Here is a 115,343-nt window from a genome sequence, read left to right as displayed (position 1 = left end):
CGTCTCAAATGGGCTAGCAGCCTGCCGGCCAAATGAGTTAATTCGGACGCATTCTTAACCTTACGGTCATCTCAAGAAAACAAAAAAACAGCAAACGGGAAGTAGCCTGTTTTTTAGGCTTTCATGTATATAGGGTCGGAGGGTGACTCAATGAAAAAGACAACATCAGATGCTTTGATTCAAAAACTGGTTAAGGGCAAGATTTCCCGGGAGGAATTTGAGAAGCTGTTGCTTGCCCTCGAAGATGAGGAGCAGGCAGTTTTTATCGAAAACAGCATGCGGGACCATTTTAATGCGGTGATGGACGAATATGAGAAAGAGCAAAAGCCGGTACCCAATAAGGAGAATAGTCCAAGTAAAGATATCAATTGATCGATTATAAATCAGTAAATGGAGTAACGAATAGTAAGTTCAAAAGAGATAGACATTCATTCATCATTCAGTAAACGCACTGCCAAAGTTAGTTTCGGCACGCAGCGCCCAAACGAGCCTGCGTACCTGCAATCGGTTTGGAAACGAGCTTTCCAATGGGAATAAACCTAAGATCACTCAAAAACATAACAAATCTAAGACAAATGAAAAAACACCGTACAAACAAAATGTTTAAGTGGATGGTACCACTGTTGTCGATTGGCTTGTGCTATGGCTCGCCCTATGCGTCTATGGCCCATACGACAAATGCCGGGGCAAATGCCTTGGGCAATGTTTCACTGGCAGAGGAGGCCCCCGAGGCAGTCGCTATCACTGTAAGAGGTAGGGTTACCGCAAAGGGGGACGAGATGGGTCTGCCTGGCGTAACCATCGTGGAAAAGGGAACCAATAACGGGGCAGTTACCGATATCGAGGGGTCCTACACCATCGAGGTAGCCGGAGAGAATTCCGTGTTGGTGTTTTCCTACGTAGGCTTTGACAGCCAGGAAATTCGAGTAGGAAACCAATCTACCATCAACGTTTCCCTCGCCGAATCCATGTCTTCCATGTCTGAAGTAGTGGTCACTGCCTTGGGTATTGAGCGGGAGAAGCGATCATTGGGCTACGCAGTGGCGGAGGTGAAAGGTGATGACGTTCGAAATGTAACACAAGAAAACGCAATCAATGCACTTGCCGGTAGAGTTGCTGGTGTGACGATTAACCAAACCAGTGGGGTTGGGTCATCTTCTTCAATCGTAATCCGGGGAGCCACCTCGCTTACCAGCGACAATCAGCCATTGTTTGTGATTGATGGTGTGCCTGTTGCAAACAGCCTGAGCAACATGCGCAGTATGGGAGGTCGAAATGAGGTGGATTATGGTAACCAGATTTCCGACCTCAACCCGGATGATATCGAGAGCATCTCGGTATTGAAAGGACCGAGTGCTGCTGCCCTTTACGGTACACGGGCAGGAAATGGCGTAGTATTGATTACCACCAAAAAGGGTAAAAAGGGAGAAAGAATGACGGTTAACTTCTCCTCTTCCAACGTATTTGAAACTCCGGTAAGGTTTATGGATTTTCATTATAAGTATGCAAACGGAAATCGCGTAGGCCTTTTGGATGAACGTTCCGAATACTGGGCGGGCATTCCATTGGATCAGGGTATTACCGCAGTGCAATGGAATAGCCCCGTTGATGCAAATGGAAACCGGTTGCCGATGGAAATGAGGTCTTATCCGGACAATATGAAAAATTTCCTGGAAACTGGCGTAACCTCAACCAACTCGCTTGCCATTACCGGATCTACCGATCGTACTACTTATAAATTGGGGTATACTAATATGTCCCATAACGGGATGATACCAAATTCGGATTTGTTTCGGCATAACCTGAATTTTTCGGTTGGGTTTGATATTTCCGAAAAATTGAGATTTTCCACCGATGTGAACTTATCAAAATCCTTGTCAAACGACCGGCCTTCTACGGGTAACCGAGGGGCAAATGCAGCAGAGTCGGTATACAATTGGTCACACGTCAACATCGCAGACTTAAAAGAGTACTGGCTACCAGGTCAGGAAGAGTTCCAACAAAAGGCACCTTCCGATAATATGGATAATCCATATTTCATTGCGTATGGAATCAACAACGGTTTTGTACGGGATCGGGTATTCGGTAACGTCAAGTTGGATTATAAATGGAATGAGAATTTGAATTCCCATATCCGCATGAGCTACGATACCTATGCGGAAAACAGGGAAACCAAGATTCCATATTCATTCACTAGGGAACGTCGAGGAGCATATCACCTGCAGGATATAGCGCAAGCGGAGTCCAACGTGGAGTTTTTGACGACCTATAACAAGGCCTTTGGCGATTTTAACGTATCGGTATCTGGTGGAGCAAATGCGATGAACCAGAATTTCCGGGACAACTATATGGGAAGCCGGGGAGGTGTAGGTCTTGTTGTGCCGGGGCTATACCGCATAAGTAATATTCCCCAAGATGGTATAGCTTATTCTAACTTTGCTTCTAGAAGGGCAATATACAGTGTGTTTGGATTGGCATCTATTGGATTTAAGGATCAATTGTACTTGGATGTGACTGCTAGAAATGACTGGTCCAGTACCCTTCCAGCAAGTAACCGTTCATACTTCTATCCCTCTGCATCTTTGAGCTGGATGGCCAACTACACGTTTAACCTTCCACAGGAAGTTTCCATGTTGAAATTCAGAGCAGGTATTGCGCAGGTAGGTAATGATACAAGCCCGTACGCGATTTCTCCGGTTCTAGGCAGTGGTAATTGGGGTAACTTGGTTTTCAATACTTACCCAGGAAACCTGCTAAACCCAAATCTAAAGCCTGAGATCAATACGTCTCAAGAATACGGTATGGATTTGAATTTGTTCAACGACCGATTGAGATTCGAAGGAACCTATTTCTATCAGGAAAACCGAAACCAGATTTTGAACGTACAAGGGCCATCATCCTCTGGCTTTCCAACGCGTCAAATCAATGCTGGTATGATCTCTAGCCGTGGCTGGGAAGTTATGTTGGGCGGAACTCCAATACAGCGGCCCAACGGAGTATCTCTTGATGTTAATGTCAACTTTACCCGTATGAGGACCCGATTGGAGAGCCTGACAGATGGCATGGACTTTATCACTCTTTGGGATGACAACAACGGTGGTGCGCAGACGTTTGTAGGCGAAGACATTGGAAACCTATACAGTAGAGGCTTCCGATTCGTGGAGGATCCCAACTCTCCTTATTACCGATGGCCAATATTGACAAACACTACCGGTACTTGGCAGCCCGACAACCGCAGAGAAGCACGCGTAAAAGTGGGTAACTTTAACCCCGATTTTATCATGGGCATGCAAACAGGTCTACGCTACAAGAAGTGGAATTTACAAGCCAGCTTTGACTGGAGGATGGGTGGTCAATTCCAGTCTTTTACCTACCGGTACGGCGGGTCTAACTGGAAATCACAGCTCCAAATTGACAACCTGGTTCCCGGAGGGTTGTATTCTACAGATGAACTGGTGGCCTTGCTGAAATCTGATCCAGAGAAATACATCATCCCGCAAAACGGAAACTTCCCGCGAGTTGGGGGGTACACGCAGGAAACCGGTGGCCTACCAACTCCCTTAGGAAATGAAACCAATTATGATGGCGTTTTTATCCCAGGTGTAATTGAAGTGGCTCCAGGAGAATACATTGAGCACTTGGGAGGAGAAGGGACTTTTATCCGGCCTGCTTCCAACCAGTTTGCTTGGTCTTATAGCCAGCAAGTGACATTTGATGCTTCGTTTGTCAAATTGCGCGAACTTTCCATCGGATACGATCTACCTACACCTAAAGGAATCCGTAGTGCCAATATATCCGTTTTCACCCGAAATGTGATTCTTTGGACCGCTGCCAACAACGGTATAGACCCTGAAAGAGCTTTCCAAATCACCGGTGGCCGTCAGGGCGATACCGCAAACGTATTCCGTCAAGGTATTGAGTTGCAGAACGTGATGCCTTGGACTATGCCGTTTGGATTTAAGTTAAACATGACGTTTTAATTGACCTCGGTTAACTAAACACTAAAAATTGATACAAGATGAAAATAATTAGTTCATTATATAAGTTCATGTTAGCGTTCGTGCTGCTTGCAGCCGTATCGTGTGACAGCTTGGACGAGATCAACGACAACCCTAACGGGATTTCGCCAACCTCAGCTAACCCCAATTTACTATTGCCTGCTGTGATGAGACAGGCGGCGTTGAACATTAACAATATGGGATACGGTGACTTGGCTGGTACTGTTCAACATACCCAAAAGGATGGCTGGTTTACAGGTCACAACCAATACGAATGGGGTCTTCAGGATTGGAACGGATGGTATGATATGCTCCGAAATAACAGATTCCTGATGGAGAGAGCCGAAGCAACAGGACTGGATTTCCACCGAGGAATTGCATTGACCATGAAGTCCTTCATCTTCGGCACAATCACAGACCTTTGGGGTGACGCACCCTATACCATGGCACTTAGAGGTGATCAACCAGGAACCGAGAATGAGTTTCCGGTATATGATAGCCAAGAGGTGATATACGATGGTGTGATCAATGATCTGAAGGCAGCGGCGCAAATTTTCGCAACTGGAAGTAATTCGGGGATTATCCCTCAGTACGATCTGTACTTCGGTGGCAATGCGCAGCGCTGGCACAAGTTTGCAAATTCGCTTTTACTTCGATACTACATGCGATTACAGGCCAAGAAACCCGATTTTGCAAGGGCTGGTATTGAAGAAGTGTTCAGGTCGGGGGTTTTTCTTTCGTCGGCGGATGAAGATGTGACGATGAATTATATTGGTGCATCAGCGGGAGATTCCTGGCCTAGTGCAACCGACTTTGATGCAGGGTCGAATTTCCGAAGAATCAAGCCAACCACTACGTTGATAGATCGAATGCTAGAGATAGATGATCCGCGCATACCGGTGTGGTTTAGACCGGTTCATTGCCAATGGGTGGAAGACCCCACGCTGACTACTGCAATTGATCCCTTTATTCGTGAAAATGGCGTGATCTTGGATGGGCGCATTTCATTCAACGATGCAGAATACGTGGCGCGAATTGCAGCAGGAAACGTATATACCAGGCACTATAATCCTGCTCTGCTGGGCCGTCAGTTGGACACAGGAAGGTACGTGGGCGTTCCACCTGCATTGGAAAATCCAAGTGCCCATAATCTGAACCCGACGGAGGGTCAGCAGCTGGAAAATCAACACGTATCCCAGCTTTCTGACCACTACCGTGGCAGAAGCGGAGGCATCTTGAAGGCTAGGATTATTTCCGCAGCGGAAGTACACTTTATTCTTGCAGAGGCAGCACAAAGAGGTTGGAATGTGGGAAATGCTCAAACGCATTACAATAATGCAGTGAAGTTTTCCTTGGATACTTGGGGTGTGGGTGGTAGCTACGAAGAATACATTGCAAGACCGGGGGTGGCTTACAACGGAAGCTTGGAGCAGATAATCGAGCAAAAGTGGATCGCTTCCTGGACCACTGCGTCTGAGTCATGGTTTGACTTCCGAAGAACTGGGTTGCCAGCTTTGGTTCCAGGCGAGGCTTCAGCTGAACCGGTGCTGCCTGTGAGGTTTACCTATGGCAACAATGAGATTAATTTCAATGCCGACAATGCTACTGCGGCGATCAACAGATTGGAGGTAACTTTTGCGGCAGGTAGAGGTGCAAACAATCAATGGTCGAAGCCTTGGTTAATTCAAGGCACCGGAAAGCCGTGGTAATCCGATCGTAACACAGTTAAATTTTTTACGCCCTGATTTCATTAGAAATCAGGGCGTTTTGATTTATCCAGGCCACTGAGTTTTTATGCTTTCTATGATGCTTATTGCCCCGAAAGACCGCCCATAGGGTAGTCGTTAATGGGATTATGGTAGTATACCTGTTACAAGCGTTTAGCTAGCTGAATTGCCGATAACGAGTTTGATAAATTTCCATAAAATGAATAAAGCAATTACGAAATGTTTTTTGAGCGTTGGCTGCCTTTTCCTAGGGGGTATGATGATGGCTTCCGTAAATGCCCAGCAATTCCTCGATGGGACAAATCTGGACCTGAGGCTTAGCGGTTACCTGCCTTCCCCCATGCCTGACCGGATCATCCTCAACCTGTCCGAATCTCCCTTGCAACTATTGAACGTCAATTGGCGAACCTCGACCGATCAGCCGGAGGGTGTTTTGGAATGGGCAGAGGCCACCCATTCCTCCTCCTTTCTGGAAAAGGTACGTTCTGAGAAGGCGAGTAGCGAGTTTTTGTCTGTACGCCACGAGACCAATCCAACCATCGAAGCCTATTACCATAGTGCGCAGATGACTGAGATGGAACCGGGTAAAACATATGTGTACCGGGTGGGGGCAGGTGACTATTGGAGTGAATGGTTTCAGGTTATCCTGCCCGATCCTGAAAAGAAAGGGCTGACTTTTTTATATTTGGGGGATGCCCAAAATGGGGTTCGGGATCATTGGTCCAGGCTAATCCGTCAGGCCTACAAGCATTTTCCTCAAGCCGCTTTTTCCCTGCATGCAGGCGACCTCATCAATCGACATAATAACGATTTTGAGTGGGGTGAATGGTTCTATGCAGGTGGATTCATCCATGCCACCATGCCAAGCATGATGACCCCGGGCAACCACGAATATGGCAAGGATGAGTTGCTTTCGCCGCAATGGAGGCCCCAGTTTAACCTTCCGCTTAATGGGCCGAGAGGCCTGGAGGAAACCTGCTATCAGGTGAACTACCCCAACCTGAAACTTGTGTCCCTCAATGCGGAGGAAATCGAGGAGTCTCCGTATTTAAAACAGAAGCAAGTGGTTTGGTTGGATTCGATTTTGGCCAACGACCCCAGGAAATGGACCGTGATAACCATCCACCATCCCTTTTACTCCACCAAAGCCAATAGGGATAATGCCGATCTACGGAAGCATTTTAAGCCGATAATAGATAAATATCAAGTGGATCTGGTACTGCAGGGACACGATCATGCCTACGGAAGGGGTATGATCGGCCCAACGCAAGATGGAGGAATAGACGAAGTGAAAGCTGAAAAGGAAGGCACCGTATATGTGGTTTCCATGGCAGGGATTAAAATGTATGATGCGGAGGAGTATCCTTGGATGGAGCGGAAGGCTTCTAAGACACAAACCTACCAGGTCATTCACCTATCCAATGACGGCAAACTACAGTATGAGGCGTATACGATTCATGGAGAGCTGTATGATGCCTTTGAGTTGACTAAGGGGGTCGACGGACGAAATAAGCTGGTTAACCGGATTCCAGACACACCGGAGTATCGATAAAAAAAGGCTGACCCTTCATTGGAGTCAGCCTTTTTTGATTCTGTGAGCTTAATTCAGCTCAAACCTTCGGTTCATGCCGGGCATTTCGCCATGGGTGCTGATCGCAATCAGGGCCAAGACGGCGATAAGCGCAATCACCCCCAAAAGGGCATAGGACCATTTGACTGGAGCGAATGCACGAGGGGCAAAGGAAACGGTCAATTTCGGCATGGCCCATAAGATGACAAGGAAATTAGCGATGTATAGGAACTGTTCTATGCGGTAGAAGCTCAGGAAGGATCCGGTGATCAGGATGGTGTAGAGTATATACAGCGCAAAATAGCCAACAAATACGTGTTTGATGCTAGCCTGTCCGATGGGGTTGGAAGGATTGCTTTTGTGCCTGCTGAATTTTCGGATCCAGGTAACCGCTAGTGCCAACAGTGCCAAAAACGCTACCCATTGTACCATTCTGAAAAGAGACGCCGGGTCAGCCACTTCCAGGCGTTCGAGGGTGGGGCTGAGGTCTTTCATGAGGAAGGACTGCTGCCAGACAAAGAAGGGGATCAAGAGGACCAATCCGATTAAAGGGATCAACAAGTTGGAGTTTTTCAGGGTCAACTTTTCTTCGACAGGCCATTCGGAGGTATAGGTGGCGTATGCCATACCGACTCCGCCAAAGAATCCCAATGAATATTCCATCACATTCCACATATTAAAGGGCACCTGTGCTACGTTTCCCAGTACCTGAAGAAAGTTGCCGAAGGCAAAACCAAACCCTCCTCCCAGGCCCGCAAATACGGCTACACGTAGGGCACTGTGTTGGCCGGTGCGAGCCAAGTAATAAAGTAGCGCAATTCCAATACCGGCACATACCCCCCAAGCTTCTGAACGGGGAGGAGTCATCTCGAAGCCCAGTTGCTCGATGATGAAATAGTAGAAAATTACACCGCCTACCGTCAGTTCTGTGACCACCTGATGCCATTTAATCTTGGTTTTAGTGGTGTCAGCAAGCACCAATCCAAACAGGCCACCACCTATAAAGCCATATAGTCCCCCAATGACCAAGAGCATCAGGAGGCCATAGTAAACATTGACAAATTCAATCCCACGTCCATAGCCCACCACTGCGCCGTAACTCATCATGCCCCCCAGGCCCCAACCTACAGCGCCTGCAAATGCTGCTTTAATTGCCTTGGGATACCAGTCTTTTCTGCCAGCGAGTAGTAGGATGGCCAGACTTCCAATGCCTCCTGCCCAAGCAGCCCCCTGCTCGTGCCCAAACTGCCCACGTATGGCCCAAGCCGTGGCCAGCGCCATGCCTGCTATAATGATGGAGAACCAAGTTTCCTTTGTCAATTGCTTCATAGATCGTTTGTTTCTTGTAAAGGATATACCTTTGGAGGTCGGATAGTACTATCCAAAAATCAGCAGATGTTAAAAACAAAGCGGCTTTTTACAGGATCGGATTCTTTTCTGGGAGTCGTAAGGAAGCGGAGTGGTAAGGGTTACTTGCCCGCCAGGTACTGCTTGCGGTATTCCACGGGGTTACAGCCCTTTACCTGCTTAAATTGGCGGGCGATGTTTTTGCTGTCATTCAAGCCAAGATCCATGGCGATCTCAAAAACCGTTTGATCTGTCTCCAACAGTTTTTGGGCAAACTTCTCGATGCGTAGGTTGGAGATATACTTGTAAATGGGGAATCCGGTAATCTGTAAAAAGCGTTTTTCGAGCGTTCTGCGTGAAAGGGGCACCTGCTTGACCACCTCGTCTACCTGGAGGTTTTTTTCGATGTTTTTGTGGATGTATTTTAGCGTAGAGGCAATGTAGTCGTCGTTGGTGGCATAAATGTCGGTAGATTGTCGGGTGATAATTTGGGTGGGTTTTACAATAATGTCGTAATGACCCTCAATTCCGTTTTGGATCATTTGATCCATCAGTTTGGCCGTGTCGTATCCGCCTTTTTCCACGTCCATGGCTATGCTGGATAAAGGTGGGTCGGATAGTTCACACAGCATGACGTCATTATCTACTCCCAATACCGCAACTTCCTCCGGAATACGGATTTTATTCTGCTTACAGGCTTCGGCTATGTGCAGGCCCTGATTGTCGTCACAGGTCATGAGTGCAATCGGCTTGGGTAGGGATACCAGCCATTTGCTTAGTGAATTGCTTTTATAATACCAAAGGTCCGTAGAGCGGGATTTCCGGTGCTCAAAGTAATGGACTTTATAGCCTACCGAATTTATTTTTTCTTCAAAGCCCTCGGCACGTTCTCTGGACCATACGATGTCGTTGAATCCGTAAAAGGCGAAATTTTTGAATCCTTTTTGTAGAAAATAAGAGGCCCCCATCAGTCCGGTTTCCCGATAAGCACCAGTGATATTGGGGAGCTCTTTGAACCGTTCTTTGAAATCCTGGGCGACGACAGGAATTTTTGACTCTAGGATTAGTTTGATATCCATGTCGTTGTAGAGTTGGCCGATTATCCCATCGGCACCCCATTCTTTTGCCCAGTTGATGATGCCTTCTATGCCGATGGTTTCCCGATAGTAAAGCGGCATGCGGCAGTAGGTCCAAGGGCCATGCTCGGAAGAGTATTTCGATATCCCTTTCAGTAAGCTTTTGCTGTATTCCTCCGCAAAGTCTAAAAGCAGGATGATCTTGTACATGTGGCCTATTCTTAGTTAAAGAGATCTTTGAAACGCTTCACCGTCGCATTGGTCACCAATGGTTTGGCCCAGATACCGATGCTGAGGATATAACCCAATGTGATGAGCAAAAACAACATGGCGACTTTTAGCCCTACTAATTCGGCTATGCCGCCCACGACTAGGGGAACCACCGCACCTCCTGCTATGCCGGTGCAAAGGATTCCCGAGAAGGTACCGTGATGTTTCGCCACGGAGTTAAGAGCGAGCGAAAAGATGATTGACCACATTACCGAGGCAAAGAATCCCACGAGTGGAAAGGCAATGATGGCCACCGCGGTTGGACCAAAAAGACCCGCCAAAAGAGAAACAATGGCCCCGGAGGTAAACAACATCAACACCCGCCGGCTGTCAAAGAACTTTAAGAGAACCAACCCGAGCAAACAACCTACGGTAAGCAATCCCCAGAAATAGGAAATAACAGAGGCTCCCACTGTGGAGGGATCCACCCCGTGGTAATCCTGCAGGAATTTCGAAGTCCAGTTGGCTACACCCTGTTCGGTGCCTACATAAGAGAATATGCCCAAAAAGTACAAAATCACCATGCGGTCACCCAGTAATTCTTTCAGAGACGAGCCGGCGTCGATTTTTTCATCTTCTTTGAGTTCCACGGTCGGGAATTTGGCTAGGATGACGATGATCACCATCACAAAGGCGGTGACTGCAAATACCCAATAAAGCGAAACCCACTTGAGGCTTTCTGGAACCAGTCCGTTTAGCAAGGTAATCAACCCCGAAGTGTTTTCGGTATGCATATTGTTGACCAGAAAGCTGTAGAGCCAAGGACTGAGGAAACTGGCAGCGCCGAAGGCCAATTGCCCCAAGACAGAGTTAAAGGCAAAATGCTCATCACCTCCAGCTGTGCGTAATAGGGGGTTGATTACTACCTGCAGCATGGCCATGCCTATCCCAATGATAAATAACGAACTGAGCGCAATGCCAAAGCTGGGAATTAGCGCAAAAAGTAAGGCACCGGCAAAAGCCATGATAAAAGCGGCTGCCAATACCTTTTTTTCACGGTATTTTTCCACTAGGATACCAGACGGTATGGACATCACCGCATACGCTACAAAGAAGGCAAATGGTAGGAACCCGGCCAGCCCCAAGCTCAATGTAAAACTTTCGATGATGTCTGGGATGATGGGGCCCAATATGTTTGTCAAAAATGAGATGACAAAAAAGATCAATAATATCAGCGCAACTATTAGGTTGTTTCTTTTCATAACGGAATCGTTTCGTTGGTGGGGATTGATATTACAGGCTACTGGATGGATTGTCAACAGTGCCGGCATGTTCCAACGCTTGGTCCACCAGTGCTGCGGCACCTAAAAGTGCAATGTTTTCGTTATTGGAGACAAGTATATTCAGCTTCTTGATGATTTCTGGGTAGATGAAGTCCTTGAAACTTTCCTCCATACTATCCTTGAAGAAGGAAAAAGCCTTGGCGAGGGATCCGCCGATGATGATGGCCTCTGGGTCGTAAGTATAGAGCACGGCTTGTACAGCTGCTCCGAAATGAAGGCCAAACTCGTTCCATTGGGACATCGCCTCCGGGTCTCCTGCCTTGGCTGCTTTGTAGGCATCGAGTGCGGTGGTATCGTAAAAGCTGCTGAAAAAATTGCCACTGGCGTAATACTCAATGTTTTTGTCTTTATAGGGAAGAAGGCCTATTTCACCCGCACCGCAGTTGATTCCGGTATATAGCTTGTTGTCAATGATGATGCCTGAACCCAGCCCGGTACCAATGGACATGCCCACCATATTACGGAACTGCATTCCCAGCCCAAAGCGGTGTTCGCCGATGGCAAAACAGTTGACATCGTTGTTCACGTAAACGGGAATTGCAAATTCTTTTTCCAGTATAGCTTTTAGCTCTACTTTTTTCCACGAGGGGATATTGGTTACGTTGTATACGATGCCGTTTTTTACGTCCACCACGGAAGGTACCCCAATGCCAATACCCTCCACTCCATGATTCATTAGCGGTTTAATGAAGTTGATCACTTGTTTTAACGTGGACGAAAGGCTGTCTTTTTCCTTTAAAAGGGCTTTGGTCTGGGAAATGATTTCCCCATTTTTCTCAATCCCCACTTGGATTTTTGTGCCTCCTAAGTCAATACCTATATTCATTTTTTTACTCTCTGTAGGTTGAATGTTGTAAAAAGTTAATGCTAGCTAATGCCATGACCGCCCAATCTTTCCGCAAAGATCGCTGTTAATTAAATCTAAGATTGATTCACCATGTAGATTCTTTTGGAAGCACTCAGTGGATTGGCTCATTTGGTTTTCATTTATACGATGAAATGCATATTCGGGCTATTTCCCCGCGCACAATTTTGCGGATAGCCCGTATTGTAATTTTTCCGTATTACCTGCCGTTGCCCGGTAACATAGTTGGCGGTTTGCAACAAAAAATCAATTTACAATATACCGCATTTTATTTTATTATGGTAAAAAATCGTGTTTTAAACATCCTCTTTTCGTTGGTGTTGGCTATTGGCAGTGGTCAGGTGTATGCGCAAGGAGAATCCTTTGTTCAAACAATTTCCGGGAAGTATCGTGCCTCCGACCAAGGCCAGCAACCCGAGTTTTTGAAAACGTTGGTGGATTACGATGATCAGGTTTTTGTGTTGAGCGATCAGGGGGTGTACTATCTTTTTGAAGAGCAACTCATACCGGACACAAGGTACAGTTCCTTGGCAGGGAAAATTCCCTTGGATCTGGCCGTTCAGGAGGGCACCGGTTACCTGTATTACCTGTATGGAGACCGTTTTCTTAGCAATGCCCGGGCAGGGAAGCCTTTTGGTAAATTGCCGGAAGGGGTCTATAACCGATTTGTTGTCAATGCCGAAGGGGACTTGATGCTTGCAGGCAGTGGAAAATTGGCGTTGTTTCAGGATGGCCGATTGGTGGAGTTAGGGAAGGTTTCCGGCCAAGTTCAACAGCTAGTTGTGCATGAAGGCGTTTTTTATCTGAAGGCAGACGACCGGTTGTGGAGGGTAAATGGAAAGAATCAGTTGGAGGAGGTCATTTCCGTCAAGGGACTTCAGGCAGTTGCTTTTCGGGGCGCTGAACTTATCGCAGGAACATCCTCCGGGTATGCGGTCTTTTCACTAAGGGACCGGACCCAATTGGTTCCCTGGCAGGAAAATTTACCCGTACCTGACATAAAGCATTTGGCTGTAAACGGAGGCTTTGTATGGGCCGGAACCGATCAGGGAGCCTTTAGACACCTTCTTGACGGAGGTTTCCGCTATTACGCCTCCAAGCGTTGGCTGATGGAGGACGAAGTGATCGATATGGCATTTGATTCCAAAGGGGATGCGTATCTGCTTACGAAGAGCGGCATCAATCTCCTGAACTTTAGAGAAATGACCTTAGCTGAAAAGGCAGCACACTATGAATCGAAAATCCGGCAACGACATATCCGTTTTGGGTTTTCTACCGAAACGCGCGTAAAAGATCCGGAGAATCTGGGTAAATCGGTTTTGGAAGACGATGACAACGACGGGCTTTGGACGTCTTTTTATCTGGGCAGCATGGCCTTTAAGTATGCGGTCACCGAAGATAGCAAGGCAAGGCGCTATGCCTGGGAATCCTTTGAGGCTTTTGAGCGGCTTCTTTCTATCAATCAGTTGCAGGGGTTTCCCTCCCGCACCTTTGAGCGTACTGGTTTTAAGGTCTCCGGCCCTTCCAAATGGCGGGAATCTCCTGACGAAGGATGGGAGTGGAAGGGTCATACGAGCAGCGATGAGTTTGTGGGATATATTTTTGTCGCGGCTGTGATGGACCAGTTTGTGGCAAAAACCGAAACCGAGCGCGCCCGAGTAGCGGCCTTTATCGACGAGATACTGATGCATATGATTGACAATGATTATTATTTTGTAGATATTGACGAAAAACCCACGCTTTGGGGTAGATGGAACCCGGAATACATCAATTCCTATCCGGAGACGGTAGTGGATCGGAAGCTGGGCAGTACCACGCTAATAGCGGGCTTGCAGTTGGGCTACGCGCTTACCGGAAAGGAGCTTTACAGGGCGGAGGCCTTCAGGCTAATGGAGGAAGAAGGCTACTTGGACAATATCCGCATTGACCTAAACCAAATACGCGCTACTCCCAATGTGATTTTCGAAGGCCACAATATGGGTGACGGGGGTTGGAATCACTCCGACGATGAAATGGCGTTTCTTACTTATTGGGTGCTATACCATTATGCTTTCAACGAAGATCTTCGAAATGACTGGGCCTGGGTTATCGAGAACCACTGGAAGATAGAACTGCCAGAGCGAAATGCCCTTTGGAGCTTGATCACTTACGGTACGCAAGGTTCCATAGATCGTCCCTCGGTTTTTTGGCACTTGGAGGGATTTCCATGGCAATTGGTAAGACATCAGGTGAAAAATTCTCATCGGAAAGATTTAAATTTCTTGGAGGAAAATTTCAGGGGACAGACCACTGATAGGTTGTTACATGCGGATGAGCGGAGCATTGAGCGGCATAATGCCAACCCCTTTGACCTGGACTCGGGCAGAGGAGGTGCCACCGAGCTGACAGGGGATGAGTTCTTGCTCCCTTACTGGCTGGGCAGGTATTTAAAGGTAATTCCATAAAAGGTGGAAAGCTATTCGTCATAAAATGATAACTTTAAGCACTAGGCAAGAAAGGGCCTTGACAGTATCTTTGAAAAGCAATAGTAGATAATAGACATGAAAAGACGTGATTTCTTTAGAAAAGGGGTGTTTGCCTCTTTGGGTGCTACAGCGTTGGGTGCCGGTTCTGCCCTGGCGGGACAAACAGAAGATGCCTTCCGGAAGACAGCCAAAAACGTGATTTTTTTGGTGAGTGATGGGATGAGTACCGGGACCCTAAATATGGCGGATGTACTGCTAAAACAAAAGGAAGGTAGAAAAAGCCGCTGGGTAGGTTCCTATCAGGGAAGTATTATGAAGCGGGCCTTAATGGAAACCGCGTCCGCTAACTCCGTGGTAACGGATTCAGCCGCAGCAGGCAGTTCCTGGGGCGGTGGCATGCGCGTACCAAATGGATCCTTGAATATTGGTGCCAACGGTGAGGAACCGATTCCAATCTTACAAAAATTCAAGGCTGCTGGCAAGTCGGTTGGTTGTGTTACCTCTGTGCAGATAGCCCATGCTACTCCGGCGTCGTTCTGCGTAAATGAAAAGAGCCGAAGTGCGATGCCGATAATTGCAGAAAAATACCTGAAGTTGCGTTTTGATGTGATGATGGGTGGCGGAGATGAGCTGTTCAACGGTAGCAAGCGTGAAGACAAAAAGGATTTATACAAAGACTTCCGGGCAGCGGGCTTTTCAGTGGCCCGAAATCGGGAAGAACTGATGAAGGTTCAGGGTAAGGGACCTTTGTTGGGGATTTTTAGCGAGGGCGGCATGCCTTACGCCATCGATAGAGAAAACGATCCCGAAGTAAAGAAAGTGACTCCCACCATGGGAGAAATGGTCAGGAAGGCAATAGAAATTCTAAGTCAGAATCCGAATGGTTTTGCCATGCAAATTGAAGGCGGCAAGGTGGATTGGGCAGCTCACGGAAATGATGCAGCCGCGCTATTGTATGATCAGATTGATTTTGACGAAGCAGTTGGTATCGCGTTGGACTTTGCAGCGAGGGACGGAGAGACCCTAGTGATCATGACGACCGACCACGGAAATGCCAACCCCGGTCTTTTCGACGGAGGGGTAAAAGGTAAATTTGGCACACTGTTCACGGCCACCCGGTCTAACGAATGGATCCTTAAGCAGTTGAATGGAGACAATACGCCGGATCAGGTGATTGACCTAATCAACGCCTATCAGGGAATAACCATCAAGCCGGCAGAAGCCATCGCCATTCTGAAAAACTACCAGGTGGTAAACGACGAAGGGCTGTACGATACGGGCAAAATCCCCCTAAAACTGTTGTCAGAGATTCAGATGCCCTACACCGGCATTGGTTGGGCGGGCACTGGCCATTCATCCGACCACGTGGAGCTGGGTATGTTTGGACCCGGCAGCGAAAACCTGCCCGCATTTATTGAAAATTACAAGCTGCACAATTTCATGTTGAATGCGGCCCATGTGCCTGCTATGGCATTCGCTTGGTAGTTAAAATGCCTTTTGTGATATCCGGAGGGTTGGCCCTCCGGGTTTTTAATTCTCCTATTGCTGATCGGGATAGTCCTTTCGGGTTGCCACAGCGTATTTATTCAACAATCGACGTCCGAAGCCATTCTGAATGGCACCTCACTAATCCGCAACTAAATGAAATCGAGCACGACGCAAGCGACACACAGAGGGACGACTGTAATTCGTGCGAGATTCCATCTGACCATTAAGAATCAATTATAGACAGATGAAATATACCGTTAACATGTTAATAAGGAGGTTTATGGCCATCGCCATTGCCTTCATCACCGTTGCAGCAAATGCACAGCAGGATCCATTGGGTATCTTTTTGACCTGGAAGGAAGATCCCCTTACTACCATGGTGGTTGACTGGCACTTGGAGACTGATGCCCCTCAGGTTTTACACATCACTGAAAAGGGAAGCAGTGAATGGAAGCAAGAAACAAGCGAAGTATTGCCCTTTCCCTTTTCCGACCGAAGTATACACCGTGTAGCGCTCGCTGGCCTCAAGCCGGGAACCTCTTATAGCCTCAAGTTTGGAGGGCAGGACAAAGCGTATTATTTCAACACCATGCCGGCTGACATCAGCAAGTCGGCCATGCGAATAGCCATCGGTGGGGATTCCATGCACGATCAAGCCTTTATGGAAAAAACCAATACCCAAGTGGCCAAGTACGACCCGCACTTTGCGGTAATCGGCGGTGACTTGGCCTACGCCAATGGCGACCCCAAAAACCTCACCCGTTGGTATGCCTGGTTTGATGCAGTCAAAAATACGTTGATTCGGGAAGATGGACGCATCATTCCAGTAGTAGTAGGGATCGGCAACCACGAAGTACAGGGAGGATCCTTTGCCAAGCACGAGGATTTCGCGTTTGACGACGCCAGCAGGGCTAGGATTGCCCCATTCTACTATGGCCTGTTTGCTTTCCCCAATCAGCCGGGTTACGGCGTGTTGGACTTTGGGAACTATTTCAGTTTTTTCCTGCTCGACTCAGACCATTCCAACCCCGTAGATGGTGTTCAAACCGAGTGGTTTAAGCGTGAATTGGCGATCCGTGACAACGTTACGCAAATCATTACCATGCACCACGTGCCGGCCTACCCCTCCGTTCGAGATTTCAACGGCACCACACAGGCCCGCGTAAGAGAGCATTGGCTGCCCCTTATCGAAAAGGCCGGTGTAAAGCTGGTGTTTGAAAACCACGATCACGCGTACAAGCGTACCTATCCCATAAAGAACAACGAGGTGAACCAAGATGGCGTCGTTTACATCGGAGACGGGTCTTGGGGCACTAGGCCGAGAGAAATTCACGATCCTGAAAAAACCTGGTACTTGGATGCCGCTCAGTCTGTGCGCGCATTTACCTTGGTCACGCTGCAAGGCAGCAGTTTTAATATCATATCGGTGGATGAAGACGGCAATGTAATAGATTCCTATCCCACCAATCCTCTTTTAAAATAAAGAACGTTTAATCTATGAGAAACTTTGTGTTGGCGGCCGCCGGTGTGGCCCTTCTTGCCTGTACTGCTTCCTGTGGAGGAGGTACCTCCGAATCGACCGTTCAGTCGGAACAGGTGGTGGAGTCCAAAATTGTAGGCATCAATACCTTGGAATACGAGCATATATTTGGGGACGATAGGCCCTTTGCCCAGTGTCATGCATCCACGATTGCCCCGTTGGGTGATGGAACTTACATGGTTGCTTGGTTTGCAGGGTCTTACGAGAAGCACGACGATGTGGGGATTTGGTTGTCCCAAGGGAAGCTGAACGATTGGTCGGAACCTAAGATGGTGGCTAAGATCCGAAACGACCCCCACTGGAACCCAGTCCTGTTTAATGCGCCCGATGGGAAGATGTATTTGTATTTTAAAGTGGGCAAGGAGATCGACGATTGGGAGACCTGGGTACAATACTCTGAGGACAAAGGAGGTACCTGGTCGGAAGCAAGGGAATTGGTGCCGGGGGACATTGGAGGAAGAGGTCCTGTGCGAAACCACCTGTTGGTGCTCTCTGACGGCACCTGGTTGGCCCCGGCTTCGTTGGAAAAGGATCGGGTGTGGGATGTGATCATTGACCGCAGCGAAGATGGGGGTATGACCTGGGAAGCTACGGACAAGTTGGTGTTGGATAGGGAAAAGGTTACCGGTGAAGGCGTGATTCAGCCAGCGCTTTGGGAATCCAAACCAGGTCATGTGCACATGCTGATGCGTAGCTCTGGTGGGTTTATCTGTCGGAGTGATTCCGAGGATTATGGCAAAACGTGGTCACCCATTACCGTAACCGACCTGCCCAATAACAACTCGGGGATAGACATTGCTCCTCTGGGTGGCGAGAAACTGGCGCTGATTTTCAATCCTGTATCCGGCAACTGGGGCAAGCGCTACCCCATCACCGTGGCCATTTCTGAAGACAATGGCAAAACCTGGCCCGTACGGTACGATATTGAAAAGGGCGAAAATGAAAATGACGAACTTTCCTATCCCGCCATTTTTTACGAGGATGGCAAGCTGGTGGGCTGCTATACCTGGAATAGGCAGCGCATAGCGTTTTGGAAAGGGGAATTGATTCGGGAATAATTGGTTTAAATCAATCGCACGAGAACATGGTGAAGGCAGGAATTTTGTTAATGGTGCTTGCGGGTTTTGGCACGCAGCTTTTCGCTCAGGGTGGGCAGACGTATGCCGAGAAGTTGGGATATCCCTCAGGGGTCAAAGTGGTGATTTTTCACGTGGATGATGCGGGGATGTCTTATGAATCCAATACCGGTACCATTCGATCCATTGAAGAGGGCGTGGCCACCTCATGCAGTATCATGTTTCCTTGTCCATGGGCGGCAAGCTTCGCACAATATGCACTCAAGGAGCCTATGGATGCCGGCGTGCACCTGACGCTCACCTCTGAATGGGGCCATTATCGCTGGCACCCTGTGGCCGGTCGGGATGTGGTTCCCACCCTCATTGATTCCGAAGGCGCATTGTGGCGCTCGGTGGAAGAGGTGGTGAAAAATGCCTCTCCCGATGAAATAGAGCTGGAGATCCGGGCGCAGGTAGAAAGGGCTTTGGCGTTAGGCCTAACCCCCACTCATTTGGATAGCCACATGGGGACCTTGTTTTACCATGCGCCTTTTTTGGAGCGCTACATCAAGGTAGGAGCGGAGTACCGTATTCCAGTCATGTTTCCGGGTGGAAACAACAAACTTTTGGGGTTATCTATGAATGATAACCTGATCAAGCGACTGAAGAGGGAAGGGAAGTACCAAGAAGGCATGGATTTGCCCAAAAATGACTTGATGGTTCAGGCACCGGAGATAGGGAAAAAGATTTGGGGCTTGGGCTTGCCGGTGCTCGATGACCTGCACTCCGTGAGTGGTAATTGGAAGCCGGAAGGAAATCCTACCGCTGAGGAATGGGGCAAATACAAGACGGAGAGGTTTAAGGAAGTCCTCTTGCAGATGGAGCCGGGTTTGGCGATGATCATCGTGCATAGCAACGGGGATAACGACGTGTTTGACCGGATCAGTGGCTCTGGAGGTTCCCGATATGCAGATATGCTCGCGATGATCGATCCGGATTTAATGAAATTTATTGAAGCGGAAGGCATCATGCTTACCACTTGGCAGGAAGTGATGGAGCGTAGAAAGCGCGCGCAGTAATTTTCTCTAATACTAACAAATATCAATCCCAACGTATGATGGTTCGAGTAGGAATGGTAGGAGTACTCATTGTTTTGAGTGTGCTACAGGTATTAGGTCAAATAGTGCCTAAGGAGGTGGCGGTAGAGGAGGAACAGTTGATTTTTCCGATTCAGCCAGAACACGCCCACGGCAGCAGCTTAGTGGAGCTGCCAAATGGAGACCTGCTGGCCACTTGGTTTCAAGGCTCCGGGGAACGAAAGTCCGATGATGTCCGGATCATGGGGGCGCGATTGCGAAAGAAGGACAAGCAGTGGGGACCTCCCTTTTTGATGGCGGATACGCCTCATTTGCCGGATTGTAATCCGGTGCTGTTTCTGAATCCTGATGGGAAATTGTTTTTGGTGTGGATCGCGGTGCAGGCCAATCGTTGGGAACAGTCCATACTACGGGTGAGAACTTCCACAAATTACACCAATGCGGGCGCACCCATCTGGGATTGGCAGGATAACATCCTGTTAAAACCCGGGTCGGAGTTTGCCGAAGAGGTTGCGAAGCGATTTAACGAAATGCCGGAAACAGGTGCTGGCTGGGCGGAATATGCGCCCTCTTATGACGATATGATTGTGGAAGCCGCCAAAGACAGCAGAAAGAGCAGCATTGGATGGATGACCCGTATCAAGCCTCTGTTTTTACCCACTGGTAGGTTATTGTTGCCTTTATATTCGGATGGGTATAACTTTTCGCTTGCGGCGATTTCCGATGACGGAGGAGAAACTTGGCTGCCCAGCTTACCCATTGTGGGAAGGGGCCCCATACAGCCGGCATTTGCCCGCAAGTCGGACGGCACGATCGTGGCGTATATGAGGGACAGTGGTGATGCCCCGGCCCGGGTTCATAAGAGCCTTTCCAAAGACAATGGCTATTCATGGACTGTGTCTGAAAAGACCGACATCCCCAACACAGCGAGTGTGGAATTGCATGCGCTTAGCTCTGGTCATTGGGCTTTTTTGGGCAATGACGTGGACGATGGTAGGTACCGCGTGGCACTGTACTTGTCCGAAGATGAGGGAGAAACATGGAAATGGAAAGTGTACTTGGAAGACGGGGAGAAAGGCAAGGGTGGACACTCCTACCCCAGCCTTGTCGAGGATGGCAAAGGAAATCTGCACATCACCTATTCCTTTCACGAGTCAGGAGACCGCAAGTCGATCAAATACCTGAAGGTGAATACCAAGAAGATGCTAAGTTACAAAGAGTGATTTCTTTAAAAAAAGTGAGATTTTTTTTTCTACAATAGTACGAATATCCACCTTGTCGGTAATATAGTGGAGTGTGGTTATTGAGGCTGCTCAGGCAGTGAATTAAGATGCACTCTTGTAGTTAGGTTAGGTAAGTTTTGTCCGCTTTTGGCTTTGCCAGGGCGGACAAATTTCTTTTACACCTACAAATTTTCCGGTTTGCACGGCTCGGCAATTTCCAATAGCGGGTCCAATTGGACCCGTAAGTAGCAGAAAATGCCCGGCCGTAGTCCAAGAAAGGGACGGGTAAGGCAACCTTTCAAGGCCTTGGGAGCATAGGTTTTCGTCGTTAAATAACAAATTATTCTATACATGAAGAAACTAGTTTTGGGTTGTTTTATTTCCTTGGGCCTTGCCTTGTTGGGGTCTTGTGGAAAAGGTTCAGAGGATGGGGTTAGGCAGGAATCGGAAGGTTCGGTACACGTTGACTCCCCCTTTATGCAGGAAATCAGTGTCAAGTATTATGCTGACGAGGGTGCCGCTGTCTTGAAGAAGGTAGGTGTAGACCGGAATGGTACGGTGCAGGTTCTTTCGGATCAGGGGCTTCTCCGACCCCACGACGGACAGTTTTTGTATCCTGGTTCGCTGATCGAAGACCGCACCTATCTTCCGATGAAAGACAAAAAGCTAAGGGATCTGACGGTCTATCAAAATCAGTTTGTCTATTTGGATGACCGATCGGTTCTCAGCAACGCTTGGGCCGGATCGTTGTTTGTCAAGCATGCCCTTTCCAACCCCACGATGGTTCAGCCGGGCAAGGATTTTTCCTTTCTGATAGCAGGTGAAGGGTCTCTCGGGTATTTTGCGGATTCTACCCAAGTGTGGAGCGGTAGCCTAGGTACCGAAATGACATTGGCAATGGATTTTGACTCCCAGAAGAATCTCTTTTATCTGTTAACCCCCACCAAGGTGCTTACTTTCGCCACTGATTCCAACTCCCTTAACGAGGTGTTCTCAGGTGCTGGTTTCACCAGTTTTGCACTGGCAAATGGGGGGCAGCAATTGGTGATTGGTACGAATGACGGCTACCTTCAGGTGGACACAGGTTCTTGGAAGCAGGTAGGCGAGCGTAACAGCCGCCTGCCTTGGCCGGAATTAACGGCAGTTGCGGAGATACAGGGCCGTCTCTGGTTTGGGTCTACACGAGGTGCCTTTATGCAAAAGGAAGATGGTAAGTTTAACTATTATTATGGAGAGCGTTGGCTGCCCGGCGATCGGGTAGCCCAATTAGCGCCTGGTAAAGGAAAGGACGTGCTGATTCTTACCGATAAGGGTTTGGCGAAGCTAGAGTTTTTTGAGCATACCCTGCACCAGAAGGCCGAGTATTTTGATCGGCAGATGCGCGAGAGGCATATGCGTTACGGATTCAATGCTACCCTAGTGGGCATGGAAAAAGGAAATATCAATTCAGGCCGTTTGGGAGATTCTGATAACGACGGTCTGTGGACATCCATGTACTTGGGGGGAGAGGCCTTCCGATATGCGGTGACTGGCGAGGAAGAGGCACTTCAGAACATCCGGGAATCGTTGGATGCCATGGAGCGGCTCTACACCATCAATCCCATTGAGGGGTTTCCATCCAGATCCTTTTCCCGAAGAGGCTACATTGATCAATTATCTGATCCAGATCGTTGGCAGCATGCAAGTCATCCGGAGTGGGATTGGAAGGCCACTACCAGCAGTGATGAGGCCATTGGCCATGCGTTTGTGTTTGGGGTGATCGCCGAATTGGTGGATGATCCAGCTGTGAAGGCACAGGCGATACGCTTAATCGATGCGCTCATGCAGCATATTGTGGAAAATAATTGGTACCTGATCGATTACGACGGCAAGCCAACACTATGGGGCAAGTGGCATCCGGATTATGTCAATAATTTCCCACGTATGGTTGGCGACCGGAAGCTCAATTCTTCCAATATCATTGCCATGCTGCAAACGGCCTACCATTTTACCCAAAAGGAAATCTACAAGACCAAGGCCTTTGAACTAATGAATGATCACGGGTACTTGGAGAATATGATGGTTCCCATGGAGCAAATAGGCAAGGCCGAGGAAGGAACGGACGAATGGGCGGAGATGCTTTCCGAATCCTGGAATCATTCAGACGATGAAATGTATTTTCTTGGTTACTGGGGCTTGTATCGCTATGCCTTTAACGATACGCTGAAAGCGAAGTACCGAGAGTCAATTATAGACCATTGGGAGGCTGAGCGGCCGGAAAAAGAGGGGTTATGGAATATTTTTACAGCCTTGGTTGCCCCGGATAATTTCGACCTGGAGGAGGCCGTGTGGTACTTGCAGGAGTATCCCATGGACCTGATCAACTGGAGCGTACAAAACAGCCACCGAAAAGACGTTACTCCAATTGCTGAGAATTTCCGTCGCCAAACACTTACCGAGGTATTGCCACCGGATGAGCTTCCCATACGCCGCCACAATGCGAACCGGTTTGGATTGGATGCCAGTGGCATGGGACGATCCGAAAACAGCCCCGGGGATATTTGGCTGCTCCCCTATTGGATGGGCAGGTATTTGGGCGTAATTTCCGCCCCCTGAGGGTATTTTAAAAAATTTGCACTGTTTTATCAACGGCTGTAAACGGATATACAGTACCTGAAACAGCATACCGGAGATGCAGACACGGTCGGTTTGTATCCCGGTGCGATTTAGCAAAAAAACGAACCATGACAAAGATTACCGAACAGGATTCATTGTATCGGCATTTGGAAAAGATGTCGGTAGAAGAGCTTACGGCTCGTATTAACCAAGAAGATAAAAAGGTGGCCTTGGCCATCGAGAAGGCGCTACCGCAGATCAATGCAGTCATCCAAAAGATTGTCGCACAGCTCCAGGACGGTGGACGCTTGTTTTACTTGGGCGCAGGCAGCGGTGGTCGCCTTTCCGTGCTTGATGCGATTGAGCTACCTACCACCTATGGGGTGCCCAAGGGGATGGTGAACGTGATTTTGGCGGGTGGCGTGGAGCATCTGGTGGAGGCCCGGGAAGAAGAAGAAGACGACCGGGAGGCCGGCTGGAAGGCGCTGCTGTCAGAGCAGGTGTCGCCTAAGGATTTTGTGTTGGGCATTTCTGCGAGTGGCACGACACCTTTCGTATTGGAAGCACTAAAAGCTTGTCAGGCGAACGGTATCCCTACTGGCTGCTTGGTGAGCAATCCGGAGTCTCCGGTTGCCGGGTATGCGGATTTGCCCATTGAGGTGATCACCGGTCCGGAGTTTATTACCGGCAGCACGCGGATGAAGTGTGGCACCGCTCAAAAGATGATCTTTGATATGATCAGCACCACCACCATGGTGAAGTTGGGAAGGGTAGAGGATAACAAGATGGTGAATGTGTTGCTGATCAACGACAAGATAACAGACCGGGCGGTTCGGATGCTGATGGAGCGCTCCGGTATCTCCGACTATTCCGAAGCCAAGGAACGGCTGTTGGCAGCCGGTTCGGTTCGGAAGGCCCTGGATGCGCTGGAGGGATAGGGTTTGTTGGTGCGTTAAATTTTATCAATCGCCTTGGATAGTAGTGAGTCCGAGGCGATTTTTTTATTTTTCAGGCGGTATGCAGTCAGTTTTCTAAATCGTACGTGTCCGGTTATTTCTTTTGCTCCGCAGCAGCGGAAACGAGTTTTGCGATGACTACTGCGGGATATAAAATTCCCAATACCGACAGAAATGCAGCCAGCATTTTGGTGGCGATGCCCCCTGCGTATAAGTCTCCGAATCCCACCGTGCTGATACATACCAGGCTGAAGTAGATGTAGGTTCCGTAATCTCCGTCCATCCCCACTAATTCGATATCGCCTTCGATTCCATTACCTACCAATAAGTGAATCAATTCAAACCCAAAAGCTCCGGCCAGCGCCAATAGCAAATAGACGTTGACGGCGCCAATGACTCGATAGGTATTGATTTCTTGGTCCCTAAATAGCAGGGTAATGTTGATGATCACCATCAGGATGAGATTCAATATAATCACCAATCGTTCCACCAGGTAAAATTCGTAGGGGTTGTCCGAAAATCGAATCAACCGCAATCCCAGGTGTAAGCCGAGCAAAAAAATACTGGCAAACAGGTAGCCTTTTTTATTGGAAGAAAAAACCCCTACAAAAAACAAGAGGATGAACATGAAATTTAAAAATATGGCCGTGTCCTCCTCCTGGTCTATCAATACCGGCAATACGAATACCGTGAAGGTCAGCATGACCAACAATGTTACAAAGGAGACATCGGATATCCAGTAATTTTTCGTTTGTTGGAAGTAATTTTTCATAAACGTTTCGGGCGGAAATTGTTGGAATAAAGATAGGCGAAATATAGAAATAGTCCATTTTCAAGCGCAGAGAAGCGGATAATTGGCGGCTACGATTTTCCTATATGCCGGGGTCACTGCGAGCGGATTGGAGGAGCAACAAGTTTTTTTACCCGTGTTCTTACCCGTGTATAAACGTTTATACACGGGTAAGAACACGGGTATTTGTTTCAGCTTTAGTACCTTTCGTTGGTGTTTGGCATGCGTGGGACTCCCGGGAATCGTCCCTAAAGTCGGTTTTTATGCGTCTTTCCCTATAATTGAGGGGTTTGTCAGGATGTGCTTGGTGTAGGGGAGGGGATGGGGTTGATGTATGTCTCGGAGTCGAATCGGATTTGGCCGTGCAAAAAAGCAGGCTGGGTGCCATGGATCGGATCTTCGGTAGGCGGTACCTGCTACCTGGTTTTCTGCAGGGGGCCTTGGGCGGTTAACAGGTATTGTAAAAGCTAAAGCACCGGGCAAGTGAAGAAACAGATGAGTTTTTTAGAAACTGACGTGTTTTCCCCGCTGCCAGATCAAATGAAGGCCAACGCACAAAATGCCCCCCGGAGGAAAACAACACACAACATGTCACTTCCATCAAAGCGGGCCCAACCGAGCCCTGGCAACTTTGTGGATTTTAGGTACTTTCATTGCATCACAAAGATTTCCGCCATAAATTCCGCTCAGATGGAAGCGACATACCGTTAGCGTTCATTCTGAAAAACGATTGAGTGTAAAAAAACTCGCTAATAATAGATATGTAAAATGATTAGATTGCAAAAAGTAAAAACAAAATTTAATATAGATAATATGAAATTATTCAAAATTCTTTATTTGATATGTGTTACTGGTTTAACAATATTAACCTTTTCGTGTAGCGAGACAGTTGGAAATATTGACCATGAAATAATGGTAAAAGTACCAGAGTCGGAACTTTATGTGAGAGTGCGCGGAAACCCTGAAAAATCCTTGATTATTAATTTGCATGGAGGCCCTGGTGGATATTCTGGTATTGATATTAAATTAATGGGTCCAGGATTGGAAGATAAATTTCTTGTTGCATATTTGGATCAACGTGGATGTGGAAAATCTTGGGAGTGCAAAGATAAAGACTTGCTTACAGTAGAGCAGTATGTTGAAGATTTGGATATTGTAATTGATTCCTTGCGAAAAAAATACAATAAAGAAAAAGTCCATATTATGGGAACTTCATGGGGTGGAATGTATGGTTTTTTATATCTATTAAGAGACCAAACTAAAGTTCTTTCTTATGCTTGCATTGATGGAAAAGTTAACAGCAATTATCAAAACCATTCACTCATCGATTTTGAAACTAATAGAGCAAATGAAATACTTCGAACCGATATTACTAAAGAACAAAAAGCAGAGTTAGAGCATATCGTAAAAGAATTGGAACGAATTAAGAGCAGTAATTTTGAACAGTTTCATACCGATGTAAACTGGATGAAACATGAAGTTCCAGCGAAACTTGGATTTAATGCATATTTCGCAGATACATCTAAGATTATTTCATTTAAAGATGTAGTCCAAGATTCCGCTTTAATGAAATTGATGAAATATTCAGAAGAAGAATATCGGGAGATTGGAGAAAAAGCAGAATTTGTAAATGCCGCCTTTAGAAACACCCCTTCATATAACAACATCAATATTGAATCTGAATTGAAGGAAATAAAAACGCCTACAATTGTTATTCAAGGCGAACAAGATTACGTAGTTGGAACAGGACACGCTGCGCTAATTTACAATGCATTAACCAACTTATCCAATGAAAAAAAAGAACTACATATTATTCCCAATGTTGGACATAGCCCTGCTATTGAAAGCCCCCAGATATTGTCTGATATCTTAGTTGATTTTTTTGAAAAGGAAAGTTTGAAAAATTAAGAAATAAAGCACGAAACGCTAACATCGTATATAAAACATTTGGCAGTCAGTGCTTTATTGAGCATTTCAGCTCGTATCAAAAGAAGTTGTAACTTGATCGGAAAGTGCTTCGAAATGCCAAACGTTTCATATACTTGACCGTTGTGCCTAATCTAAAAAAAAGAAAGTCACAACCCGTATTAAGTGCTGAATTTGCGTAATTTCAGCAAATGGGGCTCTAATTCCTTGTTGGTTTGACGCTTTTCAACGACATTTGCACAAAAACAACGCAATGTTAATCAGATTTAGTGTAAGGAATTTCAGATCAATACGTGATAACGTTGAGCTTTCATTGACAAAGACAAGTCTGCGTGGTTTAAAGTCCAATACATTTCAAAGCGGAAATAATAACTTAATCAAATCTGCTGTCATCTATGGTCCCAATGCTTCAGGAAAGAGTGCACTTCTTCGGGCATTTAAAGCACTTGAATTTTTAGTCCGAAGATCTTCTAGTTTCAAACCTGACGAAAGGATTGCTCCATTCGAGCCGTTCAAACTCAATATTCAAAATTCAAAGGCTCCTGTCTCAATGGAAATTGAGTTCTCTCACGAGAATAACCAATACTATTACCAAATTGAGTTCACCGAAGACAAAATTAAATTTGAAGAACTTCATCATTACCCCAACTCTATTCGTACACTATTATTCACAAGAAAGAGTAGTAGTCCTATAAAATTCGGTGAGTCTTATAAAGGTGGAAAAAAATCAATTGAAAAATTATTGCTTCCAAATCAGCTATTCCTTTCAAAAGCAGCGGAAAACAATGTAGAGTCTTTGCTTTCTGCATTTTCGATTTTTGGAAAAGGTATGATGGTATTTCCTTTTCTCGAAGAATATCGAGAAACGTCCTTAAGCAAACTCTACGCAAGAAGATTAGCTGAAAATAAAAACTCTAATTTTTCTAAGAGATTTAACAAACTTATATGCGCATTAGACACTGGTATTGTAGGGATTCAGGCAGAAGAAGTTGATTGGAGTAATTATAAGTTTCCAAGCAATATGCCTGATGATGTAAAGGAAAGATTTCAAGATCAATATAAGTATGACATTAAAACACAACACCCTCTCTTTGACGGAGAAAAGGAGATTGGAGTTGAAAACTTCGAAATTGACGAAGAGTCAACGGGGACTAAAAGCCTGTTCATAATTGGTGGAATTATTCTTGATGCCCTGGAAACAGGAAGGGTACTAATTGTTGATGAGTTTGAAAAGAATATGCACCCAAGCATTACTCAATTTTTGATCAATCTATTTCATAATGAAATCACCAATCCCAAAAATTCTCAACTAATTTTTGCAACACATGACATAACTCAACTATCAAATGACAGCTTTAGGAGAGACCAAGTTTGGTTTACAGAAAAGGATGAATTTGGATCAACCTCCCTTTACAGATGCTCTGATATAAAAGGGATTCGATTAGGGACTCCTCTAGACAAATGGTATGCGTCAGGCAGGTTTGGTGCAACACCGATTATCAATGATTCAGACTTTCTCATAGAAATGCAAAGTGATGAGGATTAGCAAACCAAATAGACGGATACTAATACTTTGCGAAGGAGTAACTGAATATTTATATGCTAAATCTTTACAAAGTGAATTACCAAGACACCTTCAAAGATCTATATCAATTGAAATTGACTATAATTCCAGAAATGACCCAAAGAGTTTAGCAGAAGAAGCATTAAAGAGAAAAAGAAAAGCTAGAAAAGACAGGAACAGCTATGATTCAGTTTGGTTGTTTTTTGATCATGACAATTGGCCGCAACTAGAAGCAGCATTTAGAATTGTAGACTCGGAAGGATTTTGCATTGCCTATAGTTCTATGTGTATTGAACATTGGTTCATACTGCATTTTTGAGAATTGTGGTAGAAGCTTTCAAGACGGTGCTGAGGCTCTGAGATTTCTAAAAACTAAGTGGCCTGAATACCATAAAACCAAGTTGAAACACTACGAAATCTTAAAAGAAGATTTAGAAACTGCCATTGTCAGAGCTAAAACATTGAGAAGCAATGTCCAAACAGATTTACCAAAACATCAATGGAATCCTTATTTCACAATAGATAAGCTGATTGAATTTTTCAATGACTTCAAAAAATAAAAAACACGAAGACACAACAATCGTTATAAAACATGCCCTCGGGACACGTTTCATAGCGGGAACGCCGTTGTGATGGGGCCGTAATCCCGCTTTTGAATCGACAATAATCCCAGGATTACAGACATTTCAAAAGCTAAAGCAGCGAGCAAGTTGGATATCTGAGGGTTGTGTTGGTATTCAATCTGTTGTTGATGGCCGGTGGTGGCGCGTTGGGGTCAAAGTACAAGACGGTCTGAACCAGCGCAACCACCGTCTGCTTAAATGAGGCAAATGGGAGAAGGAACTGTACAAAATGGCGGCGGCCAGGTGGCTGAAACGCTGATCCACACACCTCCAGGTCTGTTTTGGCATTGGAAATTTGCCTAACATTCAGTATCTTACGCAAAAAGAGCCGGATGATGGGAGGTTTTGATGTCCAGCCTGTCCTGACACGTCAGGAGTTCCGTGGGAAAGTAGGGGTGAATGGAAAATCACGACTTACCATAAAGATCATTAAAGAATGTGAGTAAATTCCGCTGTCTGAGCCGGTTTCCTACCATGGCGAAACACACTCGGCAGCAGCCCAGACGGATTGAAAATATGAAATCGATTAAATTAACGAAGCTATTTTTTGTTTTTGCCTTAGTCATGCTCTGGTCCTGCACAGGAGACGATACAAGCCCGAGCGATATCACCGTCACAATCGAGGCTACAGGGTTAAGCGATGACAAATTGTCCGTTAATAACTTCGCAACTTTTAGGGCCATCGTAGAAGGTGGAGAAGATATCGTCGTTCGTTATAAGTGGTCGTTGTCGGCACAACGTGGCGAGCTCACCGATGGGGTTACTACCATGCCCAGCCCCTCCCTATCGGATGATACGATCCGCTGCGTAGGGCGCACAGCAGGAGACGAGGTGATTACCGTGGAGGTGATTGATACCAAGAATACCGTTGTCGCTGTTGCATCAATGCCATTTACGATTATTGCGCTTGTTGACGTACCCAAGGACTACGGTTGCTTTGACCAACCAAAGCTGATATACCAACGGGGTAGTTTATCTAAATATGTCTGCAATTTTGATGGCTCTAATCCGCAATATCTGGGAGTCCGTGGTTTGAGTGTGGCCATATCCCCCAATGGCAGATGGATAGCCTACAACGACTATGACGATGGACAGACGGGGTATTTTATGTATTTAAGGAATTGTGAGACCAATGAAACCATCACTATTCCCGGCGGAGATGGCGATGACTATACGCCCGAATTTTCACACGATAGCAAAATTCTTTACTTTCTACGACCCAATCCATCGTTGGAAGAGAACTTTGCTTCAGGCCGCCCGACTGATTTAGCAGCCTATAATTTGGAAACCGGCGAAGATTATTTCGTCACAACCTTATACCAATCAAGCGAAGAGGTTTCTAGATTCACAGTCTCCAAAGTATCAAACGAAATCGCATTTATACGAAATAGTACGGTTGAAGACAGTGGGATTTCTCCAAGACTATCCATTCTCAATCCTGCAAGTGGTTTGATAACGGATGTTTATACACTCGGTTTTGGCCCAAATTCTGGTATAGACTGGTCTCCAAACGGTGAGGATATCATTTTTTCGAGTGCAAGCACCACAAATGGTAGGGGCATTTTTCGTTTTAACCTTATAGACGGTATAGGGCCAAAGTTGATATTTAGCGATCTTTCGCCTCAATCCCTGCCGCCTTTGTTTCCCCACTATTATGCCAATGGCACACGCATAGCCTGGAGCGGCCAAGAGAATGGGCAAAATAACCAGAACATCTGGAGCATTGATGCCAATGGTAACGATTTGCAACAGATAACCAGTGATAGTCCCAATGAAACGGTAAATGGTGTTTTAGAATAGCTGTCAGAAACACATTTACTGCATGCAAAAAATCGCTTAACATACCTAGATATTTCGGAGTCTATTTATTCATCTGTTTATAATTTGTTCTTAAGTGGTCAGATGGAATCTCGCACGAATTACAATCGCCCCTTCGTGTGTCGCTTGCGTCGTGCTCGATTTCATGCCGTTTTTTTGGTTAAGATATAACCTGTTTAACATGACCTTTCAAAGTGGCACTGTTCGAACCGATATCACTGGCACAAAACGATCCATTATATTCAGTATAAGCGAAATGCGGCCCGAATAGGTAACGTTAACTGTTTTTTCTCCCAAGCTCCTTAGTCCGCCGAAGCAAATCAATTGCTGATTTTGTGAGATAAAACTGTCAGGGGGAAATTTTTTTACCTTAGGGACGGCTCTTCATCCACATTTTTTGCGAACTTCGGCCATGTTGCAAAAGATGGATATTGGGGAATCTTTTACCAAAAACCTGCCGATTATCGATGTGCGTTCTCCTGGGGAATTTGAAAAAGGCCACATTCCGGGTGCACATAATATTCCGTTGTTTTCAGATCAGGAGCGTGCCCAAGTGGGGACGGTTTATAAGATGGAGTCCCAAGAGGCGGCCATCAACCTGGGGTATACCTATGTGACGCCCAAACTTGATTATTTTGTTTCCCAGGCCTTTGAAATTGCACCGCAGGGCAAGGTAATTGTCCACTGCTGGCGGGGAGGCATGCGTAGTCAGGCTTTTGGGGAACACCTGGCTGCAAACGGTTTCCATGAAGTAAACGTGGTTCAAGGAGGCTACAAAGCCTATCGAAATGGGGTCCTTCACAGCTTTGAGGTGCCTAGGACCCTACGGGTACTTGGCGGATTTACGGGGAGTGGGAAAACCTATATCCTTCGGGAATTGCAGAATTTGGGTGAGCATATCATTGATTTAGAAGGTCTTGCGCATCACAAAGGTTCTGCCTTTGGGGGTATTGGACAGGCATCGCAGCCTACGGTGGAGCAATTTGAAAATGATCTGTCCTTTGCGCTCAGTAAGCTGGATCTGGATCGGCCTATCTGGGTAGAAGACGAGAGCCATAACATAGGCTCGGTGAAAATACCCCGTGCCTTTTTCCAGCAGATGCGCGCTGCCGGACTTGTGTTTCTGGAGATACCCATCAAAGAGCGGGTGAAACACTTGGTAGCAGGCTATGCCCGTAGCGGTGATGCCAACCTGATCGAAGGGATTCGCAGGATTTCCAAGCGCTTGGGAGGATTGCGGACCAAGGAAATGTTGGATTTGCTTGCCGGGAAGCACTATGAGGAGGTGGCCCAAATGGCATTGGAATACTACGACAGCTATTACTTGAAGAGTTTAAAAAAGAGAGACGGTAGAAGCACACTGCATATCCATTTGGAGAGTACCTGCCACCGTGAGAATGCGCAAAAAATCCTAAAACTGACGCTCAATGAAAGACATTAAATTAACAGCCTATAGCCATGGTGCCGGCTGTGGGTGCAAAATTTCCCCGGCACTGCTGTCCGAGATGCTGAAATCAGACAATCCGCTGGCTACGTACCCCAATATCTTGGTGGGGAACAGCAGCAGAGACGATGCGGCGGTATATGATATGGGGGATGGTACAGGCATCATCTCGACGACCGATTTTTTTATGCCCATCGTGGACGACCCCTTTACCTTTGGTCAAATTGCCGCTACCAACGCCATCAGCGACGTCTTTGCGATGGGGGGGCAGCCAATCATGGCCATCGCCATATTTGGTTGGCCCATTGATAAATTAACCCCAGATATCGCACAGCAGGTACTTGCGGGAGGGAGGGATGTCTGTCTAAAGGCGGGATGTCCGCTAGTTGGGGGGCACAGCATCGATAGTCCCGAGCCCATTTTTGGGTTGGCGGTCACGGGAAAGATCGACCTGAAGCAGTTGAAACGAAATGATACCGCAACGGAGGGGTGCAAACTATACCTCACAAAGCCACTGGGCGTTGGCATTCTCAGTACTGCTGAGAAAAAGGGTGCTCTCCGCTCCGAAGATACCGGTATTGCCGCTAAGTCCATGACTACCTTGAACGCCATCGGAAGGGATTTGGGAGAGATAGCAGGGGTGCGCGCCATGACGGATGTCACCGGGTTCGGGCTTCTGGGCCACCTGCTCGAAATGTGCGAGGGCAGCCACTTGTCCGCCGAGATTGAATTTGACAAGGTGCCCGTGTTCAAGGAAGTCCAAGCCTACTTGGCGCAGGGCTACGTCCCGGGAGGTACTTACCGAAATTGGAGCAGTTACGGTCATCACGTTCGTCTCAGAGAAGAGGGCAACAAAGAGATTCTCTGCGATCCTCAGACGAGCGGTGGGTTATTGGTGGCAGTAGAAACATCTGCTCAAAGCACGGTGGAGGCTTTATTTCGAACCAAAGGAATCGATGCCACCCCCATCGGAGAGATGAAGCCGCAAGGGGAATATAGGATCGTGGTGGTATAGCGAGCGGGAGGAGCTTTTGGCAGAAGCGAATGCCTGTGAAAGGCAACTACCGTTTCTCGTCCAAAAGTTTATCCAAACCACTTGAACGTAATTTGTAGCAAATAAACTTTGGCCGACTCTGAAGTTATGCGATCACATGAGCATAACATAAAAAACCACTGTAGATCAATTAACTACAAATCATTAGAGCCAATCTGTCACATGACCGTCACATAAGATTAAGCCCAGAAAGGGATATAGCTGCCATACTCCCTTAGCTTCTTTTTAGGATCTGGGATGCCGAATAACGTTATACTATAAACCCGATACAAAAAATGCCTATAACTTGCATCTTAATCAATTATTTCACTTTGCTGCCTCGCAGGGTCTAAAGTGAATGGCTTAGCGTATTCATTCCTGGCCCGAAGGGAAATGGCAAATAATCTGATGAAATCGAGCATGACGTACCCGTCACACACCGGGATGACTATCAACCATGCGAGATTCCATGTGGCAACTGAAAAACAATTATAGACACATGAAAAGTCGAAAGGCATTAAATTAACGAGTGCAGCAGCGGAAGGTCTTGAAATAGTTTTCACCGTGGCACAATCCACTCATTCCCTGCATCGTACCTGTAATTCACAATATGGCCATTTATAATCAATTCAACCGCTTGCTCTATAACGGCCAATGGAGCTATAAACCATTCCCTGGGAGTGTAACGCTTGCCTTTATCATCAAATACATCCACATTTAAACAGGAGGATCCAAAAAAGGAATGGATTAGCTGTTCAAATTTCTGAGGGTTCATATTATAGCACTTCCAACCCGCAACATATTCAACGCCCGCCATTAAGTAGGTTGGTGCACGTTCCGCATTCTTGATCCTATCTTCAATGTTGGTTTTGGAATAGCCGATTTTGAAAAGGTTGCGAACAGATTTGACCTGTTCATCTTGGCTTAGGGACTTCAAAACATAGATGTATCCTGCCTCTTCATCCTCCTCGGAAATTTGTCCAAACGTCTCCGCAAAGCCCTCATTCACCTTTTCAAAGTTCTGTGTGACAGCCTTGCCATTCATCAACAAAACCTTGTAAAGGGACCGATATAGCATGTTTGACTCGGTTCCGTTTTCAAAAATGGTCCGGGTTCGACCGTCTTTTCGTTGTCTGGAACCGCTTTTGAATTCCTGTACCCCTTCATCTAAATTGACATTCTCCAAGTAGAGCAACACCCCATTATTGACGTAAAAATCACCTGCACGTAAATTATCTTGTTTGAATGGTACGAGCCTGCGCTTGCCTTGTGAAAGATCCCGCTGTATGGCACTGAACAGTTCCTCATACTGGTCAAAATTCTTACAGGGCCTTCGTTGGGCAACAAAATCTGCTTGAGCCCTGTCATAATCTTTGGGTGTATGCTTGAACTCGAACAATCCCAAATCATCGTCAAGCAGCCCTAACTGATCACCCGAGAATATATCATCAAAGGTCTCAATCTTCTTCGGTTTGAAGTAAGCTTCTTTTGGCTCCGCAACCAATCCATCCGGCTCTCGCAGCAATTCAAATTCATCCACGCCACGAAGCATGTCTGCTTTTTCAGGATCTTCCCGAAATCCTTTCAATCGGGAATACAACTGATATTCGGAAATGTCGCTGGTATTGGGCAGGGGCTCCCTACCATGTGTTTTGTAGAACTGATTGATCTCATCAAAGGATGACTTCATCCGCTCATCCGGTGTCCTCGTTGAATAGGATTTGGGTTTGGTAGCCAATAACCCAAACGGATCATTCTCAAAAATCTCATCTAAAACCTGGTCCTTATCCATTGGCTTGTCGTTTGCGTTTCTCCTCTTTCAGATAAATAAGGCATTCTCCCATTCTTCGCTCCAAAGGATCATTGGAATTGATGCTTGGCTCCTTCTGAAAGGTCTTTACAAATTCCTGAATTTTGGGCCATAGAATTTTGGCTTCCTCAAAATCCATTTTGATACGAGTTGCATGGATAGTCTCCTGAATTACTTTCAGTACCCTAGTATCAACGGACTTTGACAACACCTCGAATGCTCTCTGAAAAGGATTCACCTGATCAATCAAATCAATGTGCAAGTCATCCAAGTTGACAAACTGATCTGCCATCTTGATAAATCGTTTATCACCTTGCTCCTGGATTTCTGCTTTCTTGATTACAGAATCCGTCACCACATACTGTCGCACTTCCTCCACTTCTTCTTCCGAGAGCTCAGGATATTTCACCCTGATGATTTTTGGAGTCAATACCTTATTGATCACCTCTGGCTCCACCACTTGACCCGAAATTGCTTTCATGATCTGATCGTCTTGCAGTATAGCTGCTTTTAAGTCATTCAAATCTGATTCAATGATTTCCTTCACCCGCTTGCTACTTGGCTCTTTCAGCCCACGAATCTTCAGCTCTCCCGGCTTTGTCGGCATGTCTATATCAGACTTCTTGGTTTTGAAGGACCAATTAGGGGCCAATACCTGCTCCATCAATAGCGATGCTGTAATGGCTTTCAGCATATTGTTGACAGACAGCTTAACCAAATCATCTGCTGCGTCAGGCTGCGCAATCAGGTTGGTAAACTGTGCATGAGTCTTGTTATCGCTGTCACGGGTGGCTCTGCCAATGATCTGTATGATCTCTGTCAAGGAACCTCTGTAACCCACTGTCAGCGCATGTTCGCAGTAAGGCCAGTCAAAGCCTTCTTTTGCCATACCCAATGCAATGATCAAATCCATGTCGTCCACCGATTTGATGTTTCGCAGATAGGCAACAATCTTATCCCGCTCCTTCGGATTATCCTCCACCAAGTCTGCTACCTTGATGATTTTCTCATCTGAGGCCCTTCTGACGTAAATCACTCCTGAAAGAGGATCTTGTCCGGTAACAGTACCAATGGAATCCAAAATAAAATCTACTTCATCATGCTTCTTCTTGGTTGACTCCCCTGCATTCACGTTTGGAATGTGGAGGATTGTTTTCTTGTCTGTATCGAGAATCTCTGCAATCGCAGTCATGTATCTGCCTTGGTAAAAGTGGTACCCAATTCCCAGTGACTTCAGATACCTGTATCCGTTGAGCTGCTGATAATAGTTGTAGGTCACTTTGGTAAACCTTGCTTCATCTTCCGGAGTCAAGATAGGAACTGAATCACCCCGGAAATAGGAACCTGTCATGGCAATGATGTGGGCAGTGGATTTGTCAATGATGTTTCGCAGCAAATCACCCAGGCGATTATTTACATCGGCAGAAACATGGTGAAATTCATCAATGGCTATCAGCGTATTGTTAAAAACTGTTTCTTCCAATTCCTCACATGCAAAGCGCAACGTGGCATGTGTGCAGATCAAAATCCGTTCATTAGGCTTCCGCATGAAATTGTGGAATGCCTCCACCTTGCTTTTGCTCCCATCACTGCCGGAAGTGCAAAGGTTGTATTGATCATTCGGCTCCCAATTGGCAAAGAACCCATGCTTCATCAAGTCTGTCCGATCAAACGAACTTCCAATGGACCGTTCGGGCACAGCTACAATCACTTTTTTGATTCCTTGATTGGTCAGTTTGTCAAGGGCCAAAAACATCAAGGCTCTGGATTTGCCTGAAGCGGGAGGGGCTTTCAAAAGTAAGTACTGTGCATCACGTGACTCAAAGGCTTTGGCTTGCATTTCCCGCATCCCCATGGGATTGGTGACCGTACTTTGGCCAGTCTGATGGTAGTTGACTTCTACTATATTGGGCATAATAAAAAGGTTATTCGTCTAAACCGGAAATCACAAAATACTGATTTTCGGTTCAATGCAATCTATTTTCGTCTAAAAGTTTATCTAAATCGTATGAACGTAACCTGTAGTTAGACAAACTTTGGCCGACTCAGCAGCTATGCGATCACATAAGCATCACATAAAATACACTTGTAAATCAACTACCTACAAATCATCCGGGCTAATCTATCACATGACCGTCACATAAGATTTAGCTTGTACATCCGATTTTTCTTGGGATTGATGACTGTACTTTAGCCTATCGGACCGAAGTTGACTTCTACTATGCTAGACGAAACAGCAAGGTAACTTTATCTAAATCTCGTCTAAACCAAAAGATACAAAATATTGATTTTCAATATTTTGAGAGCTTTTTTCGTCTAAACTCGTCTAAATTCCCGTCTAAACTCGTCTAAGTCGGTCTAAAGTAGAGAAGGCTAAATTCCTCCAGTCTTTTCTCCTTCTGGCACCAATTCCCATTTTCTTTCTTGATTCACTCGAATCTCTTCCATGGATTTCATTTTCTGCAACATATTCTTGACTTTATGTTTCTTTTGTTCATCCGAAAACCGATCTCCCAACTTATCCAAAAGAAACTCTTCAATATCACTTCTTGAGGCTACCTTGAATTTATCAAGGTATTCCTTTATTAATGCCATCGAGTACTGATCGTCTATTCCTTTGAGCTTGATGTAATCAGCTTTCTGGTTAGACTTTTTCGCTACGATGGCCGAAATATGAAAATTAGGCTTTCTACCTTCAATTAGCTTCTTACGTTTCAACTGCTGTATTTCATGCTCTTCAAGTAGTTTCCCCTTGGATACTTTATCCAACAGCATGATTTCATTCAAAGACAGCCCCGGCATTTGAGCAAGCTTTCTAGCATAGTTGAGATCTACCACTTTCCCCGTAATCTTTACGGTTACTTTCCTATCGGAAAAATCATAATCCGGCAATGGAAAATATTTATTTTTCTGAATCACAAACATCCTTCTGATTCCACTTCCAATGGTATCAATCATTTTGAGATCCACCATCGCATTGGCCAAAAATGGATTCCGATATTTGGTTTCAGGTGAGTCAGATTCAACCACCTTTTCTACTGTTCCAGGAATAAAATCACCTGAGTTTGAAAAGATCAAAATTCCATCCTCACGCTCAATCACATTGATCTTGCCTCCTAGGGTATAATCCTGATGAGCCACACAATTGTGCAATGCTTCTCGGATAATGTAGGGATCAAACTGGCTGACCTCCTCTGGGAAAATACTTCCATCCTGTAAATACCTATAATTCAGGTTACGGATTTTCGAATAAACGGACTGAACGGACAGCAATAATGGACAGGTGAAGTGTTGGTAATCCTTTTCCAGTCCATCTTTATCCTTCAAAATCCAAGAAATCTTTGCGGTGGAAGGACTGATAAAATGCTCTGAATCTGGCTTTCCCAACAATAAAATCGCCGTATGGGTTACTTTCCCCTGAATGGTGATTTTTGCCTTATTCAAAAAAGTGATGTCGTCCCAAGTATTCATCTCCTCTTTCAAATGCGGATTTTTCTCAGAATACTTTTGTCTTGCAATCGCTATGGCCTCCGGAGAAAGATCATCCAAGTTAGCATGCTCGATAATCTGCGAACTCCAATCAAAAGCATTGGACTGCTCTCGGAAGCGATCAAGTTCGTCTATGTTGAGCGTTCCCAAACTTTCTCCATCCCTACCATAAAATTGCTTTTTCCAAGCTACGGGTATTCCCTTTGGCGCTGCGGGGATTTCACAAAGCAAAACCAATTTACCCTCAATCTGAACTTTGTGAACCTCCCGAAAAGACAAATTGGGTGCAGTATGATCCGAAATTTCCTTCTTATACTCATTGATTTGAGTATCTGAAATTTGGGTGCCTACAATCTGCTTATTGTTATCAACTCCCAAAATCAGCCATGCATTGGGTCTGTTTTTGAGATTGGCTTCATTACTCAGGGCAGAAAAATACCTCCCCAGCTTATCCTTGTCGTACTGATTTTTGGCTTCTTTGAATTCCAAAATCTCTGTCTCCGTATCCTGCGATAGAAATTGTCGAAGTAGGCTTTCCATTAGTTTTTGGCTTTCTTTTTCCCTTTCTTATTTTCAAACAGACTCCCTCTCGTCTTCTCCTCGGCAATCATCTTTTCATACAACTTAAACAGATATTCCAAGCGCTCCTCATCAGAATCAAATGGCTTGCTACGATAGCACCGTTCTATTACCTCGTCATTGGCCTCATGGGCTGCTCGAAGTCCGGCAGGCATTTTATCTGGATCATAAAGCTCTGCAAGGGTTTTCTCAGGGTGCTTTTCTCGTTCTCCAAGAATTCTGAAAACGCACTGATTGATTTCCTCTTTTCTTTCTTTTGTGATTTCAGGAAATGGGAATGTATTATAAACTATGTCTTTTGAGTATCTGATACTAGTACCTAAATACCCGCCAACACTTTTTGTCCAGATCATATGCATTTTTGATGTTAAAACGCCCAAAATCCAAGATTCACCGTCGTAAACAACCAGACCAAGATTTGACACAACGATGTTCTTGTCAAGAAAGCCTGTAGGAATGTATTCCCTCCTTTCAGAGGAAACACTTGGCATAATAATTTGGGTATAGTTTGCCTCTTTTCTGTCTCTGAATTGATGGGGTCTTTTGGCTAATTTATTAGTTCCCGCATCTTTGCTTGAAAGTCTATGGTTTTTAACGATTTCTATTCTTTCAGTAATTGGGGGTATCAACATTGCTTCCTCCAATGTTTTGTTATTTAGCCAAATACAATACCTATCAATTCCTCTAATGTATTCAGCAGAGCCGACTAACCTCCTGAAAAATTTATTCGCATCTGGATATTTTTTTAATATTTCCTGTTTCTCATCCTCATTGAGAATCAACCCTCCTCCATCATTAGGCATATTGCCAAAACTCATTTCTGGAAACTCAGAAATAGGTTTACTTCTTCTTAAGATAATAGAATTCCCCCCCTCAATCAGGTAAGGATTGATATTTTTAACCAACTTGAATCTATCATCTGTAAAAAGCCTTTTTTGAGCCCCATCCTCATTTGATATTCCAATAATTGCAACTGTTACTCCTGCATTATCTTTGGCATTATTACTCCATTTAAAAGCTGTATGTGCAAAAAATATACTGATACCTTGATCTAGAATATGAGGCCATAATAACCCAACTTGGAGTCCTTGACAAATAGAATTTGTTGTTACAAAGGCAACTTTTGATCTATTCTTGGTTATGTATTTAGCTCCTTTGAAAAACCATACAGATATATAATCTAAATCTCTGTAATTAGACAGAAATGAAAAAACTTGATCCATATCTTGTTTTTGCTTAACTCCTTGCATTCTTGCACCCAAGTAGGGAGGATTTCCCAAAATATAAATCTCGGAATCAGGTTTTTTTGGACATACTTTTTCCCAATCTAATCTACATGCATTCCCATGCACAATATTCCCAGATTCTTTCAATGGAAGGGTTGGGGAGGTTTGGCCAAACTCTTTAAAAAATTCAACATTCATCTGATGCTCGGCAAGCCATAAGGATAGCTGTGCTATCTCATGTGCAAAGTCATCCAGTTCTATGCCATAGAAATTGGAGAGTGAGATCTGTGAAACAAAATCGCCACCGAAGTTTAGACTTCCACTGCCAACTTTTCCGGAAAGTTTTGCTTTCTCTTTCAGGATCAAGATTTCCAATTTGCGAAGCTCTTTGTAAGCGATAATCAGGAAATTTCCGCTACCACAAGCCGGATCAAAGATTTTTATTTTACTTAGTCGATAGAGCAACTCATTTAGCTTCTTAGGATTTCCCTTGGCTGCTTCAAAGGCCTCATACAGCTCGTTGAGAAAAAGCGGCTCGATCACCTTCATGATATTAGGCACGGAAGTATAGTGCATGCCCATCCCTCCACGATGCTCAGGCGAAATCACTGCCTGAATCATGGATCCGAAAATATCCGGATTGATCGCACTCCAGTCCAGTTCACCGCTATCGATGATTACCTGTCGGGACCTTCGGGTAAATACCGGAGCAGGGTGTGTATGCCGAAAAAGCCCGCCATTGACATAGGGAAAGTCATTCAGGTAGTGAGGGATGTCCTGACGCTGATTGATTGGCGTATTCAGGATCTCAAAAAGCCGATCCAAGTACACGTGCAAATCACTCCCGTCTGCCTGCGTGTGCGAAGCAATCGCCCCGGTAAACTGCTTGTCCTTGAAAATATTGGTATCCTCTGCAAAAAAGCAGAACAACAAACGAGAAAGGAACACATTGAGTCCATGGACGAATTCCGGAGATGTGTCCGGATTGTCCTTTCGGATTTCGTCATACAGTCGGGCCATTTTTTCCGCTGCCCTGACATCTGCTGGATTCTCCTCTGCATATTGGGCCTTTTCCATTCCTGCCCATGGAAGGAAGAAGTCTAAATGCCTGGGCAGATTTTCAAGTTCAGTGGCCAGTGTGTCCGCTGTTTTCGTATCGAAAGCCACCAATTGCTTGTAATCTGTCACAATTACAAAGCGTTGGTCATGATTGGCTTGGATTTTTAGGTCTGTAAGTACTTGATGCAAATCCTGCTCAAAAGCTTCCTGGAATAGCACCTTTTTCTTCCAATTGAATACCCCTGGATCTTTAGATAGGTTGAGATTACCATTTTGCAGCCGGGCAATGGATGCCTTAGGCGCTCCATAAGCCAAAAGCAGGTCATAGATAAAAGTCTCCTGATCAAAATTTCCAATCAGCTTTTGAAGGTTTTTCTCAATTTGGGTAATGGTCATAGGAAATGATTACACTATTGTTCATTAAAATAGCTCTAATTCACTCGCATTTACAAATCACTTCTTAAATTCCACCTAAATCATCCCAAAAAAGAGCCACAAAACAGGCAACCTCTCCTGCCAATGCCAATTTTTCGGAGTCCCAAGCATAGAAAAGATCTCTTTGGAAAAACTTTTGATTTGCGCTATCTTTCAGGGCTTAATAATCACCCGTTCAAACGAGCTTCCATGCGTGTTCCCATACACCGTGAGTATCTCACCTAGCCAATACGCAAAATCTTACCGGAAACCCGATGAAATCGCTTCACTCTACTAACTTCTTAATCCTGATCGTGGGAGCGGCTTTGTTCTTGCAGGCCTGTAGCTCCCCCGTGAAAAAATCGGCCGAAAAGCCCCATATCCTCTTTATCGCCATGGACGACCTGAATGACTGGGCCGGATTTTTGGAAGGGCATGCAGGGATGAAAATCCATACGCCTAACCTCGACCGGCTTGCCGCCAGATCCATGATTTTTACCAATGCACATACCCCGGCCCCGGCCTGTGCACCCACACGCGCGGCAATTATGACCGGAGTACACCACGCGCGGTCAGGAACACAGCATGTGCATTGGGGCGATGGCCCCAAATGGCGGGAGTTTCAGGCATTAAAAAGCTCGATCACCCTGGAGCAGTTCTTCAAAAACCAGGGGTATAAAACCTTGGGTGCCGGCAAAATCTATCACAGTCAGGCACCTCCTTGGACACCAACAAGCCAAGTGGAGCCTGAAAACTGGGACTTCTACTATCCCAGCGCCTACATCTCCCACCCTTACCAGATCCGGGCACCGAAGGAGGTCATCTATCCCGAGGACGTGGACAACGAAAACCGCCCCGGAGGCGATGGATGGTGGACCTGGGGTCCGGTGCCTGTTCCGGATGAGAAGATGGCCGACTACCACGTCGTAGACTGGGCATCCTACCAACTCAGACAGGAGCACCAAAATCCCTTTTTTCTGGCCGTCGGCACGTGGAAGCCCCACGATCCCTGGGAAGTGCCCCAAAAATATTTCGACATGTATCCCTTGGAAAGCATTGTGCTCCCGGAGCGCAAAGCAGACGACCTGGAAGATGCCTTTGATCACGGCAGGCGCTGGATTATGAAATGGGTATTGGATAACCAACAATGGGAAAAAATCATCCAATCCTATGCAGCTTCCATTACCTTTTCGGACGCGATGGTGGGGCGACTGCTGGACGAGTTGGAAAATTCCCCCTATGCCGACAACACGATCATCGTACTGTGGTCTGACCATGGCATGCACATGGGAGAAAAAGACAACATCGAGAAATTTACCCTTTGGGAGCGGTCTACCCGGGTACCGCTATTGATTTCGGTACCGGGCATGAACCTGGGTGGAGCCCGCTGCGATCAGCCTGTAAGCCTGATGGATATGTACCCGACCTTGGTCGAATTGGCCGGATATGAGCAGCCAGGTCACTTGGATGGAAGAAGCTTGGTGCCCCAACTAAAAGATCCTACCACCAAGACCGAACCGGTGATTACCAGCTATAAATTTGGCGGCTCCAACCGACCGGAAGTGAACGGGCACACCGTCAGAAGCCTGAACTACCGGTATATATACTATCCGGAAATCAACCTGGAGGAGTTGTATGACCATGCGGAAGATCCCAATGAATGGCATAACATAGCCTATCAAAAGGAACACAGCGAGGTGGTGGAATCGCATCGAAAGGTCCTATTGGAAATGGTGCCGGAGCTGACCTGGAAGGAAGGCGGTCCCACCGGATATACCGTGGATGCCCATGGACTTGTGCGCAAAGGCGATTTTGAGGTATTTTAGCGAATCACCTTCTCCGAGGCGTCAATAGGATGGAATCGCTGTTCATTTGGCTGAGCAGGTGGCTCTATGAGCTGGGTACTTAAGTCGATGATCTAGGCACTTGCGGTGTCAATAGTGCCTTTCTTTGGTAGGTAGGGAACCGGTAAGGTCAGTTAAAACCGCCAAAAATAGGTATATTAACCGTAAAAACAACAAGCGAACCATATGGTAGACAAAGGATTAGCGGGAAAGGTAGCGATCGTAACCGGAGCAAATCACGGGATCGGTGCAGCGATTGCGATCGCTTTTGCACGAGAGGGGGCGAAGGTATTGGTCACGTATCTGCGACAAGAGCCAGAGTTTTTTGGAGAGACCCCAGAGACCGTGGCGCAGGCGACTGCTCCAGGGAAAGCATTTTATTGCGGGGAAATCGGAAAAACCGGCGATTGGGTAGCTAAGGAGATACAGAGTATGGGAGGGGATTGCCTCACCGTAGAGGCGGACTTGTCGGATCCCTCGACGATACCGATGCTGTTTGATTTAGCGGAGGAGCGTTGGGGCCGGGTGGATATAGTGGTAAACAATGCCGCCCTGGCCGATCCGGACACCTTCTTGCCTCAGACTGTACTGGACCAGGATCTGGTGTTTGCAAAGGAATATGCGCTAAAGGCCGTATCTGCTGCAACGCACGATGCCCATTTTCAGGTCAATAGCCGCGCGGTGGCCTTGATGATGACGGAGTTTGCCAAAAGGCATATCGCGCGCGGAGCGAAGGTGGGCCGTATCGTGAATATTACCACGGATGGCTCCCGATGCCATCCATCCAGTGTCTCCTATGGTGCCAGCAAATTTGCGATGGAGAGTTATGCACGCGCAGCAGCGACGGAATTGGGCCCCTACGGCATCACTGTAAATGTGGTTTCTCCGGGTGCCGTGCAGACGGGGTGGATGCCGGAGGAGGTGGAGAAGGAACTGGCGGCAGGGTATCCGCTTCGTCGGATCGGTCAGCCAGAGGATATCGCCCATGCAGTGATCTTTTTTGCTTCGAGTCAGGCGGATTGGATCACCGGTCAGGTACTTCATGTAGGTGGAGGAAACCGAATGTAATGGTGCCGCTCGCCGACCAGCTCTTACCGGGATAGCAATGAGTCGTTATTTACCTGAAATAAAGCCCAGATGCTTATGAATTTGATCAAAACCACTTGTACCCTTATTGCTTTATGTAGTCTAGGACTCTCTGGCTTGCATGCGCAGGACCGTCTTTCAGGTAGGTCCATTACCACGCCCGGCTGTGTGGACGGTTGGGTTGCACTCCACGAAAAATTTGGTGTGCTGGATTTGGCCCGTCTGATGGAGCCAACTGTTTCGTATGCGAAGGCGGGCATACCCGTTACCTCGGAGGTGGCGGATTTTTTTAGGACGTTTGAAGAGAGTGTCCAAAAATCCGACAATCCCTCGTTCAAAAAGGTGTTTTTTACGGATGGTCGATTTCCGAGAAAGGGTGAAATTCTCAAAAACCCGGATTTTGGCGATATCCCGCTAGAGGAGCTGCTTTCAAAGAAATATGCGGCCGAGCGAAGGGCGCTCATTGACCCTGCAAAGGCGGGCGAGTATCATCCGGGACTAAGCGCAGGGGATCACACGGTCTACCTTACCATAGCCGACAAAGATGGGAATATGGTTTCTCTGATTCAGAGTTTGTCTTCCGGATTAGGATCGCGCGTAGTACCGGAAGGATTAGGGTTTATTCTGCAAAACAGAGGTTCTGGTTTTGTGCTGGAGGAAGGACATATCAATCAGTACGGTCCTGGAAAGCGGCCTTTTCATACCATCATTCCCGCCTTTATCACCAAGGAAGGCAAGCCCTTTGTAAGTTTTGGGCTGATGGGTGGGGATATGCAGGTGCCAGGCCATGTGCAGGTGGTGATGAACCTCATTGACTTTGGGATGAACCTGCAGGAGGCCGGTGATGCTCCCCGAGTCTTCCATTCTGGCACATCGGCCCGTGGCGGCAGGGTGCCGGGGCTTGGCGAAACCTTTCTCGAGTCCGGATTCCCTTATGAGACCATCAGCGAATTGATGGACAAGGGGCATGTGATTCGGATGGACAAAGGAATTTATGGAGGATACCAGGCTATCATGCTGAAGGATGGAGTGTACTATGGCGCTTCTGAGTCGCGGAAAGACGGACAGGCGGTGGGTTATTGATTATTTTGGGTAAATTTCAAATCTAATTACACCCGCCTAAAACGAAGATGGTACCCAATCTCCGCATTATTAGGTACCTTGCCGATGCCGGTATGAACTCAAGGACTCTGAGATCTTCGTTTTTTCGTATAGGAGATCTTTTAGGGTGGCGAACAGCTAGAGGAGACCCAAAAGGCTTGATGTGTGGATACCTGAATATGATTTAGGTGTTCCATCTACGGGAAACGATACAGACAAAAAAAGCAGGCTATGGAAGAAGACATTAGATGGGAACAGCGTTTTTCAAACTTCGTAAAAGCACTTCGAAAGCTTTCCGAAGCGGTTAATTATATCAAGCAGAAGGAAGTACAAGACGATTTGGGAAATTCAAACACTATTGAACTGGTAGATGAAATAATTAGGGAAGGACTGATACAGCGGTTTGAGTACACCCACGAACTGGCATGGAACGTGATGAAGGATTACGCTGTCTTTCAGGGTAATTCGACCATCGGTGGTAGCAGAGACGCAACCCGTGAAGCCTTCCAACTCAAACTGGTGACCGATGGAAAAGTATGGATGGATATGATCGGAAGCAGAAATAGGACCTCACACACCTATAACGAAGAGACGGCTGCGGAGATTTTTTCCAAAATTATGGATGACTATTATCCGGCGTTTTTGGAGTTCGAGCGGATAATGGAAGAGAAAAGAAGTGGAGATCAGGGAAAGCTCTAACGATATGGAAGGTATGACAGGGTTGACCAAGGAAGAACTGGAGCGCATCTGTGCGGTTTTTTCGAACTATCAACAGGTAGAGAAAGTGATGCTTTATGGATCCAGGGCGATGGGGAATTTTAAGCCTGCCTCCGACATCGACTTTACGTTAATGGGAAAAGGAATTGACCTAAGTCTGCAGACAGCCATCGAATTTGAGTTGGATGACCTGATGCTGCCCTACAAGTTTGATGTTTCTATCTACGACCGAATCCGTAATCCCGAGTTTCTTGATCATATCCATCGGGTAGGGAAGGAAATTTATTCAAGGGACACCGACCCCAACCCGGCTCATTGATCATTATCTCATACGTCAGCCGTGGCTATAGAGCAGCGAGATAGAAGGCGGGAGCGGGGTATAAAAAACAGGGGTTCCTTCTTTATTGTAAATCCGTCTAAATACGTATTTTTACTTCAAGACAATGTTGCCAAGAACTATTCGCCCGGAGTACCTGAGTAGTTTTGCCGGTTTAAATGTTCACTTAGTTTACCACTTAACCACAAGCATTCCTTCATGAAGTCTCTCCTTGTTTCCATTCCAGCCTTATGGTTCGTTATCGCTTGTAGCCCGCCATCAAAACAAGCAGCTTACCCTCAAGAACTATTTCGGTCTGAGGAATTGGTCATTACGCAGGTTTCCGAAAATGCCTTTATCCACACCTCTTATCTGCAAACGGATGATTTTGGAAAGGTTGCCTGCAATGGGCTTGTACTGACAGGGGGAGGAGATGCTTTTGTCTTCGATACGCCAACGGATGACCAAAGCTCGGCGTCACTCATTGAATGGCTCGAAGACATCGGTGATTTTCAGCTAAAAGGCGTAGTGCCTACCCATTTTCACAAGGATTGCCTGGGAGGACTGCCGGTATTTGAAAGTCGGGGGATTCCTTCCTATGCTTCCCACCAAACGATAAAGTTTGCTGGGGAAAACAATTTCCCCCTACCTCAGCATGGTTTTGCGGATTCACTTTCTTTCCAGGTGGGTGGGGAAATTATTTTGGCGAAACACTTCGGCCAAGGCCATACCGAGGACAATGTGGTCGTGTATTTCCCCAGCGAGGACGTATTGTTTGGAGGGTGTTTGATCAAGGAGTTGGGTGCGCAAAAAGGATTTTTGGGAGACGCCAATGTTTCTGCTTGGTCCCAAACGGTAGAGACCATCAAACAGCGGTTTCCGGATGTCAAACTAGTGGTTCCAGGCCACGGGGCTTTCGGCGATGTTGGACTTCTCGACTATACCATCGAATTATTTAGGACAAGGCATTTCGGGGAGGGCAGGTTTCAGAACACAGATTAGTGTGGCGTGATGATCCCATCGCTTTGCTTGCTAAGCTTCATTTTTACCAGGATTTCATGTAGCGTTTCGGCCGCAAGTCCATGCAATACCAACCGGTAGGCAGCACTGTAGGTCGTTTCCGGTACCATGGGGTGCTTGTTGTTTACCAAACCCAAATGGGCGGGAGTTCCCAAGATCTGCGAGGTGTAGATGGCGATGGTTTCATCCAATTGCAGGGAATTGGAAGCGCGCACAAAATCATTGGCGGTCAGAAAAAGCTGGTAAAAGGGCGTAAACAGCTCAATGGCCGAACGCAAGTCCAGCACGTTGGTCCAACGGTTTGGAAATTCGATGTGGTCAAACTGATCCTCGGTGATCATGTTTAGGTCCAACTTTTCCGGTGGGCGGATCGTAAGTCCCTTTTCCTTTAATTGCCGGTTCAGGTTGATCACAAAATTATAGAGATTGAGATCGTGCTTCAAAAACAGGTCTTCTTTGATGCTATCAAAATCCTTGGGCTTGAGGGGGTTGCCTGCTAAGGCCACTCCCGGTACATTACCGGCTATAAACTGCAGGATCTCCGTACCCACATGGAAGTGCCGAAAGATAAGCAAGTTGGCGTCTGGGCTCACAAAGTTTTTTAGCCCCCATGCCAGTATCCGGTGCAGTACCCGCGACGAATTCAAGCCTCGGGGCACAAAGTATTTGAAGACATGGATAAAAAACATGGTGATCTTGGACCAAACTTCGATGATGGGAAGCAGGTAACGTACTGATTTGGAGGAATTGTCCCGCATCAGGGCCCGTTTGGTAGACGGGTTGATAGGAATGCTGTCATCCAGGTAGAGGGCCAACCAAGGGTTTGGGTCTCGTTCGTCGTGGGTCAGGTAGTCCATGGGGTGTTACTTTTAGTAGTTGCCGAGCTCATTGAGCTGCATGGTATAGAGTTTGGAGGTTGTTTTGGCTGTTTTGACAATCCGCTTGGCCAAGTCCAGGTTCATAAGCGGGTGCTCCAGGGCCTTTTCCAGGTTATGGAAGTGGTTTTCATCCGCCATGCCGTGATAGGTAAAGAAGGAAACCTGATCGTCTCGCAGACCAAGTTGATCCTGGATCATCCTACCCCAATAGCCGGCCAGGCGTTTGCCAATGCCCTCGATGATAAACATGGCACCCAGCAGGTCAATAGGGTTGGGTTTACTGGCCTGTTGAAAAACGAAGGAGGTAAGGGCAACGGTGCCGATGTTTTTTTCACCGCTTCGGATGGTCTCGGGATCCTCTCCCAGGGCCTCAAAATTTCGTTCGAGCAGTTGATAGTCCTTGTGTTCGGCAGCGGTATGCTTGATAAAGGCTGACCGCAGCTCAAACAACCCAATGTCGATATGGGATGCGGCCCGGGAGATCCACTGAGAGCCATCGATTACCTGTTGGCGTAGGTCGGTCAGGAGTAGCTTGTAGTCGGCCAGGCTGAGATTTCCCTGATGGATCTTGGCGACGACAGGCACCTGGAGCAATTCAGTCTCAAAATCAATCCAGACCTGGGCGAGGTTTCGAATGAGCCACTCGGAGGTTTCGTTCTTGGACAGGTTCAGTTCCGGCGATTCAATTTCCCGGATGGTGTAGGGCTTCTTTTCGGTTTTATCCTCTCCGACCACCGTGAGGTGCATAAAGGAGGTAATAAAACGGCCGCTTTCCGGCACCATGCAAAGGATGCGGTCTCCGGCTTTCAACCTGCCCGAATACAGTAGTTCATCCAGCATGATGTAGATGGAAGCGGCACCGGTATTTCCCTTGGTAGGGAGGTTGCTAAACCATTTCGGATCGGGGATTTCTCCACCACCTTTGATCATCAGTTCTCTGATGGGGCCTTTGAATACCTCCGAGGAGTAGTGGCAGCAGAACCAGTCTATGCCCGCTGGCTGGATTTTCCCTTGGTTGATCAATTCAAAATAATGCGCCACACCGGTTTTTACCAAGCTGTCCAGCAGGCGCACATCCTGGCGGAGATTGATGGCTCCGGCGGCTGAGGCCTCCTCGTAGCTGGCGTAGTCCAGCCAGGTTTTTTCGGTTTCGTTTCGGTTGTCCGTTTTTCCGGTAAACATGCACACCGGAAACTCATGGGCGTGGGATTTCAACTCAATCCACTCTATTTTCAAAGATATCCCGGACCTGTTTTTCTGGTTTTGCAATACGAATGCCCCTGCACCATCGGAAAGCATCCAACGGAGGAATTCCACGGAAAAGGGAAGGGCATCCGTCCCTTGGGCCTCAAAGCGGGAGGCTTTGAACATTCTGCTGGCAAATTCGCTCCCAACGGCCAGGGCGTTTGGTTTCTCCCCGGATTTAATCTGGGAATACGCATTTTTTAGTGCCATAATACCGCTTGCGCACACACTTTGGTGGCTGGAAACCTCGCAGTCCCCCAGATCCAGACCGGCATGTACCATGCTGGCAAATCCCGGTATGGGCAGATCCCCTTGGGTGGTTCCCGTACACAATAAGTCGATCTCGCTGGCCCGCAGGCTGCTTCTTTCCAGTGCCGTTCGGATGGCCTGTGCAGCTAGCTCGGCGTTGGAATGGGTAGATTGCTGCTGCTTATCCAAGGCATAATAGCGCGTCTGGATGCCGTTTTGTTTTAGTATGCGCTCTCGGTTTCGGCTGACTTTTCCATGGATACGGCCCAGAAAATCTTCCATTTCCGCATTGGAAACCGGCGAGTTGGGGAGGAAGGAGCCGGAACTGGTGATATATACTTCTTGCATGGGTTATTTCGTTGGTTTGGAAAACAGCTTGTCCAGCAGGTTTAGGGCAAATCCATAATTCTTCCTTCCCTTGCTGTGGTGCTCGTGATGAGCCGTCCCAAACAGCCGCCAGCTGTCGCCCTTGCCATCGCCAAATCGGAAGTTGCAGTGCCCCGCGAAGTTCAGCAGGATACTGACCGTGGGGTAAAGAAAGACGGCCACGATCGAGAAAGGAATAAAAGGCACAATGGTCAATGGAACCGTGCTCAGCAAGAATGCTTCCAGCCAGTGAAAGCTATATACCGAGTAAACAGTGGGAACGGTGGATCGGTGATGGATGTAGTGAATATGTTGCATCATCGGTTTGAAATGCATGATCCGGTGGATCACATAGAAGTGGACCTCGTTCCAAAGCGTCAGTAGGATTAGGCCCCAGAGAATATTTATCCACGTGTTCGGCAGCAGCTCGATGACTCCCGTCCGTATCAGGTAGATGATGGGGATCGAGGAAAACCCAAAGATAAAGATGGATTTCAGGGAGTGCCCAATCTCGAATCGGAGCTGACTGCTGGAGGCCTCCCGGGGATCTATCCTTTGAAGCAGGTTGTTACGGAACAGGAATTTACAAGTCCGGAGAAAGAGCGTCCCTAAGCCAAAATAGAGTACTAAAAAATAAAGAATTGTAACCCCAAACCATGTCAGGTAGGAGAATTGGAAGAGCATGTTTTCTAAGATAGCCTCCATCAACACCAAGGACGGACAAATGACCCGGCCTGTTGTAAAGTTAGTGAAAATACTCGGTTGTTGGTATTGGGGAAGTGTCAGAACCTAATCAGAAGGTAAATAATTTATTTCCACTTTACCCATAGCAGCAAGGGATTGTCTTCATGTCCCTGTCCATCTTGTTGTGGAACCACAAAATAGGACGTTCCGTCAGATTTTGAAAAGGGCATTAACGGTTCTGCAAAGATCGGAGCTTGAAAACCTTCCTCCGCTTTTGCCGATCTTAGGCTTTGTTTGTCATAAAGATATAGGTAGCGTTTTCCTTGGTGTCGATACTGTACCTGATACTGGGTGGGAGTAACCTGCACATCTGCCATGGCATATTCCGGGGGAAATGTGCCGTCATTTTTACTTTCTCTAAACCGAAACGCTACTTCGGGAACTAGCTCATTGGTAGAGGAAACAGCAAATAATGTGTCCCGCCGGTAGGTCTCAGGCAAAAGCGTGGGCAGGAAAAAATAGTTGACGTCGTTTACCTGAAACACAAAATTTGGTTGCCGGTACACCAACCCTAGGTTTTGGACCAGGTGAATGTGGTGCTTGAGGTTGGCTAAGGTGTCAAATTCGCTGTTCACTACGTGTAACCGATTATTGACCAAAAATCCTTCGTCATGAGGTTCGCCATACTGGCTTTCCCAAAACCAAAAATGGTCAGAGGTAACAAAAGCCGCCGAGAGCATGCGTGTCTTATCCAGGTACTCCTCGACGAGCGTTCCATCCTCCTCATAAATCAACGTTTTGTGATCAAACGGGGCGCATACGACCAACCGTTTTCGTCGGCCATCGAAGGCAATGGAAGTGGGGACTTGGAATTCACCGGGTCCCTGACCGATGGTTCCGATTCTGCGGATATAGCGTCCTTTCCAACCGAATTGCATGATGGCTGGCTCACCGCCCAGGTTAAGCACATAAATGTAGTCTTCGCCAAACGCGACGTCGTTTACATAGGATATAAGGCTCTTCGGTGTGCTTTCCAAAGGAATGGATCGCATTTCAGTGGCGTAATCTGCCAAAATAAAGGGTTCCTCGAATGTCTTGGCGTCGGATATTTCCAGGGAAGGGATGCTTGCCTGCTCGGAAAGTTGATCGCTACCCCCGCAACCAAATTGAGTTAAGATCCCGAATACGAGGAGCAAATTGCCCAAAATACGCCTGTTCATAGGGCTAAGTGACGTGGATTCTAAGGCAATGTATCATTTAAAACGCTTAGTTGAAAGATTAGAACGGTTTTTGTATTGTTATTCCTCGAAACCAAACAGACGGTATATATGAGCATTAAAGTGAAAATTATCAGTGTCCGATCGCTTACCCACGATGTGAAGGAAATAAAGGTGGAAAAGCCCAAAGGATATACCTTTGTTCCGGGGCAAGCTACCGAAGTGGCCATAGACAAGGACGGATGGCGGGATGAAAAGCGTCCATTCACCTTCACCTCCCTCCCTGAAGATGACTATTTGGAGTTTGTGATCAAATCTTACCGGGAACACAATGGGGTTACCTACCAAGTGGATGGCTTGGTCGAGGGCGATAGCCTCTTGATCGGAGATGCCTGGGGTGCCATTTCCTATACCGGACCTGGTGTTTTCATTGCTGGAGGTGCCGGAGTGACACCATTTATCAGTATCCTTAGAATGCTCGAATCAACGGGAGATCTGGCAGGCCATAAGCTGATCTTTGCCAATAAGCGGGGAAAAGATGTATTGCTTGAATCCTATTTTTTTGATCTTTTAGGAGAAAACTTCATCTCCATTTTGAGTGAGGAGCGGGTCGATGGGCACCACCATGGGATGGTGAATATGGCATTTTTAAAAGAGCAACTGTCAGATTTTTCCCAAGAGTTTTACGTATGTGGGCCGGAGGAAATGGTGAAGGATGTGAGCAGTAGCCTAAAACAACTGGGAGCTAGGCCGGACGGCATTGTTTTTGAAAAGTGATACCGGCGTTTTTTCGAAATTGCCCCGTATCTTAGGGGAGTCAAACGCTCATGCAATCCCCGCAACTACCCTATGGAGAAAATCTCGGTCTTTGATATGTTAAAAGTCGGCGTGGGCCCATCCAGTTCACACACCTTGGGACCTTGGTTGGCGGCGAGTCGGTTTTTGGACGAACTTGGAGTGAGCCGGATTTGTGCGCTGGAGAAAATCTCCGTTCACCTATATGGCTCGTTGGCATTAACAGGAAAGGGGCATGCGACTGATTTGGCCGTGACGCTGGGATTGGCAGGGCTGGATCCGGTCCGCTTTCCAGTTGCAGAGATCGATCAAATGGTGGGGAAGATCAAAGACGAAAAACGGCTCACCCTCCCGGGAGGATACACCCTTCCCTTTGATATGGCTACGGATATTGTCTTTCATAATGAGTTTCTGCCCTTTCATGCAAATGCACTCCGTTTTGAGGCGATAATAGCTAACCGGCTCCTCACTGAGACCTATTACTCTGTGGGTGGGGGCTTCGTGCAGAAGGAAGGTGAGGTGGATGCTTCACCTGTCTTGCGGGAGGAGTTCCCCTTTCCGATAGAAAAAGCCAACCAACTGCTAGGATACTGTACCCTCGAAGGGAAACGGGTTTCGGATATCGTGTGGGCAAACGAGCGAACCTTGCGGACAGAGGAGGAGATCCTTACGGGGCTTTGGGATATTTGGGAGGTGATGCAGGACAGCATCTACTCCGGATGCCATACAGGGGGCGAGTTGCCGGGTGGACTGCGCGTCAAGCGTAGGGCATCTGAAATGCACAGCAGGCTCCTTGGAAAAGAAAAATACGAAGATTCTGAAACTTGGCTTGCTGCGATTCGTGCCATGGATGTGGATTTTCGTAGTGTGCTGAAGTGGGTAAGCTGTTTCGCGCTGGCCGTCAATGAAGTAAATGCTGCAATGGGCAGGGTGGTAACCGCTCCTACCAACGGCAGTGCGGGGGTCATTCCGGCGGTTCTGCTTTATTACCTGGCATTTGTGCACAAATCAGCAGGGAAAGAGGAAGTGACCCGTTTTCTGTTGGTAGCCTCGGAGATAGGCAGTATCTTTAAAAAGAACGCCACGCTTTCAGCTGCCATGGGCGGGTGCCAGGCAGAGATCGGTGTGTCCAGCGCCATGGCGGCGGCGGGCCTATGCGAGCTGCTGGGCGGCAGTCCCGGGCAGGTGCTGACGGCGGCTGAAATAGCCATGGAGCACCATCTGGGCCTGACCTGCGACCCCATTTCCGGGCTGGTACAGGTGCCGTGTATCGAGCGTAACACCATGGGGGCTATCAAGGCAATCAACGCAGCGGAACTGGCACTGGAAGCCTCACTGGAACACACCAAAGTGTCCCTTGATAAGGTGGTCCGTACCATGTGGGAAACCGCCAGGGATATGAACGGAAAGTACAAAGAGACTTCGGAGGGTGGTCTGGCCCTTTCCGTTAATTGGGTGGATTGTTGATTTTCGGCGATCCCTCCCGGTCAATCGTAACCAAAAATAGGCATGGACAAGCATAGAGCCCGGTCAAAAACCAGCAAGCAGGATCGCTTGCGCTTTCTAAAGCACCTGCTACTCGATGTAGAAGCCCTTGAGGAGATGCTCCGGCAAAACTTGATCGAGCGAAACATTCAGCGGATCGGTGCCGAGCAAGAGTTGTCCCTGGTTGACGCCTATTATAAGCCCTCAAAAAAGGCTCCAGCGGTTTTGAATAGGGTGAACGATCCCCATTTGACGACCGAGTTGGCCCTTTATAACCTTGAGATCAATCTGGATCCGTTGGAATTAAAACGGCAGTGTTTTGTCAAGATGGAAAAGCAGCTAAATACCTTGCTGACTAAAACCGATCAGGCTGCCAAAGCAATAGGAGATAAGATCATCCTGTCTGGAATATTGCCTTCGATAGACGTGCGTTCGGGGGAGTTGGATTATATGACGCCAAATCCACGTTTTTTTGCCCTGGATGAGGTCATCAGGCAATTGCGGGGGGAGGCTTTTGAGTTGAATATACTGGGGGTGGACGAGTTGATTTTGGCACACACCAATATTTTGTTTGAAGCCTGCAATACAAGTTTTCAGTGCCATCTACAGGTGGATCCGGATGAGTTTGTAGACCAGTATAATTGGGCGCAGTTGATTTCCGGACCAGTGCTTTCCGCTTGCACAAACTCGCCGCTGTTGTTTGGAAGGGAACTTTGGAGCGAAACCCGTATATCGCTGTTTCAGCAGAGCATTGACATCCGCAGCAAGGGATATCACCTCCGGGAAAAGGAACAGCGCGTTTCCTTTGGGAGGGGCTGGATAAGAGAGATTACTGAAATTTACAAGGAGTCCATTTCCCGTTTTACCCTGCTCCTGCCAGACAAGGTTGAGGAGGATTCCATGCAGGTATTGGAGCATGGAGGTATTCCCAAGCTGGCGGCTTTAAACCTGCACAATGGAACCATTTGGCGCTGGAATAGGCCTTGCTACGGTGTGGGAGGGGGTGTGCCGCATCTCCGTATCGAAAACAGGTATTTACCATCCGGCCCTTCTGTGATTGACCAAGTGGCCAATTTGGCTTTTTGGGTAGGTCTGATGAAGGCGATGCCCGACCACTATCGCGGCAGTTGGCGCCATAAGTCCTTTGAGGACACCAAGGCGAATTTTTATCGCGCGGCCACCTCAGGCCTGCAAAGCTGCATGGTTTGGGAAGGTAGGACGATTCCTTCCCGTGAGTTGTTGCTTGACCACTTGATCCCCCTTGCGGCTGAAGGGCTTCAAGCATGCGGACTGGACGAAGCAGAGCGTAGCCGGTACTTGTCGGTGATCGAGGGCAGGGTGAAAAAAGGATTGGATGGCAGTGTGTGGACGGTAAAGGGATTCAGAAAGCTAAAGAAGAAAATGTCAAGAGAGGAGGCCATGGTGGGTATCACGTCCATTCTCTACGAGCGGAGGAAGACCGGAGCACCTGTTCATACCTGGCCCCTTGCGGCTCCCAGTGAAGCGGAAGGTTGTAGGATGCCCTACGATTGGATTGGAAACTTTATGAAGACCGACTTGATTACTGTTCAGGAACAAGATCTTCTTGATTTGGTGGAGAAAATCATGGAATGGAAAGGCATACGTCATGTGCCGGTAGAGGACAGTCATGGAAATCTGAAAGGGCTGATCACCCGCAAAATGATCGAAAGCGTTAAAGCGGATTCAGGCAAAGGGAAGTGGCTTTCTGCCAGGGAGGTCATGCGCACCGACCTGGTCACGATAGGAAAGGATGCAGACATTAAATTTGCCATCCTGTTAATGGTGGACAAACAAATAAGTTGCCTGCCGGTAGTGGAGGGCAACAGATTGATTGGGTTGATCACGGATAGGGATACCCGTGAACTATGGCAAAAGATGAAAAATGATCAAGCCTGAGCAAAAGACCGAAGAAATTACCAAAGCTTGGTTGATGGATGATCGGTACCTCGTTAGATATGAAAAGGGTAAGGGTTATCCTACGTTGGTCGCCTTCGTAGGTATTCATGGAAACGAAAAGGCTTCTATCAAGGCGGTAACTGACTTGATGCAGGAGGGCAGCCTCCATCCAGATAGATTGAGCGGGAATGTATTCATTATTAGGGGAAACCGAAGGGCACTGGCATTAGGACGTCGCTTTGTTGACAAGGATCTGAACCGGATTTGGACAGGAGAGAACCTTGCGTTAGTTAGGGATATTCCTGAGGCCCAGTGGCCGCCTGTGCACGAACTGGCCGAGCTGCGGGAACTGGATGGTGTTATTTCCGAGATTGTGGCGGAGTATGGGCAGGGAGAGCTTTTCTTTTTGGATCTGCACACCACCTCTGCGGAGAGTGGTGCATTTCTCCCATTTAACGACTCCCTGGCCAACCGGCAGTTAGCGGCGAAGTTTCCCCTGCCATTGATCCTTGGAATAGAAGAGTTCCTGGATGGCCCCCTGATGAGCCATATCAATAATCTGGGATACCCGGCCTTGGGTTTTGAGGCAGGTAGGCATGAGTCGGACACCTCCGTTATCAGGCATCGAGCCTTTTTTATCTTGATGTTGGTCCAGTGCCGGATCCATTCGCTTTCACCTTCAAGGATCTTCGAGCTAGAGCGATCACTGGCATCCTCCGTAACCATTTCCCCTGGATTTTACGAAATTCTCCATCGGCACGAGGTGTTGCCTTTGGATGGATTTGCGATGGATCTGGGATTTGTAAATTTCATGCCGGTCAGAAAAGGGCAGCGGCTTGCGGCTGATAATACCGGAACGATCGTTGCCAAGTTCGGCGGTCGGATTTTTATGCCTTTATACCAGACAGAGGGCAGCGATGGTTTTTTTATCATCGAAAAGGTTTCCTCATTTTGGATGCATCTATCCAAATGGTTACGGCAACTTGGTTTTTCGAAACTGATAACCAAGTTGCCTGGAATCAGGAGGGATGCGGTGGAGGCAAATATGTTTTTGGCTGATACCCGGGTAGCCCGTTTTCTGCACCGGGAGATTTTCCATCTATTGGGCTACCGTGTGAAGAAAGGTAGTTCAAGCCGTTTCCTCCGATTGGTCAGAAGGGATTAGGGAGTTGTTTGGGGTCCCGTATTTACCAAATGCTCGAACTCTGCCTTGGTGACCGAAAACACGGTGCCATGTTTGGTTCCTTCCGGGAAACTAACCTGGTCTGAAATGTCCTCCCAGTTTACCAAATCATAAGAAGCCACCGCGCCCATTTGATGGTCGATGTATTTGTCGAAGTAGACGATCCATCTGTCTCCCACCTTGGCAGGTGTAGGCCCTTCTGCCCAATAGTCTCCTGTAATCGGCGCACTTGCAGGTCCGTATCCTTCCGTTAGCCGATTGCTTTTAGCTATTCGAATATTCTTCTGGGCAGGTTCACGGGTTTCGTCTTTGATAAACAGAATGTACTCGCCGTCTTCCTTGATCAAGGTGCCGTCAATTACATTAAATCCGGGTTCGTAGAATAGCTTGGTTTCCGAAAAAGTTTCGAAGTCTTTGGTGGTGACGTAGTATTTGCGGTGGTTGTAGGCATTTTCTTCTTGGGATTGCGTCTCCGGGTAAAGCCCCGTGATCGTGGTAGACCAAAAGATCATATAGAGGCCGGATTCCTCATCGAAGAATACTTCGGGTGCCCAGGTATTCCTCGCCCCTTCTTCGTGGGCCATCACAGGGATGAATCGTTGCTCAGACCAATGGATGAGGTCTTCGGAATTGGCATAGCCCATCCCCTTTTCATTCCAGCTTACCGTCCACACCATATGGAATTTTCCATCAGCCCCGCGGATGATGCACGGATCCCGCATCAGTTTGTCTTCGCCCGCAGTGGGTGTGAGGAAAGAAGTTCCTTCCGCCATCGCTTCCCAGGTAAACCCGTCTTCCGAATACGCCAAGTGCAGGCCGTCTTCTCCGTTGCCTACAAAATAGGAAAATAAGTACACCTCTTCTTCCGTCTCCGCTACTGTCTGGTTGTTTTCTGTAGAAGGGGACCCACCGCAGGATAACAGGATGAGCATGGCCGATGAGAGGGCGAGCAGGCTTGGGCTATTCATAGTTAAAAGGTCTGATCGGGTTCGAATGATTTGCGGTGCAAATTACACATCTTGCCGGTCTTGTCACCGCTTGTTGGTAGATTTTCGAGGTGATGCTGCTTTTTTTGTATTTGACGGCGATTTACACGAATTGTGGTAGTGGCTTAAGGCAGGCGCTTTTTGATAGGTGAGTGGTTAGTGGTTTTTTACAGTAACGAGTGAATCGGTCTAAATTCCCGTGCTTTTATTTGAATTTTATTTTGAAACGTTATGAAAGCAGGACAGTGCAGGATGGACTATTATTCTTCATAGACTAAGTTTAGGTATAATTTATTTTGGTTTTTTCGTTCTTGGAAAAATTAAAATAAACTATAAAAAACAATAATTTCAACTTAACCTAAACACGTATGTATCGGACAGTGTACAAATTGCACAAGGGCAAATGGTTGCTTTTGTGGGTGATCGGTTTATTTGTCGGGTCTGCGGCCTTTGCCCAGCAGACTCGAACGGTGACCGGAGTAGTGAAATCCCAAGGAGACTCGGAATTAATCCCGGGGGTTTCCGTATTGGTAAAGGGTACCCAGCGGGGAACCGTCACGGATATTGACGGCGAATTTACCTTGGAGGTGTCCAATGGGGAAGTGCTTGTGGCCAGTTTTATTGGCTATGAGACCAAGGAAACCGAAGTAACTTCCAGCATCAGCCGGTTGGAGATTTTTTTGAATTCATCCTATTCAGACCTGGGTGAGGTAATCGTGGTAGGATATGGTACGCAGCGAAAATCGGATCTAACCGGTTCGGTGGGTTCAGTAAGCGCCGAGGCCCTACAGGAACGTCCTGCAGCCTCCTTAAATCAGGCACTTTCCGGAAGGATTCAAGGGGTTAACGTATCGGTGAATTCCGGAAGACCGGGAGGACGTGCCAACATCCGTATTCGAGGCAACACCTCCGTAAGTATCGCAAATGACCCGCTTTATGTTATTGACGGAGTGATCATCCATGCGACGGGATTGGCTAATGGAAGTACGCCAATAGACTACATCAACCCCAATGATATCGCATCGGTAGAAGTGCTGAAGGATGCCTCTGCTACCGCTATTTACGGAGCTCGGGGCGCCAATGGTGTTATTTTGGTTACTACGAAGCGTGGAAGCTCAAAGGGCGGTATCATCACCTACGATACAGACTTTAGTGTGGGTGTTTTGCCCCGCAAAATACCCTTGTTAAATTCAGAGGAGTTTTTGAGGGTAGAGGAGTTGGCTTATCAAAATGCTCAGAAATACGATCCCAATGGATTTGCGAATGGTATTTATAGAGATCCTAGGTTAAAGCGGACGGATCCCAGGTTGTTTGATTCCAACGGAAACCCGCTATATGACACCGACTGGCAGGATGAGTCATTCCGGCAGGCCCTTACCCAAAACCACCAGTTGGCTTTTACCGGCGGAAATGAAAAAGATAGTTATGGTGTGTTTTTGAACCATCGTAACGAGGAAGGCCTCATGCGTGGGTCTTGGCTTAAGCGATATGCCGCCCGTTTTGTATTTGACAGTCAGATCAAGGACTGGCTGAAAGTAGGAGGTTCCCTCGCCTATAATGATCAGCGGGAGAGTCAGATAGACCCCCTTGGTGCCGGTGGTATCATTGCCATGCGCCAAGTGTTGGAGGCGCTGCCGATCATCCCCGTAAGATATCCTGACGGAAGCTGGGGTGGCAACGAGCATTATCCCGGCATGGAAGGTGGAAATAACCCGCTGCAAGTGGTAGAAGACAGGGTGTACCACTTGAATACGCAGACCGTATTGGGAAATGTGTATGCCAATTTTTACTTGGCAAAGGGACTGGAATTTAGGTCTATTCTGGCAACCAATATCATTAATCAGCGCATCGATTACTATGGTGGCCGCATGCTGAACTTTATCGCCAGAAACCAGCGCGGGGATGCCTCTGTGACGAACGATCGACACAATTCATGGCAATTCGAAAATTACCTCACATATAACAAGGAGATTGACGAAAATCAGTCATTCAGTGCTTTGCTGGGGCTTTCCTGGCAGCAAGTGGACCGCTTCAACTCCTTGGCACGATCTCAAGATTTCCAGGATGACTATTTCAAGTTCAATAACCTAGGGGCAGGCGCAAACGTCTTTCAAACGCAGTCTGGCACCTCTTCTTATGCCCTGAACTCCTACTTCGGACGTTTTAACTACAACTTGAAGGAGAAATACTTGGTAACCTTCACCGGAAGGATTGACGGCTCGTCTAAGTTTGGTGCAGCCAATCAATATGCGGTATTCCCATCTGCTGCGGTAGCTTGGAGGGTCTCCGAAGAGGATTTTCTTAAGAGCAGCAATACCGTTTCCAATTTGAAGCTGCGTGCCAGCTATGGTGTTACCGGTAACTCGGAAATACCGGCCTTCCAGTCTCTGGCAGGTATGGGGAACTATACCGTCATTTTCGGAGATCAGCGGGCAATCGGTTTGGGGGTAAATCGACTGGCAAATCCAGACCTTCGCTGGGAAAGAACCTTTCAGACCGATATGGGAATGGAACTCGGGCTGTTTAACAACCGACTAACGCTTGAATTGGACCTGTATCGAAAGCTCACTAGAGATATGTTGTTAAATGCGCCGGTTCCATCCAGCAGCGGTTACTCCACCGTTACCCAAAATATTGGTAGTATGGAAAACAAAGGCGTTGAAATCGCTTTAAACTCTGTGAACGTGGATACCAAAGGGTTTAAGTGGGATACACATTTCAACATCTCCATGAACCGTAACACCGTGTTGGAGCTAACGGGTGGAGCAGATATTTTTACCGGATCGACCATTATCCGGGAAGGTGAACCGGTGAGTTCGTTCTTTGGATTTGTTCACCTAGGGACCTGGAATCTCGATGAGGCGGATTTGGCAGCAAGCTTTGGAAAGCGGCCAGGAGATATCCGGTACGAAGATGTAAACGGAGACGGAGCAATCAATGACCGTGACCGCGTGGTGATGGGTCAGGGTATACCCAAGGGCTTCGGAACGTTGATGAATACCTTTTCCTACAAAAACTTTGAGCTGTTGGTAGACCTACAGTTTATGTATGGCAACGGCGTACTTTGGAGAAGCAAGCACTCCGCAGAGGATCGTACAGGTATTGCCAACAGTTTTAAAACAGTGCTGAATGCGTGGACGCCTCAAAACCAAGATACCAATATTGCAGAAATTCGGCCCATGTCTGCCGGTTACAATACCTTTAATGACACCGACCGACTACAGGACGGATCGTTTTTACGAGGTAGAAACTTGATGTTTGCTTATGTATTCCAGCCTCAGCTTATAGAAAGGTTGCAGCTGAGCAGGTTGAGGGCTTTTGTGTCCGTGCAAAACTTCTTTTTGTCCACGCCTTTCCAAGGATATGATCCGGAAGTCAGTACTTCAGGTGCGGCATTTGATCAGGGAGTGGACCTATACGCCTATCCCAAGCCAAGGGTGTTTATGTTGGGACTTAATATAGGGCTTTAAGCAGCGAAAAAATTTGGAAATTATGAAAAAGCATATAAAACATATATCTAGAACCCTGATCATCGGTCTGATACTGGTGACCGGCTGGTCTTGTGCCGATTTTCTGGAAGAAACAGATAAGTCGAACTTTACACTCGAAAACTATTTTACGCGTCCGGAACATGCGACGAGTGTGGTCAATACGATTTATGCCGGACTGTCTCCCATCATGGCGAGCGGGTTTGGCGGCGGACCGTGGATGATGCTGGAGTTCGCAACGGGATTGGCAGATACCGAATTGGGACAGGCCCAAAATAGTCTGTTTGTGCGTTCGCTGATTAATAACTCCGATAATGGTTACGGGCAGACCTATTGGACTACCTACTACAGGGCCATTGCAAACGCCAACTTGGCGATAGCTAGAATCCCCGATATTCAAATGGATGAAACGGCTAAGAACCGGCTTCTAGGTGAGGCTCGTTTTTTACGGGCGTACTATTACTACCATCTCGTTCGGATTTTTGGTGAAATACCTCTGATTACCAGTGTGATAGATTTGACTTCTCCGGAGATGTACGCAGCGCCATCGTCCGTAGAGGCGATATATGATCAGATCGTCCAAGACCTTACCAGCGCAGAGGCAAGCGGCCTTCCGTTTCGGGAAGGCACCGGTAGAGTGTCTATGGGCGCGGTGAAGAGTATGTTGTCCAGTGTTTATCTGACGATGGCAGGTTACCCGCTTCAAAAGGGAGCTCAGTATTATCAGCTTGCCGCTACGAAGGCAAAGGAAGTGATTGACTCGGGGCAGTTCACGCTATTTCCCGAATACAATGACCTGAATACCGTTGAGTTGAAAAATCAAGGTGAGTTTATCTTTATGATTCAATATGCGGCCTTTATTCAGCCCAATACGGTTCAGCAGGCTATTTTGCCCTATAATAGGGGCATCAGTCAATACAATGCGGAAACCGGTGGCATCTTTGCGAATGCAGACTTTGTAGGTTCTTTTGAGCCGGGAGATAAGCGTACCGAAGAGAAGCAGTTCTTTTTTACCGAGTACACCCTCCGAGCGGATAGAAGCCAAGTGTTGCAATTAGGCGACTATTATATCTGGAAACATTTTGATGAAGTAGCGCAACTGGAAACCACTAGTAGTGGCATGAACTGGCCGGTGTATCGCTATGCCGAGGTACTGCTTACTTATGCAGAGGCGCTCAATGAAGCCAACGGCCCATCTCAGGCGGCCTATGATGCGGTAAATATGGTCCGAAGAAGAGCGAACCTGCCCGATTTGCAAGGGTTGTCTCAGGACCAATTGCGTCAGGCAATTTGGAAAGAAAAGTGGCACGAGCTGTGTTATGAAAATAAAACATGGTTTGACATGGTGCGACTGCGAAAGGCGATGAACGTTTTTACCGGCGAATTCGAAGATTATGTTGGCCATCAGTTTGCTTACGGGCCTACCGTGACGGCAAGAGAACTGCTCTTTCCGATTCCTACTGCAGAGATCAGGAACAATACGAACTTAACTCAAAACCCTGGGTATTGATTTGTTCGGCGTAAAATGGAAATCCATGGAGGCAGATCTCGGTTTGCCTCTGTGGATTTCTTTTATTTATTTCGCAGGCAAACTGCGAGGGCTTTTTTGGCTTCTGTCAAAAAGAATTATGGAATCTAGCCAAATTCCGATATATTGACGGGAGTTTTCGGTCAATGAAATCAGCGTGATTGCCGTACAATGCCTCAACAAATCAACTTACTAACCAAAAATAAAGAACGAATGAAAAACCTACAAAGGGGAGTAATGGCTTCCCGCCGGTGGATTACCCTTGCATGTGTGATGCTTCTTATGGCAAGCGTCAGTTATGCCCAACACGGGGAAATGTGGCTGGAATACGCCGGAGTACAAGGCCCAGGAAAGGGTAAAACGGTCGTTTTGATCAGTGGAGACGATGAATACCGGTCGGAGGAGGGCATGCCCATGCTGGCCAAGATCCTCAGTACCCACCATGGCTTTGATACCAAAGTGCTTTTTGCCATTGATCCCGAAAAGAAGGAAATCATCCCCAACTATAAAAGCAATATCCCGGGGCTTCACTTTTTAGCTGATGCCGACCTGGTGATCATGTTGGTCCGTTTCAGGGAGCTTCCCGACGATCAGATGAAGTTTATCGACGACTATGTTCAGGCAGGGAAGCCGATTATCGGACTGCGGACTTCTACTCATGCGTTTAATTACAGCAAAGATAATCAAAGCAAATACCGTAAATACCATTGGATGGCCAATGAGCCGGGTTGGCAAAAAGGATTTGGAAAGCAGATTTTGGGAGAAACCTGGGTAGCTCACCATGGCCACCATGCAGTAGAAGGTACCCGCGCGATGATCGATGGGGTGTCTCATTCCTCCAAGCATCCCATACTACGTGGGGTAAAGGATATTTGGGTTGCGTCGGATGTCTACACCGTTAACGGGTTGGGAGATGACGCAGAGGTATTGATTCACGGGGCTGTCACGAAAGGAATGACCGCCGATACGCCTATCAACTGGGAAAAGGCCCTTATGCCGGTAGCTTGGATACAATCCTATACCAGTGAGGCAGGAAACACCGGGAAAGTGTTTACATCCACCATGGGAGCGTCCGTAGATCTGGAGAGCGCCGACCTTCGAAAGCTAATCGTCAATGCGGCTTATTGGTGCCTAAATATGTCCCATCATATAACCGAAGACACCAAGGTCGATTACGTGGGCGCTTATAATCCAACCATGTTCGGATTCGACAATTGGCGAAGAGGCATGAAAGTTGCCGATTTTAAATAAAAATCACCTAATAAATCCGTTGTGTCAACGGCAAATGATAAGCAAATGAAGAATAAAATTGGATTCAATGTACTGGCTTGGTCTGCAGCTGTTTCCGACGACCTCAAGCCCATTATTGACCGATTAAAGACCACCGGGTACGACGGGGTAGAGTTTTTGGTGGGGGCGCCGGATGAGCAGGCCTACAAAAACATAGGTAAGCATGTAAGGGACTTGGGGATGGAGACCACTACGGTGTTTGTATTGGGACCCGATGAAAACCCCATCGATCCAAATGCAAGTGTAAGGGCAAAGGCGTTGGATAAGATCAAATGGACCATAGACCGTTCCTATGATTTGGGTGCAAAATTGATCTGCGGGCCTTTTCATTCCGCATTTACAGTGTTTGCCAAGCGGGCTCCGGAGGAATCGGAGTATGACCGCAGCGCAGAGGTTCTGCACAAGGCGGGGGACTACGCGCAGCAGGCAGGGATCTTGTTGACCCCGGAAGCGCTCAACCGATTCGAGTGCTATCTGTGCAACACAATGGATCAACTGATTCACTTGTTGAAGAAGGTTGACCACCCACACGTGAAAGCGATGTTTGACACCCACCATGCCAATATTGAAGAAAAGAAGCTCGGCGATGCCATTCGCAAGATCGCTCCCATGCTAGGGCACGTCCATATCAGCGAGAACGATCGTGGTACTCCAGGTTCCGGTCATGTTCCCTGGGACGACGCATTCTCAGCCTTGGCCGAGGTGGGGTTTGACGGGTGGCTAACCATTGAGGGCTTTACCCGAAATGATCCTGATTTTGCCAACTCCATTGGAGTATGGAGGGAGTTTTCCCAGCCCTGGGAAATGGCAGAAAATGGTCTCAAGTTTATTAAGGAAATGGGAGCCAAGCATGGCCTCTAGCCTCATGTTATCATAACAGAAAACCTCAAACTAACTCTTTACACAGATGATGAAATTACCCTTCCGTTTCGGAGCAGAAGTATATACTTGGTTTATGGCTGGTAATGGGGAAACCCATAAAGGCCAGCTTGCCCACATGATAGATATCATAGCCGATGCCGGCTTTGCCGGTATTCAGCCAATTTTCACCTGGATGGGGCCGCTTTCTGATCCAAGTCTACTGGCAGACAAGCTAAAGCAGCGGAACATTGACCTTGCTGCGGTGGCCTTGGCTTTGGATTGGAACGGATCGAAGGAAACCGACGAAGAGCGGCGCATAGCCGATGACGCCATCAGCATGTTGGAGCAGTTTCCCGGCTCTGTGTTGTGCACTGTACAGATTCCAACCGGCAGGCACGATTTGGAGAGCAGACGTAAAAGCCTTACCAGCATCGTGAATGAGGTTTCGAAGCGGGCAGCAGATCGTGGGGTGGTCAGCAGCTTTCACCCCAATTCCCCTCACACCTCAATCACCCGCACGGAAGAAGACTACAAAGTTATCTTAGAAGGGTTGGACGCTTCCGTTACCGGCTGGTGTCCAGATGTAGGGCATATCATCAATGGTGGCATGGATCCCTTGGCAAAGATGAAAGAGTACCAGTCTCTAATCAATCACGTGCACTACAAAGACTGGGATGGAAATCCGGAGTTTACCTTGATGGGAAATGGCAAGGTGGACTTGGTAGGGATTACCCAATGGCTAAAGGATATCTCGTTTCCAGGCTGGATCATCTGTGAAGATGAGGGGCAGGAGGCGCTGGTGGATCCTGATTTTGTCACCCTACATGATGGGAAGTGGATTCATGAAACTTTGGTCAAACAACTAACCTAATCACGATGCCGACGGTTAACGCAAACGGAATAGACATTTATTACGAAACTCGGGGCAGCGGAGAGCCTTTGTTGCTCATTATGGGGATCACCGCCCCCGGGTCGGTATGGGAGAAGCATGCCGCTGCCTGGGAAAAGGACTTCACCTGTATACTCATGGATAATAGGGGTGTCGGCAGGTCATCGAAACCTGCGGGGCCTTATTCTACCGAGCTGATGGCGGATGACTGCGCCGCGTTACTTGATGCCTTGGGTATTCCAAAGGTGCGGGTGGCGGGTGTTTCCATGGGGAGCACGATCGCACAGCAATTGGCCATTCGTCACCCAGAAAAGGTCAAGTCGATGGTTTTGATGTGCCCTTGGGCCCGTTGTGATCAAAAGGCCCGCGCAATTTTCGAGCTAATGGTAGACTGTAAGGCGCGTTTTAGACCGGAAGAATTTAGCCGTTTTATTCAACAGTTGATCTTTTCCAAAGCATCTTGGGATGATCCCGAGACCTTTCAGGGGATGCTAGCGGATCGCAAAGCAGCAGCAGCAGACCCGAATCCCCAGCCTTTGGTAGGGCTGGAAGGGCAAGCGGCGGCTTGTATGGATCATCAGGTGCTGGAAGAGCTCAAAAAGCTACAGGTTCCTACCTTTGTTGTGGGGGGGGATGCGGATGAATTTACACCTAAATGGATGACAGAAGAGGTAGCCGAGGCCATTCCCGGATCCGAACTCCACATTTATAAAGACAGTGGGCATGCCTTCCATTGGGAAAATTTAGCAGATTTTAACCGGAGGGTAGGTGATTGGTTGAAACGGAATTGACAGGGAGAAGCGACTTGATTTTTATTCCGCAAACCATTGTTAATAAATTGTTATGTTTTTGTAAACAATTTGTTTATTTGCTAGATTTCATTGCTGAATAATCTATGCAAATGGTTAAAGTAAAAGTTAGGTTGCTTCCCGGTACTGCACTTAAGTGGTTGGTGCTCGGTATTTCGGTTCTTCTGTTTCTCTATATAGTGGCCATATACGTTTATTTGGAAACTCCCCATCTAAGACCTTATCAAGAGTTTTTTATTCGGCTATTCGACTTCAATCAGGAAGCGAATGTGCCTTCTTTTTTTTCTGCCATACTTTTGCTTGCTACTTCCTTTTTGTTGTTTTTAGTTTCATTTTGTGAAAGGAACTTTCACCGTAATTATTGGGGTTGGATAGGGCTTGGAGTGGTGTTCTGTTTTTTGGCAGTTGACGAGGCTACCTCCATACATGAATTCCTGATTGGGTTTTTTAGAGAGAAGTTTAATCTTTCAGGCTTCTTTTATTATGCTTGGGTGGTTCCCTACGGTATAGGGATCATCGTTTTGGTGTTTATGTACATTCCGTTTTTTTTGAAACTCGACGTTAAAATGTTCAAACTAATGATGTTGTCGGGATTGATTTTTGTCACCGGGGCGATTGGATTTGAAATGCTCGGTGGGAGGGCGTTTGAGGAAAATGGGCTGCATCTTAGGTTGATGATTTTCTATACAGTGGAAGAACTGTTGGAGATGTTGGGAGTTTCTATATTCTTGTACAGCTTACTTGATTATCTTTCCCGCGAAAGCAGAAAGCTGTCTATCATGTTTGCCCCAAAGTCAGCCTACCACGTGGTTCGATCAAGAAGCAGGACAGTGCAGGATACTTTATTCAGGTGATCTTTTATCTTTGACCGAGGAATAAGCATTTCCGAAATCTTTGTAATAATCCATAAACATAACCTGCGATTCTTTTAGAAGAAACTCGTCCACGAGCCACGGCTTTTGAATCCAAAATAACGTATCATGCAGCTATTTTCTCTCATTATCCCTTTTTTCGCAATTTGGTTTGCAGAAGAAGGTGCCCTCCCAAAGCACGTTACATTTAAAAAGCAGCTGATTGCGGCGGAAAGCGCGGAATCCGCCGGGGTATTCGATGTAAACAATGACGGCCACCTTGACATTGTATCTGGCAGTTATTGGTACCAAGGGCCGGAGTTTAAAAGGAAGCATTTCATCACCGTGTTCGATCGGGTAGGCGAGTATTTTGATGATTTTTCGACTATCCCCATGGATGTTAACGGGGATGGCAATATGGATTATGTCACGGGAGGCTGGTTCGGTGCTTCTTTGGTTTGGATCGAAAACCCTGGAAACAACAGCGCATGGAAGACCCACGAGATTTACAAAACCGGCAATGTAGAGACTACCCGTGCTTGGGATGTAGATGGAGATGGACAGCTTGAGGTAGTTCCGAATACGCCCAATAAGCCCCTGGCCTACTATAAATTAGTCCGCGATGCGCGGGGAAATGGCACGGGCACCTTCGAAAGGATCGAGGTGGCTGCCTCCCACGGTCATGGCTTGGGATTTGGAGATGTGAATGGGGATGGCCGTGGAGATTTTATCCTTTCAAACGGCTGGCTGGAGGCACCATTGGATCTCCGTTCGGGGGCCTGGAAGTTGCATGAGAGTTTTAATTTGGGAGGGGCGAGTATTCCTGTGCAGGTACAAGATGTAAATGGGGATGGCCTAAACGACTTGATCGTGGGACAGGCACATGACTATGGTCTTGACTGGTACGAACAAGTGCTGGAAGGACAAACCCGAACCTTTGTAAAACACCCGATTGATCCGTACCACTCCCAGTATCATTGCTTGGAATGGGCGGATATCGATAACGATGGACAAATGGAATTAGTGACTGGAAAGCGATACCGTGCCCACAACGGCAACGACCCGGGCGGGCACGACCATTTGGGGATGTATTATTTCAAGTGGAATGGGGAGTCGTTTACAAAAAACGTCATTTCCTATGGGCCATTTGGAGAGGGAAAGGGATCGGGGATTTATTTTGCGATCGCAGACCTGAACCAATCCGGTTTTTTGGATATTGTCGTCGCCGGAAAGGATGGCTTGGCAGTTTTTTACAATCAGGGCCACTAAGTTTAACGAAATGATCACACAAAATTGACCACCGGTTTAAGGTACTTGTGTAGATTTGATCCCATGTTCGTTCTAATAAAAAATACTCTTTCCCATTTTCTCAGTAAGTGCCCCGTCCTCGTACTTTGCGGGATGGTTGCTAATTTCGTAGGATAGCGATTCTTTCTTATCATAAAAAGATATACAAATGCGCAAATTACTTTCTATTTGTCTGGTATTACTGGCATTGCCCGGTTTCTCTCAACAGGTTGCTACCGGGTATGTGTACGAAGACTTCAATCAAAACGGGAAGCGTGAACGCCGCGAAAAAGGTATTCCAAATGTTTCTGTTAGCAACGGCACAGAGGTGGTGTTGACAGATGAACGGGGCAGGTATTCTCTTGAGGTGGGAGAGGACAACATCCTATTTGTGATCAAGCCAAGCGGTTACTCGGTACCGGTAAATGAGGCCAACCAACCCCAATTTTTTTATCTACATAAACCTGCAGGATCACCCAGTATGAAATATGAGGGAGTAGCACCAACGGGCCCACTGCCCAAATCCGTCGATTTCCCATTATACCCAGCCTCAGAGTCCACCGATTTTACCGCGCTGATCTTTGGGGATTCCCAGCCATATACCACGAAAGAGTTGGCTTTTTTTCGGCAATCGGTGGTGGAAGAAGCCAAAAATGAGAAGCAAGCTGTCTTTGGGCTTACCTTGGGGGATTTGGTCGGGGATGATCTGACGCTCCATCAGCCTTATGTTCAGGTGATCAAGGAAATAGGGCTTCCTTGGTATAACCTAATGGGAAACCATGACATGAACTTAGATGCCGATCGCGACGAGTGGAGCGACGAATCTTTTGAGGCGAGCTTTGGACCGGCCAATTACGCATTCAATTACGGGGCGGCGCATTTTATCGTATTGGATGATATCCTTTATCCGGATCCGAGAGATGGACAAGGGTATTGGGGTGGTTTTCGTGCAGACCAACTGGACTTCGTGGAAAACAATCTGAAGCATGTTCCAACCGATAAGTTGGTGGTATTGGCCTTTCATATTCCAATATTTCATGTAGACGAAAACTCCTTCCGTGACAGCGATAGAAGGAAGCTTTTTGATTTGCTCGAAGATTATCCGAATGTATTGGCCATGTCCGCCCACACCCACCTGCAACGTCAGAATTACTATTCCATGGAAGATGGGTGGAATGGGGCCAAGCCTTTTCACGAGTTTAACGCAGGGACGACCAATGGCGACTGGTATTCTGGCAAATTGGACGAAAACAACCTTCCCGTTTCCACTATGCGGGACGGCACTCCCAAGGGTTATACCCGGTTAAATGTGTCAGGAAATAGCTATAAGCTTGCATACCAAGTGTTGGGCAAGCCTGCCGATTATCAGATGCATGTATTTCATCCGCAGGTAGTGGCCAATAATCGGGGTACCCAAGCGGGGATATTCGTTAATTTTTACATGGGACATCAGGAGGATCGGGTGGAATACCGCATAGATGGAGGCGAATGGAGACCAATGGCATGGGTAGATGCTGCCGATCCGGCATTCGTCCAAGAAGTGATGGAATGGGATACCGCTGATAGGCTGATCGCTGGTAGGCGTCCCTCCAATCCGGTAAATAGTACCCATCTATGGCGGGGGGCGATACCTACCAACCTTGGAAATGGGTCTCACCAAATTGATATTAGGGCTACCGACCGCTTCGGAATGGTGCATAAGCATCGAAGTACCTACCGAATAGCAGACCCGGTTGCTTTTTAATTACCCGAAAATAAGGCCACAAAAAACAGGTGCTTCCCACTGCTAAGCAGCTGGTTTTTCCTGAAACCTCTTGTAAGTTGCCCGGCTGATTGACTCAATCAGCCGGGCTCTTTGGTGGGAAAGGCTGCCTATTCTTTAACTGTATAATAGCGTAAATCGAGCCGAATGAGAGAATATAGGTTGGGACGAAGTAAGGAAGAGGTAATCGCGCTGTTTCCCGAGCGGGCAATCAAACAGGTAGCGCTGGGAGATCGAAAAATCTGTGTGGCGAGAATCGGCGAGCGCTTTTTTGCATTTGAACGGCTCTGTCCGCATAGAATGGCCAGCCTTGGCGAGGGTTGGATCACTGCGTTTGACGAGGTCGTATGTCCTCTTCATCAGTACAGGTTTGAGTTAGGATCGGGGCGGGTATCCTCTGGAGATTGCCGAGACCTGATTTGCTTTCAGACAGTCCTGGATGATCGAGGATTAGCGATTTTGTTTTAATTATAGGTGTATTTTTCTGAATTTTGTGGAATTAAATACTGGGTTTGGTTTCTTTGTAAAATAAAGTTTTTTTAAATTGATCTCGGTTTGGGCAAGGCTGCTATTAAAATGAAATTCCGAGATATCCGTGTATGGTTGTATGTGTTTGGCCTTACCGCCTTAGTAGCCATTTACCTGTACCAACAGTCTATGAGTCACAGGAAGGAACTGGAATCCCAATCCATCAAGGCAGTAATACTCGGAAAAAATAACCTTCAGGCGGCGTTTCACAATTATCAATATCAGCTTGATGAGTACCTCAGTCGAAATTACCTCGCACTGACCGGTGGGTCATTGGCCGATCAGGCCGAGAAGATTGCAGCTATTTTCGACGGTAATCCAAAATTTAAGCTGAAACAGATTCGGATCCTTTCAAAGCAGGAAGCGGCAGAAAAGCAATTCGAAGCATTGCAAAGTAGGGTTGTTTTAAGGGATAGTTCTTCCAGCTTGTTAGTAGAGAACTATTTTTTTGATTTAGCGGGAAAGATTCCTGGCGGCAACATAGGCAATGAGTTTTTTGTAGGGGAAGCCGATGTGGAGAAGCGGTTTGATGCTTCATTTTTTTCCATTCCAGCAGATGGAGAGGCGAGGAGCCTGACGTTTTTAGTAGAACACGAGTTACCTTTTTATCGATTGATGGAGGATAATCTTCCCTTGAGGTTTTTCGACCGGTTGTTTCTGTTGGACGCGGGTGGAGTGGTCGTTTATCCCGCTCGTTACAGAGGCAGAATCTTGCTCGATCCGGCCACGATGGACCATACTTCTGCAATCGATGCGGAAAGCAATATGCCCGTTGTAAAGGCGGGAGAGCAACTGTTTAAGATGAATCTTGGTGCGGAGGAATTTGAGGCCTTTGTATCTCCTTTTTTGCTGGCAGGTGGCCAATATTATCTAATGGGTTTGAAAGAAAGTGTGCAATTTCAGCGGGCGGCTTATCGTATAGACTTCAGCGTGTTGAGTGTATTGGTCTTGGTGTTGGTTTTGGTGCTGTTTGGTATTCCGGTTATTGGCATTTTTAGTCTGAGTGCAGGAGATGTGTTAAGTAAGGGAAAGGTGATAGGGATTGGATTGTCCCTGATTTTTTTGGCGTTGGTGGCGGGTTATACATTCGGATTTATTCAAAATCAACGTACTTCTGAATTTGACGGGGAGCTGCTTAGCGAGCTGGTTGACGAGGTTTCTAGACAGTTTAAGGACTATGATTCCCTACTTCATCGTTTTTCGGAAATTGAAGATAAAGACGAAGTAGCCAAGGATACGCTAATCGGTCTTCCGGTCAATGAGTACATTCAGTTTTCTTCAGGTGGTTTTATTGAGAAGTTGGGTATTCCGGGGACCGCCATGATGGGGCTAGGCGATCAATCGTTTATAAACATCCAACATAGAGACTATGTGATTGAGTCCAAGCGTAATCCGTCGAAGGTCTTTTTGTCCGCACATTATTCTAACGCCACAGGCGCCTTGGAGGGTGTGGTCAGTTTGTTTCGGGGAGAAACCGGGAATGCGATTACATTTAATGTGAGTGGCTTGGTAAGTAGTGAAATGAGCAAGCATCGCTTCTTTGTGTTTAAGCCGGACGGGAAGGTCATCATGAAAAGCGCCGGTATGGAAATGCCGGTAAATAACCTTCAGGATGCCATTGAAGAGGGAGTTTGGTTCAGGATTCAAGCCCTGCTGGAAAACAACGCAGCTAGAGATCGATCCCGTACTTGGGAAATGCCCCTATATGTCAACGGGCACGAATACCAGGCTGTTTTCAAGCGATTGGACTTTGATGGATTTTCCTCGGAGGTTTGGGTGATGTATTTGGTGGACAAGAGCCTCCAGGATTCCCTCTACATTCTTACAACGTTTGAAACCTTGGCTTTTCTCTTTCCCTATCTGTTGGTACTTGGATTGCTGGTTTCATTTGTGTTTTTAGCCAGTTTGCAGCCCATCTACCTGCGTATGCGGGAGTTTTCATTCGATTGGTACCGCCCCACCCCCTCGAAGCGGAATCAGTACCTGTTTGCCAACTACGTCTTGGCTTTTCATCTGGTTGGCTTCTTGTTTGTGTACCTGGTGATTCCCTTGACGTTGTTTTCGATTTTCCTTTGGTCTGCCCTGATCGCAATAAGTGGGAGTATTTGTAATTTTGTGCTTTTGTTTCCCGATCCAAAAAGGGGCCTTGGAAGTAGGGAATTCAACTTCCTGGCTCCTGCTTTGTTTGTGTTTTTACTGTTAGTTTGTGGATTGGGGGTGTTGAATTCCTATGCATTGGAAGGGCGCTATTTTTACCTGAGCACGTTGATGCTGACCTTGTTGGGGGTGGCGGTCACACTCTGTTTGGTGACTTCGGCTAAGGGCAGAATGCCCAGGCTTAAGCCGGACTTCAGTGGGAAGATCAAGGGTTGGAAGCGGATTCATTTCCGTCTCACAAAAATGTGGAATTTTATAACGCAGCTTCAGGTAGAAAAGCGGATTTTCTCGCTAAATTTTTTGCTGTGGATTATTGTCTTGGGCTTCTTGCCTGGGTATGCGATCCACCGGCAGGTTTTTGTGCAAGAAGTGTATATCTGGAATGCCCCGTTGGGCGGGGAGCAACAGACGCCCGGTATTCGGCCCATTTCCGGCTTTTACCGCGACTTGATTTCCATTCACGAGCAGTTGAGGCGGGTAAATTTCAGCCGACTGACCTACCGGACAGATGAAGAATTGCGGGGGTTTTTGGCGCCGGACATTCGTGCCATAGAGGCATCCTTTATGCTTCCCAAGCAGCTTTACTATGGCAGTGGCAAATCGTCCCAATCAGCATCAATCCTTCATTTGATTTCCCAAAAAATCGGGCAGACCCCGGTGTTTTTGTTGACGACATTTCTGTTGATGGGCCTGTTTTTCAATTTGATCATGCGGGTAAGCAAGCGCCTTTTTCTGGTGGACTATTTATTTCCGGTACAGAATAAGCGATTGCCCACTGCTTGTGTCACACGGAAGTTCACCTTTGTTATTGGGTTGGATAGTAAGAAAATTGGTAAGTGGATTAGGTACCACTACCTGACAGGCAAGAGCCAAATGTTGGTTCTTTCCGCTATGGAAGATGGGAGTTCTTGGCCCGAGGAAGAAGTGGGATATCACGCGGTGCTTCTTGAAAACCTGCATTGTTTGGAGACTGCGGCGGAGGTATTGGAGGTATTGGAACGGTTTAAGGAGCGGTTTTTCGAGCGAAATATCCTCCTGTTCATTTCTTCAGGTAGGTCCATTCAGGATCTGATGGGTCCGGGCACTGCAGAAACTGTCGTGTTACGTATTACGGAAATCATGAAGCCGTTTCTTTTCTACGTCGTCCCGCTCAATTTTCACCAAGAAGTATTGCTGCTACCGCACGATGGTGGGGGCTGGGCTGCCATGTCGGAGGAAAATAGGCGGGTTTTTCGTGAGAAGGTGAAATCTCCATTATTTAACGACCCGCTCGTTACCGGATTAAGCGAAGAGCTGATCTACGGAGAAAACCGCGCCGCATTGGCTTGCCTGCTTACCGACGAGCTATTGGAGGAGTCCCTTGAAAGCCGGGTTTCTCAGGATCGCTATGAGAAGTGCATTCTCTCCATTCAGCGGTACAACAAAGCCTTTTTTATCAACGTGTGGTCAAAGCTGAATATGAGAGAGAAGAAGCTGTGTTACTATTTTGCATTGGAGGGGTTTATAAATTATACAATGCGGGATGTCATGGCCTCGCTATTGCAAAAGGGCGTTCTTAGCTTGGATCCGACCAAGGACAGGTTGCGCCTTTTTTCACTTGCTTTTACCAATTTTGTCCTTGCCAATACCGCTGAGGAAGAGTTGGAGGCTTTCAGGAGAGAAGAAAAGGCCAAAGGTACCTCGAGGTTGGTACAGGCGGCTTCGATCAGTTTTGTGTTTATTTCGGTGTCTGTTATTGGGTTCTATGATCCCAACATACTGGATCGCAGTGTCGCATATGTAAGTGCAGCAATAGGTCTTTCCGGGACAATATATAGTTTTTTTCAAAAGGGATTCAAGAGCATCTGGTCTGGAGATTCCTAGCTCTGGTATGATTATTGTTTAGAGGGTTTCGTAGAACGTATTCGACTCGTTTTCAGTCTTCCGGTATTTGAACAGGGGTTTTTACTGAGTCGCTGATAATCAATTTATTGGTTTATTGCCTACGGAGGTCTTGTGGGTATGAAATCACTTCTGCCACTTTGTATTTGTTTTCCGGGCAGCGTACATTTCATACCGACATATACCGGGTTCATACAAAAAAAATGAAAAAAAATTGCTATGTTTAATCCTATTTGATACATTTGATCGAATGGTATTGGAAACTTTCACATTAAACTCGGCAATATGGGATAAAACTCTACGTTATTAAAAAGTCAAATTTATGAGTAAGAGGGTAGGACCTAAAGACAGCGAACTTATCGCCCAGTATAGAAATGGCAGCGAAGTTGCCTTTGAGCAGTTGGTAGATAGGTACAAGTCCAGAGTTTATTCGACTATTTTGATGATAGTCAAAGACCAAGGAGTGGCAGAAGACCTTTTGCAGGATGTATTTGTAAAGGTAGTGCAGACACTCAACTCAGATAAATATAACGAAGAGGGCAAATTCCAGCCGTGGCTGATGCGCATAGGACACAATTTGGCCATAGATCACTTTAGGAGGATGAAGCGGTATCCATCCGTTGTCATGGAAGATGGTTCCAACGTGTTTAACACGCTAAACTTCGCAGAAGAGAACGTGGAAGACCTGAAGGTAAAGGACGAGACCTACGAGATGATACGGATGTTAGTAGAAGAGCTTCCGGAAAATCAGCGACAGGTGTTGATCATGCGGCATTATATGGACCTTAGCTTTCAAGAAATCGCAGAACAAACCGGGGTGAGTATCAATACCGCCTTGGGGCGTATGCGCTATGCTTTGATCAACCTTAGGAAGAAACTTAAACATATCAATATAGCCTATGACAAAATCTTTTACCCAAAATGATCTGATAAGGTACATTTATCAGGAAATGTCAGCAAGTGAAAGTGGGGAGTTCGTTCAGGCACTTCAACTAAATCCGGTTTTAATGCAGGAGTATCTGGATTTGTTGGGTTCCTTGGAACATCTCGACCATCTTTTTAAGGAGCCCTCCGAGCGGGTAGTTGGCCAAATCAAACGAATGGCACGGTCCTCCAAAGGATTGGAAAAAGTATAAAAATTATATCTGCTAACGCATTCGACCTGTTAACTTTGATGCAGAAAAGTTAACAGGTTTTTTTATTCCTATACCGCATGGCCGGTATGCCTCGTATCCTTGTATTAAAATAGGAGTGTTATGTTGAAGAAAGAGCGATTCAAAGCGTTTGTAGATCATTTTGCCTTGCAAATGCCGGTAGCGGAAACGGAACTTGCCTACGAAAATCCCTATCAGTTGTTGGTAGCGGTGATACTTAGTGCCCAATGTACCGATAAGCGAATCAATATGGTCACACCTGCGCTTTTTAGGGATTTTCCCACACCGGAGCTTTTGGCGGCTACTACATTCGACGAACTGTTTCACTATATCCGATCTGTGTCCTACCCCAATAATAAGACAAAGCACCTGATTGGCATGGCGAACATGTTGGTGAACGATTTTGGAGGGGAGGTGCCATCCACTGTGAACGAGTTAGTAAAACTTCCCGGGGTTGGTAGAAAAACGGCCAATGTAATTACCAGTGTGGTATGGAATCAGCCCAACATGGCCGTGGATACGCACGTATTCAGGGTGTCAAAGCGATTGGGTCTTGTAACCCAAAATGCCAAGACACCCTTGGAGGTGGAAAAGCAGCTGATACGGCATCTGCCCAAGGAGGTTATTCATAAGGCCCATCATTGGCTGATTTTACACGGTAGGTACACCTGCCTCGCAAGAACACCGAAGTGCGATACGTGCTCGATCACCCACCTGTGTCGGTATTTCGAAAGGAATAAGATTCAGGCGGCAAAAATGGAAGGGCTACCTCCGGCTCCCAAGAAGAGTTAGGCCATGTGCGGGATCAATCTGCTGTTAAATCTCCCCGAGGGCCTTTCAGCGCAAGCGATCGTCGCTATGATGGAAGCGACCTCACACCGTGGCCCGGACGCCTCTAATTACACGGCAGTTGCTCCGGGCACCTTCCTGGCAGCAAACCGGCTAAAGATCTCGGGGATGGAGGATGCCGCCAATCAGCCTCTTTTCACAGCAGACCAGCAGCAAGTCCTCGCATGGAACGGGGCTCTTTACAACTTTGGAGATCTGCGAAACCGCCTGCTACGTCGGGGAGTGGTGATGCGTGGAGGCTCCGATTCGGAGGTTCTGCTGCATTGGCTCACCCTATTTGGAGAAGAAGGGGTTCGGGATTTGCAAGGGATGTTTTCCCTTGTTTTTGTAGACCGTAGCAAAGAAAAGGTGCTGATAGCAAGGGACCTGACTGGACAGAAACCCCTGTATTTCTCCCAATCCAATGGAGGCTGGCTATTTTCCTCAGAAATCCGGGGCATCTTGGCCAGTGGTTTGGTGCCAAAGCGCTTGGATCGGTCTCAATTTATGCCCTACTTTTACTTGCGGCATACATTGCCGAGCAAAACCTTTTTTGAACAAATTCGTCAATTTCCGGCGGGAAAGGTCTTGGTTTTGGGGTACAATGGGCGGGAAAGGGCTTCCTTTTGGCTTTCTATCAAAGGTGGTGCAGGAATGCGTACGAATATAGCGCGTTTTGAGGAGTTGTTGACAGATTCGGTCATGACCCACTTTCATGCTGAGGTGCCGGTTGGGATCATTCTGAGTGGCGGGGCAGATAGCACGCTGCTGTATCAGCTTTGGTATAACGAGACCGGCATACCTTTGAGAAGTTATACGGTCGCTTTTGAGGGGCGGTACGAACGGGAATTTTCAGACGCAGTCTATGCGAGGCAGGTAGCTGCTTCCTTTCGGGGTGAGCATCGAGAAATAAAGGTATCGCCAAAAATGTTTTTGGAACATTGGGAGCCTTACTGTAAGGGATTGGATCAACCTGTCGGAGATAGCGCAGGTTTTCTTACTTGGATGATCGCCAAGGAAGCTCGCCGTGATGTCAAAGTGTTGGTAAGCGGAGCCGGTGCAGATGAACTCTTGGGCGGTTATAACCGGCACAAGGCCTTTTTGAACTACCTGAACTATTCGCCCGCGTTGAATAAGATAAGATGGATGAACCGATTGCCCTTGCTTCCAGCTCCCTACCGGAAGTATTTATCGGGGATAGCTCAAGACCCCATGGAAACTTATTGTCACCTAGCCGCCCTCGAGCGCCTTCCGAGAGACTTGTTGGAGTATTTGAAGGGACATACTTCAAATGAAGGAGTGGGTCTCAAGGCTGCTTTGAGCTACGATAGGAAGCTTTACTTGATAGAAGACGTATTGAAAGTATTGGATAATTCTTGCATGGCTTTTGGGATAGAAGGGCGATCACCCTATCTGGACTATCCGATTCTTGCCATGTTTGACGAACTTTCCGAAGCAGCGCAACAGGCCTTGATTGGAAAGAAGTGGGTCAAGGAGCTGTTGACGTCAAAGGGACAGGAAGCCGTCGCTAAAAGGAGTAAACTCGGTTTTGGGCTTCCCATCCTTGGATGGTATAAGCATGATGGGGCTTTCAGAAGCAGTGTTTTAGACACCCTTTCCAGATTTGATACGGATTTTGGTGCAGATCTTCCGCCTGAAATGCGTAAATTGACCCAAAGCGTAAATAGGGAAATGGAAAGGCGTTATTTGCAGGTTTGGAATTTGTATTTGCTTGCCTCTTGGATTTACCGTCACGGATCATGAATATTGTTTATATACATCAGTATTTTGTCACTCCTCGGGAAGGTGGTGCCGTCAGATCCTATCACCTTGCAAAAGGGTTGGTGGAGGAGGGGGCACAGGTAGACCTGATTACCACCCACAATCAGGCCCGCTACGATATTCAGCTGATCGATGGTATCCGAGTACATTACCTTCCGGTGGGGTATAGAAATGAATTTTCTTTTTATAGGAGGCTTAGGGCCTTTCTTGCATTCGTGAGGCAAGCCAAGCGGTTGCTGAAGAGACTAAATAGACCCGATTTATTGTATATTACCTCTACACCGTTGACCACTGGATTGATAGGATTGTGGGCAAAGCGACGTTTGGCGGTCCCTTATTTTTTTGAGGTGAGGGATTTGTGGCCGGAGGCACCTATACAGCTGGGACTGATCAAAAATTTGCTTCTGAAGTCCTTTGTGTATCGCATGGAGCGCCGTATATATGAGGAAGCAATGCACCTCGTAGCCCTTTCCCCGGGAATCCGTGATGCGATCGTAAGGACTTGCCCCGGCAAGCCGGTTTCCTGCATTCCAAATTTTGCGGATACCGTATTTTTCCAACCTCCTGATGACAGATTATCGAAGCATTCAGGCAGCTACTCCCTCCAAGAGCCCCTGACGATTTCGTATGTGGGAGCTATAGGAGCGGTAAATGGGTTAGGCGCATTTTTGGACTTGGCGAATGAAGCGCAAAAGGCAGGGAAGAATTGGCGTTTTGTGCTAATGGGCAAGGGGGGCTCTCTGCTTCGTCTCAAAGAAATGGCCAGTTCCAGAAGTTTGGCCAACGTGGTGTTTCGTCCATTTGGTAACAAAAGAGAGGTGCGGGATCAATTGGCAAAGAGCGATTTTGCCTATTTGTCCTTTCTTCCTTTGCCGGTATTGGAATCTTCCAGTCCCAATAAGTTTTTTGATGCGTTGGCCATGGGGGTTCCGGTAATTATCAACTTTAAGGGTTGGATAGCGGATCTGGTGAAAAAACACGATATTGGTGTCCTTCAAGGGCATTCGTTGAATCGGACATTGCAAAAGATCGAATCGTTCCATCGGGAATCTGCCAAGTGGAACGGAGCAAGTAACCGTGCAAGGAGACTTGCAGAAAAGCAGTTTACCAAAGAAAAGGCAGTCTCATCGCTGTGTAAACTTCTGTTACAAACGGACAGTTCTGAAAAAGGGGCTAACGCGGCCTATAACCGGATAGCCTGAAGATTTCCCTCGCATTGTCTTGGTTCATGAGTTCAGGCAGCGTCAGTACGTTGTTTTCCCGGTAATCATCCACTATATTCCACCCCATCCACCTTCCGATTCTTCCGGGGGCATCTAGGCTGATTTCATCGGTAAAAGGGGCCTCACCGGTGTATTTTCGGATTTCAAAAGGGTTCGTTTCGTAGAAAAGCTCATTTTCTATGAAGTGCGCGTAGATCATCTCCTCGTTGCTGTAGCAGGCGATAATGTCCTCAGGGGTATATCCGATGATAAACTCATCGGGCGTGCAAGGCATTACCTGTTTTGTGAAGTGATACGATTTCCCATAGAAGATCATCTCGGCCAATAGCGTGTTGTCTTGTAGGTCTGTTTTATTAAACCAAGAAGAGATGGCTGTGATCACTGTGGGCACCAAATGGTCTTTGTCATACCTCCTGGTAATGTATTGGGGCAAATCCACGGGCTGAAAACGGTGATCATTGGGCAGAAAGTAATCTAAGCTGATAACCAACATGTCCTGGGTTAGAAATAGGTCGTTGGTGAAACCACTGACATAGGTGTAAATGACCGGTGGTTCAAATTCGGGATAATAATACTTGATTCGTTTGAAGGCATCCAAGAATGCATTTTCCAGTTCGCGCAAATCGGGATAATGTAACAAAACCTCACCATACAGTTCCTGCATGCCCGGGTCACGGTGCAGAGATACGATTTCGTCTACAAATGCTCCCCGGTCTTCAAATTCACCCTCCAAAAGGTATTGTTCTGCAAAATCCGGATAGCGGTCAATGGCATCTTGAATGGTTTCACGGCTTACCTTGTCAAAAAAGACGTTCTCCAACCTGGTAATGCGAATTTCCATGGGAATGGCTTCGATTTCTGCCGGTAAGGTGCAGGGATCTGAAGACTTTCCACAACCAATTACAATTGGAAAATAGAGGATTAAGAGGACCCTAGGAAATGGCATGTTACAAAGATAAGTATTTACCGCTAAACAAAGTAGATGATTGCGCCCTTATCATCCTACGATAACAATCACTATGCCAAGTAAATTAACGGAGAGGCAATGGGCTACCAAGAGGTGTTTATTCCAAGAAGCCCTTTACCGTGTTTGTTGATTGATTTATTGTCTATACATTCATTTTTACTTACAAAAAGAAGCAATTGGTTTATTTTTGTTTAACAAATATCAAAAACCTTTAAACTAAACATCGATTAGGGCGTTCTTTAGGGGACTTTATTAATTTCACTAAACCGATAAATATTATGGAAAATTTGAAAAAAAACTATCATCGATTTTTCGTCTGGTTAGCAGCCTTTGGGATGCTGGCGTTTGCGGCATGTTCTGACGAAGACAATGATCCGATGCCGCCTGCCGAGCAAAACATTGTGCAGGTAGCGCAAGGTGCTTCGCAGTTTTCGACTTTGGTGGCTGCTGTGCAGCGTGCTGGTCTGGTAGATGCCCTATCTGCCGCTGGTCCTTTTACCGTATTTGCTCCAACAAACCAAGCCTTTATTGACGCTGGTGTGACCGATATCACTGCCATACCTGTTGAGCAACTAAGGGATATTCTACTATATCACGTTGTCTCTGGAAGGGTCATGTCAAATCAAGTATCTACCGGATCTGTACCCACTCTTTTGGAAGGGGAAAGCCTAGCCTTTACGGTTAGTGGTGGTACAATCACCATTAATGACGGAGTAGGAGTCATATCTGCAGATGTGCCTGCTTCAAATGGGGTGATTCACGGAATTAATTCTGTCCTTATGCCGCCCGCTGAAGAGGAAGAGACGAATACTATTGCGGACATTGTTACTGGAAATGAAAACTTCTCCACGTTACTGGCGGCAGTCGTACAGGCTAATCTTGCGGAGGTATTGGCTTCTGCTGAAGGGGAGTACACCGTATTTGCCCCAACCGATGCAGCCTTCGCCCGGTTTCTGGAAGACAACAATTTGACTGCTGAACAGCTTCTTGCTTCCGAAAACTTGGTTGATATCCTTTCTTATCACGTAGTTGCCGGTTCTGTACCATCATCTGCGGTCGCTGCGGGAAGTGTGCCTTCATTGAACGAGACCCCATTCTTTGTGAGTGTCGATCCAGAAGATGGCATTTGGCTAAACGGATCAGCCAAGGTAGAAACGCCAGATATCATGGCAGATAACGGAATCATCCACGTAATCGACTACGTAATCACGCCTCCCACCCAATCGATCGCTGAGATCGCAGTTGGTTTCACTACCGCCGAAAATCCAGAGTTTACCCAGTTGGTAGGCGCATTGGCTAGGGCAGAGTTGGTAGAAGCTGTGAGCGGTGGCATTGATGATAACTTGACGGTATTTGCTCCAACCGACGCAGCCTTTGCGGCCTTGTATGAAGCGTTGGGTGTTGAAGGATTTGCCGATATCGATATCGATGTGCTTACGGCGGTGCTTACCTACCACGTAGTACCTGCAAGGGCGTTCTCTCAGGATTTGAGAGAAGGGGCTGAATTGCCTACATTGAGTGGCGATAACGTACTGACGGTCAATCTCGCTGATTTGGAGATCAATGACTCAGGCTTGGTACCAACGTTGCTGAACGTACATGCAACGAATGGAGTAATCCACGTTATCGACCAAGTGATTGTTCCACCACTTCCTTAATCATAATTTATCAGGTTAGTTAGTGCTAGGGAGGTTTTCGAAAGAAGACCTCCCTTCTTGGTTTAGGGTCGTTTATATTTTATAACGGTTAATTGACCCATAAAAGAATGTAATAATTATCTTTACAGCGTTTTAGGTTGGGGCAAAAGATTTGATTCATCTCAAATCAGAAGGATATGGTGTTTGGCAAGGTGAGGCTGTGGCCTTACGGTATTTAACCAGTGTTAGGGAAAGTATTATATGGGTGTTCAATTATTTTTAAGGAAACGGATTATTTATGTTGGGCTGATATTTTTTTCGGCGGTCTTTGTTTGCGTTGTTATTCCGGCAGCCTCTCAGTCATTGCAGGATATTTCATCATTAAAGGTGGATGACCTTACCGATGAACAACTTCAGATATTGGTTCGAAGGGCGGAGGAGGCCGGTCTGACAGAATCGGAGTTGGTGATGATGGCACAAGCCCGGGGCGTACCCCAGTCAGAAATCAACAAGCTCCGCAATCGCTTGGAAAATATGGATCTTTCCATTACCATGGGAGGTCCTAGGAATTTGGGATCCAAGCGACAACCCCGGCGTCAGACAAACCTGAACGCCATCACTCAAGGGGTAATCAATTTTCAAGAAGAGCCGGCAGCAGGTCTTGAGGAAGTGGAGCCTTTTTTTGGCTTGGACTTGTTCTATAGTAAAAACAGACGTCTTTCCTTTGAGCCCAATTACAACCTGGCTACTCCCCAAGGCTATGTGATCGGTCCTGGTGATGTGATCTACATAGACATCTATGGGCAATCGGAAAAGTATTTGGAGGGGATGGTTACGCCGGAAGGTTCGTTGATTTTAGACAACGTGGGGCCAATCGGCGTTTCCGGAAAGACGGTTGAAGAAGCTACTGCGCTGATAAAAAGCCGACTTTCCCGCTTTTATACCGGTTTGGGCGGATCCACGCCAAACACCTTTCTTCAAGTTAGTTTGGGGAATTTACGAACTATACAGGTGCATTTGGTCGGAGAGTTGCGGCTGCCAGGTACCTTCACACTCAGTTCGTTGAGTACAGTATTCAATGCCTTATACGCAGCTGGAGGTCCCAATGTGAATGGCTCCATGCGGAGTATCAAGGTGATTCGCAATGATCGTCAGATTGCTGAAATAGACGTATATGAGTTTTTGACAGAGGGGAAAGCGGATATCAACCTGCGACTGCAAGATCAAGATATCATCTTGGTTCAGCCGTTTTTGGGCAGAGTACGTGTACAGGGAGAAGTAAAGCGACCCATGATTTTCGAGGTGAAAGAGGGAGAAACCTTTCAGGATGTGCTGACGTACTCGGGTGGGTTTACCGATGAAGCATTCCGGGATAGAATCAGCGTTTCAAGAACTACCGGCAAGGAGCGGGCAGTTTCCGATATCTTTTATAATCAGTTTTCAATTTTTGACGTAAAGGGGGGAGATACTTATACCATCGGTAGGGTCTTGGATCGATATTCGAATCGGGTTCAGATAAAGGGAGCGGTTTTCCGTGAGGGAAATTACGCTTTATCAGCCGGGCTTACACTCAAGGGGCTGATCGATCACGCCGACGGATTACGGGGTGAAGCTTATTTAGATCGCGCGAGTATTTTAAGAACCAATGAGGACCTAACCACCGAGATTGTGACGGTAAACCTGCGGGATTTATTGGAGGGAAGGATCCCTGATATCGCCTTACAGCGGGAGGATGTGGTTCGAGTTTCAAGTATATATGACCTGCAGGAGGAAGTCTACGTGCAGGTGACCGGGGAGGTAAGGAACCCTGGTACCTATCCCTTCTCCCAACAAATGACGGTAGAGGATCTGATTGTGCAGGCCGGCGGACTACGAGAGTCGGCCAGTACGCAGGATGTGGAGATTGCTCGGCGCGCGATAGATCCCGTGGAAGGCGTATTTTCCACCCTGATTCCGGTTACGATTACCCGGGATTTGGTTTCGGGCGGAACATCGCAGATACTGGAGCCTTTTGATAATTTGGTGATTAGGCGAAAGCCGAATTTCAGCTTGGAAAAAATGGTCTATGTGGAGGGGCAGGTGAATTCACCCGGTACCTTCGTTGTGCGCTCTGCCCAAGAGCGCATCTCTGACGTTATTCAGCGCGCAGGTGGGCTTACCTCTTTTGCCTATGCCAAAGGGGCTACGCTGATACGGCGCACAGAATATTTTGATACCGAGTCCGAACAGCTCCGGAGGAAGAAAAATTTGATAGACCTACAGGCTAAGTTACAATATGACCCCAATGACACCGAGGCACAGGATGCCCTTCTCCAACGCCTATTCAAAGACTTGGATGTGAGTGAGGCAGGTCGGGATGCCGCAGAGAGCGCAGCCGTATCGGACATCAAGCGTGAGACCGTGGCTGGCATTGCAGAAAGCAAGGGGGACTTTGGTCAGGTAAAAATACGGGAAACTGAGGCAGTAGCGATCGATCTGGAGAAAATCCTTCAAAATCCGGGTTCGGCTTTTGACTTGATTCTCGAGGAGGGAGATATCATTTCCATTCCAAGACAGCTACAAACAGTAAGGTTAAGGGGGGATGTGGTTTACCCAACCACCGTACGATATGAAAAGGAAACCGGTATAAAATATTATATCAACAGAGCGGGAGGCTTTGATATTCGGGCAAATCGCAAGCGTACCTACGTCGTATACGCAAATGGTGAAGTATCCAGAACGAAGAATTTTTTTGGATTGAGGGTATATCCTGCCATTGAGCCGGGGGCTGAGGTCTTCGTTCCTACGAAAGGACCTCGAATTCCGATCAGACCGGGTGAGCTGGTAGGGCTCACGACCGGTTTGGCTACCTTGGTACTTATCATCTCACAGATAAACCGGTAATCGCCATGTCGGAAAAGCATATATTGGATGATAAGCTTACGCTCAAGGAACTGGTGCTTCGCATGCGATGGTGGATAAGTTATTTTTGGGAAAAATGGCGTACCATTGCTGTTTGGGCTGTAGTGGGATTTGTACTGGGAGGAATGGTTTCGGTGTTGAAAAAGCCAGTGTACTTAGCAGCAACCTCTTTTGTGCTCGAAGAGGCAGATAATGGGGGCTTGGGACAGATGTCCGGTTTGGCATCCTTGGTGGGTGTCAATTTGGGTTCGCTTGGGGGATCCAGTGGGTTGTTTCAAGGCGATAACATCATTGAGTTGTATCGGTCGAATAATATGATCGGCAAAACACTGCTCAGTCCTTTTGACCAAGAAAAATTGCTCATCGAACGGTATATCGCTTTCAACGAGCTGGATCAGAAATGGAGAAAGGCCGTGGATCTCTCTGCGCTTGACTTCCGTAAATCACGGGAGGATTTTTCGGTTACCCAGGATTCTGTGATGCGGGAAGTTTCGCGGTTGATTCGGGAAAACCATCTTTCGGTTAGCAAACCTGATAGAAAGCTATCCATCATACAGGTGAACATTTCGTCGAAGGACGAAGCTTTTGCCAAAGTCTTTAACGAAACCTTGGTAGAAAATGTCAATAATTTCTATTTTGAAACCAAGACAAAGAAGACCTCGGAGAACCTGAACATTCTTCAGGTGCAGGCCGATTCGGTGAGGCGGATTTTGGACAGAAACCTAGAGGAACTCGCGGCGCTTTCTGACCGGACGCCCAGCCCCAATCCCCTCCTGCAGGCGGGTAATATTGCTGTACGAAAGAAGCAAATAGATGTACAATCCTCTTCGGCCATTTATGCAGAGATCGTCAAGAACTTGGAGATAGCCAAGGTAAACCAACGAAACAATACACCTCTTATTCAAATAATCGATGGGCCGAGGTATCCACTCGATCGATTTGATATTAGTCTTTTGAAGGGCGTTGTGCTGGGAGCGTTTTTTGCCGTTTTTTTGGGAATCATTATATTGTATTTGCGGGAGGTATATCGTCGCGATTATGCAAGCTGACCTGCCATACAGTGATTTTTGATATGATTCAAAAGATCAAAGGTGTTGATTTTTACGGGCTGTTTAGAAGCCGATCCCTACAAAATTTCATTTTTCTAAGCGTGATTCAGATCTCCAATATTCTGATCACGGTGTTTTCCATGCCGCTTTTGATCACATCCATCGGAGTGGATCAGTTTGGTTTGGTAAGTTTGGCCTTTTCGGTGATGGTTATTGCAAATATCTTTGTGAGCTTTGGTTTTAATCTCAGCGGGCCTCGGGCGGTAGCCTTAAATCAACAGAATCCTAAAAGGTTGTCTTTTTTGATTTCCCACATCCTAGGGGGCAAGGTTTTGATGGCTGCGGTTGCCACCGGTACAATTCTCCTGTTGATAGTGGGTTTTAATCTGTTTCGGGATTACCAAGCAATCTTGGCCTTATCGGTGCTGTTGCTTTTTTCAGAGGCCACGCTTCCGCTTTGGTTTTTTCAGGGGTTGGAGAAAATGAAGCTTATTTCTGTGGCCAATGTCATCAGCAAGCTCTTATACCTGAGCGGAATTCTATTGTTTATTCATAGTCCAGCTCAGGCCAAATGGGTGAATTTTCTACTGGGGGGGTGCAGTCTTTTTGTAAATCTATTGGTGCTGGGGTATGTGCGATGGCGATTGGGCGTGGTGTTTTTACCGCCCCGTATCTGGCGTATCCTGCGTTCTCTCCGGTCAAACGTCCACTATTTCCTGAGTAATCTGACCTCTTACCTGACCTTTAATGGAGGATTGGTGATATTGAGCTTTTTTGCTTCCTCCCAAACGCTCGGTATGTACAGCCTGGCGGAAAAAATCGTGATGGTAATTCGCCTTTTTCCCTCCATTCTAACCCAATCCGTGTACCCCAATGCCGCCAAGCTTTTTGTCACTCAACCGGATAGGTTCATTCCGTTTTTGAGAAGGGCCTACCTGGGGGGGCTGATTCTATCTCTCAGCTTCTCTGTGGCAACTTACTTCGCCGCACCCTTTATCATTCAGTTTTTAGCCAAAAGTATGCTGGCAGATTCGGTGTTCTACCTGCGGTTGCTTTCGTTGATCCCATTTCTGGCTAGCCTCAATATGGTTAATGTACTGTTTTTTTTGGTTACGAATCAGCAGCAGCAGCTGTTCCGGATTTCGGCATGGATGTGCGCTTTCATGGTGACTGCGGCCACGTTGCTTACTTACAGGTTTGGCGTACCGGGAATCTGTACTGCACTATTGGCTACAGAGCTCCTGCATTTTATCAGCTTTTCGGCACTGGTTGCAAGAAAAAATCCGGATCTTTGGCGTCGCTTTTACCTATTCGCCTGAAATGAGTTTAGCAGAAAATTCCGTATTTCCTTCGGTGGCCCTCGTAGTGGTCAATTGGAATACCTATGGGTATACCAAAAGCTGTTTGGATCAAGCGGCCAAGCTTACCTATCCCAATTTTGAGGTGCTTTTGGTAGATAATGGATCCACAGATGGTAGTGGACAGCGACTCAATGCGGAATACCCACACATTACCTTTCTGCCAAATAAGCGCAATATGGGCTTCACTGGTGGGAACAACCGGGGAATTGAAGTCGCGCTGGACAGGGGCTTTAGGTACGTCTTTTTGTTGAATAACGATACCTACTTTGACGCTGGATTTTTGGATCCTCTCGTGGCGTATTTGGAAGCAAATCCATCTACCGGGGCGGTGCAGCCCTTGATCTATGAGGCAAATGGATCGAAGGGGGTATGGCACGCAGGAGGCATGTTTAATCGGCTTACCGGAAAGACCACGAGTATCAAGCGGACGGTAAACCTCCAAGTTCCCTATGCATCCAGTTGGTTGACGGGCTGTGCGTTCTTGGTAAGAGCTGGGGTTATCCGGCAGGTTGGTACGCTGCGGCATGCCTATTTCGCCTATTTTGAAGATGTGGATTGGTCGTTTCGGATCACCAAGGTGGGTTTTGACCTGAAGATTGTCCCGCAGGCTGTTTTACATCACGAGGTAAGTGCGTCTACCAAGTCAAAGACGAAACAAAAAGAGGGTTTTTTAAGCCCAGCGGCACATTATTTAAATGTAAGAAATCAGTTTTTGCTCCTAAAAGCAGAACCGATCGGTATGGTGAAGGCGATGGCTTGGCCTTACCAGTTAGCTAAGGCACTGGCAGTACTTGGGTATTTTGTGGTACGTCTTCGATTGAAAAAGCTACGAGCGGCGGCGGCCGGGTTGAGGGACGGTATGAAAGATCATCCTGAATCAGGAATTTCTCCGGATATTTCATGCTATTTGTAATCGTTGTTATCGGCACCGTTTTGTTGGCGGGGATTACCCTGCGGAAGATCCTACTTAAGGGTCAATGGGAATTTGTGGTTTTTTTCGCAGCGCTTTTTTTCCCCTTTTACATCACCATCTTAAGCATCGTATATACCGCCACGAAGTCTTCCCTGTTGCTAACCGCATTTCAGACATTAAAGGAACTGGTAATCGCCCTGGCGCTGCTTGGCTTTGTTGTTTTCCAGCGAAATCTTTCCAAGTATCCCTTCCGATTGATTACGTTGGATTGGCTGTTTATCGGCTTTTATGCCTTCACATTATTTTTTCTCGTATTGCCAATTGGAGAGGCCGAGTTGATCAATAAGGTGCTCTATTTTAAGAATATCGTCTTGATGGGGGTCTTTTATTTTTTTGGTCGAAACACGCGGTTGGGTGATGGAGGCCTCAAGCAGTTATTTCATGTCATGTTGGGGATTGCGCTGCTTGCGCTGGGAGTAAATTTGGTGGAGTTTGCGTTGGATACCCACTTTCAACAGTTCACGGGCTATGCCCTGTTCAATGAACAGGTAAACGAAATCGATCCCAGGGGGAACTATGGACTTACTTGGACCTTTGAGACCCAGACCATGTCTAAGCGCTTCGCTTCGTTTTTTGCCGATCCGCTGGAGTTGGCGATTTCATCCTTGATGTTATTTTCCATTGCCCTGATTATGTACCTGACTACACCGAGGGAGCGCGCTTATCCGTATTTGTTTCTGGTAGGGGTTACCTTGGCAACGCTGATGTTTTCCTCGTCGCGTTCGTCTTTAGCAGCCCTGCTGGTATTGGCACTTTATATTGCTTTTGTGTTCAAGCTTTACAAGGTGCTGGTTTTTACGGGCCTTTTTGTGGCTTTGTTTGTTTTGCATTTCTTTTTTCTGGCATCAGAAGATTTTCAGTACTTCGTCATCGATACCATCACCTTTCAGAATACCTCCTCCGTAGGTCACGTCTTGGAGTGGACCGCTGCGCTGGAATCGATGATAGCCAATCCTTTCGGAATTGGGTTAGCTACAAGTGGAAACGTGAGTGCGGTGGATGAAAGCTTGCGCGTGGGAGGAGAAAACCAATTTCTGGTCTTCGGTGTTCAGTTGGGCTGGATTGGCATGGTGATGTATATTCTTATTTTGGGCATCTCTATTGCGTATGCTTATCGGGCTTTTTCTGAACTGAAAAACCTGTATGAGGCGCGGGTGGCATTCGTGGCAACATCTGTTAAATTTGCGATGATCTTCCCCCTGTTCACCTCTAATGCGGAGAAGTTCTTTTTCGTGTCGCTGATTAGTTGGTGGATGGTGGGGTATACCGTCAATGCCATCCACCGGCAACGGCTAAACCGAACCGCTGATGAATAAAATTAGAGTAGGGTACGATGCCCGAGACTTGTTTTTTGCTCAAACGGGCACGAGGACGTTTTCCGAAGAACTGCTTCATGAAATACGGCAGGATCCCGAGGTCGAGTTGGTTTATTTGGCACCGACACAGGCCAATTCCCCAACGGGGATGTTCTCCAAGGCGATGGCCCACCTCTATTTTATTTACTGGAAGGTGGTTACCTTGCCCCGTCTCGCCAGCCGCGCCAATGTCGATTACCTGATCTGTCCGGATTATGTAGCTCCATTCCTTTTTTTGGGAAAGATCAAGACGTTACCGGTCTTTCACGGGTGCAATATTTGGGAGCTGCCCCAAAACTATAATGCTCTTTGGAGGCTGTACTTTCGGTTTTTGGCTAGACTTGGCGAACGCAGCGCGCATCGTGTACTGACTGTCTCGGAATTTTCTAAGGACCGTTTGAGGAAGGTTTTGGGGCTACATCCCGATAGGATCAAGGTCATTCCAATTGGTGCCAAGCGTTTTGGTTCCGATGGGACGATGGCTTTTTATCGCCGTCCGGTAGATGCTGACTACCTCCTACACATTGGAGTTCTCGATAAGCGAAAGAACCTCCCCGCCCTCGTGGAGGCATTTAGCCTGTTGGAGGATACAAGCCTACACTTGGTGTTGGTCGGAGGACGTCCGTCCAAGGTTTTTATGGATGGCTATCCCGAGATTGTCGCCAAGATAAGGGAGCGGGGATTGCAGGACCGGGTGCATCTGGTCGGGTATGTCTCCGATAAGGCGCTGCCCGCCTACTATTCGCATGCCCGTGCATATGTGTTTCCGTCGATCTACGAAGGGTTTGGTATCCCGGTGCTTGAAGCCTACCGGTACGGTCTGCCATTGGCGGCATCTTCCATCTCGTCGCTGCCAGAGGTGGTAGGAGCTGGTGGATTATTGTTTGATCCGGCGGATGTAGGGGCAATGGCGAAGGTTATCGGCCGTCTACTCCGGTTGGATGAGAAAGAGAGCGCTGCGCTTCGGGCAGGTCAACGCGAAGTCTTGAAGCGGTTCAATTGGCCTCATGCCTGGAGGGAAATCAAGGAGGTAATGCATGGGTAGGAAGAAGATACTGGTATTCCATTCTAGCTCGGATCTTTACGGGGCTAGCAATAGCCTGCTACGTTCGTTGGTGGCTTTACAACAGCAGCATTTGGACCCCGTGTTGGTGCTCTCCGAATCGGGGCCTTTGAGTGAGGCGGTCTCCAAGTTGGGGATTCGGGTACATTATATTCGCTTGGGGGTGATCAGGAGAAAATATGTGTCGCTGCCAGGTCTTTTTAATCGCATGTATTTTATAGGAAGGGCTATACTACAGATCAGGAGATTGATCAAAAAGGAAAACTTTGACCTTGCACTTACCAATACCGTCGTCATTTTCGCCGGTGCCATCGCATGTAAGATGAGTGGCCTGCGGCATATTTGGCATGTGCGGGAGACAGTGGTAAGCCCGAAGCCATTAAAGCAGTTTATCATCTGGATGTTGAACCGAACCGGTGACGCAGTGTTTTTTGTGTCACAAGCCTCTAGGGAAAACTACTTGCCCGGCCTCAGGCGGGAAAGAACCCGGGTCATTTACAATGGGATAGACAGTACCGCTTTTTTGAATGTCCATTACGATTTGAAAGCTGAGCTCGGCATTTCGGGGGAAAACCGGGTGGTGCTGATGGTCGGCCGAGTCAGCTATTTGAAGGGGCAGCACTATTTTCTGGAAATGGCAAAGCTCGTATTGGAAAGGAATTCAGCTGTGCACTTTGTGCTGGCTGGGGATGTATATCCCGGTAATGAGGCGATTGTGGATACACTGAAGGCGTATATAGCCCAACATCACATGCAGGCACACGTCACAGACCTTGGATTTAGAACGGATGTATCCCAGATCATGTCGGGGGCCGATATTTTTGTATTACCGAGTATTCTTCCGGATTCCCTGCCGACTACCGTATTGGAAGCCATGGCGGCAGCGAAGCCGGTAGTGGCGACTCGACTAGGGGGTGCACGGGAGATGGTATTGGAAGGTGAAACGGGATTTCTGATACCAAATGATGATGCTGTTTTTGCGGCGCAAGCGCTGCAGACGCTACTGGATGACCCTGCATTGAGGCACCGTATGGGGCAAAGAGGCCGGGAGATCGTGTTGCGAAAATTTTCGCTGGAGGGTTACCTGTCCCAGTTTGGCGGGGCTGTTTCGGAGCAGCTTGCACAGTGATGAACGTACCATACAGGGAATGAGTACAGGGAAACAGGGTATTTGGTTTGGAATTGGTATATTTGCGGCACCGATCGTGAAAATGGGAGGTTTTTTTACCACATGAGAACAGCAAAGACGCATAGACCACTGCGGGTGGCAATTATTGGAACAAGAGGTTACCCGTACGTGTACAGTGGCTATGAGACCTTTGTGAAGGAAGTATGTGAACGCTTGGTAGCAAGGGGGGTGGAGGTGACTGTCTACTGCCATAGGCCGCTCTTCAAGGAACGGCCCAAAGAGGTAAATGGTATTCGGTTGGTTTACGTGCCCTGTATTGAAACCAAAAACCTCAGTCAGCTTACAAACTCGTTTTTATCCATGGTCCATGTTTGCTTTTCCAAGGCAGATGTGGTATTTGTTGCAAATAGTGCAAATGGTCCTTTTGGGATACTCCCTAAACTGTTTGGCAAGCCTTCTGCGATCAATGTAGACGGATTGGAGTGGCTTCGTCCTAAATGGAAGGGGCTGGGTGCGAAATATTTCCGAATGGCCTCGAGATTGGCCACAAAGCTTTACGATTGTGTGGTGACCGATTCGGATGAGATGCAGAAAATTTACTTGGAGGAGTTTAACTCGCCCTCCAAGATGATTGCCTACGGGGCGAACCCCCGGTATCCCACCGAAGATTCCCTGATAGAACAGTGGGGGTTAAAAAGGGAGTCGTATTATTTGATTGTGGGCAGGCTTATTCCGGACAATAATTCCGACCTCATCGTAGCGGGTTTTCTCCAGTCCCATTCCAAGCGTAAGTTGGTTATCGTGGGTGATGTGCCTTATCGGGATGCCTTTGCACAGCGGATGAAAAATCTGGGCGGCGACAGGTTATTGTTTACCGGTTACGTACGGGATCAGGAGGCACTTGCTGCTTTGTACCATAATTGCTATGGATACCTCCATGGTCACGAATACGGTGGCACGAATCCAGCCATGTTAAAAGCCTTGGCCTACGGATGCGCTATTTTGGCATTAAATACGCGGTTTAATCAAGAGATGCTGCAGGAAGGGAAGTATGGATGGTATTTTGATAAAAGTGCCGATTCCCTTAGGTCTCTCTTGGACTATGTAGAGACGGTTCCTGAAAAGATGAAAGTGCTCCGAGAACATTCGAGGGAAGGGCTTGGACAGAAGTACAATTGGGATTTTGTCACGGATGAGTACGAGCGGCTTTTTAGGAGTCTATGTAAGCGGAAGTTGGAAGGTTACAGCGTAAAAGGCAGGTAGGGGTCATCTGCACCCCTATGGCCATTAAAGTTCCCCGAAGTAGCTTGGAAAAGATACAGGGGGTTGAGGATAAACAGCGGTCTGCGAGCAAAATTCGTTTTTGCTATTAACTACCTAACATACACCACTCGTTATTCCCCCGCACTTCGCATGGTCAGCCGAGCAAAACCAAGCTCATCCGCTACATTCACTGGCATCCAGATGGCTCCGTCTTTGACAAAGGGAAAGACCGGGACAAAGTCGATTACAGGCACTTCATGCTCCGAAACGATGCTTAGGTCACGGTCGAGCAGGGTGAGGTAGACTTTGGCTTTTCTGTAGGGATCCGGTTCATCTGGATTTTGGGGAAAGATTTCTTGGTAGGTAAAGCGGTAGAATATGCCCCGCGTTTCGTCCCAAATAGGATGTTGAAAGTTTATCTGCTCTCTGAGCATTCGGTCTACCGGTCGGTACTCTTCCCGGTTGCTTACCTGCTTGGGAGGTTTGACGGTTTTTTCCCCGGCGGTGAGGGAGGGAATGGCCCGGTGCAGTTCCAGCTCATTACTTGGGATATGGTAACGATAGATTGGACTCGCCACGCTGATCGAAAAGAGCACCGTTTCACCGACGATGGACGTGGCATATTCGGGACCAAACCAAACTTGCGGCTGTTCCATGGTGTAGTGGAAATCATTAAGGATATCGAAGGCAGGTAGCTCCCGACGATCAAACGTACGCTGCGAAAAATCGATGCTGACAAAGGAGGTCTCGGGTTCTATCCACTTTCTTCCCAGCCCGACGATACGGTGGGGCTGCTTGGACCACATCACTGGCATGGGCAAGGCTTCATTCTCCCCAAATTCCCCTCCCGAAAAGGATACGTTTTTGGTCGTGTGGGATAGGATTTTTCGTCCTTTCAGATCAAAGATCTCGTGGTCAAAATGACTGCTAAAATACAGCGAATCCTGTCCCAGGTAGTGGATTTTTCCCACGCGGCCGCCGGTGCCGTTGGGACCCTCCTTTTCATAAGCCACCACCCGTTCGAGCTCCAGTTTATTCAAGTCGATGACCTCCAGAACGCTATTCGTGTAGTTAAAGTTATAGAAGTAACGTCTGTCAGAAGAGGTGTCGGACCAGCGGAAGCCTCCCTGTAGGAATAGGATTTCATCTTTTGGATCGATCATCAGGGTGTCGAGGGAAAAGACCAGTTCCCCAAATTCCGTGGCTTCTTGGTTGGAGCTTGAGCAGGCATAGAAGGTCAGTAGGGGGAGAAGAAGGAGCTTGAGTTTTTTCATAGGGAGTGTATTTTCGACTAAAAAGTTAGCATGTTTTTCCAAGGAAAACTAATTTTTTAAAGGAAATCTTCACGCAGGATTAAATGCGTGGGGAGGGGAAATAAGTGGGGGTGTATGTTGCATTTGTTTACAAGGGTAATTGCGGTATTTTCGAAAAGGGGGTGATTCATTAAAAATTGGAGTCACCATTTCTTCCAGGTTTATGGTTTGTCTGTATCGGACGGATTGTTTGCTCCGCCAATGGCTGGAGACAGACCAATAGACTTCGAGAAACCTCTTTTATCCCATTTATTTTGATAGAAATTGATTTGGTCTCAATTCTTATTTTTAAATTTGAGAAATATTCACAGATATTGAAATATGAGTACAATCGAGGAATTCAGCTTTGGGAACTTTTGGTCCTTTAAGGACGTGCAGACCTTGAACATGGCGGCGGCAAAGATCAAGTCCAAAAACAGCCGTCTCGATACTGTCAATCTAATTCCTGTGGAGAACGGACTTAGTTTGTTGAAATCCAAAGCCATCTACGGTGCCAATGCCAGTGGTAAAAGTAACGTGATCAAGGCTTTGGTTACCTTTATTCGAGTCATTAAGGAATCTGTAAAAGATGAGAAAATTTTGGAAATGATCGAGTCATTTCAACTATCTACAGAATCAGCAGATCATCCAAGTTTTTTTCAAATGATTTTTCAATTAGACGGGGTTCGCTTTCGATACGGATTCGAAGCCGATTATCAATCGATAATGAGTGAGTGGTTATTTTCCACTCCCAAATCAAGAGAGCAAACTCTATTTATCAGAGAAGGTAATCGGGTTTTTGATATAAATCATAAACACTTTGAAGAGGCTAAGAAATCTATTGATCTTTCGGGAGGTGAGGGCCAAATTTTCCGTAATAATTCTTTGTTTCTGTCCTCCCTAGCATCTTTTGGGTTTGGAAGAACTTCAAAAAAGCTAATCGAAGCAATTTCAGCTATTTCGGTCGTCAGTGGGCTCGGGAATCCTGGAGGTTATGGGCTTGCAGGTGATTTTCTATCCGATTTGATTAAAAAGAACTTTGTTTTAGAATTTTTGAAGAAAGCGGATGTTGGTATTAACGACATAAATGCTATCGAATTGAATGCAGAAAGCTTTCCTAAAGATATATCCCAAGATGTGAAACAGGAATTAAAAAAGCGGAAAATTATAATATCAAATAGAATTAGGTATGACGAAAAGCTGAATGCAGCAGGCATTAGCGAGTTTGCATTTGCTGCTCAAGAGTCCGAAGGAACCAAGAAAATGTTTGAATTGAGTCCGTTTATTTATGCTGCACTTAAGCAGGGAACTCCCTTAGTCATTGATGAGTTTGATGCCAGGTTTCACCCATTGCTCACCAAAAAGATTGTGGAGCTATTTAACTCAGAAAGCAACAAGAAGTCCCAGTTGATTTTCATCACACACGACACCAATTTACTTTCTGCGGATCTATTGAGGAGAGATCAAATCGATTTTGTGGAAAAAGACCGATTTGGTGCAAGCCACTTGTATACATTGGTAGAAATCAAGGGAGTTCGAAATGATGCTTCTTTTGAAAAGGATTACATCCAAGGAAAATATGGAGCGATTCCGTTCCTAGGTGATTTTACAAGTTTAAGTGATTTCGACTATGCCGAAGAAGACAAGAGCTACCAAGGTCACTGACGGAAGAAAGGCATGGAATAGAAAGTCCAAACCAACTGCCTACAGAGTTGAATCAATACCCATAAACAGGACCATATTGATTGTCTGTGAGGGGCAAACGGAAGCGTTTTATTTCAGATCATTCCCAGTTTATGGTGTCAAAGCGGAAGGCCTAGGGTACCAGGTAGCCTATTCTAATGACGCGTTCGAACTATGGTTTTTTCTGCATTTCGAATATACAGATGCAGCACATTTAAGAACTTTCTATTATAAAGCATTGGGTGAGAAATTTGGGCTCAATTATGAAAAAGAGGGGAAGAGGTATGCCTTTTGTCAAAGACTGTATTCCCTTCTGACTGAAATAGACGGTTCCTCCCAAGAAAAGGCACTAGATAGGGCCAGGATACTTTTCGAGAATAAAAAGGAATTACCCTACCATCTGCAAAACCCAGTTACGAAGGTGTTTGAACTGGTAGAGGAGTTGAATAAGAATTTGAGAAGGTAGATCATAGGGCAATCACATAAATGTATGGCAATCATTATATAGTTTACTTTTTGGGCCATGTCCCTATAGAACTTAGTTTTCTTTAAGTTTGATGTACTGGTCTTTCAATTTTTGGGATTGGTAATTGCTATTTCCACATCATTTTTTTGGAAACCCAAACCCACGTTAACGTTCGTTAAACCACCTCTTCTTCAACCACAAATTTCCTAACTTTAACGCATGCAGCTACAATACCTAGCATTCAAACTTCTGTCCACCGTCGTCCTTGCAGGACTTGCCCTACTTTTTTCCTGCAAAAGCAGTCCGGATTCTGTGGATGTAAGGAACCTTTCCTGTACCATTGATACCGTACTGATAGACTCCAAGGGCGAGATTCTATTTTTACAGCGCGGATTATATGTCTCTGATTATTCTGAATACGATGGAATGCTGTATAATTTCAACGATCTCTCCCATTATGTCGAACAAATCAACCTCACCGACTTAACGCTCGAAAAAATGATCCCGTTTGAGAAAGAAGGTCCCAATGGCACAGGCTTTTGGACTCCCGATCTTCAAGCAGTATCCGAATTCATTTACCCTGATTCTTCACCACCACCTGTTCCGGCCATATCGGTCAGGCGATGTAAGCATCTCTTTGAACAGAAAAGGGCCGGCTTTTGGAAAAAACCGGCCCTTAAGCAGATGTGAAACTAATTCGAAAATCAGGCTTTGATGCCCTCTAGAATTTGGTTCAGTGTTTGGCTTGGACGCATGGCGATGGAAGTTTTTTCCTCGTCGGGTCGGTAATAACCACCGATATCCACCGGGCTTCCCTGCGCGCCGTTTAGCTCCTCGATGATTTTAGCCTCTTTGGCCGCAAAATCCTTTGCCACGGGCGTAAAGATATCCTTAAGTGCCGCGTCTTTATCTTGGGCAGCCAAAGCTTCTGCCCAGTACATGGCCAGGTAAAAGTGGCTACCACGGTTGTCCAGTTCATTGACCCTGCGGGAAGGGGATTTTCCTTCCTGTAGGAACTTGGCAGTAGCGGCATCTAGGGTTTCTCCCAACACCCGCGCACGTTCGTTGTCAAACGTGTTGGCAAGGTGCTCCAAGGAAACTGCCATCGCCAAAAACTCACCTAGGGAGTCCCAGCGTAGGTGTCCTTCTTCTACAAATTGCTGCACGTGTTTGGGAGCAGACCCACCTGCACCGGTTTCAAACAGACCTCCTCCGTTCATCAGCGGCACAATAGAAAGCATCTTGGCACTGGTTCCCAGCTCCAATATCGGGAAAAGGTCGGTCAGGTAATCCCTGAGTACGTTTCCGGTTACGGATATGGTATCTTTACCTTCCTTCATGCGAACCAACGAAAACCTCGTGGCTTCCACAGGAGACAGGATATGGATCTCCAATCCGGTGGTATCGTGATCTTTCAGGTATTTTTCCACCTTGGTGATCAGTTGGGCATCGTGTGCACGGTTTTTGTCCAGCCAGAATACCGCAGGGGCACCGGTAGCTTTTGCCCGGTTAACCGCCAGTTTCACCCAGTCCTGAATGGGGGCATCCTTCACCTGACACATCCTCCAGATATCTCCTGCTTCCACCTCGTGTGCCATCAGCACCTCTCCGGAAGCATCCACCACTTTCACAGTGCCTGCTGCGGAAACCTCAAAGGTCTTGTCATGGGAGCCGTATTCCTCGGCCTTTTGGGCCATTAGTCCTACGTTTGGCACCGATCCCATGGTTCGGGGGTCAAATGCACCGTTTTCCTTGCAGAACTGGATCGTTTCCTGGTATACGCCCGCATAGGAACGGTCAGGGATGACGGCTTTGGTATCTTGCAGTTGGTTGTTTTTGTTCCACATTTGACCGCTGGATCGGATCATAGCCGGCATGGAGGCATCGATGATGACGTCGGAGGGTACGTGCAAGTTGGTGATTCCTTTGTCAGAGTTCACCATTGCCAAATCCGGGCTGTCGGCATAGCAGGACTCGATGTCTGCTTCTATTTCCGCACGTTTGTCTGCAGGGAGTTTGCCCAGTGCTGCGATCAGGTCACCAAAACCGTTTTTGGTATCTACGCCGATTTCGGCAAACGTTGCCGCATGTTTTTCAAAAACGGGTGCAAAAAAGACGGTAACCGCATGTCCAAAGATAATGGGATCGGATACCTTCATCATGGTCGCTTTCATGTGAAGGGAGAAAAGGACTCCTTGCTTTTTGGCTTCTTCCTTTTGCTCGTGTAAAAATTTCTTTAGCGCGGCTACATTCATGGAGGAAGCATCGATCACTTCTCCTGCTTGTAACTTTAATTCGTCTTTTAATACTTGCTTGGTGCCGTCGGTTTTTTCGAGAACAATTTGCACCGTAGTAGCGGCTGAAATGGTGCGGGATTGTTCGCTGCCGTAAAAATCGCCACCGGTCATACTGGACACATGGGATTTGGAATCCTTGCTCCACTTGCCCATGCTATGCGGGTTGTTTCGGGCAAATTGTTTTACCGCTTGGGGTGCCCTTCGGTCGGAGTTGCCTTCCCGGAGAACGGGGTTTACGGCTGAGCCCTTTACTTTATCGTATTTGGCGCGTACGCTCTGCTCTTCCTCGGTCTTGGGATCATCCGGATAGTCTGGGAGGCTGTAGCCCTGCGCTTGCAGTTCTTTGATGGCTGCTTTTAACTGGGGGATGGAGGCACTGATATTCGGTAGTTTTACGATATTGGCCTCGGGGGTTTTTGCAATCTCCCCAAGTTCGGCGAGCGCATCACCAATGCGTTGTTCTTCCTTAAGGTACTCTGGAAAGGAGGCGATGATCCTCCCAGAAAGGGAAATGTCCCTGGTTTCCACTACCACGCCAGCCGAATCGGTAAAGGCCTTGATAATCGGAAGCAAGGAATAAGTGGCCAACGCAGGGGCCTCATCGGTAAGCGTATAAAGTATTTTAGGGGTCTTGTCACTCATAAATACATCTGTTTTTTTGATTCGTATGAAAAATATCGTAGATCCGATAAATTGGGGGCTAAAATACGCAAAAAAAAGCGTATTCAAAGGTATGACGGAGTAATAGGTGGATTTTAAGCAGGGACTAAATGCATCCATTCAGCGTTATAAAACAGATCTAACCCCTGATTATTGATGCTTATCAACTTATTTTCCGTACTAATCACCTTGGGAACGCTTTGGCTTCCCCAAAGCTTTTACTTTGCGCCCGTTTCCCTTTCTCCCGCGGAGCAGGAGCTTTTTGACCTGATCAACGAGTACCGGGTCAGCCGTGGCCTTTCTGAAGTGCCTTTTTCGTCGGCTTTGACCCAAGTAGCCCAAATTCACGCAAAGGATCTGATGGAAAACCACACACCTGGCGGGCGATGCAACATGCACTCTTGGTCAAACAAGGGGCCTTGGAAAGGGTGCTGCTACCGGGAAAACCACAAAAACCCCGGGTGCATGTGGGATAAGCCCAAGGAAATCGCCGGCTACGAAAGTCCGGGCTATGAGATCGCCTACTGGCACTCCCAGGCTGCTGTGCCAGCCGTGGCGCTGGATGTGTGGAAGAAAAGTCCGGGCCACCATGCCGTAATAGCCAACCTGGGAGTGTTTAAAGATGCCAACTGGCGGGCCATGGGCGTGGGAATTTACCAGGGGTATGCGGTGGTTTGGTTTGGGGAATTGGAGGAATAGGAGTAACATGCCTCCTAAAAAATGGCGATTGGGTGTTGGTTTTTTTGAGGTTTCCAATCTATTTGAGTTATATTGAGGCTGTTAATCTATGATGATCCCAGAATGAACCTATTTAACCCCCGAAGAGACTTTATCAAAAAGGCCGGCCTGGGCGTGGCCGGGTTAAGCCTTGCCAACCCGACCTGGAAGGAATCCGTCTCTACCCCGTCAGCCCAACCCTTCAACCAGGTAGCGCTTGCCATAGCTACCATCACCTGTGATGGCTTTGGCGACCGTAACTTTGAAAGGGCATTTGAAGTCATCCCGCAGCTTCCCTTTAAAAATGTGGAGTTCAACTGTTGGTATGGTCGAAACCTCACCCCAGCCGGCATTCACAGCATACAGCAGCGTTGTTATCAACACGGCCTCACGCCGATAAGTGTGCAGGGCAGTGCCTTTGGTGCAGAGGGCAATATCATCAAAGATGTGGCCCATAAGCTATGGAATATGCGGGCTGCAAAGGTATTGGGGTGCAGGAGGGTGAAGTTTACCGGCGCAGGCAGGGGCAAAGAAGGGGGATTGGATGCGGTGATTGCTGTTTTGAAGGAAATTGCCCCAGCCGCGGAAGAAATGGATGTGTTGGTCACGGTTGAAAATCACGCCAACAACAATATTGAAACGATTGAAGATTACGACCGGATTTTTGAAGCGGTAGATTCCACCCACGTGGGCATGTGCATGGATAATGGGCATTTCGACGGGTCATCTATTGACCTGATGGAGGTGGTGGACCGATTTCATTCCAAGATCATGCACGTGGACCTGAAGGATACCGAGCGGAAGGGCATACATAAGGTTGTCAATTTTGGTGACGGCGTAACTGATAACGAGGGGGTAATCCAAAAGCTACTTGGTTATGGCTATAAGGGGTACTTGGTGGTCGAAATGGCACCGCCTCGCAATGAAGAGACCCTGGTTCAGGATCTTCGCCGCGCGTACGGGCTTTTCGAAAAATATCAACGTTAGTCGCCATGCGTTGTGACAGATACCTAAAATTCATCGCCAAAGGAGTTGGTTATGGATGGCTGTTTTTTGTGGTCATGGCTTGGTTTTGCACCCAAAAGGAACCTGTGGCAACGCTCCAAGAAATACATGGCGTTCGGGTATTGGATGCGAGGCTATCACTTTCGCTGATGCTCGAAGATCCGGAAATAGTGACGCCCATCGGGATCGCCGTGGATGCCGAAGACAGGGTGTATGTCTTGGAATCCCATACCCACTTGCCGCCCAAAGATTATGCTGGCCCGTCCTTTGACCGGATCAAGCGATTTGCAGACACCAATGGAGACGGCCAATGGGACGAGGTGCTGGTTTTTGCGGACAGCATTACCGAAGGGTTGAACCTGGCCATCTCGCCGGAAGGAGAACTCCACGTCATTACTTCCCGGGAAGTATGGGTACTCTACGACAGGGATGCTGACGGAATCAGTGAGGAACGTAGGCTGCTGGTCGGTCTTGAGAAGCCCTATCAGGTTTACGCTCACGCAGCCATGCTTAGCATCACGTTTGATGCATCGGGTAACATGTATCTGGGCCGGGGCAATACGGGGTCTGCCCATTGGGTATTGGCTGGATCCGACGGTAGCAAGGTTTCTGGCTATGGGGATGGCGGTAATATAGTACGTGCGGATGCGGATGGGTCTAAACTGGAAATTTTTTCCACCGGTTATTGGAATCCCTTTGATCTGAAGTTTGACAGTTATGGAAGGCTGCTGGTGGCCGACAACGACCCGGACAGCCGTGGTCCCAACCGGTTGGTACATGCGGTAGAGGGATCCGACTTTGGGTATAAATCCTTGTTTGGCGGCAGTGGAATTCACCCATATCTAGCTTGGAACGGCGAGCTACCGGGTACCCTGCCCTATGCTGTGCCATTGGGAGAGGCACCATCGGGTTTGCTAAATACCAATCTGACCACTTTCCCAAGTGATTACCGGGACCAGTTTCTTTGCAGCATTTGGGAGGAAAGCCGGATTGTCCGGACTCGGTTCGCTGAGGCAGGGTTGTCGGTAACCGGTGACACGGAGGTGGTCGTGGAAGGAGGCACTGACTTTCGCCCGGTAGCTTTCGCTGCGGATAGCAAGGGAAACGTGTATTTCACCGACTGGGTGATGCGTTATTACCCTAACCACGGCAAAGGCAGGGTATGGAAGCTATCTGCGATTGACTCCTCCCATTCCTTAGCACCGGAAACGGCCTACAGTCCAGTCCATGAGCATGCTTCGGTGACCAAATGGAACGCACTTCGGGAAGGCGAGGTGGGTGCCGCTTTATTGAAAGAAGCGTTACAGTCGAAGGATGCCTTTGAACGCCATGCGGCGATTCTAGCATTAGGTAAGCCCAAATTACAGGCAGTCCTTCAGGAAGTACGCTACGATCAGCACCCGGCGGTGCGGATGGGGGCATTATTGGCCATGCGGCGATTTCCTTCGGGCGACGGGATGGAGTCTGCAAAGACCTTCCTTACGGACCCGGATCCGGAAATCCGGAGAGCCGCATTGATATGGGTCGGTGAGCAAGGGTTTACACCACTTTCTCCCCATATAAGGAGTGCGCTATCGGGGCCAGGCTTTTCAGTGGAGTTGTTTGAAACCTACCTGGAAACGGTCAAAATGCTTCAACCGGATTTTATAATTGCCTATCAAGCTATAGCAAAGCCGAATGCCAAGCAGCTGCCACGTGCTTTGCCGCAAGGGTTTCTGTCCGATTTTATTTCAGCTACCGATATCCCTGGAGAATGGCGGTCGGCTGCGCTAACTTTTTTGGAAAATCCTTCGGAGCACCGGGAATTATTGGTTCGTTTGCTTTCTGAAGAGGAGGATTTTTCCCGGATAATAGACTTGATACGCATCATCGTGCACCTAACGGGTCCAAAGGTCGCAGATGCGTTGGCAGCGTTGGCCTTCAATCCGGAAATGGACTCAGAGGTACGGGCAGAGGCATTGTGGGCCTTGGACAGGCAGCCATATACCGAGTGGCAGGAAGTGATTGCTTTGTTGTATTCGAGTGAGGAAGCGATTGCGACCGAAGCTGCCCGTTTTTTGCGATTTCGGGCCAACGACCCTGAAGTGAAGCAGGCCATGGTTGGTGTATTGGAAGACGGTAGCTCGTGTGAAAGCGAGGGATTGCGGCAGCAACTGATGCTGGCACTGTACGAAGACACGGGCAAGCGTCCAACTCCCGCTGACATTCCCGCATGGCAGGCACTGCTTGACGGGAACGGGGATGTTTCTCGGGGTCGGCGTGTATTTTATTCCACTGTGGCAAGTTGCGCAGCATGTCATGCCCATGTGGGCATTGGCGGGGATCTGGGTCCCGATTTAAGCCATGTGGGCAAATCCAAGGACCGGAGGGGACTGCTGAGTTCCCTATTGTTGCCCTCTCAGGAGGTCAGTCCAGAGTGGCAGGGTTGGTATATAATCATGCAGGATGGGAAACGGTACGAGGGACGGCAAATTGATGTGGGAGACAATGATATCAAGCTTTACACCCAACAAGTGGGATTCATCAGCGTGGACAAAAAAGATGTGAAAGACTACGGGCTGGTCGAAGCCTCCTTGATGCCGGAGGGCCTCTTGGATAGGCTTACCGATCAGGATATCATGGACTTGCTGGCTTTCTTGGAAAACAATAAGGACGAATAGTTTTTTGATAATTAGGTTAATAGCTTTCTCCCTTGTTAGGGAAATCGCGGGATTTCACATCTTGTATATACCTTCCCACAGCGTCCAACATCACGCCACGTAGATCGGCATATTGCCGCAAAAAACGAGGCTGAAATTCCTGGGTGATTCCCAGCATGTCGTGTAAAACCAACACCTGTCCATCCACATCCGGTCCGGCACCTATGCCTATTACGGGAATGCGAACGGCCTCTGATACCCTTTTTGCCAGGCTGGCAGGAATTTTTTCCAAGACCAAGGCGAAACAGCCGCATTCTTCCAGGATTTTGGCATCTTCCAGTAGTTTTTCGGCCTCCGTTTCTTCCTTAGCGCGCACGGTGTAGGTGCCAAACTTGTAAATAGACTGAGGGGTCAACCCGAGGTGTCCCATTACCGGCACTCCGGCGCTGAGGATCCGCACCACGGATTCCTTGATCCCTGCGCCACCTTCTACTTTTACGGCGTGAGCGCCTGCTTCTTTCATAATGCGGATGGCAGAACGTAGGGCCTCCGAACTGTTTCCTTGATAAGAGCCAAAGGGGATATCCACCACCACGAGCGCCCGATTGACGGCCCGCACCACTGAGGCCGCATGGTAGATCATTTGATCCAAGGTGATGGGCAAGGTAGTCTCGTGTCCAGCCATTACGTTGGAGGCCGAATCACCCACCAAAATCATGTCGATACCTGCCGCATCCACAATGCCTGCCATGGAGTAATCGTATGCGGTCAGCATGGAGATTTTTTCCCCACGTTGCTTCATTTCTTGGAGAATGTGGGTGGTGATACGTTTGATATTGGCCGATTGGTGTACTGACATGGGGCAGATTTTTTAGTGCAGGTGCACAGTGGCGTTTTCGGGATCTAATTTCACCGTAATGTGTTCGCTGAGCGTCGTAGCAAGTTCGTAACCGGTATAATCGGGCGTTACTGGGAAGAGCTTGTGGCTTCTGTTTACGAGTACGGCTACTTCGATTTTCTTTACATTGTCCGCTAAAAAGGGGAATAGGGCATAAGCCAGGGTTTTGCCCGTATTGAGTACATCGTCCACGAGGATAATGGATTTGCCGGTATAGGGGCCGGCTTCCGAGCAGCTGATTTCTTCTAGCTGGGGTTGGGACTTGTCCAGGTTCACTTGTATCAATCCCACTTGAATGGGGGAGATCTCTCGGAGCTTTTTGGCTATCAGCTCTGCCAGCACGTACCCCATGCCGGTGAGACCGGCAAATAGGAGCTCCTGCTCCTGCACATTGCGTTCGTAGATCTCATATGCGATGCGGGTGATCTTTTGTTGTATCTGCTTGTGATTTAAGACCAAGGTTTTGTGCTCACTCATCCGGTAGAACGATTGATTGTTTGAAAAGGAAAATTAAGCCAAAAGAAGGGAGTTTCAAAGAACCGAACATTATTTGACTCTGGGAAGTCATTTTCGGCATTACCGGTGGCTGTCTTCCTCGTATAGGATATTCAAGTAGCTTTCGTACCGGTAGGGGTGGATTTCGCCCTTTTCCAAGGCCTCCATGACGGCACACCCTGGCTCGTTTACATGTTTGCAGTTGTGGTACCGGCATTGCCCGAGGTAGCGTCTCAGGTCCACAAAGTAGTGGGATAGCTCCTGGTCTTCAATTTCCAGGATGCCAAACTCCTTGATGCCGGGCGTGTCTATCAGGAAGCCTTCGTCACCAAAGGCAAACATCTCGGCAAAGGTGGTGGTGTGCACGCCTTTGGAGGTGAATTTGGAGACAGACCGGGTGGCTTGGTTGGCCTGTGGAATCAGTCTGTTCAGTAGGGTTGATTTGCCCACTCCGGAATGGCCGGCCAACAAGGTGGTTTTTCCATGAAGAAATGGAGCCAGCACTTCAATCAGGTTTTCCTGATTTAGCGCTGAGATCTTTAGCACTGGATAGCCCAACGGGTCGTAGATTTCCTTCAGTAAGGAAAGGTATTCAACGTCTTTTTCCTTGCTCAATGCATCGGCTTTGTTCACGATGATATAGGCGGGAATCCGGAAACTTTCCGTGCTGACCAAAAAGCGGTCTATGAACCCCAAGGAGGTCCGAGGGTCTCTTACGGTCACCACTAGAAATGCCTGATCAATATTGGAAGCGAGGATATGTGAAAACTGCTGCTTCCGCGTAGACTTGCGGATAATGTAGTTTTCACGCGGAAGGATATCCCGTATCACGGCTGTTTCCTGCTGCTCTTCGTAGTCCCAATCCACCCAATCGCCCACGGAAATGGGGTTGGTGAGTTTGAGGCCCTCCTGCTTGAACTTTCCCCTTAGTCGGGCGCTGATGGTTCCCTTTTCTGATTGAAGGATGTACCAGGATCCGGTAGATTTCATCACACGTCCCTTCATCCGTTGGTTAGCTTTTGGTTTACGATTTCCATGATTTTTCGGGCGCTGCCCAGGTTGTCGTTCAGCAGGCGGTCTGCATCCAAGCTGGCACGTTCATAGGTGGTTTCATCGGTCAGTTGTGTCATGACAGATTCGAAGTCTGCCGCCGTTTGTACGGCAAAACCACACCCGTAGTTTTGGCTGATCTCCCATTCGGGAAATTTCCCTCGTTGTTTCAGTCGACCAAAAATTACCGGAATGCGGAAAGCCAAGGGCTCTAGAATATTGTGCAGCCCCTTTCCGAATGCCCCACCTACATAGGCGACTCGGGCATATTGGTACAGAGACGAGAGCATGCCGATGTTATCGATTATCAGGGTATCCCAAGGTTGCGGATCTTGCAGGTCCAAGTGGGTGTAGCGGAGCGTTTTTCCGGGGAGCGCCGAGATCCATTCTTCGATCGCTTTGGCATGTATGTCATGAGGTGCCAGGATGTATTGGTATTCCGGGTGCGCGCAGATAAAAGGGATGATCCGATCCATGTCTTCCTGCCACACCGAACCGCCCACCAAAACAGGTTTGGCAATTCCTTTGGACACTTCCGGGAAGGACTTGGGAGATTGGCTTATGGCATTCACATTGTCATAGCGCGGATCTCCTGCCACCGAAACCGATTTTAAACCCAGTCTTTCGATCATGGCAGCGGGTAATGGCTGCTGTGTGAACACATGGTCAAAATGGCCCAGCATGCGCCGGAAGAAGCCGCCGTAGGTTTTGTTGAAATACACTTGTTGTTCCCGAAACGCTGCTGCAATTAAGAACAGGGGGACGCCCAACGATTTAGCGGCCAGGATATGGTTTGCCCAAAGGTCGTATTTGACAAAAAAGGAGATGTTTGGATAAAGGATTTGAAGAAACCTTCGGGCATTACCAGGGCTGTCTATCGGTAGGTAGGTGATGAAATCCACATGGGGCTGTGGCCGTTTGATCACATGTTCATATCCGGAAGGGCTGAAGAAGGACACTACCACCTGCCATTGGGGTCTGGATTCGCGAAATGCCCTGATTACCGGTTTGGCTTGCTCGTATTCTCCCAGCGAAGCTACGTGAAACCATGCGAGCGGTCCGGGTGATGTGTTCCTGAATGCGCGTAGACGTTCAAAAAGTCCCATTCTTCCCTGTACCATCTGCCTAAGCTTGGTTGACCTCCAACTGCCCACTTGCAAGCCGATAGCCAATAGTCCCATGCCCAGATTGTATAGTTGCCGCATGCGGCAAAAGTACAAAATTTCCCCATAGAAACCGATTGAGGCAGTAGGGGTCGTTTTTTCTCTAAAACCAAAGCATGTAGGTTATTTGGGTACCGATCGGTTGGGTTTGCGTTGGGACAGGTGCTTTGGTCGATTGTTTTTAAGGTTTTAGGTATCACGGATATTTCAAAGACCATTCACGTAAATATCTAGGGCATATGTACCAATTGAACGGGTAAAGCATTAACTTTATCCTTAATTATTCTGTATCATCTCTATGAGACCTCTATCTTTTGTATTGTTTGTCGGATTTGTTGGTTTGTTTTCCTGTGGTGGTGAAATCCCCGCCCCTGTGCAGGAGGCTATGGATGAACTGCCGGAGGCGTTAGACTACAATGTGCACGTGAAGCCCGTCCTTTCCGATAAATGTTTCGCCTGCCACGGCCCCGATGAAAACACCCGGCATGCCGGTCTGCGACTGGATGAGGCGGATGCGGCATTTGCCAGTTTGCCCGAAAACCCCGGCAAAGTAGCGATCAAGCCCAAGAGACCCTTCAAGAGCGAACTGGTAAAACGGATCCTGTCAGAGGACCCGGATTTTCGAATGCCCACGCCGGAGTCACACCTGACACTAACCGACAGGGAAAAGGCCATACTGATCCGTTGGATCGAACAAGGGGCGGTTTATAAAAAACACTGGTCCTTCATACCCCTTGAGACGGTCGCTATTCCGCAGACGAAAAGCAGTGGATGGGGAAACAACGAGATCGATAGGTTTGTCCTCGCTGAGCTGGAGGTTCAAGGGTTGAAGCCCAGTCCCGAAGCCGATAAGGAAACCCTTCTGAGGAGAATCAGCTTGGATATCACCGGCCTTCCTCCCACCGAAGCGGAAATAGACGCGTTCTTGGCAGATAACTCGCCGGAAGCCTACGAACGGCAGGTTGATCGTCTACTGGCTTCGCCGCATTACGGAGAGAAAATGGCCATGCATTGGCTGGATGTGGCGCGCTATGCAGACACGCATGGCTACACTGTGGACCGTTACCGAGATATGTCGCTTTACAGAGATTGGGTGATCAAGGCGTTCAACCAAAACATGCGCTACGATACCTTTGTCACCCAGCAACTAGCCGGGGATCTGCTGCCAAACCCAACCAAAGAGCAACTGCTGGCTACAGCCTTTAACCGGGTGCATCCACAAAACATGGAAGGAGGCATTGTGGACGAGGAGTTTCGGGTAGAATACGTGGCCGACCGTACCAATACGCTGGGCAAGGCTTTTATGGCGCTCACGCTGGAGTGTGCCCGCTGCCATGATCATAAGTACGACCCCATTTCTCAAAAGAATTACTTTGAACTTAGCAGTTTTTTTAACCAAGTAGATGAGGCGGGTCAGATATCCTGGGATAACGCCATGCCGGTACCTACCATGCTTTGGACCGACGAGGAGAAGGAAAAGGTACTAAAGATGTTGGAATCCAACGTTCAACGGGAGCAAGCCCATCTGTTGGAAACCCTCAAGGGGGCGGACACGGTTTTTTCACAATGGCTGGCCGGTGCTTCCTACCAATCGGATGCCCAAAGCGCGTTGCCCCGAAGCTTAAAGGCCCATCTGGATTTTGATGCGCTGCCACTTACCAATGCGTTAGATCGATCCGAAAAGGCATTGATGGAGAGCAGCGACGTAAAAAATCAGACCCCTGAATTGGCTGACGGCCTAAGAGGCAGCGGTGTTAAGCTCAACGGAGATTTTTGGATTCGCATGGAAAAATCCGGGGTGTTTACGAAAAGTGAGCCCTTTAGCGTCAGCATCTGGGTGAATATACCCAAGGAGCGGGAACACGGGGCCATTTTTCACACGGGTACCGGGGCAGTGCTTTATAACCGACGCGGCTATCACCTTTACTTGAAAGAGAACCGGTTGGAACTGGTTTTGGCCCACACGGCACCCTATAATGCCATCATCAAGGAGACGCTTGCCGAGGTACCAAAGGATCAGTGGGTCAACCTTGTGATGACTTACGATGGCTCTTCGAAGGCCTCTGGGTTGAATATTTATCAAAACGGTGTGCCGTTGGCGACTACCGTGGTCAAGGATAATTTGTACAAAGACATTGTTTTTCAAGGCGGGGGTCAGCCGGGCATTCAAGTGGGGGCCGTCTGGCGTGGGCGCGGCATAAAGAATGCACGGGTGGATGAGCTTATGGTCTTCGACCGGGAGTTGACCGAGCTGGAAGCACTTCAATTGGGAGATAGGGCGGCATTTACCGCATTGCTTGCCAAAGCTCCGGAAGCACTGGATCAGCCGGAGAAGGAATTGTTGAAGCGCTATTTTATCCACAATCATTTTCCCCCTTTTGAAAAGCAACTGCAGGTCCTGACGGAGACCCGAATGCAGCATGCGCAGGAAGTGGAGCCCGTTCAGGAGGTGATGGTGATGCAGGACATGGAACCGCGTAGACCGACCTACCTGTTGGTAAGGGGCGAGTATCAGTCGCATGGGGAGGAGGTTTTTCCCAATACCCCGGAAAGTGTGCTGGAGCTGCCGGAGAACCTGCCCAAAAATCGCCTGGGACTGGCCCAATGGTTGACAGATCGTAGGCACCCGCTTACCGCTAGGGTGGCGGTGAATCGCCTTTGGATGTATTATTTTGGCCGTGGTTTGGTGGCTTCTGCGGGCGATTTTGGCAATCAGGGAGACATGCCCTCCCATCCGGAGCTGTTGGATTGGCTCAGTTTGGAGTTTATGGAGTCCGGCTGGGACGTGAAAGCCCTCCAGAAAAAGCTGTTGCTTTCGGCCACCTACCGTCAACACTCCTTCACCTCTGATGAGCTGAGAGAACGGGATCCCGACAACATTTTATTGGCCAGGGGGCCTTCCGGGAGGATGCCTGGAGAGATGATACGTGACAATGCGCTGATGGCCTCCGGGCTGCTCAGCCAGAAAATCGGCGGTCCTAGTGTGAAGCCTTATCAGCCGGAAGGGTTGTGGAGGGTAAATGGGGGTACCTATGTAGAGGAAAGTGGCGAAAACCTGTATAGAAGAAGCCTGTACACGTTTTGGAAGCGGTCTGTGCCACACCCAACCACCCATATTTTTGACGTGCCGGATCGCAGCGAATCCGTGGCCGTGCGCCAGGAAACCAATACACCGCTTCAGGCCCTGGTTCTTTTGAATGATCCCACGTTTGTCGAGGCAGCCAAAGTGCTTGGGGCCGAGATGGCTACCCTGTCCGAATCGAAGGAGGCCATTAATCGAACGTTTCGAAAACTGACCGGTAGGACTGCTACCGAAAAAGAATTGGAAATACTGGACACCCTGCGGGCACAGGAATACAAAAAGTTTCAGCAGTCGCCGGAAAAGGCTAAAGGTTGGGTAGAAACCGGCGCTTACGCTTTCTCCCACACGGTGGACCTTCCCCGGGTGGCAGCCCATGCCGTGGTGGCCAGTGCGATTATGAACTCGGACGCAGCCATCACCAAACGATAACGTCAATATAGCTTACCTATGTGCAAACATCATAAATCGCCGAAATTTGCCCATCATGCAGACCTGCATTCGTTGGAATTAAAGATGGATCGAAGGCATTTCCTTACCAAAACAGCCATGGGAATGGGGTCCTTGGCACTGGGGTCTCTATTTGGGGCCGAACGCTTGCTGGCGCAGCCTAATCGAACAGATCCGGGAAATGGGGGGCTTCCGGGGCTTCCCCACCATGCCGCTAAGGCAAAGCGCATTATTTACCTATTTCAAAGCGGTGGGCCTTCCCAGTTGGATTTGTATGACTACAAGCCCAAGCTGGCGGATATGCACGGTAAGGATCTTCCGCCCTCGGTGCGGGGCGAACAGCGGCTAACGGGCATGAGTGCAAATCAGGCGATCTTTCCCGTGACCCAATCGGCGTTTTCTTTCAAACAATACGGAAAATGCCGGGCTTGGGTGAGTGAACTGATGCCACATACGGCCGAGGTGGTCGACGAACTGTGTTTTATTAAGTCCATGGTTACCGAGCAGATCAACCACGACCCGGCCATTACCTTTATGCAATCGGGTCATCAACTGGCAGGAAGGCCCTCTATAGGAGCTTGGCTTTCCTATGGGTTGGGCTCCGAAAACAAGAACCTGCCGGCCTTTGTGGTGATGGTTTCCAAAAACGCCGTATTGGACCAACCGCTGTATGCCCGGCTTTGGGGGAATGGGTTTTTGCCTTCGCAGCATCAGGGGGTTCAGTTCCGTTCCGGCAAAGACCCTGTGCTCTACCTGAGTAACCCCGAGAACTACGAGGGGAAGGACCGCCGGGAAATGATGGACCACCTGAAGGCCCTCAACGAGGTGCAGCAGGATCTATATGGAGACCCCGAGATTGCCGCACGAATCGCCCAGTACGAGATGGCCTTCCGCATGCAGACCAGTGTGCCGGAAATCAGTGATCTTTCCGATGAACCGGATCATATCTTCGAACTGTATGGGGAGGAAAGCCGAGATCCGGGCACCTATGCGGCCAATTGCTTAATGGCTAGGAGGTTGATTGAAAAGGACGTGAAGTTTGTGCAGCTGTATCACCAAGGGTGGGATCAGCACGGAAATTTGCCGGGAAGTATTCGAAATCAATGTCAAAAGACCGACCAAGCTACCGCCGCATTGATTAAGGACCTGAAGCAGCGTGGGCTGCTAGAAGATACACTGGTGGTCTGGGGTGGCGAGTTTGGCCGCACGGTTTATAGTCAGGGTACCCTAACTAAGGATAACTATGGCAGGGACCACCATCCGAGGTGCTTTACCATGTGGATGGCCGGTGCAGGTGTGAAGCCTGGATTTTCCTACGGTGAAACCGATGAACTGGGATACAATGTGGTCAAAGATCCCGTTCATATTCACGATTTCCACGCCACCCTGATGCATTTATTTGGCATAGACCATGAGCAGCTGATTTTCAAGCACCAAGGGCGAAGGTATAGGTTGACGGACGTACATGGGCACGTGGTTAAGGATCTGCTCACCTGAAAATAAAATAAAAATTACGATACTGCTTTTTGTTTTAGAAAAATCATTTTCTACCTTTGTCATCGCTTTACGGAAGCAATTTCGGGCGGGTCTTCGGGGTGTAGCGTAGCCCGGTCATCGCGTCCTGACTGTGTCAGGAAGGTCGCAGTGCCAAAATCAGCCAAAGGTGGTAAAGACCACCAAAGATAAAATACTTCGGGGTGTAGCGTAGCCCGGTCATCGCGCCTGCTTTGGGAGCAGGAGGTCGCAAGTTCGAATCTTGCCACCCCGACAATAGAAGCCAGTCCCGGTTAGGGATTGGCTTTTTTGTTTTACAAACAGTCAAACCAGCACGGGTCATCGCGTCCTGACGGCAGTCAGGAAGGTCGCAAGTTCGAATCTTGCCACCCCGACAATGGAAGCCAGTTCCGGTTAGGGACTGGTTTTTTTGTTTTACAAACAGTCAAACCAGCACGGGTCATCGCGTCCTGACGGCAGTCAGGAAGGTCGCAAGTTCGAATCTTGCCACCCCGACAAT

The 115,343-nt window shown here is 47.6% G+C and carries 82 protein-coding genes, 1 tRNA gene and 1 pseudogene; 62 read left to right on the top strand and 22 right to left on the bottom strand.

Annotation, left to right across the window (positions count from 1 at the left end):
* Positions 1 to 150 precede the first annotated feature (150 nt).
* The 4 genes from IAQ59_RS06790 to IAQ59_RS06775 all read left to right on the top strand — a co-directional run bounded on the left by IAQ59_RS06790 (position 151) and on the right by IAQ59_RS06775 (position 7,277).
* Entirely contained in the window at positions 151 to 372 is a 222-nt protein-coding gene (locus IAQ59_RS06790) for a hypothetical protein (RefSeq protein ID WP_209330034.1), read from the top strand.
* 203 nt (positions 373 to 575) lie between these two features.
* Complete coding sequence (locus tag IAQ59_RS06785; protein WP_209330033.1) at positions 576 to 3,980, top strand: SusC/RagA family TonB-linked outer membrane protein; 3,405 nt, start codon at positions 576 to 578, stop codon at positions 3,978 to 3,980.
* Positions 3,981 to 4,018: 38 nt separating this feature from the next.
* Positions 4,019 to 5,707, top strand: coding sequence for a SusD/RagB family nutrient-binding outer membrane lipoprotein (locus tag IAQ59_RS06780; RefSeq protein ID WP_209330032.1), 1,689 nt, complete (start codon positions 4,019 to 4,021; stop codon positions 5,705 to 5,707).
* Between the two features lie 217 nt (positions 5,708 to 5,924).
* Positions 5,925 to 7,277 (top strand): purple acid phosphatase family protein, encoded by a 1,353-nt coding sequence (locus tag IAQ59_RS06775; RefSeq protein ID WP_209330031.1) that lies wholly within the window; start codon positions 5,925 to 5,927, stop codon positions 7,275 to 7,277.
* A gap of 48 nt (positions 7,278 to 7,325) precedes the next feature.
* Here IAQ59_RS06775 and IAQ59_RS06770 read toward each other — a convergent pair whose 3' ends face one another.
* The 4 genes from IAQ59_RS06770 to IAQ59_RS06755 form a co-directional block, all read right to left on the bottom strand.
* On the bottom strand, positions 7,326 to 8,624 hold the full coding sequence (locus IAQ59_RS06770; protein ID WP_209330030.1) for a hypothetical protein: 1,299 nt from the start codon (positions 8,622 to 8,624) through the stop codon (positions 7,326 to 7,328).
* Positions 8,625 to 8,764: 140 nt separating this feature from the next.
* Positions 8,765 to 9,928, bottom strand: a complete 1,164-nt coding sequence (locus IAQ59_RS06765) for a DNA-binding transcriptional regulator (protein WP_209330029.1) — start codon at positions 9,926 to 9,928, stop codon at positions 8,765 to 8,767.
* 11 nt (positions 9,929 to 9,939) lie between these two features.
* On the bottom strand, positions 9,940 to 11,190 hold the full coding sequence (locus IAQ59_RS06760) for an MFS transporter (RefSeq protein WP_209330028.1): 1,251 nt from the start codon (positions 11,188 to 11,190) through the stop codon (positions 9,940 to 9,942).
* 31 nt (positions 11,191 to 11,221) lie between these two features.
* Complete coding sequence (locus IAQ59_RS06755) at positions 11,222 to 12,097, bottom strand: ROK family protein (RefSeq protein ID WP_209330027.1); 876 nt, start codon at positions 12,095 to 12,097, stop codon at positions 11,222 to 11,224.
* 317 nt (positions 12,098 to 12,414) lie between these two features.
* Here IAQ59_RS06755 and IAQ59_RS06750 point away from each other — a divergent pair, with 317 nt between their 5' ends.
* The 8 genes from IAQ59_RS06750 (at position 12,415) to IAQ59_RS06715 (ending at position 24,537) form a co-directional block, all read left to right on the top strand.
* The gene (locus IAQ59_RS06750; RefSeq protein WP_209330026.1) at positions 12,415 to 14,580 is read left to right on the top strand and encodes a hypothetical protein; all 2,166 of its coding nucleotides are present in this window, start codon (positions 12,415 to 12,417) and stop codon (positions 14,578 to 14,580) included.
* 96 nt (positions 14,581 to 14,676) lie between these two features.
* Positions 14,677 to 16,086 carry an alkaline phosphatase gene (locus IAQ59_RS06745; protein WP_209330025.1) on the top strand — a complete coding sequence of 470 codons (1,410 nt, stop codon included), beginning with the start codon at positions 14,677 to 14,679 and terminating at the stop codon, positions 16,084 to 16,086.
* Between the two features lie 247 nt (positions 16,087 to 16,333).
* A complete protein-coding gene (locus IAQ59_RS06740) occupies positions 16,334 to 17,572 on the top strand; it encodes a purple acid phosphatase family protein (RefSeq protein ID WP_209330024.1) in 1,239 nt (412 codons plus the stop codon).
* A 14-nt stretch (positions 17,573 to 17,586) separates the two neighbouring features.
* Complete coding sequence (locus IAQ59_RS06735; RefSeq protein WP_209330023.1) at positions 17,587 to 18,687, top strand: sialidase family protein; 1,101 nt, start codon at positions 17,587 to 17,589, stop codon at positions 18,685 to 18,687.
* Between the two features lie 26 nt (positions 18,688 to 18,713).
* The gene (locus IAQ59_RS06730; RefSeq protein WP_209330022.1) at positions 18,714 to 19,763 is read left to right on the top strand and encodes a polysaccharide deacetylase family protein; all 1,050 of its coding nucleotides are present in this window, start codon (positions 18,714 to 18,716) and stop codon (positions 19,761 to 19,763) included.
* A gap of 38 nt (positions 19,764 to 19,801) precedes the next feature.
* A complete protein-coding gene (locus IAQ59_RS06725) occupies positions 19,802 to 21,004 on the top strand; it encodes a sialidase family protein (RefSeq protein ID WP_425342603.1) in 1,203 nt (400 codons plus the stop codon).
* 351 nt (positions 21,005 to 21,355) lie between these two features.
* On the top strand, positions 21,356 to 23,599 hold the full coding sequence (locus tag IAQ59_RS06720; protein WP_209330020.1) for a ligand-binding sensor domain-containing protein: 2,244 nt from the start codon (positions 21,356 to 21,358) through the stop codon (positions 23,597 to 23,599).
* A gap of 128 nt (positions 23,600 to 23,727) precedes the next feature.
* Positions 23,728 to 24,537: an N-acetylmuramic acid 6-phosphate etherase gene (locus IAQ59_RS06715; protein ID WP_209330019.1), complete on the top strand. Its 810-nt coding sequence runs from the start codon at positions 23,728 to 23,730 to the stop codon at positions 24,535 to 24,537.
* Positions 24,538 to 24,649: 112 nt separating this feature from the next.
* Here the strand turns inward: IAQ59_RS06715 and IAQ59_RS06710 are convergent, their stop codons facing one another.
* A complete protein-coding gene (locus tag IAQ59_RS06710) occupies positions 24,650 to 25,327 on the bottom strand; it encodes a potassium channel family protein (RefSeq protein ID WP_209330018.1) in 678 nt (225 codons plus the stop codon).
* Between the two features lie 795 nt (positions 25,328 to 26,122).
* Here IAQ59_RS06710 and IAQ59_RS06705 point away from each other — a divergent pair.
* The 6 genes from IAQ59_RS06705 (at position 26,123) to selD (ending at position 33,735) form a co-directional block, all read left to right on the top strand.
* Positions 26,123 to 27,253: an alpha/beta fold hydrolase gene (locus tag IAQ59_RS06705; RefSeq protein WP_209330017.1), complete on the top strand. Its 1,131-nt coding sequence runs from the start codon at positions 26,123 to 26,125 to the stop codon at positions 27,251 to 27,253.
* Between the two features lie 271 nt (positions 27,254 to 27,524).
* Positions 27,525 to 28,817: an AAA family ATPase gene (locus tag IAQ59_RS06700; RefSeq protein WP_209330016.1), complete on the top strand. Its 1,293-nt coding sequence runs from the start codon at positions 27,525 to 27,527 to the stop codon at positions 28,815 to 28,817.
* Positions 28,807 to 29,154 carry an RloB family protein gene (locus IAQ59_RS22745; RefSeq protein ID WP_209330015.1) on the top strand — a complete coding sequence of 116 codons (348 nt, stop codon included), beginning with the start codon at positions 28,807 to 28,809 and terminating at the stop codon, positions 29,152 to 29,154. The genes IAQ59_RS06700 and IAQ59_RS22745 overlap by 11 nt, the downstream gene beginning before the upstream one ends.
* An 820-nt stretch (positions 29,155 to 29,974) precedes the next feature.
* A complete protein-coding gene (locus tag IAQ59_RS06690) occupies positions 29,975 to 31,258 on the top strand; it encodes a TolB family protein (protein WP_209330014.1) in 1,284 nt (427 codons plus the stop codon).
* Positions 31,259 to 31,688: 430 nt separating this feature from the next.
* On the top strand, positions 31,689 to 32,717 hold the full coding sequence (mnmH, locus tag IAQ59_RS06685; protein ID WP_209330013.1) for a tRNA 2-selenouridine(34) synthase MnmH: 1,029 nt from the start codon (positions 31,689 to 31,691) through the stop codon (positions 32,715 to 32,717).
* Positions 32,704 to 33,735 carry a selenide, water dikinase SelD gene (selD, locus tag IAQ59_RS06680; RefSeq protein WP_209330012.1) on the top strand — a complete coding sequence of 344 codons (1,032 nt, stop codon included), beginning with the start codon at positions 32,704 to 32,706 and terminating at the stop codon, positions 33,733 to 33,735. The genes mnmH and selD overlap by 14 nt, the downstream gene beginning before the upstream one ends.
* A 577-nt stretch (positions 33,736 to 34,312) precedes the next feature.
* On the opposite strand, the gene IAQ59_RS06675 is transcribed toward selD, so the two are convergent.
* The 5 genes and pseudogenes from IAQ59_RS06675 to IAQ59_RS22610 form a co-directional block, all read right to left on the bottom strand.
* Positions 34,313 to 35,545: a GIY-YIG nuclease family protein gene (locus tag IAQ59_RS06675; protein ID WP_209330011.1), complete on the bottom strand. Its 1,233-nt coding sequence runs from the start codon at positions 35,543 to 35,545 to the stop codon at positions 34,313 to 34,315.
* The gene (locus tag IAQ59_RS06670; RefSeq protein WP_209330010.1) at positions 35,538 to 37,478 is read right to left on the bottom strand and encodes a DEAD/DEAH box helicase; all 1,941 of its coding nucleotides are present in this window, start codon (positions 37,476 to 37,478) and stop codon (positions 35,538 to 35,540) included. Before IAQ59_RS06670 ends, IAQ59_RS06675 begins: the two co-directional genes overlap by 8 nt.
* Before the next feature lie 458 nt (positions 37,479 to 37,936).
* Positions 37,937 to 39,592, bottom strand: coding sequence for an RNA-binding domain-containing protein (locus IAQ59_RS06665; RefSeq protein WP_209330009.1), 1,656 nt, complete (start codon positions 39,590 to 39,592; stop codon positions 37,937 to 37,939).
* Positions 39,592 to 41,478, bottom strand: a complete 1,887-nt coding sequence (locus IAQ59_RS06660; protein ID WP_245189472.1) for a class I SAM-dependent DNA methyltransferase — start codon at positions 41,476 to 41,478, stop codon at positions 39,592 to 39,594. Before IAQ59_RS06660 ends, IAQ59_RS06665 begins: the two co-directional genes overlap by 1 nt.
* Positions 41,479 to 41,643: 165 nt before the next feature.
* Positions 41,644 to 42,312, bottom strand: a pseudogene (locus IAQ59_RS22610) (type IIL restriction-modification enzyme MmeI); the annotation flags it as partial.
* A 293-nt stretch (positions 42,313 to 42,605) separates the two neighbouring features.
* On the opposite strand from IAQ59_RS22610, the gene IAQ59_RS06655 reads away from it, so the two are divergent.
* The 6 genes from IAQ59_RS06655 to bla all read left to right on the top strand — a co-directional run bounded on the left by IAQ59_RS06655 (position 42,606) and on the right by bla (position 48,396).
* On the top strand, positions 42,606 to 44,156 hold the full coding sequence (locus IAQ59_RS06655; RefSeq protein ID WP_209330007.1) for a sulfatase: 1,551 nt from the start codon (positions 42,606 to 42,608) through the stop codon (positions 44,154 to 44,156).
* A 204-nt stretch (positions 44,157 to 44,360) separates the two neighbouring features.
* Positions 44,361 to 45,242, top strand: a complete 882-nt coding sequence (locus tag IAQ59_RS06650) for an SDR family NAD(P)-dependent oxidoreductase (protein ID WP_209330006.1) — start codon at positions 44,361 to 44,363, stop codon at positions 45,240 to 45,242.
* A gap of 75 nt (positions 45,243 to 45,317) precedes the next feature.
* The gene (locus IAQ59_RS06645; protein WP_245189470.1) at positions 45,318 to 46,343 is read left to right on the top strand and encodes a gamma-glutamyltransferase family protein; all 1,026 of its coding nucleotides are present in this window, start codon (positions 45,318 to 45,320) and stop codon (positions 46,341 to 46,343) included.
* 249 nt (positions 46,344 to 46,592) lie between these two features.
* On the top strand, positions 46,593 to 47,060 hold the full coding sequence (locus IAQ59_RS06640; protein ID WP_209330004.1) for a nucleotidyltransferase substrate binding protein: 468 nt from the start codon (positions 46,593 to 46,595) through the stop codon (positions 47,058 to 47,060).
* Between the two features lie 4 nt (positions 47,061 to 47,064).
* Complete coding sequence (locus IAQ59_RS06635) at positions 47,065 to 47,397, top strand: nucleotidyltransferase domain-containing protein (protein ID WP_209330003.1); 333 nt, start codon at positions 47,065 to 47,067, stop codon at positions 47,395 to 47,397.
* A gap of 216 nt (positions 47,398 to 47,613) precedes the next feature.
* Positions 47,614 to 48,396: a subclass B1 metallo-beta-lactamase gene (gene bla / locus IAQ59_RS06630; RefSeq protein WP_209330002.1), complete on the top strand. Its 783-nt coding sequence runs from the start codon at positions 47,614 to 47,616 to the stop codon at positions 48,394 to 48,396.
* Here the strand turns inward: bla and IAQ59_RS06625 are convergent.
* From IAQ59_RS06625 to IAQ59_RS06610, 4 genes are all read right to left on the bottom strand, one after another.
* The gene (locus IAQ59_RS06625) at positions 48,393 to 49,271 is read right to left on the bottom strand and encodes a DUF6999 family protein (RefSeq protein WP_209330001.1); all 879 of its coding nucleotides are present in this window, start codon (positions 49,269 to 49,271) and stop codon (positions 48,393 to 48,395) included. The two genes, bla and IAQ59_RS06625, sit on opposite strands and share 4 nt — an antisense overlap.
* 12 nt (positions 49,272 to 49,283) lie before the next feature.
* Positions 49,284 to 51,134, bottom strand: coding sequence for a 3-oxoacyl-[acyl-carrier-protein] synthase III C-terminal domain-containing protein (locus IAQ59_RS06620; RefSeq protein WP_209330000.1), 1,851 nt, complete (start codon positions 51,132 to 51,134; stop codon positions 49,284 to 49,286).
* A gap of 3 nt (positions 51,135 to 51,137) precedes the next feature.
* Positions 51,138 to 51,836: a sterol desaturase family protein gene (locus tag IAQ59_RS06615; protein WP_245189469.1), complete on the bottom strand. Its 699-nt coding sequence runs from the start codon at positions 51,834 to 51,836 to the stop codon at positions 51,138 to 51,140.
* A gap of 125 nt (positions 51,837 to 51,961) precedes the next feature.
* Positions 51,962 to 53,056 carry a 6-bladed beta-propeller gene (locus IAQ59_RS06610; protein WP_209329999.1) on the bottom strand — a complete coding sequence of 365 codons (1,095 nt, stop codon included), beginning with the start codon at positions 53,054 to 53,056 and terminating at the stop codon, positions 51,962 to 51,964.
* 108 nt (positions 53,057 to 53,164) lie between these two features.
* On the opposite strand from IAQ59_RS06610, the gene IAQ59_RS06605 reads away from it, so the two are divergent.
* From IAQ59_RS06605 to IAQ59_RS06590, 4 genes are all read left to right on the top strand, one after another.
* Positions 53,165 to 53,830: a ferredoxin reductase domain-containing protein gene (locus IAQ59_RS06605; RefSeq protein WP_209329998.1), complete on the top strand. Its 666-nt coding sequence runs from the start codon at positions 53,165 to 53,167 to the stop codon at positions 53,828 to 53,830.
* Positions 53,831 to 53,902: 72 nt separating this feature from the next.
* A complete protein-coding gene (locus tag IAQ59_RS06600; protein WP_209329997.1) occupies positions 53,903 to 55,315 on the top strand; it encodes an L-serine ammonia-lyase in 1,413 nt (470 codons plus the stop codon).
* A gap of 42 nt (positions 55,316 to 55,357) precedes the next feature.
* Positions 55,358 to 57,250 carry a CBS domain-containing protein gene (locus tag IAQ59_RS06595; RefSeq protein ID WP_209329996.1) on the top strand — a complete coding sequence of 631 codons (1,893 nt, stop codon included), beginning with the start codon at positions 55,358 to 55,360 and terminating at the stop codon, positions 57,248 to 57,250.
* A complete protein-coding gene (locus tag IAQ59_RS06590) occupies positions 57,237 to 58,415 on the top strand; it encodes a M14 family metallopeptidase (protein ID WP_209329995.1) in 1,179 nt (392 codons plus the stop codon). The genes IAQ59_RS06595 and IAQ59_RS06590 overlap by 14 nt, the downstream gene beginning before the upstream one ends.
* Here IAQ59_RS06590 and IAQ59_RS06585 read toward each other — a convergent pair.
* On the bottom strand, positions 58,412 to 59,401 hold the full coding sequence (locus IAQ59_RS06585) for a glycoside hydrolase family 43 protein (RefSeq protein ID WP_209329994.1): 990 nt from the start codon (positions 59,399 to 59,401) through the stop codon (positions 58,412 to 58,414). The two genes, IAQ59_RS06590 and IAQ59_RS06585, sit on opposite strands and share 4 nt — an antisense overlap.
* A gap of 386 nt (positions 59,402 to 59,787) precedes the next feature.
* Here IAQ59_RS06585 and IAQ59_RS06580 point away from each other — a divergent pair, with 386 nt between their 5' ends.
* The 16 genes from IAQ59_RS06580 to IAQ59_RS06505 all read left to right on the top strand — a co-directional run bounded on the left by IAQ59_RS06580 (position 59,788) and on the right by IAQ59_RS06505 (position 81,716).
* A complete protein-coding gene (locus IAQ59_RS06580; protein WP_209329993.1) occupies positions 59,788 to 62,889 on the top strand; it encodes a SusC/RagA family TonB-linked outer membrane protein in 3,102 nt (1,033 codons plus the stop codon).
* Positions 62,890 to 62,911: 22 nt separating this feature from the next.
* A complete protein-coding gene (locus tag IAQ59_RS06575) occupies positions 62,912 to 64,417 on the top strand; it encodes a RagB/SusD family nutrient uptake outer membrane protein (protein ID WP_209329992.1) in 1,506 nt (501 codons plus the stop codon).
* A gap of 231 nt (positions 64,418 to 64,648) precedes the next feature.
* A complete protein-coding gene (locus IAQ59_RS06570) occupies positions 64,649 to 65,686 on the top strand; it encodes a ThuA domain-containing protein (protein ID WP_209329991.1) in 1,038 nt (345 codons plus the stop codon).
* A 45-nt stretch (positions 65,687 to 65,731) separates the two neighbouring features.
* Complete coding sequence (locus IAQ59_RS06565) at positions 65,732 to 66,586, top strand: sugar phosphate isomerase/epimerase family protein (RefSeq protein ID WP_209329990.1); 855 nt, start codon at positions 65,732 to 65,734, stop codon at positions 66,584 to 66,586.
* Positions 66,587 to 66,632: 46 nt separating this feature from the next.
* The gene (locus IAQ59_RS06560; protein WP_245189468.1) at positions 66,633 to 67,457 is read left to right on the top strand and encodes a sugar phosphate isomerase/epimerase family protein; all 825 of its coding nucleotides are present in this window, start codon (positions 66,633 to 66,635) and stop codon (positions 67,455 to 67,457) included.
* A 5-nt stretch (positions 67,458 to 67,462) separates the two neighbouring features.
* Positions 67,463 to 68,266, top strand: a complete 804-nt coding sequence (locus IAQ59_RS06555; RefSeq protein ID WP_209329989.1) for an alpha/beta fold hydrolase — start codon at positions 67,463 to 67,465, stop codon at positions 68,264 to 68,266.
* Positions 68,267 to 68,376: 110 nt separating this feature from the next.
* Positions 68,377 to 69,138 carry a hypothetical protein gene (locus IAQ59_RS06550; protein WP_209329988.1) on the top strand — a complete coding sequence of 254 codons (762 nt, stop codon included), beginning with the start codon at positions 68,377 to 68,379 and terminating at the stop codon, positions 69,136 to 69,138.
* Between the two features lie 126 nt (positions 69,139 to 69,264).
* Positions 69,265 to 70,404 (top strand): FG-GAP repeat domain-containing protein, encoded by a 1,140-nt coding sequence (locus IAQ59_RS06545; protein ID WP_209329987.1) that lies wholly within the window; start codon positions 69,265 to 69,267, stop codon positions 70,402 to 70,404.
* Between the two features lie 187 nt (positions 70,405 to 70,591).
* Complete coding sequence (locus tag IAQ59_RS06540; RefSeq protein WP_209329986.1) at positions 70,592 to 72,166, top strand: calcineurin-like phosphoesterase C-terminal domain-containing protein; 1,575 nt, start codon at positions 70,592 to 70,594, stop codon at positions 72,164 to 72,166.
* A 165-nt stretch (positions 72,167 to 72,331) separates the two neighbouring features.
* Positions 72,332 to 72,652: a Rieske (2Fe-2S) protein gene (locus tag IAQ59_RS06535; RefSeq protein ID WP_209329985.1), complete on the top strand. Its 321-nt coding sequence runs from the start codon at positions 72,332 to 72,334 to the stop codon at positions 72,650 to 72,652.
* A 108-nt stretch (positions 72,653 to 72,760) separates the two neighbouring features.
* On the top strand, positions 72,761 to 76,732 hold the full coding sequence (locus IAQ59_RS06530) for a hypothetical protein (RefSeq protein ID WP_209329984.1): 3,972 nt from the start codon (positions 72,761 to 72,763) through the stop codon (positions 76,730 to 76,732).
* A gap of 340 nt (positions 76,733 to 77,072) precedes the next feature.
* Positions 77,073 to 77,675 carry an RNA polymerase sigma factor gene (locus tag IAQ59_RS06525; protein ID WP_209329983.1) on the top strand — a complete coding sequence of 201 codons (603 nt, stop codon included), beginning with the start codon at positions 77,073 to 77,075 and terminating at the stop codon, positions 77,673 to 77,675.
* Positions 77,650 to 77,886: a hypothetical protein gene (locus tag IAQ59_RS06520; RefSeq protein ID WP_209329982.1), complete on the top strand. Its 237-nt coding sequence runs from the start codon at positions 77,650 to 77,652 to the stop codon at positions 77,884 to 77,886. Before IAQ59_RS06525 ends, IAQ59_RS06520 begins: the two co-directional genes overlap by 26 nt.
* Before the next feature lie 120 nt (positions 77,887 to 78,006).
* Complete coding sequence (nth, locus tag IAQ59_RS06515; protein ID WP_209329981.1) at positions 78,007 to 78,696, top strand: endonuclease III; 690 nt, start codon at positions 78,007 to 78,009, stop codon at positions 78,694 to 78,696.
* Between the two features lie 3 nt (positions 78,697 to 78,699).
* Positions 78,700 to 80,496 (top strand): asparagine synthase (glutamine-hydrolyzing), encoded by a 1,797-nt coding sequence (gene asnB, locus IAQ59_RS06510; RefSeq protein ID WP_209329980.1) that lies wholly within the window; start codon positions 78,700 to 78,702, stop codon positions 80,494 to 80,496.
* A complete protein-coding gene (locus tag IAQ59_RS06505; protein WP_209329979.1) occupies positions 80,493 to 81,716 on the top strand; it encodes a glycosyltransferase family 4 protein in 1,224 nt (407 codons plus the stop codon). Before asnB ends, IAQ59_RS06505 begins: the two co-directional genes overlap by 4 nt.
* Here IAQ59_RS06505 and gldB read toward each other — a convergent pair.
* Entirely contained in the window at positions 81,688 to 82,683 is a 996-nt protein-coding gene (gldB, locus tag IAQ59_RS06500) for a gliding motility lipoprotein GldB (protein WP_209329978.1), read from the bottom strand. The two genes, IAQ59_RS06505 and gldB, sit on opposite strands and share 29 nt — an antisense overlap.
* Before the next feature lie 299 nt (positions 82,684 to 82,982).
* Between gldB and IAQ59_RS06495 the strand changes: the two genes are divergently transcribed.
* The 9 genes from IAQ59_RS06495 to IAQ59_RS06455 all read left to right on the top strand — a co-directional run bounded on the left by IAQ59_RS06495 (position 82,983) and on the right by IAQ59_RS06455 (position 95,435).
* On the top strand, positions 82,983 to 84,362 hold the full coding sequence (locus IAQ59_RS06495) for a fasciclin domain-containing protein (RefSeq protein ID WP_209329977.1): 1,380 nt from the start codon (positions 82,983 to 82,985) through the stop codon (positions 84,360 to 84,362).
* 240 nt (positions 84,363 to 84,602) lie between these two features.
* The gene (locus IAQ59_RS06490) at positions 84,603 to 87,224 is read left to right on the top strand and encodes an SLBB domain-containing protein (RefSeq protein ID WP_209329976.1); all 2,622 of its coding nucleotides are present in this window, start codon (positions 84,603 to 84,605) and stop codon (positions 87,222 to 87,224) included.
* A gap of 5 nt (positions 87,225 to 87,229) precedes the next feature.
* Entirely contained in the window at positions 87,230 to 88,291 is a 1,062-nt protein-coding gene (locus IAQ59_RS06485) for a GumC domain-containing protein (RefSeq protein ID WP_209329975.1), read from the top strand.
* A 23-nt stretch (positions 88,292 to 88,314) separates the two neighbouring features.
* A complete protein-coding gene (locus IAQ59_RS06480; RefSeq protein WP_209329974.1) occupies positions 88,315 to 89,610 on the top strand; it encodes an oligosaccharide flippase family protein in 1,296 nt (431 codons plus the stop codon).
* 1 nt (position 89,611) lies between these two features.
* A complete protein-coding gene (locus IAQ59_RS06475) occupies positions 89,612 to 90,565 on the top strand; it encodes a glycosyltransferase family 2 protein (protein WP_209329973.1) in 954 nt (317 codons plus the stop codon).
* On the top strand, positions 90,553 to 91,941 hold the full coding sequence (locus tag IAQ59_RS06470; RefSeq protein WP_209329972.1) for an O-antigen ligase family protein: 1,389 nt from the start codon (positions 90,553 to 90,555) through the stop codon (positions 91,939 to 91,941). The genes IAQ59_RS06475 and IAQ59_RS06470 overlap by 13 nt, the downstream gene beginning before the upstream one ends.
* On the top strand, positions 91,934 to 93,025 hold the full coding sequence (locus tag IAQ59_RS06465; RefSeq protein ID WP_209329971.1) for a glycosyltransferase family 4 protein: 1,092 nt from the start codon (positions 91,934 to 91,936) through the stop codon (positions 93,023 to 93,025). Before IAQ59_RS06470 ends, IAQ59_RS06465 begins: the two co-directional genes overlap by 8 nt.
* The gene (locus IAQ59_RS06460; RefSeq protein ID WP_209329970.1) at positions 93,018 to 94,172 is read left to right on the top strand and encodes a glycosyltransferase; all 1,155 of its coding nucleotides are present in this window, start codon (positions 93,018 to 93,020) and stop codon (positions 94,170 to 94,172) included. The genes IAQ59_RS06465 and IAQ59_RS06460 overlap by 8 nt, the downstream gene beginning before the upstream one ends.
* A 102-nt stretch (positions 94,173 to 94,274) precedes the next feature.
* On the top strand, positions 94,275 to 95,435 hold the full coding sequence (locus tag IAQ59_RS06455) for a DUF1972 domain-containing protein (RefSeq protein WP_209329969.1): 1,161 nt from the start codon (positions 94,275 to 94,277) through the stop codon (positions 95,433 to 95,435).
* 131 nt (positions 95,436 to 95,566) lie between these two features.
* Here the strand turns inward: IAQ59_RS06455 and IAQ59_RS06450 are convergent, their stop codons facing one another.
* The gene (locus IAQ59_RS06450) at positions 95,567 to 96,709 is read right to left on the bottom strand and encodes a DUF4221 family protein (RefSeq protein WP_209329968.1); all 1,143 of its coding nucleotides are present in this window, start codon (positions 96,707 to 96,709) and stop codon (positions 95,567 to 95,569) included.
* A 504-nt stretch (positions 96,710 to 97,213) separates the two neighbouring features.
* Here IAQ59_RS06450 and IAQ59_RS06445 point away from each other — a divergent pair.
* The 3 genes from IAQ59_RS06445 (at position 97,214) to IAQ59_RS06435 (ending at position 99,566) form a co-directional block, all read left to right on the top strand.
* A complete protein-coding gene (locus IAQ59_RS06445) occupies positions 97,214 to 98,392 on the top strand; it encodes an AAA family ATPase (protein ID WP_245189467.1) in 1,179 nt (392 codons plus the stop codon).
* On the top strand, positions 98,358 to 98,876 hold the full coding sequence (locus IAQ59_RS06440) for an RloB family protein (protein WP_209329966.1): 519 nt from the start codon (positions 98,358 to 98,360) through the stop codon (positions 98,874 to 98,876). Before IAQ59_RS06445 ends, IAQ59_RS06440 begins: the two co-directional genes overlap by 35 nt.
* Positions 98,877 to 99,095: 219 nt before the next feature.
* The gene (locus IAQ59_RS06435) at positions 99,096 to 99,566 is read left to right on the top strand and encodes a DUF4221 family protein (protein WP_209329965.1); all 471 of its coding nucleotides are present in this window, start codon (positions 99,096 to 99,098) and stop codon (positions 99,564 to 99,566) included.
* A gap of 14 nt (positions 99,567 to 99,580) precedes the next feature.
* Here the strand turns inward: IAQ59_RS06435 and IAQ59_RS06430 are convergent, their stop codons facing one another.
* Complete coding sequence (locus IAQ59_RS06430) at positions 99,581 to 101,815, bottom strand: NADP-dependent isocitrate dehydrogenase (RefSeq protein ID WP_209329964.1); 2,235 nt, start codon at positions 101,813 to 101,815, stop codon at positions 99,581 to 99,583.
* Between the two features lie 174 nt (positions 101,816 to 101,989).
* Between IAQ59_RS06430 and IAQ59_RS06425 the strand changes: the two genes are divergently transcribed.
* From IAQ59_RS06425 to IAQ59_RS06415, 3 genes are all read left to right on the top strand, one after another.
* Positions 101,990 to 102,532, top strand: a complete 543-nt coding sequence (locus IAQ59_RS06425) for a CAP domain-containing protein (RefSeq protein WP_209329963.1) — start codon at positions 101,990 to 101,992, stop codon at positions 102,530 to 102,532.
* A 102-nt stretch (positions 102,533 to 102,634) separates the two neighbouring features.
* Positions 102,635 to 103,537, top strand: a complete 903-nt coding sequence (locus IAQ59_RS06420; RefSeq protein ID WP_245189466.1) for a sugar phosphate isomerase/epimerase family protein — start codon at positions 102,635 to 102,637, stop codon at positions 103,535 to 103,537.
* Positions 103,538 to 103,542: 5 nt separating this feature from the next.
* Positions 103,543 to 106,215 (top strand): PVC-type heme-binding CxxCH protein, encoded by a 2,673-nt coding sequence (locus tag IAQ59_RS06415; RefSeq protein ID WP_245189465.1) that lies wholly within the window; start codon positions 103,543 to 103,545, stop codon positions 106,213 to 106,215.
* Positions 106,216 to 106,231: 16 nt separating this feature from the next.
* Here the strand turns inward: IAQ59_RS06415 and panB are convergent, their stop codons facing one another.
* The 4 genes from panB to IAQ59_RS06395 form a co-directional block, all read right to left on the bottom strand.
* The gene (gene panB, locus IAQ59_RS06410) at positions 106,232 to 107,053 is read right to left on the bottom strand and encodes a 3-methyl-2-oxobutanoate hydroxymethyltransferase (protein WP_209329962.1); all 822 of its coding nucleotides are present in this window, start codon (positions 107,051 to 107,053) and stop codon (positions 106,232 to 106,234) included.
* A gap of 12 nt (positions 107,054 to 107,065) precedes the next feature.
* Positions 107,066 to 107,569 carry a phosphoribosyltransferase family protein gene (locus tag IAQ59_RS06405; protein ID WP_209329961.1) on the bottom strand — a complete coding sequence of 168 codons (504 nt, stop codon included), beginning with the start codon at positions 107,567 to 107,569 and terminating at the stop codon, positions 107,066 to 107,068.
* A 99-nt stretch (positions 107,570 to 107,668) separates the two neighbouring features.
* Positions 107,669 to 108,592, bottom strand: a complete 924-nt coding sequence (gene rsgA / locus IAQ59_RS06400) for a ribosome small subunit-dependent GTPase A (protein ID WP_209329960.1) — start codon at positions 108,590 to 108,592, stop codon at positions 107,669 to 107,671.
* The gene (locus IAQ59_RS06395; protein ID WP_209329959.1) at positions 108,589 to 109,842 is read right to left on the bottom strand and encodes a 3-deoxy-D-manno-octulosonic acid transferase; all 1,254 of its coding nucleotides are present in this window, start codon (positions 109,840 to 109,842) and stop codon (positions 108,589 to 108,591) included. Before IAQ59_RS06395 ends, rsgA begins: the two co-directional genes overlap by 4 nt.
* A 256-nt stretch (positions 109,843 to 110,098) precedes the next feature.
* On the opposite strand from IAQ59_RS06395, the gene IAQ59_RS06390 reads away from it, so the two are divergent.
* From IAQ59_RS06390 to IAQ59_RS06380, 3 genes are all read left to right on the top strand, one after another.
* Positions 110,099 to 113,311: a DUF1553 domain-containing protein gene (locus IAQ59_RS06390; protein ID WP_209329958.1), complete on the top strand. Its 3,213-nt coding sequence runs from the start codon at positions 110,099 to 110,101 to the stop codon at positions 113,309 to 113,311.
* Between the two features lie 18 nt (positions 113,312 to 113,329).
* Positions 113,330 to 114,826, top strand: coding sequence for a DUF1501 domain-containing protein (locus tag IAQ59_RS06385; RefSeq protein WP_209329957.1), 1,497 nt, complete (start codon positions 113,330 to 113,332; stop codon positions 114,824 to 114,826).
* A 196-nt stretch (positions 114,827 to 115,022) separates the two neighbouring features.
* Positions 115,023 to 115,097 (top strand) — tRNA-Pro (locus IAQ59_RS06380).
* Positions 115,098 to 115,343: the final 246 nt, after the last annotated feature.

This window comes from Lunatimonas salinarum, from assembly GCF_017811155.1.
In the GTDB taxonomy this organism is placed as follows: domain Bacteria; phylum Bacteroidota; class Bacteroidia; order Cytophagales; family Cyclobacteriaceae; genus Lunatimonas; species Lunatimonas salinarum.
Note: the sequence above shows the minus strand (reverse complement) of the source record. Positions and strands in the feature narration are given on the sequence as shown.

What these genes read in the sequence shown, in the direction of transcription:
- IAQ59_RS06790 (WP_209330034.1), top strand. Translation starts at nt 151, where the DNA reads ATGAAAAAGACAACATCAGATGCTTTGATTCAAAAACTGGTTAAGGGC.
- IAQ59_RS06785 (WP_209330033.1), top strand. Translation starts at nt 576, where the DNA reads ATGAAAAAACACCGTACAAACAAAATGTTTAAGTGGATGGTACCACTG.
- IAQ59_RS06780 (WP_209330032.1), top strand. Translation starts at nt 4,019, where the DNA reads ATGAAAATAATTAGTTCATTATATAAGTTCATGTTAGCGTTCGTGCTG.
- IAQ59_RS06775 (WP_209330031.1), top strand. Translation starts at nt 5,925, where the DNA reads ATGAATAAAGCAATTACGAAATGTTTTTTGAGCGTTGGCTGCCTTTTC.
- IAQ59_RS06770 (WP_209330030.1), bottom strand. Translation starts at nt 8,624, where the DNA reads ATGAAGCAATTGACAAAGGAAACTTGGTTCTCCATCATTATAGCAGGC.
- IAQ59_RS06765 (WP_209330029.1), bottom strand. Translation starts at nt 9,928, where the DNA reads ATGTACAAGATCATCCTGCTTTTAGACTTTGCGGAGGAATACAGCAAA.
- IAQ59_RS06760 (WP_209330028.1), bottom strand. Translation starts at nt 11,190, where the DNA reads ATGAAAAGAAACAACCTAATAGTTGCGCTGATATTATTGATCTTTTTT.
- IAQ59_RS06755 (WP_209330027.1), bottom strand. Translation starts at nt 12,097, where the DNA reads ATGAATATAGGTATTGACTTAGGAGGCACAAAAATCCAAGTGGGGATT.
- IAQ59_RS06750 (WP_209330026.1), top strand. Translation starts at nt 12,415, where the DNA reads ATGGTAAAAAATCGTGTTTTAAACATCCTCTTTTCGTTGGTGTTGGCT.
- IAQ59_RS06745 (WP_209330025.1), top strand. Translation starts at nt 14,677, where the DNA reads ATGAAAAGACGTGATTTCTTTAGAAAAGGGGTGTTTGCCTCTTTGGGT.
- IAQ59_RS06740 (WP_209330024.1), top strand. Translation starts at nt 16,334, where the DNA reads ATGAAATATACCGTTAACATGTTAATAAGGAGGTTTATGGCCATCGCC.
- IAQ59_RS06735 (WP_209330023.1), top strand. Translation starts at nt 17,587, where the DNA reads ATGAGAAACTTTGTGTTGGCGGCCGCCGGTGTGGCCCTTCTTGCCTGT.
- IAQ59_RS06730 (WP_209330022.1), top strand. Translation starts at nt 18,714, where the DNA reads ATGGTGAAGGCAGGAATTTTGTTAATGGTGCTTGCGGGTTTTGGCACG.
- IAQ59_RS06725 (WP_425342603.1), top strand. Translation starts at nt 19,802, where the DNA reads ATGGTTCGAGTAGGAATGGTAGGAGTACTCATTGTTTTGAGTGTGCTA.
- IAQ59_RS06720 (WP_209330020.1), top strand. Translation starts at nt 21,356, where the DNA reads ATGAAGAAACTAGTTTTGGGTTGTTTTATTTCCTTGGGCCTTGCCTTG.
- IAQ59_RS06715 (WP_209330019.1), top strand. Translation starts at nt 23,728, where the DNA reads ATGACAAAGATTACCGAACAGGATTCATTGTATCGGCATTTGGAAAAG.
- IAQ59_RS06710 (WP_209330018.1), bottom strand. Translation starts at nt 25,327, where the DNA reads ATGAAAAATTACTTCCAACAAACGAAAAATTACTGGATATCCGATGTC.
- IAQ59_RS06700 (WP_209330016.1), top strand. Translation starts at nt 27,525, where the DNA reads ATGTTAATCAGATTTAGTGTAAGGAATTTCAGATCAATACGTGATAAC.
- IAQ59_RS22745 (WP_209330015.1), top strand. Translation starts at nt 28,807, where the DNA reads ATGAGGATTAGCAAACCAAATAGACGGATACTAATACTTTGCGAAGGA.
- IAQ59_RS06690 (WP_209330014.1), top strand. Translation starts at nt 29,975, where the DNA reads ATGAAATCGATTAAATTAACGAAGCTATTTTTTGTTTTTGCCTTAGTC.
- mnmH (WP_209330013.1), top strand. Translation starts at nt 31,689, where the DNA reads ATGTTGCAAAAGATGGATATTGGGGAATCTTTTACCAAAAACCTGCCG.
- selD (WP_209330012.1), top strand. Translation starts at nt 32,704, where the DNA reads ATGAAAGACATTAAATTAACAGCCTATAGCCATGGTGCCGGCTGTGGG.
- IAQ59_RS06675 (WP_209330011.1), bottom strand. Translation starts at nt 35,545, where the DNA reads ATGGATAAGGACCAGGTTTTAGATGAGATTTTTGAGAATGATCCGTTT.
- IAQ59_RS06670 (WP_209330010.1), bottom strand. Translation starts at nt 37,478, where the DNA reads ATGCCCAATATAGTAGAAGTCAACTACCATCAGACTGGCCAAAGTACG.
- IAQ59_RS06665 (WP_209330009.1), bottom strand. Translation starts at nt 39,592, where the DNA reads ATGGAAAGCCTACTTCGACAATTTCTATCGCAGGATACGGAGACAGAG.
- IAQ59_RS06660 (WP_245189472.1), bottom strand. Translation starts at nt 41,478, where the DNA reads ATGATTCAGGCAGTGATTTCGCCTGAGCATCGTGGAGGGATGGGCATG.
- IAQ59_RS06655 (WP_209330007.1), top strand. Translation starts at nt 42,606, where the DNA reads ATGAAATCGCTTCACTCTACTAACTTCTTAATCCTGATCGTGGGAGCG.
- IAQ59_RS06650 (WP_209330006.1), top strand. Translation starts at nt 44,361, where the DNA reads ATGGTAGACAAAGGATTAGCGGGAAAGGTAGCGATCGTAACCGGAGCA.
- IAQ59_RS06645 (WP_245189470.1), top strand. Translation starts at nt 45,318, where the DNA reads ATGAATTTGATCAAAACCACTTGTACCCTTATTGCTTTATGTAGTCTA.
- IAQ59_RS06640 (WP_209330004.1), top strand. Translation starts at nt 46,593, where the DNA reads ATGGAAGAAGACATTAGATGGGAACAGCGTTTTTCAAACTTCGTAAAA.
- IAQ59_RS06635 (WP_209330003.1), top strand. Translation starts at nt 47,065, where the DNA reads ATGGAAGGTATGACAGGGTTGACCAAGGAAGAACTGGAGCGCATCTGT.
- bla (WP_209330002.1), top strand. Translation starts at nt 47,614, where the DNA reads ATGAAGTCTCTCCTTGTTTCCATTCCAGCCTTATGGTTCGTTATCGCT.
- IAQ59_RS06625 (WP_209330001.1), bottom strand. Translation starts at nt 49,271, where the DNA reads ATGGACTACCTGACCCACGACGAACGAGACCCAAACCCTTGGTTGGCC.
- IAQ59_RS06620 (WP_209330000.1), bottom strand. Translation starts at nt 51,134, where the DNA reads ATGCAAGAAGTATATATCACCAGTTCCGGCTCCTTCCTCCCCAACTCG.
- IAQ59_RS06615 (WP_245189469.1), bottom strand. Translation starts at nt 51,836, where the DNA reads ATGCTCTTCCAATTCTCCTACCTGACATGGTTTGGGGTTACAATTCTT.
- IAQ59_RS06610 (WP_209329999.1), bottom strand. Translation starts at nt 53,056, where the DNA reads ATGAACAGGCGTATTTTGGGCAATTTGCTCCTCGTATTCGGGATCTTA.
- IAQ59_RS06605 (WP_209329998.1), top strand. Translation starts at nt 53,165, where the DNA reads ATGAGCATTAAAGTGAAAATTATCAGTGTCCGATCGCTTACCCACGAT.
- IAQ59_RS06600 (WP_209329997.1), top strand. Translation starts at nt 53,903, where the DNA reads ATGGAGAAAATCTCGGTCTTTGATATGTTAAAAGTCGGCGTGGGCCCA.
- IAQ59_RS06595 (WP_209329996.1), top strand. Translation starts at nt 55,358, where the DNA reads ATGGACAAGCATAGAGCCCGGTCAAAAACCAGCAAGCAGGATCGCTTG.
- IAQ59_RS06590 (WP_209329995.1), top strand. Translation starts at nt 57,237, where the DNA reads ATGATCAAGCCTGAGCAAAAGACCGAAGAAATTACCAAAGCTTGGTTG.
- IAQ59_RS06585 (WP_209329994.1), bottom strand. Translation starts at nt 59,401, where the DNA reads ATGAATAGCCCAAGCCTGCTCGCCCTCTCATCGGCCATGCTCATCCTG.
- IAQ59_RS06580 (WP_209329993.1), top strand. Translation starts at nt 59,788, where the DNA reads ATGTATCGGACAGTGTACAAATTGCACAAGGGCAAATGGTTGCTTTTG.
- IAQ59_RS06575 (WP_209329992.1), top strand. Translation starts at nt 62,912, where the DNA reads ATGAAAAAGCATATAAAACATATATCTAGAACCCTGATCATCGGTCTG.
- IAQ59_RS06570 (WP_209329991.1), top strand. Translation starts at nt 64,649, where the DNA reads ATGAAAAACCTACAAAGGGGAGTAATGGCTTCCCGCCGGTGGATTACC.
- IAQ59_RS06565 (WP_209329990.1), top strand. Translation starts at nt 65,732, where the DNA reads ATGAAGAATAAAATTGGATTCAATGTACTGGCTTGGTCTGCAGCTGTT.
- IAQ59_RS06560 (WP_245189468.1), top strand. Translation starts at nt 66,633, where the DNA reads ATGATGAAATTACCCTTCCGTTTCGGAGCAGAAGTATATACTTGGTTT.
- IAQ59_RS06555 (WP_209329989.1), top strand. Translation starts at nt 67,463, where the DNA reads ATGCCGACGGTTAACGCAAACGGAATAGACATTTATTACGAAACTCGG.
- IAQ59_RS06550 (WP_209329988.1), top strand. Translation starts at nt 68,377, where the DNA reads ATGGTTAAAGTAAAAGTTAGGTTGCTTCCCGGTACTGCACTTAAGTGG.
- IAQ59_RS06545 (WP_209329987.1), top strand. Translation starts at nt 69,265, where the DNA reads ATGCAGCTATTTTCTCTCATTATCCCTTTTTTCGCAATTTGGTTTGCA.
- IAQ59_RS06540 (WP_209329986.1), top strand. Translation starts at nt 70,592, where the DNA reads ATGCGCAAATTACTTTCTATTTGTCTGGTATTACTGGCATTGCCCGGT.
- IAQ59_RS06535 (WP_209329985.1), top strand. Translation starts at nt 72,332, where the DNA reads ATGAGAGAATATAGGTTGGGACGAAGTAAGGAAGAGGTAATCGCGCTG.
- IAQ59_RS06530 (WP_209329984.1), top strand. Translation starts at nt 72,761, where the DNA reads ATGAAATTCCGAGATATCCGTGTATGGTTGTATGTGTTTGGCCTTACC.
- IAQ59_RS06525 (WP_209329983.1), top strand. Translation starts at nt 77,073, where the DNA reads ATGAGTAAGAGGGTAGGACCTAAAGACAGCGAACTTATCGCCCAGTAT.
- IAQ59_RS06520 (WP_209329982.1), top strand. Translation starts at nt 77,650, where the DNA reads ATGACAAAATCTTTTACCCAAAATGATCTGATAAGGTACATTTATCAG.
- nth (WP_209329981.1), top strand. Translation starts at nt 78,007, where the DNA reads ATGTTGAAGAAAGAGCGATTCAAAGCGTTTGTAGATCATTTTGCCTTG.
- asnB (WP_209329980.1), top strand. Translation starts at nt 78,700, where the DNA reads ATGTGCGGGATCAATCTGCTGTTAAATCTCCCCGAGGGCCTTTCAGCG.
- IAQ59_RS06505 (WP_209329979.1), top strand. Translation starts at nt 80,493, where the DNA reads ATGAATATTGTTTATATACATCAGTATTTTGTCACTCCTCGGGAAGGT.
- gldB (WP_209329978.1), bottom strand. Translation starts at nt 82,683, where the DNA reads ATGCCATTTCCTAGGGTCCTCTTAATCCTCTATTTTCCAATTGTAATT.
- IAQ59_RS06495 (WP_209329977.1), top strand. Translation starts at nt 82,983, where the DNA reads ATGGAAAATTTGAAAAAAAACTATCATCGATTTTTCGTCTGGTTAGCA.
- IAQ59_RS06490 (WP_209329976.1), top strand. Translation starts at nt 84,603, where the DNA reads ATGGGTGTTCAATTATTTTTAAGGAAACGGATTATTTATGTTGGGCTG.
- IAQ59_RS06485 (WP_209329975.1), top strand. Translation starts at nt 87,230, where the DNA reads ATGTCGGAAAAGCATATATTGGATGATAAGCTTACGCTCAAGGAACTG.
- IAQ59_RS06480 (WP_209329974.1), top strand. Translation starts at nt 88,315, where the DNA reads ATGATTCAAAAGATCAAAGGTGTTGATTTTTACGGGCTGTTTAGAAGC.
- IAQ59_RS06475 (WP_209329973.1), top strand. Translation starts at nt 89,612, where the DNA reads ATGAGTTTAGCAGAAAATTCCGTATTTCCTTCGGTGGCCCTCGTAGTG.
- IAQ59_RS06470 (WP_209329972.1), top strand. Translation starts at nt 90,553, where the DNA reads ATGCTATTTGTAATCGTTGTTATCGGCACCGTTTTGTTGGCGGGGATT.
- IAQ59_RS06465 (WP_209329971.1), top strand. Translation starts at nt 91,934, where the DNA reads ATGAATAAAATTAGAGTAGGGTACGATGCCCGAGACTTGTTTTTTGCT.
- IAQ59_RS06460 (WP_209329970.1), top strand. Translation starts at nt 93,018, where the DNA reads ATGGGTAGGAAGAAGATACTGGTATTCCATTCTAGCTCGGATCTTTAC.
- IAQ59_RS06455 (WP_209329969.1), top strand. Translation starts at nt 94,275, where the DNA reads ATGAGAACAGCAAAGACGCATAGACCACTGCGGGTGGCAATTATTGGA.
- IAQ59_RS06450 (WP_209329968.1), bottom strand. Translation starts at nt 96,709, where the DNA reads ATGAAAAAACTCAAGCTCCTTCTTCTCCCCCTACTGACCTTCTATGCC.
- IAQ59_RS06440 (WP_209329966.1), top strand. Translation starts at nt 98,358, where the DNA reads ATGCCGAAGAAGACAAGAGCTACCAAGGTCACTGACGGAAGAAAGGCA.
- IAQ59_RS06435 (WP_209329965.1), top strand. Translation starts at nt 99,096, where the DNA reads ATGCAGCTACAATACCTAGCATTCAAACTTCTGTCCACCGTCGTCCTT.
- IAQ59_RS06430 (WP_209329964.1), bottom strand. Translation starts at nt 101,815, where the DNA reads ATGAGTGACAAGACCCCTAAAATACTTTATACGCTTACCGATGAGGCC.
- IAQ59_RS06425 (WP_209329963.1), top strand. Translation starts at nt 101,990, where the DNA reads ATGCTTATCAACTTATTTTCCGTACTAATCACCTTGGGAACGCTTTGG.
- IAQ59_RS06420 (WP_245189466.1), top strand. Translation starts at nt 102,635, where the DNA reads ATGAACCTATTTAACCCCCGAAGAGACTTTATCAAAAAGGCCGGCCTG.
- IAQ59_RS06415 (WP_245189465.1), top strand. Translation starts at nt 103,543, where the DNA reads ATGCGTTGTGACAGATACCTAAAATTCATCGCCAAAGGAGTTGGTTAT.
- panB (WP_209329962.1), bottom strand. Translation starts at nt 107,053, where the DNA reads ATGTCAGTACACCAATCGGCCAATATCAAACGTATCACCACCCACATT.
- IAQ59_RS06405 (WP_209329961.1), bottom strand. Translation starts at nt 107,569, where the DNA reads ATGAGTGAGCACAAAACCTTGGTCTTAAATCACAAGCAGATACAACAA.
- rsgA (WP_209329960.1), bottom strand. Translation starts at nt 108,592, where the DNA reads ATGAAGGGACGTGTGATGAAATCTACCGGATCCTGGTACATCCTTCAA.
- IAQ59_RS06395 (WP_209329959.1), bottom strand. Translation starts at nt 109,842, where the DNA reads ATGCGGCAACTATACAATCTGGGCATGGGACTATTGGCTATCGGCTTG.
- IAQ59_RS06390 (WP_209329958.1), top strand. Translation starts at nt 110,099, where the DNA reads ATGAGACCTCTATCTTTTGTATTGTTTGTCGGATTTGTTGGTTTGTTT.
- IAQ59_RS06385 (WP_209329957.1), top strand. Translation starts at nt 113,330, where the DNA reads ATGTGCAAACATCATAAATCGCCGAAATTTGCCCATCATGCAGACCTG.